The 115,343-nt window shown below is 38.9% G+C and carries 74 protein-coding genes (2 of these 74 running past the window's edge); 44 read left to right on the top strand and 30 right to left on the bottom strand.

Translation table 11 applies throughout. The annotated features are described in order from the left end of the window. Window positions 1-579, top strand: partial view of a 6-phosphogluconolactonase gene (gene pgl / locus ACE1ET_RS15665; RefSeq protein ID WP_375729362.1) — the 3' portion only. Its footprint begins 162 nt before the window's first position; the window shows 579 of its 741 coding nt (coding positions 163-741); its start codon lies beyond the left edge, outside the window; the stop codon is at window positions 577-579. Window positions 580-697: 118 nt separating this feature from the next. Further along, window positions 698-1,501 carry a lysophospholipid acyltransferase family protein gene (locus ACE1ET_RS15670; protein WP_375729363.1) on the top strand — a complete coding sequence of 268 codons (804 nt, stop codon included), beginning with the start codon at window positions 698-700 and terminating at the stop codon, window positions 1,499-1,501. Between the two features lie 292 nt (window positions 1,502-1,793). Here ACE1ET_RS15670 and ACE1ET_RS15675 read toward each other — a convergent pair whose 3' ends face one another. The 4 genes from ACE1ET_RS15675 to nuoE are packed head-to-tail and all read right to left on the bottom strand — an operon-like array spanning window position 1,794 to window position 8,322. After that, window positions 1,794-2,249, bottom strand: a complete 456-nt coding sequence (locus tag ACE1ET_RS15675) for a ferritin-like domain-containing protein (protein WP_375729364.1) — start codon at window positions 2,247-2,249, stop codon at window positions 1,794-1,796. 11 nt (window positions 2,250-2,260) lie between these two features. Continuing rightward, window positions 2,261-5,956 (bottom strand): FAD-dependent oxidoreductase, encoded by a 3,696-nt coding sequence (locus ACE1ET_RS15680; RefSeq protein ID WP_375729365.1) that lies wholly within the window; start codon window positions 5,954-5,956, stop codon window positions 2,261-2,263. 54 nt (window positions 5,957-6,010) lie between these two features. Beyond that, window positions 6,011-7,789 carry an NADH-ubiquinone oxidoreductase-F iron-sulfur binding region domain-containing protein gene (locus tag ACE1ET_RS15685; RefSeq protein WP_375729366.1) on the bottom strand — a complete coding sequence of 593 codons (1,779 nt, stop codon included), beginning with the start codon at window positions 7,787-7,789 and terminating at the stop codon, window positions 6,011-6,013. 5 nt (window positions 7,790-7,794) lie between these two features. Beyond that, window positions 7,795-8,322, bottom strand: coding sequence for an NADH-quinone oxidoreductase subunit NuoE (gene nuoE / locus ACE1ET_RS15690; protein ID WP_375729367.1), 528 nt, complete (start codon window positions 8,320-8,322; stop codon window positions 7,795-7,797). A 350-nt stretch (window positions 8,323-8,672) separates the two neighbouring features. Here nuoE and ACE1ET_RS15695 point away from each other — a divergent pair, with 350 nt between their 5' ends. Then, complete coding sequence (locus ACE1ET_RS15695) at window positions 8,673-10,250, top strand: hypothetical protein (protein ID WP_375729368.1); 1,578 nt, start codon at window positions 8,673-8,675, stop codon at window positions 10,248-10,250. A 1-nt stretch (window position 10,251) separates the two neighbouring features. Here ACE1ET_RS15695 and ACE1ET_RS15700 read toward each other — a convergent pair whose 3' ends face one another. From ACE1ET_RS15700 to dinB, 4 genes are all read right to left on the bottom strand, one after another. Next, window positions 10,252-11,373, bottom strand: coding sequence for a hypothetical protein (locus ACE1ET_RS15700; RefSeq protein WP_375729369.1), 1,122 nt, complete (start codon window positions 11,371-11,373; stop codon window positions 10,252-10,254). An 11-nt stretch (window positions 11,374-11,384) separates the two neighbouring features. After that, the gene (locus ACE1ET_RS15705) at window positions 11,385-12,245 is read right to left on the bottom strand and encodes a phosphatase PAP2 family protein (protein WP_375729370.1); all 861 of its coding nucleotides are present in this window, start codon (window positions 12,243-12,245) and stop codon (window positions 11,385-11,387) included. 419 nt (window positions 12,246-12,664) lie between these two features. Beyond that, the gene (locus ACE1ET_RS15710) at window positions 12,665-14,794 is read right to left on the bottom strand and encodes a Tex family protein (protein ID WP_375729371.1); all 2,130 of its coding nucleotides are present in this window, start codon (window positions 14,792-14,794) and stop codon (window positions 12,665-12,667) included. After that, on the bottom strand, window positions 14,778-15,878 hold the full coding sequence (gene dinB, locus ACE1ET_RS15715) for a DNA polymerase IV (protein ID WP_375729372.1): 1,101 nt from the start codon (window positions 15,876-15,878) through the stop codon (window positions 14,778-14,780). Before dinB ends, ACE1ET_RS15710 begins: the two co-directional genes overlap by 17 nt. A 235-nt stretch (window positions 15,879-16,113) precedes the next feature. Here dinB and ACE1ET_RS15720 point away from each other — a divergent pair, with 235 nt between their 5' ends. From ACE1ET_RS15720 to rpiA, 5 genes are all read left to right on the top strand, one after another. After that, on the top strand, window positions 16,114-17,244 hold the full coding sequence (locus tag ACE1ET_RS15720) for an O-fucosyltransferase family protein (protein WP_375729373.1): 1,131 nt from the start codon (window positions 16,114-16,116) through the stop codon (window positions 17,242-17,244). Window positions 17,245-17,372: 128 nt separating this feature from the next. Beyond that, window positions 17,373-21,911: a T9SS type A sorting domain-containing protein gene (locus ACE1ET_RS15725; protein ID WP_375729374.1), complete on the top strand. Its 4,539-nt coding sequence runs from the start codon at window positions 17,373-17,375 to the stop codon at window positions 21,909-21,911. Between the two features lie 176 nt (window positions 21,912-22,087). Next, on the top strand, window positions 22,088-23,104 hold the full coding sequence (locus ACE1ET_RS15730; protein WP_375729375.1) for a pectinesterase family protein: 1,017 nt from the start codon (window positions 22,088-22,090) through the stop codon (window positions 23,102-23,104). Window positions 23,105-23,145: 41 nt separating this feature from the next. Then, window positions 23,146-23,406 carry a zinc ribbon domain-containing protein gene (locus tag ACE1ET_RS15735; RefSeq protein ID WP_375729376.1) on the top strand — a complete coding sequence of 87 codons (261 nt, stop codon included), beginning with the start codon at window positions 23,146-23,148 and terminating at the stop codon, window positions 23,404-23,406. Between the two features lie 104 nt (window positions 23,407-23,510). Beyond that, window positions 23,511-24,239, top strand: a complete 729-nt coding sequence (gene rpiA / locus ACE1ET_RS15740) for a ribose-5-phosphate isomerase RpiA (protein ID WP_375729377.1) — start codon at window positions 23,511-23,513, stop codon at window positions 24,237-24,239. Between the two features lie 347 nt (window positions 24,240-24,586). On the opposite strand, the gene ACE1ET_RS15745 is transcribed toward rpiA, so the two are convergent. From ACE1ET_RS15745 to ACE1ET_RS15770, 6 genes are all read right to left on the bottom strand, one after another. Next, entirely contained in the window at window positions 24,587-29,053 is a 4,467-nt protein-coding gene (locus ACE1ET_RS15745) for a CotH kinase family protein (RefSeq protein WP_375729378.1), read from the bottom strand. Between the two features lie 178 nt (window positions 29,054-29,231). Beyond that, window positions 29,232-30,242 carry a YeeE/YedE thiosulfate transporter family protein gene (locus tag ACE1ET_RS15750; protein ID WP_375729379.1) on the bottom strand — a complete coding sequence of 337 codons (1,011 nt, stop codon included), beginning with the start codon at window positions 30,240-30,242 and terminating at the stop codon, window positions 29,232-29,234. Between the two features lie 121 nt (window positions 30,243-30,363). Next, entirely contained in the window at window positions 30,364-31,506 is a 1,143-nt protein-coding gene (locus tag ACE1ET_RS15755; RefSeq protein WP_375729380.1) for a C45 family autoproteolytic acyltransferase/hydrolase, read from the bottom strand. 213 nt (window positions 31,507-31,719) lie between these two features. Next, window positions 31,720-32,340: a MarC family protein gene (locus tag ACE1ET_RS15760; RefSeq protein ID WP_375729381.1), complete on the bottom strand. Its 621-nt coding sequence runs from the start codon at window positions 32,338-32,340 to the stop codon at window positions 31,720-31,722. Window positions 32,341-32,476: 136 nt separating this feature from the next. After that, window positions 32,477-34,012, bottom strand: a complete 1,536-nt coding sequence (locus ACE1ET_RS15765) for a M56 family metallopeptidase (RefSeq protein ID WP_375729382.1) — start codon at window positions 34,010-34,012, stop codon at window positions 32,477-32,479. Beyond that, a complete protein-coding gene (locus tag ACE1ET_RS15770) occupies window positions 34,009-34,380 on the bottom strand; it encodes a BlaI/MecI/CopY family transcriptional regulator (protein ID WP_375729383.1) in 372 nt (123 codons plus the stop codon). The genes ACE1ET_RS15765 and ACE1ET_RS15770 overlap by 4 nt, the downstream gene beginning before the upstream one ends. Window positions 34,381-34,812: 432 nt before the next feature. Here ACE1ET_RS15770 and ACE1ET_RS15775 point away from each other — a divergent pair, with 432 nt between their 5' ends. Continuing rightward, a complete protein-coding gene (locus ACE1ET_RS15775) occupies window positions 34,813-34,959 on the top strand; it encodes a lmo0937 family membrane protein (protein WP_375721525.1) in 147 nt (48 codons plus the stop codon). 119 nt (window positions 34,960-35,078) lie between these two features. Here the strand turns inward: ACE1ET_RS15775 and ACE1ET_RS15780 are convergent, their stop codons facing one another. Further along, window positions 35,079-36,008, bottom strand: coding sequence for a magnesium transporter CorA family protein (locus ACE1ET_RS15780; RefSeq protein ID WP_375729384.1), 930 nt, complete (start codon window positions 36,006-36,008; stop codon window positions 35,079-35,081). A 304-nt stretch (window positions 36,009-36,312) separates the two neighbouring features. Further along, window positions 36,313-36,780, bottom strand: a complete 468-nt coding sequence (locus ACE1ET_RS15785) for a Dps family protein (RefSeq protein ID WP_375729385.1) — start codon at window positions 36,778-36,780, stop codon at window positions 36,313-36,315. 113 nt (window positions 36,781-36,893) lie between these two features. Between ACE1ET_RS15785 and ACE1ET_RS15790 the strand changes: the two genes are divergently transcribed. Together ACE1ET_RS15790 and ACE1ET_RS15795 are read left to right on the top strand one after the other, a co-directional pair. Next, window positions 36,894-37,823, top strand: coding sequence for a hydrogen peroxide-inducible genes activator (locus ACE1ET_RS15790; RefSeq protein WP_375729386.1), 930 nt, complete (start codon window positions 36,894-36,896; stop codon window positions 37,821-37,823). Between the two features lie 78 nt (window positions 37,824-37,901). Then, on the top strand, window positions 37,902-38,258 hold the full coding sequence (locus ACE1ET_RS15795; protein ID WP_375729387.1) for a four helix bundle protein: 357 nt from the start codon (window positions 37,902-37,904) through the stop codon (window positions 38,256-38,258). An 18-nt stretch (window positions 38,259-38,276) separates the two neighbouring features. On the opposite strand, the gene ACE1ET_RS15800 is transcribed toward ACE1ET_RS15795, so the two are convergent. From ACE1ET_RS15800 to ACE1ET_RS15825, 6 genes are all read right to left on the bottom strand, one after another. Then, on the bottom strand, window positions 38,277-39,023 hold the full coding sequence (locus ACE1ET_RS15800; RefSeq protein WP_375729388.1) for an outer membrane lipoprotein-sorting protein: 747 nt from the start codon (window positions 39,021-39,023) through the stop codon (window positions 38,277-38,279). Between the two features lie 83 nt (window positions 39,024-39,106). Continuing rightward, window positions 39,107-40,375, bottom strand: coding sequence for an ABC transporter permease (locus ACE1ET_RS15805; RefSeq protein ID WP_375729389.1), 1,269 nt, complete (start codon window positions 40,373-40,375; stop codon window positions 39,107-39,109). Next, the gene (locus tag ACE1ET_RS15810) at window positions 40,372-41,541 is read right to left on the bottom strand and encodes an ABC transporter permease (protein ID WP_375729390.1); all 1,170 of its coding nucleotides are present in this window, start codon (window positions 41,539-41,541) and stop codon (window positions 40,372-40,374) included. The genes ACE1ET_RS15805 and ACE1ET_RS15810 overlap by 4 nt, the downstream gene beginning before the upstream one ends. A 10-nt stretch (window positions 41,542-41,551) precedes the next feature. Beyond that, window positions 41,552-42,262 carry an ABC transporter ATP-binding protein gene (locus ACE1ET_RS15815; RefSeq protein WP_375729391.1) on the bottom strand — a complete coding sequence of 237 codons (711 nt, stop codon included), beginning with the start codon at window positions 42,260-42,262 and terminating at the stop codon, window positions 41,552-41,554. A gap of 59 nt (window positions 42,263-42,321) precedes the next feature. Next, on the bottom strand, window positions 42,322-43,476 hold the full coding sequence (locus ACE1ET_RS15820) for a hypothetical protein (RefSeq protein WP_375729392.1): 1,155 nt from the start codon (window positions 43,474-43,476) through the stop codon (window positions 42,322-42,324). Next, window positions 43,469-44,062 carry a TetR/AcrR family transcriptional regulator gene (locus tag ACE1ET_RS15825; protein ID WP_375729393.1) on the bottom strand — a complete coding sequence of 198 codons (594 nt, stop codon included), beginning with the start codon at window positions 44,060-44,062 and terminating at the stop codon, window positions 43,469-43,471. The genes ACE1ET_RS15820 and ACE1ET_RS15825 overlap by 8 nt, the downstream gene beginning before the upstream one ends. Before the next feature lie 194 nt (window positions 44,063-44,256). Here ACE1ET_RS15825 and ACE1ET_RS15830 point away from each other — a divergent pair, with 194 nt between their 5' ends. Continuing rightward, window positions 44,257-45,321: a DNA methyltransferase gene (locus ACE1ET_RS15830; RefSeq protein ID WP_375729394.1), complete on the top strand. Its 1,065-nt coding sequence runs from the start codon at window positions 44,257-44,259 to the stop codon at window positions 45,319-45,321. Here the strand turns inward: ACE1ET_RS15830 and ACE1ET_RS15835 are convergent. After that, window positions 45,310-46,197, bottom strand: coding sequence for a hypothetical protein (locus tag ACE1ET_RS15835; protein WP_375729395.1), 888 nt, complete (start codon window positions 46,195-46,197; stop codon window positions 45,310-45,312). The genes ACE1ET_RS15830 and ACE1ET_RS15835 overlap by 12 nt on opposite strands. A gap of 213 nt (window positions 46,198-46,410) precedes the next feature. On the opposite strand from ACE1ET_RS15835, the gene topA reads away from it, so the two are divergent. From topA to ACE1ET_RS15875, 8 genes are all read left to right on the top strand, one after another. Beyond that, the gene (gene topA, locus ACE1ET_RS15840; protein WP_375729396.1) at window positions 46,411-48,780 is read left to right on the top strand and encodes a type I DNA topoisomerase; all 2,370 of its coding nucleotides are present in this window, start codon (window positions 46,411-46,413) and stop codon (window positions 48,778-48,780) included. A 5-nt stretch (window positions 48,781-48,785) separates the two neighbouring features. Continuing rightward, on the top strand, window positions 48,786-50,033 hold the full coding sequence (locus ACE1ET_RS15845; protein ID WP_375729397.1) for a M16 family metallopeptidase: 1,248 nt from the start codon (window positions 48,786-48,788) through the stop codon (window positions 50,031-50,033). After that, on the top strand, window positions 50,030-51,310 hold the full coding sequence (locus ACE1ET_RS15850) for a M16 family metallopeptidase (protein ID WP_375729398.1): 1,281 nt from the start codon (window positions 50,030-50,032) through the stop codon (window positions 51,308-51,310). The genes ACE1ET_RS15845 and ACE1ET_RS15850 overlap by 4 nt, the downstream gene beginning before the upstream one ends. 149 nt (window positions 51,311-51,459) lie before the next feature. Beyond that, window positions 51,460-52,749, top strand: coding sequence for an aminotransferase class I/II-fold pyridoxal phosphate-dependent enzyme (locus tag ACE1ET_RS15855; RefSeq protein WP_375729399.1), 1,290 nt, complete (start codon window positions 51,460-51,462; stop codon window positions 52,747-52,749). A gap of 152 nt (window positions 52,750-52,901) precedes the next feature. Further along, complete coding sequence (locus ACE1ET_RS15860) at window positions 52,902-53,753, top strand: histidinol-phosphatase (RefSeq protein WP_375729400.1); 852 nt, start codon at window positions 52,902-52,904, stop codon at window positions 53,751-53,753. Then, complete coding sequence (locus ACE1ET_RS15865) at window positions 53,750-54,361, top strand: rhomboid family intramembrane serine protease (protein ID WP_375729401.1); 612 nt, start codon at window positions 53,750-53,752, stop codon at window positions 54,359-54,361. Before ACE1ET_RS15860 ends, ACE1ET_RS15865 begins: the two co-directional genes overlap by 4 nt. An 8-nt stretch (window positions 54,362-54,369) precedes the next feature. Then, a complete protein-coding gene (locus ACE1ET_RS15870; protein ID WP_375729402.1) occupies window positions 54,370-54,870 on the top strand; it encodes a D-glycero-alpha-D-manno-heptose-1,7-bisphosphate 7-phosphatase in 501 nt (166 codons plus the stop codon). Further along, on the top strand, window positions 54,867-55,712 hold the full coding sequence (locus ACE1ET_RS15875; protein ID WP_375729403.1) for an aminotransferase class IV: 846 nt from the start codon (window positions 54,867-54,869) through the stop codon (window positions 55,710-55,712). Before ACE1ET_RS15870 ends, ACE1ET_RS15875 begins: the two co-directional genes overlap by 4 nt. A gap of 50 nt (window positions 55,713-55,762) precedes the next feature. Here ACE1ET_RS15875 and ACE1ET_RS15880 read toward each other — a convergent pair whose 3' ends face one another. Further along, window positions 55,763-56,770, bottom strand: coding sequence for an SRPBCC family protein (locus tag ACE1ET_RS15880; RefSeq protein ID WP_375729404.1), 1,008 nt, complete (start codon window positions 56,768-56,770; stop codon window positions 55,763-55,765). 113 nt (window positions 56,771-56,883) lie between these two features. Between ACE1ET_RS15880 and ACE1ET_RS15885 the strand changes: the two genes are divergently transcribed. After that, complete coding sequence (locus tag ACE1ET_RS15885; protein ID WP_375729405.1) at window positions 56,884-58,872, top strand: DUF4954 family protein; 1,989 nt, start codon at window positions 56,884-56,886, stop codon at window positions 58,870-58,872. Here the strand turns inward: ACE1ET_RS15885 and ACE1ET_RS15890 are convergent, their stop codons facing one another. Further along, window positions 58,873-59,466, bottom strand: a complete 594-nt coding sequence (locus ACE1ET_RS15890) for a DUF4294 domain-containing protein (RefSeq protein WP_375729406.1) — start codon at window positions 59,464-59,466, stop codon at window positions 58,873-58,875. A gap of 162 nt (window positions 59,467-59,628) precedes the next feature. Between ACE1ET_RS15890 and ACE1ET_RS15895 the strand changes: the two genes are divergently transcribed. Genes ACE1ET_RS15895 through ACE1ET_RS15910 form a run of 4 tightly spaced genes read left to right on the top strand, consistent with a single transcriptional unit; the run spans window position 59,629 to window position 63,082 of the window. After that, complete coding sequence (locus tag ACE1ET_RS15895; protein WP_375729407.1) at window positions 59,629-60,384, top strand: CPBP family intramembrane glutamic endopeptidase; 756 nt, start codon at window positions 59,629-59,631, stop codon at window positions 60,382-60,384. 9 nt (window positions 60,385-60,393) lie between these two features. Beyond that, complete coding sequence (locus ACE1ET_RS15900; protein ID WP_375729408.1) at window positions 60,394-60,915, top strand: GNAT family N-acetyltransferase; 522 nt, start codon at window positions 60,394-60,396, stop codon at window positions 60,913-60,915. Window positions 60,916-60,958: 43 nt separating this feature from the next. Next, window positions 60,959-62,371, top strand: a complete 1,413-nt coding sequence (locus ACE1ET_RS15905; RefSeq protein ID WP_375729409.1) for an alpha/beta fold hydrolase — start codon at window positions 60,959-60,961, stop codon at window positions 62,369-62,371. Between the two features lie 51 nt (window positions 62,372-62,422). Continuing rightward, entirely contained in the window at window positions 62,423-63,082 is a 660-nt protein-coding gene (locus tag ACE1ET_RS15910; protein WP_375729410.1) for a tetratricopeptide repeat protein, read from the top strand. Between the two features lie 37 nt (window positions 63,083-63,119). Here the strand turns inward: ACE1ET_RS15910 and ACE1ET_RS15915 are convergent, their stop codons facing one another. The 3 genes from ACE1ET_RS15915 to ACE1ET_RS15925 all read right to left on the bottom strand — a co-directional run bounded on the left by ACE1ET_RS15915 (window position 63,120) and on the right by ACE1ET_RS15925 (window position 69,346). Further along, window positions 63,120-64,871: a LamG-like jellyroll fold domain-containing protein gene (locus ACE1ET_RS15915; RefSeq protein WP_375729411.1), complete on the bottom strand. Its 1,752-nt coding sequence runs from the start codon at window positions 64,869-64,871 to the stop codon at window positions 63,120-63,122. 275 nt (window positions 64,872-65,146) lie between these two features. Further along, a complete protein-coding gene (locus ACE1ET_RS15920) occupies window positions 65,147-65,854 on the bottom strand; it encodes an SDR family oxidoreductase (protein WP_375729412.1) in 708 nt (235 codons plus the stop codon). Between the two features lie 222 nt (window positions 65,855-66,076). Next, on the bottom strand, window positions 66,077-69,346 hold the full coding sequence (locus ACE1ET_RS15925; protein ID WP_375729413.1) for a hypothetical protein: 3,270 nt from the start codon (window positions 69,344-69,346) through the stop codon (window positions 66,077-66,079). A 450-nt stretch (window positions 69,347-69,796) separates the two neighbouring features. On the opposite strand from ACE1ET_RS15925, the gene ACE1ET_RS15930 reads away from it, so the two are divergent. The 4 genes from ACE1ET_RS15930 (at window position 69,797) to ACE1ET_RS15945 (ending at window position 75,041) form a co-directional block, all read left to right on the top strand. Further along, a complete protein-coding gene (locus ACE1ET_RS15930) occupies window positions 69,797-70,999 on the top strand; it encodes a glucuronyl esterase domain-containing protein (protein WP_375729414.1) in 1,203 nt (400 codons plus the stop codon). 418 nt (window positions 71,000-71,417) lie between these two features. After that, window positions 71,418-72,617 (top strand): site-specific integrase, encoded by a 1,200-nt coding sequence (locus ACE1ET_RS15935; protein WP_375729415.1) that lies wholly within the window; start codon window positions 71,418-71,420, stop codon window positions 72,615-72,617. A gap of 108 nt (window positions 72,618-72,725) precedes the next feature. Continuing rightward, a complete protein-coding gene (locus tag ACE1ET_RS15940; RefSeq protein WP_375729416.1) occupies window positions 72,726-73,043 on the top strand; it encodes a hypothetical protein in 318 nt (105 codons plus the stop codon). 150 nt (window positions 73,044-73,193) lie between these two features. Then, complete coding sequence (locus ACE1ET_RS15945; RefSeq protein WP_375729417.1) at window positions 73,194-75,041, top strand: DEAD/DEAH box helicase family protein; 1,848 nt, start codon at window positions 73,194-73,196, stop codon at window positions 75,039-75,041. Window positions 75,042-76,315: 1,274 nt separating this feature from the next. Here ACE1ET_RS15945 and ACE1ET_RS15950 read toward each other — a convergent pair. Continuing rightward, window positions 76,316-76,822 (bottom strand): PIN domain-containing protein, encoded by a 507-nt coding sequence (locus tag ACE1ET_RS15950; protein ID WP_375729418.1) that lies wholly within the window; start codon window positions 76,820-76,822, stop codon window positions 76,316-76,318. Further along, complete coding sequence (locus ACE1ET_RS15955) at window positions 76,822-77,925, bottom strand: helix-turn-helix domain-containing protein (RefSeq protein ID WP_375729419.1); 1,104 nt, start codon at window positions 77,923-77,925, stop codon at window positions 76,822-76,824. Before ACE1ET_RS15955 ends, ACE1ET_RS15950 begins: the two co-directional genes overlap by 1 nt. 523 nt (window positions 77,926-78,448) lie before the next feature. Here ACE1ET_RS15955 and ACE1ET_RS15960 point away from each other — a divergent pair. From ACE1ET_RS15960 to ACE1ET_RS16030, 15 genes are all read left to right on the top strand, one after another. Further along, entirely contained in the window at window positions 78,449-81,247 is a 2,799-nt protein-coding gene (locus ACE1ET_RS15960) for a ligand-binding sensor domain-containing protein (RefSeq protein ID WP_375729420.1), read from the top strand. Between the two features lie 143 nt (window positions 81,248-81,390). Next, the gene (locus ACE1ET_RS15965) at window positions 81,391-83,316 is read left to right on the top strand and encodes an alpha/beta fold hydrolase (RefSeq protein WP_375729421.1); all 1,926 of its coding nucleotides are present in this window, start codon (window positions 81,391-81,393) and stop codon (window positions 83,314-83,316) included. 20 nt (window positions 83,317-83,336) lie between these two features. Beyond that, window positions 83,337-87,308 (top strand): glycosyl hydrolase, encoded by a 3,972-nt coding sequence (locus tag ACE1ET_RS15970; protein WP_375729422.1) that lies wholly within the window; start codon window positions 83,337-83,339, stop codon window positions 87,306-87,308. A 514-nt stretch (window positions 87,309-87,822) separates the two neighbouring features. Continuing rightward, window positions 87,823-89,019, top strand: a complete 1,197-nt coding sequence (locus ACE1ET_RS15975) for a glycoside hydrolase family 88 protein (RefSeq protein ID WP_375729423.1) — start codon at window positions 87,823-87,825, stop codon at window positions 89,017-89,019. Between the two features lie 68 nt (window positions 89,020-89,087). After that, window positions 89,088-94,151: a CBM96 family carbohydrate-binding protein gene (locus ACE1ET_RS15980; protein WP_375729424.1), complete on the top strand. Its 5,064-nt coding sequence runs from the start codon at window positions 89,088-89,090 to the stop codon at window positions 94,149-94,151. 361 nt (window positions 94,152-94,512) lie between these two features. Then, window positions 94,513-97,818, top strand: a complete 3,306-nt coding sequence (locus ACE1ET_RS15985) for a SusC/RagA family TonB-linked outer membrane protein (RefSeq protein WP_375729425.1) — start codon at window positions 94,513-94,515, stop codon at window positions 97,816-97,818. A gap of 16 nt (window positions 97,819-97,834) precedes the next feature. Then, window positions 97,835-99,640, top strand: coding sequence for a RagB/SusD family nutrient uptake outer membrane protein (locus ACE1ET_RS15990; protein ID WP_375729426.1), 1,806 nt, complete (start codon window positions 97,835-97,837; stop codon window positions 99,638-99,640). A 75-nt stretch (window positions 99,641-99,715) separates the two neighbouring features. Further along, window positions 99,716-101,512, top strand: coding sequence for a T9SS type A sorting domain-containing protein (locus ACE1ET_RS15995; RefSeq protein ID WP_375729427.1), 1,797 nt, complete (start codon window positions 99,716-99,718; stop codon window positions 101,510-101,512). Window positions 101,513-101,779: 267 nt separating this feature from the next. Next, window positions 101,780-104,695, top strand: a complete 2,916-nt coding sequence (locus ACE1ET_RS16000; RefSeq protein ID WP_375729428.1) for a DUF4979 domain-containing protein — start codon at window positions 101,780-101,782, stop codon at window positions 104,693-104,695. 18 nt (window positions 104,696-104,713) lie between these two features. Next, complete coding sequence (locus ACE1ET_RS16005) at window positions 104,714-106,381, top strand: glycoside hydrolase family 43 protein (RefSeq protein WP_375729429.1); 1,668 nt, start codon at window positions 104,714-104,716, stop codon at window positions 106,379-106,381. Between the two features lie 48 nt (window positions 106,382-106,429). Next, complete coding sequence (locus tag ACE1ET_RS16010) at window positions 106,430-108,382, top strand: glycoside hydrolase family 127 protein (RefSeq protein ID WP_375729430.1); 1,953 nt, start codon at window positions 106,430-106,432, stop codon at window positions 108,380-108,382. A gap of 1 nt (window position 108,383) precedes the next feature. Further along, on the top strand, window positions 108,384-109,781 hold the full coding sequence (locus ACE1ET_RS16015; protein WP_375729431.1) for a glycosyl hydrolase family 28 protein: 1,398 nt from the start codon (window positions 108,384-108,386) through the stop codon (window positions 109,779-109,781). After that, on the top strand, window positions 109,778-111,394 hold the full coding sequence (locus ACE1ET_RS16020; RefSeq protein WP_375729432.1) for a hypothetical protein: 1,617 nt from the start codon (window positions 109,778-109,780) through the stop codon (window positions 111,392-111,394). The genes ACE1ET_RS16015 and ACE1ET_RS16020 overlap by 4 nt, the downstream gene beginning before the upstream one ends. Window positions 111,395-111,404: 10 nt before the next feature. Further along, entirely contained in the window at window positions 111,405-113,696 is a 2,292-nt protein-coding gene (locus tag ACE1ET_RS16025) for a heparinase II/III family protein (RefSeq protein ID WP_375729433.1), read from the top strand. Between the two features lies 1 nt (window position 113,697). After that, a protein-coding gene (locus tag ACE1ET_RS16030) for a glycoside hydrolase family 97 protein (RefSeq protein ID WP_375729434.1) crosses the window boundary here: on the top strand, window positions 113,698-115,343 show its 5' portion. It continues 307 nt past the right edge of the window; only the first 1,646 of its 1,953 coding nucleotides appear in the window; its start codon is at window positions 113,698-113,700; the stop codon falls past the right edge of the window.

Consider the following 115,343-nt stretch of genomic DNA (forward strand, 5'->3'; position numbering starts at 1 on the left):
TCTGCACTTGCAAAATCAGACCCTAACGCCGTTTTTCTGAGAAATCTGAATTGGTTTTGGGGAGACGAACGCATGGTTTCTCCCGACGATGACCAAAGTAATTACAAGGATGTGAATGAACGGTTATTTTCAAAAGTTCCCATTAGCTTTTCACGGGTTTTTCGCATTCGCGGTGAAGAAAACATATGCAAAGAACGCATTCGTTATATAAAAGTCATCGACAGCGTATTACCCAAACGCAATGAATATCCGGCATTCGATCTGATGATCCTTGGACTTGGAACAGACGGTCACACTGCATCTATCTTCCCGAACAACATGGATCTGCTTATGTCTCACGATTGGGTGGAAATTGCCAAACACCCTGAATCAGGTCAGTTCCGCCTAACGTTAACTGGCGAAGTACTGAAAAATTCCTTTCGGGTGGTATTTCTGGTAACCGGAGAATCCAAAGCGGAAGTATTAAGTGACATTGTGAATAAAAAAGGAAAATTCAGGGAATATCCAGCGGCTTATGTGAAACCCCGCAGCGGCAATCTTCTTTGGATCATTGATGAAGCAGCAGCTTCCAGACTTTAAAAATGTCAGATTTTATATCTTCCAACTAAAAGGATTATCAACCTGAAAGTTTGGTTTTTATGTCATCCTTATTTTTGTTTCCGTCAATCCGTTTATCTTTGTAAAAAAATCCTGAAAAGTGGAATCTGATTATAAAAGATGGACTTACTTCTCTGGTAAAGTTTACGAGACACCTGAAACAAAAAAACGCAAATTCTGGGACAAACTGGTTTTGGGAACACGTATTTATTTTGTGCTTCGTTATATCCGCACAATTAATGTCAACGCCAGAAAAGCTTTGGCCGGCGTATACGACCGGGAAGCATGGGCCGAATCGAGTATTGACATCCGGAACCTTACCGAAGATTGTGGCGCCAGGTATAATATATCCGGTCTTGAGAACCTGCATGAACTCGAAGGGCCGGCAGTATTTGTGAGTAATCATATGAGTACACTGGAAACCATGGTTTATCCCGGCATTATTGCACCCGAAATGCCTGTAACCTTTGTAGTAAAAGAAAGTTTAATGACTGCTCCTTTATTTGGTCCGGTGATGCGATCACGGGAACCGATAACCGTAAAACGGGAAAATGTGCGGGAGGATTTAATGGCTGTGATGTCGCAGGGACAGGAAAAGTTGAAAGAAGGCATATCGATTATTATTTTTCCGCAAAGCACACGTACCGTTAGTTTTAACCCGAAAGAGTTTAACAGCATGGGCATCAAGCTGGCTCAAAAGGCGAAGGTAAAAGTTGTGCCTATGGCCATAAAATCTGATTTCTGGGGAAACGGAAAACTGATCAAGGAGTTTGGTAAGCTAAATCGTAAAAAGACAGTTTTTATTGAAATAGGTAAACCATTTGCTGTAAACGGAAACGGAAAAGAAGATCATGAAAGAGTAACAGCCTGGATCAGTGAACGCCTTAAACAATGGAGCACATAATTCAGTTGCGGATTATGGATGCTTTAGTATCTCTTATTATAACATGAATTAATTTGCCTGAAGGGTAAACTTATTTTAGCCCGGGGTATCACCCCGGGAATTCAAATACAATGTAAATCAAGGCCGGAGATCGAATCTTCAAATTAAACAAAATCGAATCAAGGCCGCATATCTGATCTGTCTGGGAATATGATGACGTAGACAGCAGCCTGCGCCTAACCTTGGGACAAAAAACAAAAAAGGCGCAAATTATAAATCTGCGCCATCCTGTATTTTGATATTCCTTTAAAGCTTAGTTTTCACGGTACACCAGATCATCGTACTCAATTTCGAAACGAAGTTTATGCTTGCTTTCTTCCTGGGCCAGATCAAGGAATACATTTTTCAATTCTTCAGTTGGCGCTTTATCGGCCAGAGCCATATATAAACGAAAAGCTGCTTTTTCCTTATTCATAGCCACAACCAGCGCCTGTTCATAGCTCATTTCCGGTTCCACTTTCACGCGCGCCACATAATCACTGATTTTCAAATCCGTGATCTCTGCTTTTTTGTAATGTTTAATCCCTTCTTCTTTAATCTTAAGCAACCGCACCTTGTGTGTCACCTCTTCTTTGGCAAACTCTTCAAAAACTGCTTTCATATCCCTGGTTTTCGCCTTTGAAGCCAGTTCCGCATAAAATTCTACGGCTTTCTGTTCTTCATCCATGGCAAAGTCCAGAATCTCATCTATGGTGTTAAATGTTTTCATCACTTAAATCTTTAATTCAGGTTGTTTTGAAATTCATCATCAAACCTTTTAACCAGCCCATCACATCCATACTCAAACAAGCGGTTATAGTTATCATTTTGCGTGTGTGTAAATTTATGCAATTCTGATGAATCGGGTGAAGGAAGTAAGGCAAAAAGTTCCATCCGGATTTCATCTATAGTTGCAGGAGTATCTACATTCAGCGCTTTCAAAATGCCGTTTATCTGCTCATAATTTTCAACCAGTCCAGCCTTATCAATCGCTTTATCAAGCTGCTGAATGATTCGTGCACTATTGGAGAAACTTCCTGTAGTTTCCAGCGGAGCCGAAGCCGGTAATATCAGATCCGCATTATCTGCTGTGTCCGTCATAAAATAATCCTGAACCATGATAAAGTCAGCCTCTTTAAACCAGTTTTTCACCTGTTTGCTGTCGGTGGCACATCCTACCGGATCTTCTCCAAAAATATAGAAGTTACGGAACGCATTCCGGTTCAGTAAAGACAGATTTGTCTCTTCTACCTTTTCCGGCAACTGATCAATTCGCCAGGCAGATGTCATTTTTTCATTCAACTCAGGATCATCGATGGCAACTGCTCCAATGCCCACTTTGTTGCACACACCCATATCGAATAAGCCCTGAGCATTATTCTTTTCTTTCAGAGCCACCAGTCCGCTGGCAGATTTGCCCAGTTTTCCGGTAATCAGTGCAAGGTTATTCAATTCGAAACTACAGTTAGCCGAAACCTGTTTTTCCGAGAATATCAGGATGGCGTTCATCTCCTCGTTGTAGGTTTTGGCAAAAGACTTAACGGCATTAGCTGTTGTTCCAGCCTGTTTTAGCAACTGATCAAAATCTTCCTTCAGCAACGACTCCTTGTAAACTTCGAATCCTGTCGTGTTATCCTTAATATAAAAGGCATTATGCATTCCGGAAGAAAGCAAATATTGATTCACTGCTTTTACAAAATAATAATATGAATCAACCTTTACCTCCTTATCCACCTTGGCTTTCATGCTGTGATCCGTTTTAGTGGTTACATACGTCACCGGAACATTTTTTATAGCCCGTGCATTCTGAACCATAAATCCAACCACGGCATGATCGTTATTCAGTTCTGATCCCAACACATAAATTGCTGAAGCATGCTGGATCTGCTCGTAAGGTACATTCGCTTTAAAATTCTGAATATAACCTGTACCGCCTCCCAGATAATGGAAATTATTTACGTGATTGGTTTTTGCACCTGCCCGTGCCAGTTTCTGAACCAGATACTGCTCTTCGTTGGTCAACCGTGCACCGGCATAAAATGCATTAGCCTGATCCGGCATACCTTCCTTAATCTTCTCACCAATGATCCGGTACGCTTCATCAAAAGATATTTCTTTAAATGAACCATTTACTTTCAGCAATGGTTTGGTGATCCGTTCTGCATCGTTATAAAACCGATAGCCAAATCGCGGATATTTACAGATGTTGCCATCCGGATTGGCTGGGCCTTTGGCACCTTCTGTTTTCCAGACAAAACCTCCCTTGTCCAGAACGGATAGCTTACATCCCACACCGCAATAATTACATACAGTTTCGGAACGATCCAGTTTTACAGGTCCCGGCTTAAACGTTACATTTTCAGTAATAGCACCGGTTGGACAGGTAGAGATGCACATGCCGCACGATTCGCAGGTGGATTCGGTGAGACTGTCGCCCATGCTCGGGGCTACAAATGTTTTAAATCCACGTTCCACCAGCCCCAATGCTTTGGCCCCAACAACTTCGTCGCAGATACGTACGCATCGTGCACACAATATACATTTGTTATTGTCGATCTCAATGTACGGATGCGAAAAGTCCACTTTATATTCTGCATAATCACCATTAAAACGGTTTTGATCAGCCCCATACTGCGTGCTGTATTTTTTCAGGTCGCAGGTAAAATATTCGGTACAACCACATTCCAGGCAACGGCTGGTTTCGTGCAGCGCCACCTTTTCTCCGGCATAACCCAGTTCCACTTCATTAAAATTCAGACGGTCCTCAGGATCGAGTACCGGCATTTCTTCACGTGTCTGGCTCGCAAATTTCCCTATATATTCTTCTTTAACCTGTGGTTTAAAATTATCTTTTTTACTGATGAACTCAAACGGTTCAGGTTCGATAGCTTCATTCATCAAAAACTGATGGCAACTGCGTGATGCTTTTTTTGCCTGTGCAATGGCTTCAATAATTGTTGCAGGTCCTGTTACACCGTCACCGGCAGCAAATACTGACGGGATACCGGTCCGCAAAGTCTCTTTATCTGCCACAATATCGCCCCAGCGATTGATTTCCAGTTCACCTTCCGAAGCAAATTCATTGATATTGTCTATGAATTCCACCTGCGTTTTCTGTCCGATGGCAGCCAGAATATAATCCACATCCAGATCAAAATCCGACCCTTCCACCGGAACCGGCCTGCGGCGACCTGATGCGTCCGGTTCTCCCAGTTCCATGCGTAGCAGAGTCATGGATTTTACATTTCCGTTAGCATCCTTGTTGACCTTTTTCGGGTTTGTAAGGAACAGGTACTCCACACCTTCCAGTTTGGACTCATGAATCTCAATCGGGTTGGCCGGCATCTCCTTTTCAGTTCGTCGGTATACCACATATACTTTATCTGCACCGCACCGCATGGATGTTCGGCAACAGTCCATGGCCGTATTTCCACCGCCAACCACAGCAACCGTTTTGCCTTTAAAATCGTAACGCTGACCGGTAACTTCCATATTTTTCAGAAAGTCAATTCCGGGATACACATTCCCGGCATCATCGCCTTCGCAGCCAATCAGCGTTCCCTTTTGTGATCCTATGGTCAGTACCACAGAATCGTAGTTTTCTTTCAGCGTTTCATAGCTCAGATTATCACCTAACTTTTGATTGTAAAAAATCTTTGCGCCAAGTTCCGTGATGGCAGCCACTTCTTTATCCAGTATATTATTGGGCAGACGATACTCCGGAATACCATAGCGCAACCAACCTCCCGACTGAGGCGCTGCTTCGTAAATATCGCACTGATGTCCTCTGCGCTGCAAAAACCAGGCAGCTGATAATCCGCCAGGGCCGGCACCAATAACAGCCACTTTTTTGTCTGTTGGTTCAGCCACATCGCCTACATAACGGGTTAGGGACTGCAGATCCATATCAGATGCAAAACGCTTCAGATAATCAATCCCAACCGGTGCCCCTTCGTCCAACAGGTTCCTGCGGCACGCCACTTCACACGGACGCACACATACGCGACCACAAATGGCAGGCAGCGGATTCACCTCCTTGATCAGCTCTACTGCCTCATTGTATTTTCCTTTTTCAATCAGCGAAATATATCCCTGAACGTCTACTCCTGCAGGACAGGTCTGCTTACACGGCGCCACACAATCGGCATAGTGATTACTCACCATCAGATCGAGTGCTGTTTTGCGGGCTTTCTTAACCTTTTCGTTTTCGGTATGGATCACCATCCCCTCTGCAGCTCTGGTTGAACATGACGGCTGCATATTGCGCATTCCCTCAATCTCCACCACACACACAAAACATGAGGAGAACGGCTTTAACCTCGGATCATGGCATAAAGTAGGGATAGAGATTCCATTACGTTTCGCCACATCCAGAATGGTTTCCCCTTCTGTAGCTTTAACCGTTTTTCCGTTCAGTATGATATTTATTGTTTTCATTTTCTATTAGAATCAAGTATCAAGACACAAGAATTAAGATTTTGCATCATGTTATTATGATAATTTGATGGCATCGAATTTACATTTACTGTAGCACATGCCGCACTGAATACACTTATCCTGTATGATATAATGCATCCCTTTCTTTTCACCCTCAATAGCATCTGTAGGGCAATTACGTGCGCAGAGCGTACATCCGGTACAGTTGTCTTCTATCACCGTATAGGTTAGCAACTGCTTACAATTCAGCGCCGGACATTTCTTTTCAACAATGTGTGCCTCGTACTCATCACGGAAATATTTAATGGTTGTCAGCACAGGGTTTGGCGCTGTCTGCCCTAAACCGCACAATGAGTTTTCCTTAATCTGAACCGCCAGTTCTTCCAGCTTTTCAATGTCGCCTTCTTCTCCGTTTCCTTCGGTAATGCGCGTCAGGATCTCCAGCATACGGCGTGTCCCCATACGACAGAACGTACATTTCCCACAGGATTCTTTCACCGTAAAATCAAGGAAAAAGCGGGCCATATCAACCATACAGGTGGTCTCGTCCATGATCACCATGCCACCTGATCCCATGATGGCACCGGTTTTATTCACCGAATCGTAATCCACAATGGTATCACCCAGATAAGCAGGAATACAACCGCCCGAAGGACCTCCCAACTGAACAGCCTTAAATTTTTTCCCATCCTGAATACCACCACCCAGTTTGTAAATAATATCGTTAATGGTAATGCCCATTGGAACCTCAACCAGACCACCATTATTAATCTTTCCCGTTAAAGCAAACACTTTGGTCCCCTTGCTTTTTTCAGTTCCGTATTTGGCATATTCAGCCGCACCATTCAGGATGATACCCGGAATATTTGCCCAGGTTTCCACATTGTTGATGTTGGTCGGCTTTTTCCATAACCCTGCTTCGGCCGGAAAGGGTGGACGTTTCCGTGGCATTCCCCGTTCACCCTCAATGGAAGCGATTAGCGCCGTTTCTTCTCCGCATACAAATGCTCCTGCCCCTTCTTTTACATAGATATCAAAATCCAGTCCTTCAACCCCAAAAATGTTTTTCCCAAGATAACCTTTACTCCTGGCCTGTTCAATGGCAATATTCAGGCGTTTGATCGCCAGCGGATACTCTGCACGACAATAGATGACACCTGATTTAGCCTTGATGGAAAAACCGCCAATGATCATTCCTTCCAGTACAGAATGCGGATCACCTTCCAAAATGGAACGGTCCATAAATGCACCCGGATCACCCTCGTCGGCATTGCAGATAATATATTTTTGTTCGGATTGATAATTCAGCGCAAAGCGCCATTTCAATCCGGTAGGAAAGCCGCCACCACCTCGTCCGCGAATTCCGGAGTCCAGAACTTCCTGAATAACCTGTTCAGAAGTTTGGCCTTCTTCAAGAATTTTTTTAATGCCCTTATAACCACTATTCTGTTCGTATTCTTCAATGTTTTCCGGATCAATTACACCACAACGCTTAGTTACAAGCTTGGTCTGATGATTTAGAAAATACTCTTCTGCGGTATTGTACAAATCGCTTTTTACGATGTATTCCTTTACCGGTTCATTGTTGATGATATGCTTATCAATAAGCTCAGCTACCTTTTCCTCGGTAATTTCACCATACAAATGATGACCTGAAGCATCAATGACCTCCACCAATGGTTCCTTGTAGCACATCCCCACACAACTGGTTTTGGCCAGTTCAAAATCCAGCTTTTCAGCCTCCTTCAATTGCTGCAGTTTACTGTAGACTTTGGATGCACCTGCAGCAACACCGCAACTGCCTAATCCGACTATGACTTTTGTGTTCTGCATGGTTCTTATTTTGTGGAATTTTCTTTTAGTCTTATTTCATGGATGATCCGAACGGCCTGTTTGCCGGTTAGTTTTCCATAGGTCTCGTCACCAATCATCATCACCGGTGCAAGGGAACAACATCCCAGACAAGCCACTGATTCCAGTGTAAACATTCCGTCGGGAGTTGTTTCACCGTCCTTCACCTTCAGGCTCTCAGCAAGCGATTCAGTAATGGTTCCAGCATTCTGGACATGACAGGCAGTACCATGGCACACTTTTATGATGTTTTTCCCCACCGGATTAAGGCGGAATTGTGTATAGAAAGTTGCCACACCGTACATATCACTCAATTCAAGTCCCGCTTGTTCGGAGATTTTTACCATGGCCTGACGCGGAATATATCCGTAAATATCCTGTGTTTTTTGAAGCAAAGGAATCAGATTTCCTGCTTTTCCACGGTAAGTATTAATCAGGTCATCAATAAGAGACAGATCAATATCAGCCTGATCTTGTTCAGCCTCTTTCTCAACCATTAATCGTTGTACTCTCATTCAATTCAAGTTAATTATTTTCAGAGCTAAATCGCTCCTCATAGCAAACAAAAATAACAATTCCTATCATGCTCTGAAACAATATCTTTGATCTCTCATCAATTCAAATTGAAACTAAATTACGATAAGCATGTTGACCGTTAAATATGGAGAATAAACAGTGAAGAACGGGACAGATTTTAAACCGGTTTTTGCTTGCATTTTTGTGCCTCACATGAGTTCTTCAAAGCCTTGATACCTTTACCTATTTATCGACGTTTCCTCTAATGTTAAGAATATAAAACCATAAAACCTTTCTTTCGATAATACCCGGGATTTTACTAATTTTAGTAGCTCAAAAAAATAAGGATATGCGATCTTCAATACTTATAGCGCTACTGACCGGATATGTTTCCTTACTATTTTCACAGGAAAACGTTCAATTGAATTACAGCGAACCGGAATTTACAACCGTTCAGAATATTATTTCGGCTGTTGACAGTCGGGATGGCGTACTTCAGGTTTTAAAAAAGGATCATAAAAAAGATTTTTATGTTGAATCTTACAACTCCGATGACTTAAAGCTGATAAATACGGAGGAGATAAAGCTTTCAGCGGCAAATAATGCTTCATTCTATTTCACACCGGTGGATCTGGTGAACCTCAACAATGAAAATTATTTGGTTCTTTCTGCAATAGATCCGGGAAATATGAAGCAGTACATCGCTATTCAACAATTTGATAAAACCGGTAAAGCAGTTGGTAAAATTAAACAAATCGGATCATTTAAGATCGGGGAATTATTTGAACAATACAGCATGAAGGTGGTAACTTCGGCAAATCATACTTTTCTCACAGTGATGGCTCCCGTCAGTACTACTGATGATGCCGTATTCACGTCCGAATTCATATTATACAATGCCACTAACCAATCTATAGGGTATTATCTTCTGACTACAGATTATGAAGCCCAATGGACCAACGTAGGAAAACTAAGAGTGACAGATTCAGGTCGCATTATTGTCGCCATTTCAGAACGAAAAAACAACCAGTTGAGGCCCAGCTACATGAAGGAAATAAAACTGGATCTTTACATCAGTCAAGCGGACAATACATTTAAAACCGTGGATGTCTATTCTCTGGATTATGAGTATTCCACATTTGATTATCGACTGTCACCTGATCAGAATAACATTGAGTGCTGGGGCATGTATTCAGATGTAGATAACAGGTTTGGAGGAGATGAAGCCAATGGTCTGTTTAATATTACTATTGATGTTGAAACAGGATTGTTGAAACAAGATGTAAAACAACCATTTAAAAAGGATATTATAGCAGACCTTCTGAATACAAAAGAATCAAAATTAAATAAGCACAAAGGTCTGCCCAAACAATATAAAATCATTGATGTTATATTTCGCGGAAAAGAAAGATGGCTGGTTTTTGATAATGTTATTTACAGAAAGTATAATACATATGATCCCAGATACGGGTCTTATGTTCATAATGATTTTTACCAGTTTGGATCCGCTATAATTATAAAAACTGACAAAAGCTGCGAGGTGTCCGATTACACCGTTATCCCTAAAAAGCAGTGGTCATTCAACGATAACGGCGTATACAGCTCGATGATGGTAAAAGAGAAAGGAGACAGAATTCTGCTTTTCTTCAACGATTTTATAAAAAGCACAACAGCTGAGAAGATTCCTGAAGCAGAAGTAAAAAGAATGGACGACCCACTGAAATCAGGACTTTTTATGGCGGTAATAAACACGGATGGCACGTGGTCAAAAGCACTGATAAAAAACAACCTGGAGGACAAAAAACTTATTTTCACCCGCTCTGATCTGGCAAACGAAAAAAACGTACAGTTTGGATTATTTTCTGAAAAAGTCTTCTCAGATAAAGAAAACGGATTAAACCTGGGAATATATAAGCTATCGTACTGATTTAACCTATTTTTTTTTCAAAGATCCGGTATTTCTTATAGATCGTATAGTCCTGCCGTTCCATTAAGGCCCGCATGCGAACATTTTCCTCCATAATCAAATGACTGTCAAGCGTAGTCAGTTTTCCTTTATTGGCAGATTCAAACAAGGCCACAGTCATCAGGGCATCAATGCCTGAATTCTGAAGATTGGTCTTCACGCATCCCAACAGCAGGTTTAATTGCTTTGTGGTTTTAAATGAGCGCAAAATATATGCAAACCCAATTGGGAATAACTTCCCTTTTGCTTGTTTAAATCCTTTACTTATATCCGGCATGGCCACAATAAAGGCAACAACATTGTTGTCAGGATCAACCACAACTTTGATGTATTCATGATTTAATAACGGCAAAAACCTCTCGGAAAATTCTCTGGCTTCCTGCTCATCCAAAGGCGCAAAGCCATAAATATCGGTATACGTTTCGTTAATCAGGTCGAACACCGGCTGAACATAAGGCCTTATTTCTTTTGAGTTTTTAAACTTCAATACCTTAAAGCCTCTGTTTTTAACCCTTTCCGCTATGCGATAATATACATCAGGAACAATTTCAGGGATCGTACTTCGGTACTGAAACAGGTCAAGTTTTTTGCCATAACCATGTCGCTCAGTAAAATCAACCATGTACTGAAAACTATGATTCGTAACCATAACTGTAACCGGATCATCGAACCCTTCAATTAGAAATCCCTGCGGATCCTTATCTGAAAATCCCAGTGGCCCTACCACTTTTTCGGTTCCTTTGTCCTTTGCCCATTTTTCCACGGCCTCAGTCAGTGCTTCAAAAACCTCATAATCCTCTGTGCATTCCAGGAAACAAAAGCGGGCATTGTTCTCGTTATGGCCGGCATTATACACATGATTTATGATGCCCATGATACGGCCTTCCACCTTTCCATCCTTTTCTGCGAGAATCATAATGGTATCGCAATGTTCAAAGGCATGGTTTTTTGTTTTATCGAATACTTTCCACTCATCCGAAAGAAGCGGCGGTAACCACTGCTTATGGTGTCTATGAATTTTAAACGGCAGATGAATAAATATCTTCAGATCGCTTCTATTAAGAACCTCCCGAACTGTAACCATGGGCTGTATAATTAAGTTGAACCAGTTTTATGCCACCCGTCAGGAATCCTGTATATCAGGTTGGACAATATGAGTATTAACGGAGCCAGAATCAATCCTCCTATCACGTCAACAGCATAATGCGCTTTGATATAAACTGTTGAAAAGATAAGGATGATGACCACCGGCCATATCACATGAAAAAAATGCGGAATATATTTCCTTGAAAGAATCAGAATAATAACCGAGATGCCCACATGCGAACTGGGGAATGCTCCTGTAGGCTGTTCTGCCATTTTCTGAATAAAATGCACAGCAGAAGCAAACAAATACCCTCCCGGCACCACATTTTCGGGATATGAAAAATAAAACTGAGGGCCCTCGGATGGAATGATGCTAAACAACAAATAAAATACATACATTGAAAAAGTCAGTTCAAACATCAGACGCTTAAAGCTATCCCTCTTTTTTACAAAAACGTAAATTGCAAATCCGGCCAGAAGAATATAGAAACTAAAGTAACCAAAATACATCAGTTCGCTGAACAGATGACCGGGAAAGTGCTCTGAAAAAACAAGGCTAGGCTGCATGCCAAAAAGGGCTTCATCAGCCCGAATCAACAGTGGGTCAATATTGCTAAAAAAAAACTTGTTGTAATGTACTGTTTCGGAATAAAAGTAACCACTCAGAATCAGCGGATAAGCGTAACGCATCAGCAACACGACAGGATTCAAAGTCCTTTTTTCATAATATATCAGCAGAAAAACTATGGGTAGTATCAGTATCCGAATTAAAATTAGTGGTAAAATATGCACAGATGCATCCATTGCAAATGCCATGAGAAACGTACTGAAAAACAGATAGCTTAAAAAGGCGTAATCGATCTTCTTCAATGTTGCGTCGTTGGGATTGATAAAACAGAGTAAATATAGGTTTTTATGTAATATGTTCGACATTGAAGGCAGAACTACATACTTTCAAAATTTATTTAGATCCAACAAGGCAGTTAAACACCCTCTTTCCAAAATCAGGATTCACCCTGTTAATACTTTTGATGAATCAAAAGTATTCAGAAATGGATGGTATTATTCAGAAAATGATTATTACAGATAGAGCAACATTAGAGTTTGAATATTTCTGAAAAAATAATACACAGTTGGATTAATCATGTATTGAAATAATAGTGCTAATATTTGATTTATAATAGTTTTGCATGTTTTTTCATAAAATTAATCTGCATGTATCTACGAGAAATTGTTTAAAACACGCAAAAGTGTGTCTTATGTCTTGTGTCTTGAATCTTATATCTGAATTACTGTTTCACATTCTTCATGGAAAGGGCGATGCGTTTCCTGTCATGATCGATGCTTAGAACGCGGACAAACACCTGCTGATGCAACGAGACTTCCGTAGTTGGATCGCTGACAAATTTATCGGCCAGTTCCGAAATATGTACCAGTCCGTTTTCTTTAATACCAATATCTACAAACGCACCAAATTTTGTGACGTTGCTGATGATGCCCGGCAGAACCATGCCCGGCTTAAGATCGGTTATCTTACGAATATTCTGATCGAACTCAAATACCTTAATCTGTTTCCTGGGGTCACGTCCCGGTTTCTCAAGTTCTTTGATGATGTCGGAAATAGTTGGGATACCTATGGATCCGGTGACAAACTGTTCCGGTTGCAAGCCTCCCAGAAGTGTTTTGTCGGCGATAAGATCCTTCTCTTCTTTTTTAAGGGTGCGTGCCATAGCCGTTACAATGTGATACGATTCCGGATGAACAGCAGAATTATCCAGTGGATTTACGGCATCAGGGATGCGTAAAAACCCTGCACACTGGGTAAATGTTTTGTCTCCCAGACCGGGGACTTTTTTAATGTCCTCACGGGTTTTAAATACTCCGTTATCTTTTCTGAAATCTGTTACTGATTCCGCAACTTTCGGACCCAGACCGCTCACATAACTCAGTAAATGTTTTGAGGCTGTATTCAGATTTACGCCCACATGGTTCACACACGATTCCACTACCATATCCAGTGACTTCTTCAGTTCGTTCTGATCCACATCGTGTTGGTATTGTCCCACACCGATGGCTTTGGGTTCAATTTTAACCAGTTCGGCCAACGGGTCCATCAGCCGGCGTCCGATGGAGATGGCACCACGTACCGTTACATCATATTCAGGGAATTCATCGCGTGCCAGTTTTGATGCCGAATAAACCGATGCCCCTGCTTCGCTGATTACAAACACTTTCAGTTCGCGGTCGAACCGGATACGCTGAATGAATGATTCTGTCTCGCGGCTTGCTGTGCCGTTCCCGATAGAGATGGCCTCAATTTTAAACATTTCTACCAGGGATGATAATTTTTTCATCGCCAGTCCGGTCTGACTCTGCGGTGGATGAGGATATATGGTTTCGTTGTGCAGCAGGTTGCCCTGTTCGTCCAGGCAAACCACCTTACAACCGGTACGAAATCCCGGATCAATGGCGAGAATACGTTTTTGGCCCAGTGGTGGAGCCAGCAACAACTGTCTGAGGTTATTGGCAAAAATATTGATCGCGTCCTTATCCGCTTTTTCCTTGGACAGGGCCGCAAATTCGGTTTCAATGGAAGGTTTAATCAGACGTTTATAGGCATCTTCCATGGCCTGATAAACAAGATCGGACGATGCCGTATTGCCTTTTACAAAAAAGCGTTCCAGGTGATGTAAAGGTGACGCTTTCTCGGGAGAGATGGATACGCGCAGAACGCCCTCTTTTTCAGCCCGCCGGATGGCCAGTAAACGATGAGATGAAATACGTTTCAACGATTCCGAAAACTCAAAATAGTCACGGTAATTGTCCCCTTCCTCTTCTTTGCCTTTGATGACTTTGGCCGTCATGACAGCTGCTTTTTCAAAACTCCGGCGCACGATATTACGGGCCGTTTCGTGTTCGCTGATCCATTCCGCAATGATGTGCTGTGCGCCTTCGATGGCTTCATCGGTGGTTTTGACTTCGTCATTCAGAAAACGACGGGCACTGTATTCCGGATCATCCACCTGTTGTTTCATGATGATCTTTGCCAGCCCTTCCAGTCCTTTTTCGCGGGCAATCTGTGCCTTGGTTCGCCGCCTCGGCTTGTAAGGCAGATAAATATCTTCAAGTTCAGTAGAAGAGAAGCAATTTTTAATCTTTTCCTCCAGTTCGGGCGTCAGTTTTTCCTGTTCACGAATGGTATTCAGTATGGTTTCCCTGCGCTTTTCAAGCTCCTTCAGCTTGTCGTAATGTTCGCTTATTGCAGCGACTTTCACCTCGTCAAGATTACCGGTAAGCTCCTTGCGATAGCGGCTGATAAAGGGAATGGTGGCACCGTCGTCCAGCAGATATATGGTGTTATTTACCTGGCTTAGTTCAAGCGAAAGGGTTTGTGCGATAATGTCAGCGATCTGTTTCATGGTCAATTTCTGTATCAAATTCAATCCTCAACTGAATAGGTTCTCCATCATTCAGGGCATGCAGGTTGCTCATTGAAATTCCCAGAAGCCGAACCGGACGTTCTTCGGTTTCAAGGGCTTCGAGCAACATGTTATTTGCGCTTGTAAAAATAGTGTTTTCATCCGATATGGCATTGATCAGACTGCGACTTCTGGTGATCTGTTCGAAATCGGCAAATTTAATCTTCACCGTGATGGTTCTGCCCAGGGCCTGGTGTTTCAGCATCCGTTCACTTACCTTTTCAGCAATTTTTCGGAGTTCGCCGGACAAGCTTTCCCTGCTGTACAGATCCTTTAAAAACGTGTCTTCTGCTCCAACCGATTTACGGATGCGGTCGGGTTCAACAGGCCGGTCATCAATGCCACGAACGATGTTATAGTAGAATGCGCCGGCTTTGCCAAAAATCTGTAGCAGGTTCTGACGACTCATCGCCCGGAGATCTTTGCCGGTATGAATCCCCAGCGTATGCATTTTTTCTGCCGTTACTTTTCCTACGCCAAAGAATTTTTTTACAGCTAATGCATCCAGAAAATCCTGTGCCTGTTCCGGTGTGATCACAAATATCCCATCTGGTTTATCCATATCTGAAGCCACTTTAGCCAAAAATTTACAGTAGGATACACCGGCTGATGCGGTTAATCCGGTAGCCGCTTTTACCTTTTGCTTAATCTCTTTTGCGATCAGTGTGGCTGATGGATTATTGAAATTATTTTCGGTAACATCCAGGAAAGCTTCATCGATGGAAAGTGGTTCAACCAGATCGGTATACTGATGAAAGATATCCCGGATCCGGTTGGACTCGTACCTGTATTTGTCAAAATTTCCGCGGGTAAAGATCAGATCCGGACATTTGCGTTTAGCCGTCACCGATGGCATGGCCGAATGAATGCCGAATTTGCGGGCCTCGTAACTGGCAGCCGCTACCACACCCCGTGCATTGGGACTGCCAACCACCAGCGGTTTGCCCTGCCAATCAGGGTTGTCACGCTGTTCAATGGCAGCAAAAAACGCATCCATATCAATATGTATGATTTTGCGGATCATGATGCAAAATTAAAAGACTCATCATCAAAAATTAATTTTTATTATTACTTTTAACTTTTATATAATGTAAAAACCGGTGATAAAAACCTGATAGAATTTTTTTGAATGGAAACCTGTTTAATCTAATGATAACTCTTAAAGCTGAAAAACAGAACAACTATTATTGAAAGAAATATGGTATTTGATGGAGGAATTTGTACATCGATGCTTCTTCAACCTACATAAATCGTAAACTATGAAAAAGATAAAACTTGTTGTGCTTTTATTTCTGGTCTTGTCCTGTTTCCCGGGATACAGCCAGGTAAACTTCAGAAGTGGATTTATTATTACCAATGATCATGATACGATTCAGGGTAAGGTTGATTACCGGTCGGACAAACGCATGTGCAATCTTTGTTCGTTTAAACCAGAAAAAGGTGTCAGAACAGAATATTTACCCGGAGAAATATCTGCTTATGGTTTTACAGGAGGTCGGGTTTTTGTATCCCGGAATATTGATGGGAAAACAAAATTTCTTGAATTACTTATTGAGGGGTACGCCAGTTTATATTATTACATTTCTGGAACTGAAAGGAGATTCTTTCTGGAAAAGCATCAAAACAGCCTGGCAGCGCTTGATTATGAAGAACGTCATGTGTATGTACATGCGGACAGTATCGGGGATGATGGGATAAAATATATTCCTACTAATCATCCTCCTAATTTCCAGTATTTTGGGCAATATACATTCCATACAACCGAGTTTAGAAAGGTCTTGCTGGATTCTTTATCCGATGTTCCGAAACTTGAAGAACAGATTAATCGTATTAACAGACCAAATCACCACAGTTTAATAAAAGTCGTTGAAGCATACGATGAGATAAAAAGTGGCGAGGACAACTATAAGGTGTATCATGATTTACACATGGAGCCGGAATTTATTCTTGGTGTTGGTTGGTTAAATATTAGCTTAAGAGGCATTCAACCTGAGGAAAAGTTCTTAATGTACAGTTTAAAAGGGTATTACCCCGTTTCGGGAGAAAAATTATACCTGGGCCTTGGTTTTCAGCGTGCACTAGCGGAATCCCGTTATTATTCGTATAAAATTTCAAGAATACCCGTGTCGCTCAAATACCAGTATCCGGGAAAAATAATTAAGCCTCAGGTTTCACTTGGACTGAATATTTACAATATTAAAAGTGCTCACAGTTACTGGGATTTGTGGGATTATGTTCCCTCATACTCTGTTGGTGTTGCTTTAACAGTATATAAAGGTATATCCATAGCGTACAGTTTTGATGGTGATATGCTGGGAAACTCCAACACATCATCAGCCGTCCTGTTTTTTAGCTATTCCAATAATATTGGCTTGATGGTGAGCTTTTAATGCTGGCAAACAAGGAAGATAAATTACTTGTCAGGACAAAACTTTTGCTTATTTTTGATATGAAACTGTTTGCGGTTGACCTGTTTGAGGATTGAATAATGCATATTGTAATGAAGAAAACCTGCCATATGAAAAAGATTGTTTTAATATTTCTTCTGTTAACATCCATCATCCTTAATGTTTTACCTAATACTCGAAATACACCCATTAAAGCCGTTTTAGGTCTTAATTATTCAGAACATATCAATTCTGATGATTGCTGGTTTGAATATACACCAAAGCATCCCACCTATTTGGTAATATCCAGTTGCGATGAAACGGACGAGGATACATATTGTGAAATTTATTACATCAATTCAGATCATCCAATTGAGGAGAACGATGATGCATGTGATGCACAGTCCAGCATCCGGTTTATTGCTGAGAAAGATTCTACTTATTTAATTCGCTGGAGGGGCATTTATGCAAAAGGCGATTACAGCTGGAAATTGGAGAAAGAGAATATCGGTGCCGGAGAACATGCAACAACGGCGATAGAAATAGGGAAGAACCATTTGGACATTGAAATTCCTCCAAAATCAACCAGATGGTATAAATATACAAGTAATGACTATGAAGTGATCGAATTGTATTTTAGTCGGGATATCTCCGGAATGTATTTTGGTGTACCAGATCACTACTTTAATTTATATGATAATTCCATAGTTAGTTATGATTCTAAAAGGCCCTATTTAATTTCAACGGTTAAGGGGGAAGTATACTATTTTAAATTATTCAATTTCCATGAAGATACGAAACAAATGTTTTTGGAAATACAAAACACGGCACCAGAGTCTGGAGAAACGTTTTACCTGGCCAGGGAACTAGTACCTAATGATACAACAATTGTAACATACAACGGGCTTAAAGATCATTGGTATCATTTTAAAAGTGATTCTTCCGGATATTTAATTATTGATCCAATTGAAAAAGGTCCAAAATCTTCAATGACTGTTTTAAAAAAGCAATCAAATGAAATAGTGGATGTTATTGTAGAAGAGGTGACTTCATTTAAAAACCAGTTTAAGTTTAGATACGAACCTGGTGTTGAATATGTTTTCAGGCTTAGATTAAGTAATGAAAGCTATTTTTACGCAAGAGAACATAATTTTTATAAGGGAGAGACTCAGTTTGAGCCCATCAATATAGAACAAGGTGTTTATAAAATTGATTTTCATTGGGGTAAAGGTCTTTGGTATAGATACATTCCTGATTCAAGTATGACTGTAAATATTGTACCTGAATATTTTAGCAGTCGGGTTATTTTGCAAATTTATGATGAGGAAAGTGGACATTTACTCTCAGACTTCCTCTTTTACGATTTTAATGATGACGGTAAAATAGAGGTGGAAGTAAAAAAGGGGAAAGCTTATTTATTTTATCTTGGGAAAAACAATTATTTTGATGATAATAGGTTCCTTTGGGATTTAAGAGAAAATCCTTCCGATTGTACATCTCCTGAGATTATTGATGGTCAGATCACTGTGTCCGGGAATACAGAGTACTGGTTTCAATATGTGACTAAAAACCGTTGTAAACTGGATGTATCAACTTCAAGTTTAAATGCCGGAGGTAGGGTTGATATCTCAATTTATAAAAATTGTGATTCGTTATTAGATTCAAATGAGGAATTATATTTGTCGTCTGGAGATACAATACTCATTAAATCAAAGGGCAATAATCTTACCAATAAATATGAAATAATCGTAATTGAAACAACTTTAAAAGAAGGTTCAGAACAGTTTCCTATTTTGATTACGGAGGGTGATTATAGTACCAACACCCTAACGGATACCTGGTACAGATATATCCCTAAAACTGATGGTAAAGTGGTGATTGACTTACTGGATTTTCCTGATTCGGTGCCTAATATTAGTTTGTTTGAAAAGCTGGAAGGATATTGGTATACAATTTGGGGTTTATATAATTCCTCAATACACAAGGCAGCAATAAAATGTGAAACTGGATTTCCTATAAAGATAAGGTGGTATAGTAATGGTTCATCACAGAAGGTTACATGGAAAATTTCCGAGCAGGAAACAGAGCCAGGTGATGAAGTTAGAAAAGCCGTGGAAGCATATGGAGGTATTAATGTAACCGACAAAATAAATGCGATGCATTCGTATTTTTATTACATACCTCAAAATTATGGTGAATTAATTATATCATCTTGTGGTTTAACAGAACAGGATACATATTTAGCAGTGGCAGATAGTGTAAATCAATTATATACAAACATTGCAAATAATGATTTTTGTGATAAACAAGCCAGAATTCAGATTAAATGTGCTCCAAATGATACCGTATACATTAAATGGTTAGAGGATAATATAACAGATGCTTATTCATGGGAAATTGAAGAGCTGAAATTTAATCAGGGAGATTATAAGAAAGATCCTTTAGAAGCAGTTTTAGGAAGAAATGAATGTAATTTTTCAAATTTCCGTGAACAATGGTTCAGTTATACACCTGGGGTTGATGGCTACCTGAATATAAATAATTGTAATTTGGGACCTGTTGATAGAATGCTGGAAGAAATTAGAATTTATAAAGACGATTCTTCGGTTTATAGTTGGTCAAGATATTGTGGAGAGAATCAGTTTAATAAAACTATTGAGTGCAAAAAAGGGGCTACGTATTATATTTATTTTAAAAATTGGTATAATGACTCAACGCATATAATGGATTGGAGGCTTTCGGTAATACCTTATAAAGATGGGGAAAATTGTATTTATCCTATATCAGTTGATCAGGGGCCAAACATTTCGGATTCAGATACGAGGAAGTGGTTTTCATATACTGCCAAGGAGAATTCTGAAATTACCATTTCGTGCTGTGAATTTAAGAATGGAAGTCATTCTAATTTACAGGTTTATAAAGAATGTAATAACCAAGCCATCTGGACTTCCAAAGAATCGTGTGATTATAATTATCCCATTTATACATTTCAGGCTTATAAGGATACGACCTATATTTTATTTTGGGACGTATCTAATTTTGATGATAATATATCATGGAATTTGACGGAAACACCGTTTGGTCCACATGGTAGATGTGAGGATTGTAAGCAGGCAATAGAAGGTAATAATGTTGCAACGCATACAGATTATGGTGATCTTTGGTACACTTATACGGCTCCGGAAGATGGTGAGTTGGACATCTCAATTGATAAGGATTCTGAGGTCAAAACCCGGTTGGAATTGTATTCTGGTTGTCCTGATGAGTATAATTTACAGATACAGGAATGGATAGATTACTACTATAATAGTAGCAGAGATCATATTTTGAAACAGAGTTGTAGTAAAGGGAGTCAATTCAGAATTTGCTTTCGGGGCGATAGTGTAAAACAATCATATAGTTGGAATCTCATTTACAGACGTATAGGTGATTATGAGGATCTTCCAATCAATGCGTCACCTGGGACAAATACCAGAACAGGTTCAAACAGTAGAACCCAATATTTTTTATTTGAGAATGATTCAGCTAATAAGGTATACGAAATAATTGTTCCTAAGAAAAATGGTAGAAAAAGAACCATTAATGTGAGTTATACAGATTCAAGATATAATGATGGAATTGAGATTTATGATGATTCAACAAAAGCAACCATGATTACTTTGCAAAGAAGAAAGTATTTAATAGAACTCATGAGTGAACCATCAGATACATTCGATTTTAGTATAATAAAACGGGATATTCATAATTTGAATACCAATGAATCTGTTTCTAGGCACAGTGAATACAAAAATGATTGGTATAAGTTAGGGTATACTCCGACAAATTATTATACAATTAATTCTGTTGAATATGAAATTTCAGATTCTGAAATAGAACTCTATTCATCGCATGGAAGTTCTCTTGGAAAGAAAGAAATCATCTCATCCAACATTTATTGGCCAATTTACGAATTGGATTCTGTAAGAGAAAATTACGTAAAATGGATTTATAATCAATATGAAGTAAAAAACTGGAGTATTGCACCATTAAAAGTCGATAGACTTAATGATTGCAGAGATGCCAGGCTAGCACAATTAGGCACTAATAGACTCTTGCTGAATGCCCACAAATATTATTATAAATTAAGGATCAATAAAACCGGCAAATATATTTTATCAGGGACTATTCCGGATAGTGTTGATGCAATTTTGGGCATCTATCTCTACTATGGAGATTGTAAGGATTTTAAAAGCGTAGACAACTTATCCTATAACAAGTATCAAGCATATTTGGGTAAACAGTTTGAAATAGATCTTAATCCTCTTATTAATACCTATACATATTATTTGCTATTTAATTTTTCAAATTATAAAGGTGTAGCTATATATAATTTTGAGTGGAATCTTGAATTTGATTCAACCTATACTGAGAAAAACTATTCAGATGATATTTTAGTATTTGAAAATCCCAATAATGGGAAGTTCAACATATCCTTTACGTCTCTCAATGAAGATGCATTATTGTCAATTTATTCTCTGACAGGGAATATAGTTTTCCAGGAGATTATTGGTGAAGGGGAAGACAATCATTACATAGATATATCAGATGAACCCAATGGAATTTATGTATTAAGCATTAAGTCGGAAGATTCAAATTTTCAGAAAAAGATTATAAGCCTGGTTAAAGACTAACGCATTATTCATTTTTCATTATAAATTGTTCACTGAAATTGATTACTTTTAAGTGGTTGAAAATGAAATGATCCCGTTTCTATTTTAATGTTCGTTTTAAAAAGGGAAACGTCATACTTTTTAGTTTAAAGAGTAAAATTCAGCAGGCACATAATTAGAGTTAATACAATCACAGAATGAAAAACATAGTTTACAGTTTTATCTTTTGTTGTGCATATCTCATTTGTGGAACGTCGTATGCCCAGCGTTACCAGGCCATGGTATCGCCCGGAGAAAGCATACAGGCTGCCATAGAATCTGCACCAGATGCACCAATGAACGCGTATGTGATATTGATAAAAAACGGGATTTACAACGAGAAAGTCATTATTGATAAACCAAACATTGTGCTGCTTGGGGAGGACCGCGACAGTACCCGGCTTGTTTACGCTGAACTGGCCAGTAAGCGTACGATTAAGGAATACAAAGGAAAGCCGGTTGGTAATGGCGTGATTGTGTTGCAGGAAGGTGCCGATGACTGCATAATCAGTGGTTTAACAGTTTACAACAATTATGGTAGTACCGTAGAGGAAACCACCGCACATCAGATGGCCATCTTCGGACGAGCCACACGTACCATTGTCATCAACTGCAATGTGTGGGCAGATGGCAATGACGCCCTTTCTTTGTGGGCACCTGGAAGCAACGGAATGTATTACCATGCCGATCTTGACCTGCGTTGTCCGGGTGTTGATTTTTTATGTCCACGCGGTTGGTGCTATGCAACGCGTTGTACCTTTTATGGCGACGGGCGTGCGCTGATATGGCATGATGGGCGGGGCGATTATGATAAAAAACTGGTGATAACTGATTCACATTTCGACTCTAAAAGCCCGGTCACACTTGGACGTTACCATCACGACGCACAGTTTTTCCTGCTCAACTGCACCATGACCGATAAGATTATCGATCATCCGATTGGTTATGCATATACCGACAAAGTGCTCGATCCGTGTCCGTGGGGTCAGCGGGTTTATATGTTCAACGTCACACGGGAAGGCGGAAACTTTGAATGGATGAAAAACAATCTTGACGAGGCAAAAGGCTCACCCCGACCAGAAGATATAACTGCACAATGGACATTCAACGGGAAATGGGATCCGGAAGCCAAAATAAAGGCTCTATGGAATGTGCTTGCCTATTCTAAAAAGTAAATTTTGTTTAAAAGATCACTGTACTTATTAAAATACCCAAAATGGAAAAGCCAAACAAAATGTGTCAAAGTTGCGGAATGCCTTTGAGCAAAGACGTTGAAAAAGGCGGCACCAATGCTGATGGTACAAAGAATCTGAAATACTGTAGTTACTGTTATCAAAACGGTGAGTTTACATTTAAAGGGAGTGTGAAAGAGTTTCAGGAATTCTGTCGTCAGAAAATGGTGGAGCAAGGTCATGGTAAATTTACTGCATGGCTCTTTACGCGAGGTGTAAAGCGTCTGGAGCGGTGGAAAAATTAAACATTGAGAAATGAGTGAGAAATTTTTTACTGTTCAGTCAATAAATGTCACAATATTTGAGAACAGAACAGCTTAGGGTAAACATTGCCTGAAAAATATTATTTTTGCTGGACATATTAATTCTCAGGAGAACAGACATGCTTCAAAAGAAAATTGCCGGCGAAAAAGCAGCAGAATACATCAAGGATGGTATGATCCTTGGAATGGGAACCGGTTCCACAGCATATTATATGATAAAACGTGTTGGAGAACTTGTTGCAGGAGGTCTAAAGATAAAAGCAGTTGCCACATCTAAAAGTACAGAAAACCTCGCTGCTGAATTAAACATTCCGCTGTTAACAGTTGAAGAAGTCGATAGTATTGATCTGGTTATTGATGGCGTAGATGAAATAGATCCGCAGTTTAATGCCATCAAAGGTGGAGGCGGAGCACTGTTCCGTGAGAAAATAGTGGCCAAACTGGCCAAAGAGATCATCTGGATCATGGACGAAAGCAAACTGGTAGATGCCATTGGGAATTTCCCATTGCCTGTGGAGATATTGCCATATGGCTATACGCAACATTTAAGACGGCTGGAGGAATTCGGATTTAATCCAGTTTTAAGACTAAGCAAAGAAGGTGATACCTATATTACTGATAATGGCAATTACATCGCGGACCTTCATCTTGGTAAGCCGATGAATATTGAAGATGTACATCATAAATTGAGAGACCTGACCGGCGTTCTTGAAACCGGCCTTTTCCTGAATATGTGTAATCGCATCGTTGTTGGAACAGATGATGGAGTTAAGGTGATTGAAAACAGCACTAAGGAATTACGAATTAGGAATTAGGGATTACGAATTTTTTATGCATTAATCTGTGTGATTTGAGGGAGGGAAAAGTTCTTGCTGATTTTCGCGTATGAATGACGCTGAGATGCGCAGAAGTTTTTTATTACCCTTCCCAAACTTCCCCTCTTTAGGACTGTGTTATGAACCATGAAATTTTATGCCCTAAATTGCGATATAGCCGGTCGTGTTTCGATCTGTTCAATGTTGGAAGGATCTCTGTATAAATTGACCCGATTAGTTTCGGCGTTAATCTGCGGAAACATCTGCGTTAATCTGCGAGAAATAAGACGATGAACAATGAAAAATTAAGAATGAACAATAATCAGCTATTCACTTTTCATTTTTAACTATTCATTTATTTTGATCACATTTTGCTGGAACGTTCCTGCTTTAACCAGGTAAACTCCCTGTGGTAAGTTGCTTAAATCAATTTGATTTGCTGATGCACTCAGAATTGCTGTTTTAACCAGTTTGCCGGATACAGCATACACTTCAACAACCTGCAGATTTTGTAATCCTGAAATCGTAATTAATCCGCTTGTCGGATTTGGATAAACCTCTTGCTCACTCCTCATACTCTTACTCTCCAATCCAACCCAGGTGTTGTTATTGTAAGATTGCCAGTTTTTTCCGAAATGGTTGTCCAGATTGGATGACGCTAAAACAATTCCATGCGTGGAGGTTATGACAGGCCAGGGAGCAATATTTTTGTATTTAATCTGGTCGGCAATAATTCCGGTCGATGAAACCAGCCTAATGGTTTCACCCTCATTGGCAAGTCGTCCGCTTTCCCACTGATATAATGGTTTTGGATAGCCAGCCCAGAAGTCCAGAGTTGCATTGTTGGTTACGATCAGTTCGCCGTTTCCTGCTAACGTTGTATTTTCAGGAAATACAAAGGTCACCCCTTTAGTGATTCTGTACCCTGACATATCAATCGGTTCGGTTTCCGGATTGCTGATGACTAAGTATTCAACTTCACCGGCACTCGCATCGGAATTATACAATAATCTACTTATATATGGCTGATGCTCAGAAGGCGAGAATACTACATCTGCACCAATGTTCCCGGTGAGACCTTTATTAAAGCACGGTGAATAGTGCGAAAGCGACAGATCGAATGTGTTTGGATCACTAAGAATCGGATCCATGAAATAATTGTTATTATTAGCTGGCAAGGTATCATTGTCCGAAGTAGAGTACATCACTTTCAACGTAGAATGTGGATCAACCAGAATTGTTTCATCGTATGTATTTGATAAAACTGAGCTGGTAACAATGCCATTTCCTCCGGCATCGCCAACGTTTTTCTCATAGCTTGCAACTGCAGTATTTACGCCATAATACGTGCAATGATCTATGGTAACATTACTGGAATCCTTAAGGCCTGCACCCAGCGTACAGTTGGTAAATACCGACTGACTTATTTTCACAGATGATTGCTGCCCGACTGATACACCTTTGTCAGTAATATTATAAACGAATACCGAATCAATTGTTATGTTTTGACATTTTTCTCCAATATCTATGGCATCACTATTGAACCCAAAGAAGTTATGGATTACACAATTCCGGATCACACCATCTGTTACGTCATCATAATCTATGGCATCGGTATCCGGCATATCATTGCCCCTGAACGAACTGTTATAAATATGACCTTTACCATATTTTACGTTAATCAGGTCCCCTGTTATTTCTGAGTGAAGTGTACTATTGCCTAAAGTGATGTCTGAATAACGTGCAGCGATTGGATTGGCATGATTGTTTTCAAGCGTCATATGATCCATAATAAGGATGGAACTAAACGCAGAAATTGCTGCTACTTCCCGCACAGAGTGGTTTCCGATAGAAGCGTTTTCAACCACCACATAACTCAGGCGTGATGTATCTGCTCCAACAAATCGCAATATGCTCCATTTGTGTTCGGGACTGTCCGGATTACTTGTGAAAAATATGGGGGCTGTTTCCGTTCCTTCTGCATTTAAACGGCCATTTATCGTAATGGAAATGCCATCATCCATCCATATTTCCACACCCGGTTCAACGGTGAGTGTAGCACCTTTGGCAACGGTTACATGATCCGGAACCACATATGGCGAACATGCCAGTGAAAGGATCATATCGTTTGTTATTTCAGCCGGCAAAACACACTGACCATTTTCTTCAAATACCGCTGTCAGACTCAGGTTTCCGGTCTGAGAGGTGGTGATTTCGTTAGATGTGGAATAATACGAGTTTTGATCGGTCTGGTAAGCATCCAGACTCAAATCAAAGCTTATATCACTGCTTGTAGCCGAACTCTGATGTATTTCAACGGCAATGGTATTGGTTCCGTCAACCAAAACAGTGTTCTCTGTCAGATAAGTACTGTAATCATCCTCCGATACGCCACCTACAGAAACAAGAGCCTCTGTGTTATAGCCGATCACTCCTGAAGGCATATTTTCTCTTGCTACTTCTGTTCCGTTGATATATACAACGGCTCCATCATCACATTTCAGGCTGATCCGGAGTTGCTGAACCGAACCTTTATCCGCAATATCAAAGGTTTTTCTAAAGTAAGTTGTAATATTTTTATTATTGGATCCACCGGTGTAAGCAACAACAGTATTTTCATCACCGTCTCCATAACCCAGCTCGGCCTGACCGGAAGCCCATATTTGGTCATCAAAACCGTTTTCTTTCCATGTTGATCCTAAGTCGTTGCCGGAATCGTTGTATTTCCATGTCTGTTCAACACCGAATACCGGTATCAACTGCGGTTTTATCCAGCCTTTAAACGTATATCCGCTTTTTGCTTCTGCTTTTAAAATTATTGGTTCATCCAGTGGGTATGATCCAACGTTTGGAGATGCATCGATAAGCAATCCGTTGAACGTAATTTTACCCGCATCGGCAGGTATGGATGAAACAGATAGCGGACTGCTTTCCTGAAATCCGTAATTTTTCAGGTCGGCCAGAATTACATCCGGTCTTGCTGCCGCAAATGCTTTTAGTGCATCAATTTCATCTTCCCAGTATGCAAAGGAGGGAATGGCACTGCCATAACTTGAGGTTGTTCCCTGCCAGCGCGTAATATGCCTGGGCATTTCATCAGTTATACCAGCTTTAAATTCATCTATAATGCGGTTTACCCTTGCCTGGTTGAAGGTTGTAAAGAACTGATCTGCCAGCCGCCTGCCGAAATATTTTACATAAGCCTGGTTTTTCATCAGGCTTGTAAATGGTGTAGCACCTTCATTCTCAAAATAACTTATCATACTGGAAGAAGGATTGAAGAAGCCACGATCCATGTCAACGAGTACCCATTTCCAAACGCCACCATCACGCGGCTTCCACGCCATCACATTATGGTCAAGAGAACTGTTACGAACATAAATTTCGGTGATCACAAAGTCTGTAAAATTATCCACGTCCATGGATGATGCCACGGCATCGTAATTTTCCTGAATCATAAGATCCTTATTGTATAAGGCCAAAAAATCCTGGTACTGATCAAGTGTGCCTGCTTCGGCATAATCTTCGTTTTCCACCATATCAACACCGGCAGGTCCGATGTCATGATTCTCCACAATAAAGTCTTCATCTACTTTCGAACGAATATTATGAATCCCCATATATTCGCCATTTACATAAACCACACAGGGTTTGTAGCCCTGAACATCAACCGTTGAATTCAGTTTCATGAGATGTTGTGAAAGCGCATCCCTGAATAAGGTATACGACCAGTCGCTACCGGAAGCTCTTAAGGCAAACGAATCAAAAATATGGCGGGCACGATCCGAAAACAGAGGATAGTCCAGCTTGCCTTTACCATATTCTTTTCTGAAGTATACTCCAAGCATTTTTTGCGGCAACTGCCAGGAGTAAAGTCCATTGACCTTTGTCCCTGCCTGCAAATTAAAAGCTGCACGGTCTGAGCCATCATTTTGAAAAAGCTCAACATTCACAGGGACTTCCCAATCCGGTTTAAAACTCTGAACATAAATGCCTGTATCAGAATCCCAGAAGTTTCCGGGGTCTGTAGCTAAAGAAATAACAGGAAGCTTTCCGATTTCATTATTCGGGTCAATAAAATAAGTATGCGTAATGACTTCACCGGGGACCATTCCGGGCTTGAATATCCTTGCCCTTAATGCACGAGTGTCTCTTATATCAATCATTCCATGAGCAACAGGTGAACTTTCAGTTGGAACAGATCCGTCAAGCGTATATCTTACCGTACCTCCAAAGGTGTTTTTTATGGTTACAGAAACAGATGTTTTGAAAATTCCTCCTAATGGTTCAAATGAGGGTTTATTTTTTACGATCCCATCATAACTGGCGGTACTGTTGGTTGTGCCGGGAGTAGGTGAAGTGAAATAACCCCATGAACTGCCTCCGTCTGAAGTTCGTCCCATAGATATGTTAACTTCCTGCAATCCATAGATTAAAGTATCTACTGGTATAGTGTCCGGAGTAAAGAGTCCAATCTCCTCACCTGAAGCGGACAGTTTAAAACCGGTGTGCAGACCGGAATTATATCCGTCTGTCCAGATAATCAGAAAACCGTTTGCTGCAATTGAAGTTCCTGACGGAATTTGCCATTTATCTTTATTGGACAGATTATCGGTTAAATAATACCCACTCAGGTCAACCACTGTATTCCCCTGGTTATAAAGTTCAACCCAGTCTGAACTTTCGTTGTAATCAGGATCTGTAATAATGCCTGTATTGGAAGCTAAAAATTCATTAATAACAACCTGTCCCGATAAGGAAATTTCCACAAGCAGCAGGAGTGGCAAAACGATAATAAATGCTAAAAATTTCATTGTCTTTCCGACCAATTAACAATACCTTTTTGATAGGATAAATTGCAATCACCGGATCAAATGTATTAAATATTATTAAAAACCAGCTTCTTTGTATGATATTTTGATAGTTATTTTAAGTCAATTTTAAGAAACTTGCTGATTACATTAGTTGAAATATTAATCTGTAATATCGGGTTTATTTTGAATTTCTATAAAAAAGTTTCCCTGTAATCAGTAACCCGACAAAAACAAATCCTGCAAATACAAGACTGCTGATGGCAAGCTGCATACCTCCGGATAATATGTGACCACTGGTGCAGCCTCCAGCCATTCTTGCCCCAAAGATCAGGATGAAACCACCTGTAAACGACCATATAATTCGTTTCATCTTATTGGAACCATGATATTTTTGCCAGTTATCATGAATTAACGTAAGTTTAAACTCCTTTCTGATAAGTGAGAACACTAAGCCAGCTATAAAGGCACCGGCAAGAAATATTAATTCCCAGTGTCCGGGTGTGGCAATTTTCGAAAAGTAGGTGCCGGATGTTGTGCTGGTTAAAACATCTGCGACATAAGGATACGAGGTGGAAGCACCTATTGGCCTGTTGGTTGTGGCGGTTAAGAACACAATCAGGTTCAGGACGGCTAATGCAATGCCAGAAACCAGCCATTTATAATCACTCTTTTTGTCCATCTTATGCATCCGGAAGGCCAAAAGGATCAGCATAATGCCAAGCATTAACGTAAAGATGTAGAATAAAATCCGGTTGTGAATAAGAGAATCAAGAGAGAGCTTACCCCAGTCAGGACCAAGAATTGCCTGAATGTGAGGGAACAGCGCCGTAAACACAAATCCTCCGGCTAAACCTCCGATAATGCCGGTGAATGCATCGACTGACCCTTCGCCCAGAGAAACTGCCATGGTCCCCGGACAATATCCAAGGATGGCCATTCCGGCTCCAAAGATCAAGCCGCCGGCCATAATTCCAACTGCTATAAATGGCTTGACGTGAAAAGTCGCCAATCCGAGTCCGATCTCGACGTTTAAAAGGATTGCGCCAATGCCAACCGCAACTGCCAATGCTTTTGCAACAGTAAGGTCAGAGAGTGTGGCAAGACCACTAATGGTATTAAATCTGTTAAGTTTAGCATACTGTAAAATGGTGCCAAACAGAATTCCGAAAGTGAGAATAAGTAAAAACATGATATATAATTTAAGTGATTTCTTTAAAATTTAAGTATCACATAAGGCACGGCACTTAAAGAAATATCAGGTTATTTGGGAATAGTATAACAATGTAAATCAGGAAAAGTTGGTGAAACAATTATTCCTTAAGTAATTTTTTTACATCCACGGTAAAGAAAGGCCCTTTAGAGGCCGGAACTTTATTCATGCTCACATGCATTAACATTTTTGAGGGCTCAAAAAGTACACACTGTAAATTTTTATTTGGGACGCGGGCATCATACATGGCATCCTGCAAATAATTCAGGCTGAATTCGCCGTAATGATCACGGGCATTCAGCATCAGACATGCAAAACGGTTGTCAATCTCAGGTTTAGAATACATCTCTGAACTGTAAAAATAGTTAGACGATGCCAGGACGCCTTTACTTCCTTCTCGTACAGAAAATCTATTGAGACCAAGTTCGGCAATGATGGCTTCTGAAGTGTCAGCGCACATCACATTTATCGGAATCATTTGTTTTTGTAGCGTCAGAAAATTTATCATTTCGCGTGCGCTTGCAGACTTTTCACTGCCGATCTGCATCCACAGGTGAATAGGTAAACCATCAATCTGCGTTGAATCTTTTCGGCTGTTTTTTACCAGCATATTGCCGAAGCAAACTCCTTTTTCGTTTATTCCGGTTAAAGAACCAACCAACCCGATGAATGACGAGGCCACTGTGGCATATCCTGTTTTCGGGTGTTTTACAATAATAATCCCAAGCGCTTTATTGATTTTTTTCAGGTTGTAATCGGCATTTCTTCCCATCATCAGGCTTCCATCGGGTGTAGCCTGATCCCAAACCGCCAGCACTGAACAAGACGTTTTAGGAACGATATTCATAGCCAGGAGTTTTTTATAATCAATCTCTGAGCTTTCAGCCATAGCTTTAATGAATGCTTTATAGTCGGAGGGCAATGAAGATTCTGCCTTATCGGCAAAAGCCAGGTATTTTCTGATCATTCGTTTGGGGAATACTTTCTCGACCATAAAAACGACTGATGAAAGTTGTGTCTTGAGTATTGATCCGTACTGAGATCCCATCTCGGACGGAGTGCCATAAAGGTGCAAAACCGGAATATTGTTCTGGATCTCCAATCGTGGTTCACCCTGATGAGCTTTTTCAGATGCTTCAATGTGACTGTGCATAACATCATTGTAGGCGGTATAAAGTTTACATCCCGAAACAAGAAAAACAATCCCCATCAAGGTTATAATATGGCATAGCTTTTTGATCATCCTAATTAGCTCTAACGCGTATAGCTGAAAATTAGGAGATAAATTTGAAATAAGGAAATTTTATCAGAAAAGAATTTTTGTGTCAGATTATTCCGTGGTCATTTTGTATTTCTGATGAAGCTTTAGCGATACAGGGAAAGGGACTCTAATCAGGTTTTCAATGAGGGAGCAGGGACGAAAAATAAAGCTTCAGGGAAAGTATAATGTTTTCCCTTATCCGATATTAAATGCCAGTTTAATGCCATCAATGGTCATGCCTGCGCCTATAATGGCCAGAATCAGTCCCATCAACTTGCCCATAACAGCGATCAGGTTATGCCCCAGTTTGTCTACGATTTTTTCACTTAAAGCAAAAGCGAGATAGGTAAGAAAAACCATCAGTGCAAATATGGCAATCACAATACCGATATGCAAAAAATCAGCATTGGTGACGTTATTCATAGCCGAAACGATGGTTCCCGGACCTGCAAGAATAGGAATGGCAAGTGGCGAAATTGCAACACCGTCATCCACTTCAATGTGTTCCTGTGTATGGACTTTTGATTTCTGAGAAAGCAACATCTCGAAACCGATATAAAATATCAGGATGCCACCGGTCATTTTAAACGCCGGTATGGTAATGCCAAATAACTCAAAAATATACTTTCCAAGAATAACAAATGCGGTTACAATAACAAATGCCGTAATTGTGGCTCTTTTGGCAATGCGCTTTTTTACGTCATCACTGCTGTCGCCCACTAAGCCCATGAAAATAGGCGTATTGGCAATAGGGTTCATAATGGCAAAGAAACCGGTGAAAACAGAAAGTGAAAAGGTCAGATAATTATCGCTCATCGTTCTGCAGTTTTTTATTTAGAACCAAAATTACTAAATGCTGCAATGAAGTAGCTATTTTTTTAAGAATTAATAAGTGTTTATGGGTTTATAAAATGAAACGGACAAGTCACTAATGCGCTTGTCCGTGCTATTGTTATTTCAGTTTTTTTGGCGGTGGCGGGGGCGGAGGTGGTGCTACTGCTTTGGGACTTGCAAAGGAAATCCTGACCGGTACGATTTCATTAATGATCTTTCTTTGCTCAATAGTTAGCTTAAAATAATCATTTTGAAACAATTGTTCTGCTTTGTTTTGTCGCAAAGCCAGGTATTTTTTACCTATGCCTCTGAGCAGATCATCCACTACGTCCTTGTCTGTTGCTTTGTCAAACTGTATGCTGATGACGCCTTTAGGTATCTTCTGCATTCCCAGGTTTCCAATTTTCTTTTCAGAATATTCCGGACTGAGATGCTGAGTTTTCAGTGCAGGATTTCCATTAATGAAATTTTCAACACTGTTTATAGCACCTTCCAGATTTGATCTTTCATTTTCAACCAGAAATTCATTCAGCCTGTTTATCTTGATGATCAAAACATTTTTTTCTTTCATTGGTGGAAGATTTGGTTCAGCTTCAGGAATCGGCATACCGTTTTTCGCTTCCTCAGCAGTTGGAATATGAACCTGTTTTACATGAATGTTTTCCCTTACTTTATTGACATTTGTAAGCGTCCATAAGCTTAGCCATTGCTGCGAACTGTCCTGAACAGAAAAAAGAGGTACTGCAGAAGCAATATTATTTATCGCTTCGGGTCGGGAAAATGCCTGGAGTATCAGGACTGCCAGGGGCACAAACAAAAGTAGTTTGAGTCCGGCCCATCTTGGTTTATTCGTTTTTTGAATCATTTTAAATCGTTTTAAAATTGGTTTTTGAATAAATTGATTTGCCAGGGCAAAACGTCTTTCACCCACAGCTTTTTCAAGGACCAACAGTTGGTATGTTTGTGCATCGATGCCTGTATTAATGACGGCCTCATCAGCCTGGTATTCGTGAATCAGTTTCAGATCACGCCTTAAAAGCCACATAAAGGGGTTGAACCAATGGAACAGGGTAAACAGCTCCAGAACGAACAAATCTGTTGCATGGTTAAATTGAATATGTGCTTTTTCGTGTGCAATAATGATGTCCCTGTCTTTTTCATAGTCGTGTTGATTCATCACAATCCGGTTCATAAAGGTAAACGGTTGAACCATCTCTTTTACGATGGCTATCATCACATCTTTGATGTGAACGCGTTCGGCTTTTCGGATCAGCTGAACAATTTTGAAAAGGGATATAATGAGTTTTAGAATCAGCAGTGCTATGCCAATGAAATAGGTTAAATGAATGATAGTTCCTGGTGTAAGAAGGTGTTTGTAAGCCAGTGTTTCTGTTGCCGGAGCTGCCTTTTCTGTGATATCAAATGTGAGCGGGGCGAACAGCTCCTGTAGCACATTTAATGGAACAATGTGATTTTTTTCGGGGATGAATGAGAAATTCAGAAAAGGAATTATGGCTGAACTCAATATGATTCCCAACAAAACGAAGCGATTGAGATGATGGGTTTTCATTTGGCTCATAAAACCTTTGTAAACCAGGTAGAAAACAACCAGACTCAATGTCGATTTCAGCAGATATGTCAGAAATGGTGTCATTTCGTTTCTTTTTTGCTGTTTTCTATTTTCTTGATGATTTTCTTAAGTTCCTTCACTGAGATGTTTTGGTCCTCAACGAATTGTGATACCACATTCTGATACGAATTGTTGAAGTACTTTTTTACCACAGTGCTCAGTGTTTTTGTACGATATTCTTCCTGAGTTATCGCCGGAAAGTACCGGTAAGTATTTCCAAATTGTTCATGATCCAGGTAGCCCTTTTCCTCAAGTGCCCGAACCATAGTTGATAAAGTATTGTAATGTAATTTCTGATCTGCATAAAGTTCAACCAGTTCCTTGACAAACATTGGGCCTTTCTCCCAATAGAAATTCATGATTTCTTCTTCTTTTTGCGTCAGTTTTTTCATAATCAAACAATTTATATCACAAATATAACTAAATAATCTAGTTTTTAAACTAAAAAATATAGTTAACGTCACTAAAAAATATATTTATATTTTTAATATACTGTAAATAAGTACTTTAATAGAATATATATTGATTATGTAAAGCGTAATAGTACAGGTCGCTTCATAAGGTTGAAAGCGAAAACTATAATATTTAGTTGTTAGTTCCGACAATCACTATCCGTTTTGGGATATTTTTCCTAAAGGTTCGGGAAAATTCAACACATGTGGTGCATTTTTCTACAGTATGAATATAAGTGTGTTTTGTAAAATACAGATAATCAGGTCTTAGTGGGAGTTGTTCTTGTTGGCATGGTTTTGTTATATACAATATATGTTGACGTGAACAGCAGAATGTTAGAATAGCATATTAACTTTTTAAAACAAATAATTATGAGATCAATACTTTATTTAATAGCAGTAGTCCTTGTTGTCGGTTGGATATTCGGATTCTTTGTCTATTCTGTCGGAGGACTTATCCACATTCTACTTGTTCTTGCCGTTATATCTCTCCTCATCTCAATTATCAGGGGAAAGTAGCCCTGTAACATTCAAAAACCAATATATATACAACGCAAACTACAATCCGTTTGCTTGTTGTCAGAACCTGAGAATCAATATATGGAATGATATGTGATTTTCAGGTTCATTTTTTCGGATCAGAACCACTGCCGTTTTCGGAATAATAATACGCCTAGTATTGAAAATATCAGTGACCCGGAAATAATAGCCGGCATTGCCCAAAGACTGTTCTCCATACCATTGTGTATGTTCATTCCAAATATACTGGCTATTAAGGTTGGGATCATTAGAATAATGGAAATAAGGGTGAGTTGCTTCATCACTACGTTCAGATTATTTGAAATAACGGAAGCAAAGGCATCCATCATACCACTCTGAATATCGGAATAGATCTGCGCCATTTCGAGCGCCTGTTTATTTTCAATGATGGCATCTTCCAGCAAATCTTCATTGATTTCTGAGGTTATTTTTTTCGAAGTACGGAGTTTGGCCAGTACTATTTCATTTGCTTTAATGGATGTGATGAAATAGACCAGGCATTTCTCCATCTTCAATAACTTATTCAGTTCCCTGTTTTTAATGGACTTTTCAAGATCCTGTTCAATGGCTGAGGTCATCTGGTTAATCTGTTTCAGATACTTCAGATACAGGTTGCCTGAACGGAGAAAAAGGCGCAGAATAAAATTGATATTGTCCGTTATCTGGCTGTACTGTTCCCTGAAAGGAGAGGGTTGACCGATGGGTAGTACATCATTATCCTGGAGGCAGATCGTGAGTGTAAAATCATCGGTTATGAAAATGGCCAGCGGAACCGTGTAAAACGGCACACCATTGTTGGTTTGTTCTACCGGAATACGTAAAATGATCAGTGTCCATTCGTCTTCGAACTCAACACGTGGTCGTTCATCAGCATCCAGAATGTCATTCTGTAAATCCGCCGGTAATCTGAATTCAGACGTAATTTTTTGGATTTCTTCATTCGTTGGTTTGGTTACATTAATCCAGCAACCTTTTTCTACTTTGGAGATCTCGTTGTATCCGCCAAATGTTTTGAAGATTTTTATCATGATTATGCCTCCTTACATGAAATCTGCAAGGAAACCTGAAGTGCCCTTACAGACTGGTTAATAAATAAACTGACTATGATACGGGCCTTCGTCCATGTGATAGTGTTTTAAAATTCGGATGCAAATGTATGCCTTATTTTTTTTAATAAGGAAATAAAACAGACTTTTAAACTTTTTTTGCATTAGGTTATAAAATAAAAAAGGATCCGGAATAGAATCCTGAATCCTTTTAATTGGAGAGTAATTTCCATACGGAAAATTACAGTGAGTTATGATTTTTTGCTGTCCGGGTTTAATTCGATGATTAGTTCGCCAGAAATGCACTGTACATCCAGACCAGTTTTTCCTGTTCTCTGATATAGTCACTCATTAAGGCATTTGTTCCTTCATCATTTGCTTCATCACTCAGGTCGAGAATGTCCCGCTGTTTTTTTATCAGTATTTCAAAACTATCTAAAACAGAACTAACTGTTCCCTGGGCATCGCTGACATTTTTCAACTCTTTCACTTCTGAATTTTCCAGATAGTCGCTGTAAGAGTGGACCGGAGTTTCCGCCAGTGTCAGTACCCGTTCTGCTAATTCATCAACTTTAATCAGCAGATCATTGTATAACTCCTCGAATTTGACATGTAATTCAAAAAACTTTTCACCTTTTATGTTCCAGTGAAATCCTCTTACGTTCATGTAAAATACCTGGTAGTTGGCCAGTAAATCGTTCAGCTTCTGTGATAATGCAACTGATTTTTGTTTGTCTAAACCTATTCTGTTCATAATATTTCGTTTTTATATTTTATGTTTTGTTTTTATCTGTTACAAATATCCGGATTAAAATAATATCAATCAAATCGATAATATCTATCTTTGTATAGATAAAATCTATAATTATGACATTACAACAACTGGAATATGTAATAGCGCTGGATAACTACCGGCATTTTGTTACGGCTGCAGAAAAGTGTTATGTTACCCAACCAACACTGACCATGCAGGTTAAAAAACTGGAAGATGAAATTGGCGTACGGTTGTTTGACCGGAACCGGAAGCCGTTAATTCCAACAGCTGCAGGGGAGAAAATAATTATCAAGGCACGGCAGATATTGCGTGAGGTTGAAGAAATGAAGGCTTTTGTCTACAACGAAACAGAAATGCTGGAAGGCGAGTATCGCTTAGGAATTATCCCGACCATATCACCGTATATTCTGCCTCGTTTTTTACCGGGATTTTTAACTGAGAATCCCCAAACAAGGCTTAAAATTACGGAATTGCAAACCGACCATATTATTGACAAACTGAAAAACGGCATGCTGGATATAGCCATACTTTCGACGCCGCTCAACGACAAGGCCATCAGAACCATTCCGTTGTATTATGAACCGTTTCTGCTTTATCTTCCGGACGATCACAAACTAAATAGGGTTGAAAACTTAACTGCAGACATGCTCAACCCTGAGGAGATACTCGTTCTGGAGGAAGGCCATTGTTTCCGTGATCAGGCCCTGGCTATCTGTTCCACAACGCTTGCGGGCAAAAGGCTTAAGTTTGAATACGATAGCGGCTCCATTGAGGCATTAAAGGGGCTGGTGGAAAAAAAGCTGGGATATACTCTGGTTCCGGAATTGTCGGTTGGCAATAGGGCAGGATCAGTCTCTGTAAAGCGATTCAGCGAACCGGAGCCGGTAAGAGAGGTAAGTATTGTGGTTCATAACAGTTTCACCAAAGAGGCTCTGATTGATCGACTACACAAAACCATTCTTAAAACGATTCCTGATCAGTTTAAAAAGATGAAACACTATACAAGGGTTAAGTGGCACTGATGCTTAATTATGAATTAGGAATGAAGAATTAGGAATTGGGGGATTTTTCTTATTTTTATAAGACCCAAAATCAATCTTATGAAAAGAGAAAATATTATTCAGGAAAAGTCATTCGATTTTGCAATTAAAATCGTTGAGATGTACAAATTCTTAAACGTAGAAAAAAAAGAATTTGTACTTTCCAAACAGCTGTTAAGATCCGGAACCTCTATTGGTGCTAATGTAGAGGAGGCAATTGGAGGACAAAGCAAAAAGGATTTTTTTGCAAAAATGACTATTGCTTATAAAGAAGCAAGGGAAACACATTATTGGATCCGATTATTAACGAAAACCAATTACATTTCTGAGACAGATAGTTGTCATATTTTAGTTGATTCTGAAGAATTATTGAGAATTATCGGAAGTATTTTAAATACGATTCGTAATAATTCCTAATTCTTCATTCCTAATTGATCATTGCTTTAATGCTGCTTTAGTAAAAATATATTCCGGTATGTCCTGGTTGAATTTGATATCGGTGATTTCGAACTCAGTGCCTTCGCCTTGTTTCAGCATATCTTTGTACACCATCTTCATAGGGAACCAGCGGCCGTCAACCTTTCTGACATCAGAGAGCGTTGTGCGTTTTAGTAACTGCCCGCTTTTGGCATATAATTCTTCTTTTAAGGGAACAAAACGTTCGGTATCTATCCACATCACTCGTTTGTAGTAAGCCACATCAGGCACATTGGCTATCATCTCCAGCTTGTAGGTGTTGCGACCATCAATTTCTTCTTCCCCAATCAAAGCTGCATCGTAAATATCGGTCAGTTTGCGGTCATCCATCATATCTTCGTACGAAAGGTCGGAACCCATTACACTTTGCCGTAGCATATGGCCGGAGATCTGGATGGTTCGGTCTGTAGAAGGAGCGTAAATCCAAAGCTGATCTTCCAGCTTTAACATTTTAGTGCCTTCTTCCCGGGCCGGTGAAAGATATTCTGTAAAGGATTTTGTAGTCCCTACAGAATATGTTTTGGAGGTAATCGTCCGGCTTGCTCTTCTGCCATGAATGGTCATGGAAGATTCCATTACGCGGTTATCTGATGACAAATTCTGATCCACTTTGTCGATGATTTGTTTTGCAGTTGGTTGTGCCTGAATAAGTCCAGGTGTAAAAATAAGTACCAACCCGGCCAGTATAAATTTAATGTTTTTCATATCTAATAGTAATTAATCCTGTGTCTTGATTCTTGTTTTCCTAATTCCTAATTCCTAATTCCTAATTCTTCATTCGTAATTGTCTACACTTCCAGTTCATTAAACAGTCGTGCTGTTTGTCGCTTATAGATTCCAATTCCGGACAAAGCATTGCCCAGAACCATTGCAATTATACCCGGAATAAATCCAATATAGTAAGCTTCAGGAGTAACCTCTGTTCTGAAAACCGTTGGCAACATCATGCTGCTGCCCTGGAAATTAATGCCCAGATCCAGACCGTTAATCTGCAGATAATATCCAACGCTCAGTCCAATAATCGTTCCTATAACTGATCCTATTGTTCCAATAAGGGCAGCTTCATATATCAGTGAAAGGTATATGTGTGTTTTATCTTCGCCAAGAGCCAGGCGTACGCCAAATTCTGTGTAACGCCTTAATCCCCCCAAAAGGCCCATGTTCCACAACACAATACTCATGGCCACTACAAAGATAAAGGTGAAAATAGTGCCCATCATGTTCATCGCCGTTATATAAACATCCATTCCGTTCTGATCTTTCAATTGTCGCATTTCAGGCGAAAATTCATCGTTAGGATTGTAATATTCGGCATTAAATTTTTGTTTAATAGCTTCGGCTCCATCCATATTGTAGCCATCTTTCATGAACCCCAGAATTTCACCGGAAGCATTCTGCATATCAAAGGCTTTCTGAGCATCTGTAATATCAATCAGTATAGCTCCTCTATCCAGTTGCTGGTTCCCGAACCTTACGGTTCCGCAAACTTTAAAATTATAAAACATCATGCTTCCATACATGGTCGATCCAAACAGGGTAACCTCACTGCCTACCCTTACATCATATTTTTCTGCAAACATATCGCTGATCAGTGCATCTCCAGGTTCTGAAGGCAGCTTTCCTTTAACAATGGATTTTGGGATATTCATGCGTTCTGCTTCTTTGCTTCCTTTTGAGAAAAAGTCTATGGCCTGACCAATGGCTGGTCCCTGTGCCCTGGTTTCTCCCTTTGCATCAGCTACATCCAGTAGTCCACCGAATTTGGTGCGTTCAACCCATTCAACATCTGGAAATTCCTTATGTAATCTTTCGATTAATTCTTTTACGTCAAGAAGTGCAAGATCATTGGCTGCCATCGTACTTTCGGCATATGCATGCGTCGTTATTTTCAGATGACCGAGTTCATAATTCGCATTCATGTTTATCATATCGGAAAAGATACCTCTCATCCAGGTGCTAAGGAACACGGTTAGTGTTACTCCGAGTGCCACAATGATAATTGGGATTACGCTGCGGTTCTTATCTCTGAGTATGCCTTTAAATAAGAATTTTATCATTGTATTTTACCTTTAAGTGCTTCAGTTGGTTTGAGCCGGGCGATTTTACGTGCCGGAATAAAACTCACAATAGTAGCTGTTAGTATCACCAGTAATACGGTGGATACAATCAGTCCCAGTGAGAAGTAAGGATAAATCACATCAGACATGGCAATACCGATATCTGCGTCTCCCATGGGTAGCGGGAAGCCTTTGTTTGCCAGGTAATAGAAGACCGGTGTTCCGTAGATTGTAGTCAGTATGGCTGCAAATATGCTGTATGCTGTACCTTCTACCGTAAAGATCCTGACGACCTGCCACCGGGTCATTCCAAGTGCAATGTATGTTCCTATTTCTTTCTGACGCCTGAAGATCGACAAAACCTGTGTGTCAAAAATGGCCAGTAAAGCCAAAATCAAAATCAGTCCCCATAACAAAGAGGATCCGCCTTTTTTGGATTTGATCAACATGTCAATATCCTTAAAAAGGTAGTTCTGATCCTTGAATTTCCAGTTTTCAATATCTCCTCCCGGATAACTATTGCCTGCAACAAAAATGGTTGCTTCATTTTGCATCCCGGTCATTTTCTGCAGTTTATCAAGAGGAAGCCAAATAATTCCTGCATCAACTGTAGGGACTATGGTTTCAAATACGTCCACAATTTTTACTTCACGGGCATCAAAGGTTCCGTTTTTGTCTCTCCAGCGCACCAACAGTGTCTTCCCTTTTTCAGTCTTCATTGCCCTGGCCATTCTCTTTCCTATTATTGCAGGGAGAAAATCTGATGTTGCTTCCAATTCCTTTGTCGGTAATTCCAGGATCTTCTGTTCCGGATCAATTCCTTTCAGAAGAACCGTCATCATCCGACCTTGAGGATACACGGATGCCTGACTATACAAAATTGGTGTCAGTTCATCTTTCTTTATAAGGTTTTGAATTTCAGGTGATATAGGTGCATGTGCATCCTGAAAAGTATAAACGTCCAACGGATCAAAATCAGGGTGCCAAAGTTCGCCTTTGCCTACTTCCCATGCCTGGGTATCATGTTTTGCCTGAACATTCCATCCTTCAAACAAACCGTTATAAAAAATAATCAGGAAGAATGCGAATGAAAGCACACCGGCATTAAGCCAGGTGCGCAGGCCTGCACCCAGTAAATTTTTAAAAGCTAATCGTATTGCAATCATAGCAGTATATTTAAGGTTGAACCTTAACCTTTTGAGGTTTCATTATTTCATCACTGGCTACTTTGCCATCAGAGAGAGTTATTTTTCGTCTCAGGTACTGCATCACTTTTTCGTCGTGTGTAGCAAAAATGAATGTTGTTTGAAGTTCCTCGTTCAGTTTTACCATGGTTTGCAGTATATGGTGTGAATTCTTTGAGTCCAGATTTGCTGTTGGTTCATCAGCCAGAACAATTTCCGGTTTTTTTACCATGGATCTTGCTATGGCTACACGTTGACTTTCGCCGCCCGAAAGTTGTGAAGGCTTTGATTTTGCTTTATCCGTGAGTCCGACCCACTCCAAAGCTTCCATTACCATTTTTCTGCGTTGTGCACTTGTCAGATTTTGTAAAAGCAGGGCAAATTCTACATTTTCGAAGACCGTATAAACCGGAAGAAGATTATAGGTTTGAAAAATAAAACCGATGTGCAGGTTTCGTAGTTTAGCCGATTGTTTATGGCTCAGGTCTGAAACCGATTGTCCTAAAACTGCGGCTGAACCTTCAGAAGGCACATCCAGGGATCCTATAATATTCAGCAGGGTTGTTTTTCCAGATCCGCTTGGCCCGACCAGCCCGGCAAATTCTCCTTTGCCAAAGCTCAGATTTACATCTTTTAAGGCTGTAAACTCACTGTTTCCTGCCGGAAACTTTTTAGTGAGATGTTCAATCGTGATGATTTCCATAATATATTAGTTTAATGTCTTTCCGGTTGTTAATCCGGTATCTGACGATTGTTTCAGTTTTAATGATTAAATACCAGCATCAGTTGTATGCCTTTCCCTCCGAAAATATTCGTTGTTCCACCCTGAAGCGGCACGTTAAAATTCTCAGGATTCCAGTATGCCATAACATAAAGTGTAAGCTTATTGAACTGCCTCTGATAGTTGATAAAGTTATATGCATTGTCGTTGTTCCAGTCATAATACATGATGGCACTGATTTGATCAAATATACCAATTGGATAAGATAAGGAAAGCAGTGAGAACGTCGCTGTCTGGTTCATGGCAAAAGCCTTTTCGTCAAACGAAAATACCAGCTGTTCAAATGCGGCATACAAGCCGCTGCCAATTCCAAAAGTGTAGTCAGCACCGGCATTGAAAACTTCCTGATTTTTGAGCCATCCCAGATCTGCCTGTTTATTAATCCATGATCCTTCCACCCAGAATCCGATGACATAATCCATCCTGAGATCAAATCCAAATCTGTTTTCCGGTATTTTTGTAAAAACGGGCAGGTTGTAATCTGTTAAATTTGTTGTGCTTGCAAATCTGTGATGATAGGTGATGCCGGATTCACCCGACAGAACCGGAAACTGAAAACGGCCACCGAGTTCAGGATACCTGGTATTGGTTTGCGCCTGTTCCCAGCCTTTTGGGTTTTTATTTCCGGCTAATCCCCACAACCAAATGTTGGCATTGTTTAAAAAGTAATACCGTCCTAATACTCCCCACACGCCATCTGTTAGCTTTAAAGGATCACGCGGATCTATCTGGTCGAACCACATTAATGGACGAAGCATGTTGGCTGAACCAAAGTTGATCTTTTGGAGTCCTGCCCGTATTTCGAGCTGAGGTGCGCTGTAGCGTATCCATGCACGGTATGGTTTTATTTTTCCATCGGTTTCAGCATTGGTAAACGGATCAATAGAGGCTGACCCAAACATGTTGCCTGACACTTCCAGATCGAAAAGTCTGTTGTTCTTCAGATTCAGCCGGTAATTGATTTGTGGTAAATACCTGCCACCAATCAGAAGAGACTTTTCATTGGATGGGTTGTAGTGTAACCACGAGATTGCCTGCCCCCTGAGTTCGAAAGTCTTTTCGGAATCCTGCGCAATTGCTTTAGTAAAGTGCAATATGCCGGCAGTAATAATTAATATGGTAAGTAGTTTATTCATCTTTCCGGGGAATAATCCCGTAAAACATCATATTTATAAATTCCATAATGACATGCTGAACATTGTTATTGTACATGGCAATCAGTTGAGGATCTGAAACCATCTCTGTCATTTTGTTGCTCAGGTAAAAAATAAAATCAATGTTGACGTCTTTTCGTATTGCGCCTTTTTTTTGTGCCTTTACATAATCGTCCCTCACCATATTCACCATCCTGATAGTAATTTCATTGAAGAAAGCTTTTAATTCATCATTCCATCCTGAATATACATCTGCAACGAAAGCCTCACTTATGTTGACGGTGCCTTCGAACTTCAATCTTACCTGTTCCTTTATCTTTTCTTCAAAAGGAATGTCGCGTGACATCAAGGCTTTGTAGTCCTTTTCAACTTTTTCAAAAAGGGTGGAAATAACAACTTTGGCCAGTTCAATTTTATTGGGGAAGAATCTGTAAAAGGTCATTTTGCTAACTCCTGATTCAGAACAGATCTCTTCAATGGTAACCCTTTTGATGCCAAATTTCCAGAAGAGATCATGTGCCGTTTCAACAATTTGTTTGTATTTCGGATTTGATTTATGATCAGACATTTGATTTTAATTTTTACAATAACGGTACAAATATACGAATATTGTAAAATAAAACAAATATCGTACAATTATTTTTGATTTGTATGATAATATGAAAGCCATAAAATGATGCAAAATCATACGTTTATATCTGAGTTTTTTAGTTCAAAATTTATATATTTGTTGTATAAAGATGTATAAGGTTGTTTAATGATATGGAGAAGTATTTGTCAATTAGTCAGGCTGCTGAAAAACTTAATGTAAGTTCTGAAACCCTTAGAAGATGGGATAAGAGCGGAAAATTTAAAAGTATACGGCATCCGATAAATAATTATCGGGTTTACTCCGAAGGACAGGTGTTGAATCTGGTAGAAGAGCTACAGTTAGAGCTACAATATAAGCCTGTAAAGGCAGATGAAACTATAAAACCTTATTTTTCAGCACAGTATGGGAATCTGTATAATTATGACGCCATAAAGTATTTAAAACAACTGGATTCTAATTCTGTTGATCTGATTTTTGCCGATCCTCCATATAATATTAAAAAGGCAGAGTGGGATACATTTTCTTCTCAAAATGAATATGTAGAATGGAGTATGGAATGGATATCTGAGGCTCACCGGGTGTTGAAAAAAACGGGATCGCTTTATGTTTGTGGTTTTTCGGAAATACTGGCAGATATTAAATGGTCTGCATCTCATTTATTTAAAGGTTGTAAATGGCTGGTTTGGTTTTACAGGAACAAAGCAAACCTTGGTAGTGACTGGGGCCGTTCACACGAAAGTATTTTGCATTTTAGAAAGTCAAAAGACTTTATTTTTAATATTGATGACGTAAGGATTCCATATAATGAGCATACTTTAAAATATCCAAAAAGAACTCAGGCTGAAACCTCTCAATATTCAAATGGTAAAAAGGATTATGTATGGGAGCCCAATCCTTTAGGTGCCAAACCTAAAGATGTGTTTGAGATACCGACCATTTCAAATGGTGCGTGGGAGAAATATCCTCATCTTACACAAAAACCAGTGGAATTACTTAGAAAAATAATCCTGTCTTCTTCAAATCAAGATAGCTTAATACTGGATCCGTTTGGTGGTTCAGGTACAACCTATGCTGTGGCAGAAGCTTATAAAAGGCGTTGGTTAGGGACAGAACTTAATCTTGAATACTGTAATATTATAAAGGAAAGGTTGTCTGATCAGGAACATATTATCAGAATTCTTGGAGCCAAAGATGAAATGGAATCCAATAACAGAAGAAAAAAGTTAAGAGGCTAGAAGTTCATTCAATTTACCGGTTAGAAGCTCTGAAAATGTACTTATATAAACATTGTAAGGTGACTTAAGGGCTGAAGGCGGAGGGTCAAGATAATATACACCTTCCAATTTCGTCAGAAACTCGGTATACACCATAAATAATCCCGAAACAAGCGTAAATCCGATATTATTTTCTTCTTTTCGTTGAACATCGTTTAAGAATATTCCAATGACTTTCTGCGGATGTTTGACAAACCGTTCAAGCAATAGTTTGTCGATAAACATTTTACCCATCCTATCTTTTGAAGTCGTTTTGATGGAAACAACGACTTCCTTTTCATCCAGCGATTGCGATGTTGACTTAACTTCATTATACGGGGAAATAACAAGATCGTTTTCACATTTATATGTTTTAGTTCCTTCATCTGTCTCGTAAGGTATTTGCAAAACGATTTTACTATTTGATATTCCAATTTCAGTAAAAACTACACGTATTAATTCTTCAAATCTGTTTCCGACATGCTTCCTGGCACTATTTGGATTTACCAGTAAATCAAGTCCTGCTCCAATAGATTGTTGAATGGTATAAACTACTTTATCAATAGTAAGTTTTTCTTCATCAGTTACGTCTTCTTTGTTCTTTATTTTCAGAAGTACATTATTTAATAGTTCAACAGAATTGCTAAATGTTTCAGGTTCAGTAATAAAAAGTCTGCGGTTAATTGGTCTGACATATTTTAGGTTTCCTGCCTGATTTGAAGATAGAATCAGATAATCTCCTTTCTCTTCACTATTGCTGATTACATTAGGAAAATAGTTCAGCACACGCAGTGAAATTTCTTTAAATTCTTTGATGCTGTTTTTAGGTTTTTGTAAATCTTTATCTAATGGAAGCATTAATTTCAAGGTTTTGATGATGCATAAAAGTACAAAAAAATGTGAGATTTCAAATTGTACAAAAGCTGTCTCGTTGACATAGATAATTGCATGAATTTTTTTTATATCTATAGATATAAGGTATAGGTTCTGTGATAAAACTTTGAATTGCATTTGGTTTATAAGAACTGAAATCCTTTAATTTGCAAAAATTTTAAAAGGTTGAATCTGGTTATGGTTGAAAATTTAGTGATCGTTGAGTCCCCCGCCAAAGCAAAAACAATAGAAAAGTTCTTGGGTAAAGATTTCGTTGTGAAGTCCAGCTTCGGTCACATCCGTGATCTGAAGAAGAGGGATTTAAGTATCGATCTGGAAAATAATTATCAACCTCATTATACTATTCCAACGGACAAGAAAAAAATTGTTACGGAATTAAAGAAGATGGCAGCCGATGCAAAAACGGTTTGGCTTGCATCGGATGAGGACCGTGAGGGAGAAGCAATTGCCTGGCATTTGGCCGAGGCCTTAAACCTCGATAAAGAAAAAACAAAACGCATTGTTTTTCATGAGATAACTAAGGATGCCATTCTTAATGCCATACAGACGCCTCGTAAAATAGACCAGCATCTGGTAAATGCGCAGCAGGCACGCCGTGTACTTGACCGCATTGTGGGATTTGAAATTTCGCCAATCCTGTGGAGAAAGGTAAAGCCATCTTTATCTGCCGGAAGGGTACAGTCTGTAGCTGTCAAATTAATTGTGGAACGTGAACGTGAAGTAGAAGCGTTTGAACCGCAATCGTCATTCCGGGTCATTGCTGAATTTCTGGTTCCCAATGGAAATGGAGATCATACCATATTAAAAGCAGAATTATCCAAACGGTTTAAAACAGCCGAAGAGACAGCAACATTTTTACAGGGCTGTGCCGGGGCAAGCTTTGTTATTGAAGATATTTCTAAAAGGCCGACCAAAAAATCACCGGCTCCGCCATTTACAACTTCTACTTTACAGCAGGAGGCCAGCAGGAAGCTGGGATATTCTGTTTCGCAAACTATGGCCGTTGCGCAACGCTTATACGAATCGGGTCATATTACATATATGCGTACCGATTCGGTTAATTTATCAAGTCTGGCGATCAATACATCGAAAAGTGAGATTATTGAGCAGTTTGGTTCCGAATATTCCAGGGTAAGAAAATTTTCAACGCAATCAAAAGGAGCTCAGGAAGCGCACGAAGCTATTCGTCCTACCTATGTGAACCAACACGAAATAAGCGGTTCGGCGCAGGAGCAGCGTCTTTATGAACTAATATGGAAGCGCACCGTGGCCTCACAGATGAGTGATGCACAGTTGGAAAAAACAACCATAAAAATAGATGTAAGCAGCCACGAAGAATATTTTACCGCTACGGGTGAAGTCATTAAGTTCGATGGTTTTCTTAAGCTGTATATTGAGTCGTTTGATGATGAAGAAAACGGATCCGAAGAAAACGGATTATTACCGGCAGTGCAAGTGGATCAGAAGCTTGACCTGAGTCAGATTGTTGCAACAGAAAGGTTCACTCAGAAACCGCCGCGGTATACCGAGGCAAGTCTGGTTCGTAAATTGGAGGAATTGGGCATAGGGCGTCCTTCTACATATGCTCCAACCATTTCTACCATTCAGAACCGGGAATATGTGGTGAAAGAGAGCCGCGAAGGAGATACAAGGGAATACGCAGAGCTGGTTCTGAAAAATGGCGCTGTAAAAGAAACAACCAAAAAGGAAAATTACGGATACGAAAAGTCAAAGCTTTTCCCGACAGATATAGGTATGGTGGTGAACGATTTTCTGGATGAGAATTTCACCGACATCATGAATTACAACTTTACCGCTGAGGTTGAGAAGGAATTTGATGTGATTGCGGAGGGGAAACTGGACTGGACAAAAGCCATTGATGAATTTTACAAGGATTTTCATCCAACCGTGGAGAAAAGCAAGGAACGTTCTGAAACCAAAGTTGGTGAACGTATTCTGGGTACCGATCCAAAAACGGGACGGCAGGTTTCTGTAAAGATTGGCCGTTTTGGCCCTATGGTTCAGGTTGGAACAGCCGAGGAAGAGGAAAAGCCGCAGTTTGCAAGTTTGTTGAAAGGTCAGAGCATCAATTCTATTTCTTTAGAGGAGGCGCTGGAGCTCTTTAAACTGCCGCGCGAAGTTGGTGAGTTCGAAGGTGGAAAAGTGGTGATTGGTGTTGGCCGGTTTGGCCCTTATGTGCGCCATGCAAGCAAATTCGTATCGCTTGGGAAAGAAGATGATCCGCTTTCCATTACGTTGGAACGTTCCATAGAGCTTATTGAGGCCAAACGTGAACAGGAAAAAAACAGTTTGATTAAAACCTTCGATGAGGAACCTGATCTTCAGATTCTGAAAGGCCGTTTTGGTCCGTATATTAAATACAAAAAGAAAAACTTTAAAATACCCAGAGGAACCGATCCTGAGGCATTAACATTGGAAAAATGCATGGAACTGATCAAGGATTCCGGTTCAAAAGGGAAAAAGACAGCTGGCAAAACCACCAAAAAAGCAGCCGCAAAGAAGTCAACAAAGTCATCTAAAAAGTAAATCTGATGATCCGGTTTTCGAAAAAGATTCTGAGCAACGGACTTAAAGTTGTTCACCACTTTGATGCGTGTTCGCCGATGGTGGCTGTTAATCTTTTATACAATGTTGGGGCAAAGGATGAGTCTCATGAACGTACCGGATTTGCACATTTGTTTGAACACCTTATGTTTGGTGGAACACCTGAGGTTCCGGTTTACGATGAACCGGTCCAGCAAGCAGGAGGAGAGAACAATGCATGGACCAGCAACGATTTTACGAATTATTACCTGACATTGCCAAAGCAAAATGCAGAGGTCGGATTCTGGTTGGAATCAGACAGGATGAGGGGGCTGGCATTTTCGTCTAAAAGTCTCGATGTACAGCGTCAGGTCGTAATAGAGGAGTTTAAACAGCGTTACCTGAATCAACCGTATGGCGATGTAACCTTGTATTCAAGGCCGCTGGCTTACAAAGTGCACCCTTATCAGTGGCCAACTATCGGTAAAACTATTGAACATATTCGTGATGCCAGTATTGATGAAGTAAAAGCATTTTTTTATTCACATTATGCGCCAAACAATGCCGTGCTGTCAATAGCCGGAGATATTAAGGCTGAGCATGCGTTTAGGATGGCCGAAACATGGTTCGGGGATATTGAACGTCGTGATGTAATGCCGCGCATGTTACCGGTAGAACCACGGCAAACGGAACGTCGTGAACTGACATTGAAGCGGGATGTGCCTTTGAATGCTTTGTTTATGGCATTCCATATGTGTAGCAGAACCGACAGGGATTATCATGCTACCGACTTGATTTCAGATATCTTATCCAATGGAAATTCATCGCGTCTTTACGAGCGTCTGGTAAAAAACGATCCGGTTTTTGTGGATCTGAATGCATATATCGGTGGCGATATCGAACCCGGATTGTTTTATGTAACAGGGAAAGTAAATCCGAAATATACCATAAAGGAAGCCGAGCAGAGGGTTCGCTGGGAACTGGATACGATTGTGAATGAGCCGGTTCATGAAACAGAATTGCAAAAAGTAAAAAACAAAGTTGAATCTTCGCATGTGTTCGAGGAATCGCACTATTTGAATAAAGCCATGAACCTGGCGTTGTTTGAGACGCTTGGCGATGCCGGAATGATTAATAACGAATCCGATAAATACCGTAACGTAAGCATCAACGACATTCAAAGGGTAAGCCGTGAGTTGTTCCGTGAAGAGAATACATCTGTACTTTATTATCTTTCAGAATCGTTAGACGCATGAACATCAGCAAAAAAATACCGTTGATTTTACCGGCTGAACCTTTCCGGCCTGATGCCCCTCAGATTTATGAAATGAGCAACGGAATAAAGCTGTACGCATTTTCACGGGGAGATCAGGAAATTGTAAAGATCGATGTGGTGTTCGAAGCAGGCACGGTACATCAGCCATTGCCTTTGGTTTCTTTGCTGACCGGAACGTTGCTTAAAGAAGGTTCGCGTTCATTTAACAGCGGCCATATTGCATATCAGCTTGATTTTCACGGTGCTTTTCTGGAGTTTACCAACGGATTTCATCATAGTACACTTTCTCTGTATGCATTAACCAAACATTTGCCCAAACTGATGCCTTTGCTGGCTTCAATTGTGCATGAACCTTCATTTCCGGAAAAGGAATTTGAGGTGACGCTTGAAAACAGAAAGCAGGAATTTCTCGTAAACCGGCAAAAAGTAAAACTTTTGGCTGCCAAAGCATTCAGTAAAAGACTTTGGGGCGAGAATCATCCCTATGCACAGCAAGCAGAAGAAGAAGATTTTGATAAGGTTAATACCGCCCATCTTCAGAATTTTTATAATTCTCACTATTCTTCCAATAAATGCACTCTGTTTGTTTCAGGAAAAGTGGATGATAATGTGATCAGCATTATTGACAAGTATTTATGTGTAGGCTGGAACGGATCAACACCTTTAACCCGATCACCTGAATATGTAGCAGAACCGGAAAAGCCGGGCGTAAGGTTAGTACTTAAAGATGGCGTTCAGTCGGCTATAAAGGCTGGTCGTCACATTATGGATAAGGGCGACAAGGATTTTCCCGCATTTCAGTTGTTGTGTGGTGTATTGGGGGGATATTTCGGAAGCAGGCTTATGCGGAATATACGTGAGGATAAAGGTTACACCTACGGCATTGGTTCGTATGTAGTGAATCAGCCTTTAGGGTCCTACATGGGAATTTCTACAGAAACGGCTAACGAATACCGCGATAAGGTACTGGAAGAGATCAGGAAGGAGATGATGTTGCTGCGGAATGAACCGGTTCCGGCCGATGAACTTCAGATGGTTAAAAATTATCTGAGCGGTGAAATCATGCGCAGCTTTGACGGACCGTTTGCCATTACCGATGTTTACCGGTCGTTGTGGGAAAACGGATTAAATTTTGACTTTATTGAAACCTATCTTGAAACCATGGATGCAACAAATTCTGATTCCCTTCAGGCGCTGGCTCAAACATGGCTGAACCCTGATGATCTGATTATTGCGGTAGCCGGCAGTCAAAAGTAGTTTTCCGATTTTTTCATGTGTAATAAATTTCTGTAAGATTGAGCTTTACTTCCATTATTTATATTGCAGAAGTTTACTAAATCATCTATTTTTGCAACAGGTTTAAAACTAACCTGGATAAAATCATTCAATCAATTAAAACCGCATTTATGAATCCACAAGCCAAAGAATTAAACGACATTATTCAGGCAAAAAGCCCTGTCGTTTTCGACTTGTTATCGGAAAAAGGGAAAAATATTTTCTTCCCTAAGAAAGGAATCCTGGGGCAGACTGCTGAAGCCAAGGGAACTAAGATTAATGCAACAATTGGTGCTGCCATCGAGGACGATAACAGTCCGATGCGTCTGCCATCCATCGAAAAGAACATTAATCTTGATCCTTCATTGGTTTTTCCCTATGCTCCAAGTTTTGGTCGTCCTGATATCCGAAAGAAATGGAAGGAGATGATTTATGACAAAAATCCGGGTCTAAAGGGAAAAAATATCAGCCTTCCGGTTGTAACCAATGCGCTGACTCATGGGATCAGCATGATGGGTTACATGTTTGTAAATGACGGTGATGAGGTAATTGTTCCGGATTTATTCTGGGGTAATTATAACCTGATCCTGACCAATGCATACGGTGCAAAGCTGGTTAAATTCAATACTTTTAAAGATAAGGGATTTGATGTTGAAGCTTTGAAAGAGCAACTGCTGTCAGGTGGAGACAAAAAGATCGTTATTCTGAACTTTCCGAATAACCCGACCGGTTATACACCAACATTTGCCGAAATGAAGGCCATAGTTGCTGCCGTAAGCGAAGCTGCAGAAGCCGGTAAGAAAATCGTTGCTGTTATGGATGATGCTTATTTCGGACTGGTCTATGAGGATGGTGTGGCAACAGAATCAATATTTTCGGAGCTGGCTGATATGCACGAAAATGTGCTGGCAGTTAAAGTAGATGGGCCGACAAAGGAAGATTATGTATGGGGATTTCGTGTAGGATTCATCTCTTATGGGTTCAAAGGAGCTGATGATGCCATTTATAGTGCTTTGGAATCAAAAACTGCCGGAGCTGTGAGGGGTAACATTTCCAATGCCGCAAATATTTCACAGTCGTTATTGCTGCATGCGTTTGAATCTCCGGATTATCAGACGGAGAAAGATCGCAAATATGACATCATGAAAGCGCGTTACGATGCAGTAAAAGAAGCGTTAAATGAAGAAAAGTATAAGACATATTTTAGTGCCCTGCCTTTCAATTCCGGTTATTTTATGTGCGTAAAGTTGCGCGAAGGAATGGAAGCTGATAAAGTAAGGCAGATTCTGATTGAAAAATACAGCATTGGTCTGATTGCTCTGGGCGATATTTTACGTATCGCATTTTCTGCTGTTGCGGCAAGCGATATCAAAACCATGTTCGAGGGAATTTACAACGCCTGTCTTGATGCAGATGCTTAAACAGATAAGATATAGCCAATTAGAACCCGCAGCATGTGTTGTGGGTTTTTTTGTGCGTAACTTTTAAATGTAATACAACATAAAAGCAACTTTAATTATTGGCTGAATAGTACAGGATTGTTATATTTGAGAGGAATTCTAAAGTGCAGATTATGCTTTGGACCAATTATCATTGTCATACGCAGTATTGTGATGGAAGAGCGGATGCAAAGGAGTTTGTGAAAGCTGCCGTGAGGTCAGATTTCACAAAACTTGGATTTTCATCACATTCTCCTGTGCCTTATCATTCGGATTGGAATATGAGAGCGTCCGATATACCTCTTTATATCAATGAGGTTTTGACACTCAGAGAAAAATACTGTCATAAGATAGAGATCTTACTGGGAATGGAGGTGGATTATATTCCCGGAATGTTTGGTCCGCAAAGTAAACTTATAAAGGCTTTACCAACTGATTACCTGATAGCATCTGTTCATTATCTCGATTATCTACCTGACGGAACACCATGGTCTGTTGATGGTCCGGTAGAATGGTTCGATCTTGGTATCAAAACGATTTTTAACGGAGATATCCGGAAATTCGCCAGGCGGTACACGGAAGTTTCCTGTGAGATGATGGAGCATAATGGTTTCGATATTGTTGGTCATATTGATAAAATGTATCAGCATGGATCAAGATATCACAATGTGAATGAGATATGGTATAAAGATCTGGTAGGACAGCTATTGGATGTTGCCAGCCAAAAGGATTTGATTGTTGAAATTAATACTAAATCTTACCGGAAACTGGGATTCTTTTATCCGCACCAGTCATTCTTTAAATTACTGGCAGATAAGAATATCAGGGTCACTATAAACAGCGATACGCACGATCCGGAAAACATAGATCTGGCATTTACCGAAGCTGCTGAAGCTCTGACTGAGGCCGGAATAGCTGGTGTGGTAGAATTTATCGACGGACAGTGGCAGGAGTGTGGACTGACTAAAAAGGGAGTGTTGGTATGATGCTGATAGGAATAATTGTGTTAACCGCTCTTGTATCTGCCCAGGGATTCAGAGATAATGTGTTGTTGAATAAACTGTCGTTCAATCCGCATAAAATTAATTATCACAGGGAATATTACAGGGTGTTCAGCCATGGTTTGGTTCATGCAGACTGGATGCATTTGGGTGTAAATATGTTTGTGTTGTATATGTTTGCTAATTCACTGGAAAATCAGTTAAGTAACAATGCACATCTGTTGAACGGTACATTTTTATTTACTCTGTTATACGTTACAGCGCTTCCGGTTTCTTCGGCGGTTTCCTATAAAAAGCATAAGGACAATCCATATTATACGGCTATTGGGGCATCAGGAGCTGTGTCGGCAGTTGTGTTTGCCAATATTTTTTATGATCCGTGGAACCTGTTGTATTTTTTTGGAATCATTCCGATTCCGGGAATTATTTTCGGTGCGGGTTACCTTTACTATTCATATTACATGAGCAGAAAAAACATTGATAATGTGGGGCATGATGCCCATTTTTGGGGTGCGGTGTACGGATTTATATTTCCGGTATTAATACATCCAGGGAGCATTTTTGATTTTATTTCGAAATTGAACCCCTTTTAATAAGGACAATGAGGAAGGCGATATTTATTGACAGGGACGGAACAATAAACAGCGATGTTGGCCATTATTATATCTACAAACCAGAGGATTTTAAACTGAATCCCGGTGTTGGAGAAGGCCTGAAATTGCTACAGGATGTCGGATTTTTAATTATAGTGATCACAAATCAAGGTGGCGTAGCTAAAGGCGAATATACCATTTCTGACGTGGAAAAGGTACATCTTGAAATGCGTAACCAGCTTAAGAAGTTCGGTGTTTCACTAACCGAAATTTATTACTGTCCGCATCACAGCGATATACAACGTTGCCTGTGTCGTAAACCAGGGAACCTGAATATTGAAAAGGCTATTTCGCGTTTTCGGATCGACAGAACACAATCGTACATGATAGGTGACAGTGAGCGTGACATGCAGGCGGGACAGAAATCGAAATTGCGCTGCATAAAAATATCCACAAATGCTGATCTGCTTCCGGTGTGCCAGGAAATTTTAGATGAACACAGGGCATGATAAGACACATATGTTTTAACGGTGATTTATATCCAGCCAAAGAATTTACGGTAGGTATAAAAAACCGTGCATTCCGTTATGGAGACGGATTGTTTGAAACCATGCGCAGCCGGGGCACAACCATCCCGTTTTTTGATTACCATTACGAACGTTTGTTTCGCGGAATGGATGTTATGCGGATGGTTCCGGGAATGGTTAATAGTTCATTATTGAGAGAGTCGGCAGAAAGGCTGATAAAAGCAGACAAACTTTTTAACGGGAACAGCATTCGTATTTCCGTGTTCAGAAAAGAAGGCGGTAAATATGCTCCCCTTACGAACGAAGTCGATTTTCTGATTGAAGTTGATTCGGTAGCAGATAACAAATTTACACTGAACGATAAAGGTTTATTTGTGGATACTTACGAGGAGCATTTCAAATCTTCGTCAGAACTTGGAAATTTTAAAAACAGCAGTGCGGCCTTGCTTGTTCTTGCGGGCATTAATATGCAGCGGCGAAAGTTAGATGACATATTGATTCTAAATGAAAACAACGTGCTGGTGGAGGCTTTGTCTTCGAATGTATTTATTTACAAGGCGAATAAATTGATTACGCCTTCGTTAAAAACAGGTTGCGTGGATGGCGTAATGCGCCGTGTAATCCTGGAAATAGCATCAGAACAAAATATAGAGTTGAAGGAAAGCAACAGCCTTGTGCCTGAAGATTTGCTAACCTCGGACGAAGTATTTGTCTCCAATGCCATGCGCGGCATAAACTGGGTGGTTGCTTATAAAACCAAACGTTATCTGTATAAGATGAGCCGGTTTCTGATAGCAGAGATCAATAAAAAGGCCGGATTCTAAAAAAAAAATCAGGATCCCAAAAATGAAATCCTGATTCATATTTTATCGCATTACTTTAAAGGTACATAAACAATAGTTTCCCATTTGTCCTGATCCGGTTCCATCATCGGATCAGTGGTGTAGATTTCGAATGCCTGTTTTGAGTTATCTGCCTTCATTTTGTTATAACGAATGTAACTAAAGGCCGCAGACCAGGCGTTGCCTGTATTTTCATATTTCCCAAGGTGCTGCACTTTCAGTGCTTTTCCTGCAGGAAGCATCCCCGAAACAATGCCATCCATTTCAGTTATCTCGCCCTGAACCGGAATCGCTGCAATAATATTTACCGGGCCACCATCCATCCCAAAGTCATTGTAAATGCTGAGAGGATGTCCTGCAACTTCCAGCTTTGGATGCTGATTAATCACATCGGCCAACCGGATATAGGCATTATTCATAAATGTATCCAGGGCTTCAAATTCAAGTTCTCCTTCAATACCTATATAATTCTGCTGATCCACATTTTCTACCCCCAGAACGTTCACTTCAGAACTTACTTTCCCTGTTTCCAGTTTTTCCTTTAGCATGCTCAGGCCTCTTTCATAATCCATCCCTATCATTGGCTCCATCTGCTTAGCCATAAATTTAAAAAGGAATGGCATCTTCCCTTTCATGCCCCAGGTGATCTCAGCTTCTGTTGAATCACCCTTGAATGTCCAGTATACATCTGAATTTGACGGGAACGGTTCTTTAAAATTCAATCCTTCTTCGATAAGTTCATTAGGTATCAGTTTCGTTGTGGTCATTTCGCCTGATCCTGTGAGTTTCCCTTTCCAGGAATAACCATGATTCAGTGTTCCCGGCTCGCCGGTATAGTTCATTTCTGCATCTTTCTCCATGATCAGCCATGGCGACCAGTCTTTCCAGTTTTTATAATCTGCAATAAATGTAAAGGCTTTTGATACAGGAACATCAACTTTAACAGTCCGTTTCACATGGTACGAACCATCTATAACCGCCAGCCAAATAACCACTCCGGCTATAATTATGGCGAGAATAAGTAAAATTTTTTTAATCATAATTACTAAGGTTATATCTTTGTTACTACAATAAAAACAAAAAAACGGTTAAGTTGTTGGGATCCAAAGGGAAATAAAATTTACTAAATTCCGTTTTTGGTTAAACAGACTCTATGAACTATAGAAATCTACATCCTTCTGAGATAGAAATACTTGAAGGCCATGATTGCCAGTGTGAAGATTGGGATCTTGTCATGGTAAAAGATGGTTTTAATCCGAACCGGATTAAAAAAACACAATTCTCGGGTAAAATAAAAATAGGTGTACTGGAAAAAGATCATCTGTTTTCCAGTGGTATCAGGAGACCTTCGTCCGTTTCAGGTGCTTTTTTACATAATTGTATCATAGGTGATAATGTTTATATCCATAAGATCAGGAATCATATTGCCAATTACAACATCGGCGATGAAACGGTGATTGAAAATGTAGATATCATAGAGGTTACGGAGAAGTCCTCATTTGGAAACGGTGTTCACGCTAAGGTGTTGAACGAAACCGGTGGACGCGAGGTTCCTGTGTTTGACTACCTCTCTGCTCATTTGGCCTATATAATTGCACTTTACCGTTATCGCCCGAAACTCATTGAGCGGTTGTATCAGATGATAGATGAGTACGCAGAGTCGGTAACTTCGGACATGGGCACCATTGGGAAATCGGCCAGTATAAGAAACTGTCAGTTTTTAAGGAATGTGCGGATTGGTGACAGTGCAGTGATTGAGGGCGTAAGTTTTATAAAAAATGCCAGTATTAACAGTAACGAACACGATCCTGTATTTCTCGGTTGCGGAATAAAGATTGAGGACAGCATTGTGTCGTCAGGATCAAAAATTGCCGAGTCGGTGATCCTTGAAAGTTGCTTTGTAGGGCAGGGATGTAAAATGGGTAAACATTATTCGGCAGAGAATTCACTGTTTTTCTCCAATTTTGAAGGCTATCATGGTGAAGCCTGCTCTATCTTCGCTGCACCATTTACGGTGACACACCATAAATCAACCTTATTAATTGCAGGATACTTCTCGTTTTGTAATGCAGGTAGTGGCTCAAACCAGAGTAACCATATGTACAAGCTGGGGCCTATTCATCAGGGCATTATGGAGCGGGGTGCAAAAACAACCAGTGATTCATATCTGCTTTGGCCAGCTAAAGTAGGGCCGTTTACACTGGTTATGGGAAGGCATTATAAAAATTCCGATACCAGCGATCTTCCTTTTTCTTACATGATAGAAAATAAGGATGAGAGCGTTTTGGTTCCGGCTATTAACCTGAAAAGTGTTGGTACTATTCGGGATGCACAAAAATGGCCCCGGAGGGACCGACGTCAGGATCCGGTTAAGCTGGATTATATCAATTTCAACCTGTTGAGTCCTTTTACCATTCGTAAAATGATTGCAGGCCGTGTGATTCTGAAACATTTATTTGAAATTTCAGGCGAGCGGGCAGAACAATATACCTTTCATAATGTGGTAATAGAAAAAAAATCATTGTTGCGTGGGATTGAACTGTATCAGATCGGGATCAATAAATTTTTGGGAAACTCTATTATCAAAAGGCTTGAAAATCTGCAATTCGGTTCCGATGAGGAAATCTGTAAGCGTTTAAAACCGGATGAAGAACTTGGCAAAGGCGAATGGATTGATCTGGCCGGACTAATAGCACCACAGGAAGCCATTAATGATCTTTTGGACCGGATTGAAAACGGCGCTATTAAGAGTTTGAAAGAGGTTAATAAGACCTTTAAATTCCTGCATAAGAAATATTACGATATCGAATGGACCTGGGCAATGGATATTCTGGAACAGGAGGAGAAAAAGAGTTACGATAAATTTACTGCAACTGATGTGGTCCGTATTGTGGAACGTTGGAAAGATAGTGTGATAGGTTTGGATAAAATGTTATACGAGGATGCCCGGAAAGAATTTACCCTATCCAAGCAAACCGGTTTTGGTGCCGACGGGGATGACTTTAACAGAAAGATAGATTTTGAACAGGTTCGGGGCGATTTTGAACAACATGAAGCGGTTGCCGCCATAAAGGAACATATGGTTAAAAAGGAAGCACTGGGCAACGAGCTGATAGGTCGCTTAAAACACCTGGTTAACTAATTACAGAAGGCCTAGCTCAACCATTCTGACTACCTGCTCCGTTTGAAGATCTTCACCCTTTGCGTCGTATTCGGCTTTAAGGTTCGCGCCAAAAATACGTGCAATACCCTGCCAGAAGAATGCAGAGAACCCGCCTCTGTATAATTTAACAAGTTCGAAAGAATTTTGCTGACATTCACGGTCAACAAGCTTAATCAAAAGTCTGCCTTGTGAAAAAGTGAGTTTTCTTAATGGCTGCTCAAATTCTGAAAACAGATCTTTCTCCACACTTTTAAGATACTCTTTCCTGGCCTTTTCGCCTTTAATGTTCTGCAGGGAATCGTTAACATTGTCCAGGATATTTGCTGCCTGTTTAGCATAAGGTAAAGTAATCCTGACATCCCTGATCAAACGGTTATATAATCTGCGCTGCCTGTTATTTTTGAAAACCGGACGCGGGTAAACATCAATCTGTGGTAGAATTTTCATGTAAATGGTGTCTTTCTGTGGAACAGTAGCAGGCGGAATATCGGCCATTGCAGTAGCTTTGCTCTCGGAAAATGCCGGGAACAGACCAGATACAATGAAAAGAAATATGATTATGTATTTGCTCATATCATAACAAAGTTAAGCAAAGACCATGCAATTTATTACTTAAACGAATAAATCCAAATGGTGGTTATAAATTTAAGTAGTTTAACATATATAAAAAAATAAATATGATTGGGGATATGTAATGATTATTTCGTAATTATGCACTGATTTTAAAATAAAGGGATGAAGAAGTTTAGTGGAAGAGTATTGGTTTTTATTCTCTTAGTTTTTACTGTTACGCTTGTATTTGGCGGTTTACAGGAGATTCTTTCCCTCAATTATTCGTTTGTAATGCTGCCTCAGCTTGCCCCTGTACTGGCATTTTTACTTTTATCCTTAATTTTTCGCGACATCAGTTTTACGTTGAATTTCAAGGCAGATCCATGGAACATCTATAAAATGGTACTCGCTTTTATTTTACCTTTTTTGATCCTGTTTAAGGTATACCTGATCGGCAATATGATGGATTTCCCAATGATTATTACCAAACACCGGTTGAGTGCACTTTGGCCTGTGCTTCCGGGAATGATTCTTGGAGCTGTTGGTGAAGAGATAGGATGGAGAGGATTTTTACAACCTTATTTTGAAAAGAAATTTTCGGTTTTATTATCGGGAATATTTACCGGTATATTCTGGGGGCTGTGGCATGCTCAACTCTATGCAAACGGAGTGGCTTTTATGTTGTCGTTCCTGTTGTTTACGGTATCATCATCAGTGGTTGTGACGTGGATGTTACGGGGAACATCCTACAATATCTTAGTGGCTTCATTATTTCATTTGTCGCTGAACCTAGGCTTCTTTTTCTTCTTCGAAGGATCGTTAAACCATATCGGAATTATGCTGACTAATGGCATCGTCTGGACTATTCCGGCCCTGATAATCGGATTTTCAGCCAATAAACAAACGTTCTACAACGATGTTATTAAAGCAGAATCCTGATAATTTGTTATGACACCAACACCTGTTAAAGAAACTTCGAGGCTTATCCTCAGGGAGTTCCAACTAGAGGATGCAGAAGCGTTTTACCTGTTAAATTCTGATCCGGAAGTTTTACGATACACCGGTGATTCGTCTTTTGGAAATGTGACCGAAGCCGAAGAATTTATTCGGAATTATGATGATTATAGAAAAAACGGATTTGGCCGATGGGCGGTGATCCTCAAATCGACACATGAATTTCTGGGTTGGTGCGGGCTTAAACTGAATGAGGAGAATATGATTGATGTCGGATTCCGGTTTTTTAAGAATGAGTGGGGAAAGGGGTATGCCACAGAGGCGGCAAAGAGCACCCTGGAATATGGTTTTAATCAACTAAAAATGGCAGAAATCATAGGTCGTGCTGCGCTCGCTAATAAAGCTTCCATACGTGTATTGGAAAAAATGGGCATGACGTACTGGAAAATGGCTCCGTGTCATGGTATTGAGGATGCCTGTTATTACCGGGTCACAAGTGAAACATTTAAAATGTGACAGCCGGTTTGTATGGCAGGCTTTTATGGTTTATTTTTGATCCATGAATATTCACAATGTTTTTAAGGTATTCGTCTGTATTCTTCTTTTACCCATCGTTTCTCAGAGTTGCAAAACGGTAGTTGCTGATCCTTCAGTAACTACCCGGAATTATGATTTTTCGCCATTGGATACTCTGATCAATGCATGGATGAATCAGGGGAATATAAGCTCCGGTGCACTATATGTGACTGGGGATGATATGGTACTGCTGAAAAAAGTATTCGGAGCAGATACTGCCCTTAAAGAACAATTTGATGATTACGTGAAAGCGTTTACTCCATTAAATAAAAACTCCATTTCTGCTCAAACCAGTGTGCTGTTGAATAGCGATTCTATAAAACAGGATAGCTTATTTCAACGTATTGCAACGCTTTATAATAATGGAATGGTGAGCATTAAGAATCTTCATGACAGGGATTCTGATGCTTTAAGTCAACATGCAAAGGCGTGTTGCTGGACAGATACTATAAATCATATTGTTGGTTTGTTTATGTTCCGGCTAAATCCTGTCAGTCAGCAACACGACAAGGATGCCGAATTAGCGGTTCCGGTGCTGTCGTTCTGGATCCGCAATATTATTCAGACTGCACAGTTGCCGGATTCTGTAAAAACGGGATATGCCGGCGTGAACGGAACCCGGTTGTATTACCAGGAAGCCGGATCTGGAGAGCCACTTATATTTATTCATGGCCATTCGTTTGATCATACGGAATGGGATCCTCAGTTTGGAGTATTTGCGAAATATTTTCGCACAATAGTATACGATGTACGGGGTTACGGCCGTTCAGCTTCGCAGGTTGAAGGACAACAGTTTTTACATGTGGAGGATCTTGTGGCCTTGATGGATTATCTGAAAATCGATAAAGCACATGTTGTGGGCTTATCCATGGGAGGATTCATTGCTACCGATATGATTGCAAAGTATCAGAACCGACTTTTATCTGTAACTCTTGCCAGCGGTGATTTGCGAAGTTCTCCGGGACCGGATGAACCCTGGACTAAAGAAACTATTGTAAAAGAAAAGAGAAAAATAAGAGAATATATTGAGGGAGGACTAATAGAACATAAATTTAACTGGCTGGATGGTCTGGTCAATTCCGGTGGGCCAAATGCTAAATCCATCGAGCCGAAGTTATGGGATATGATCTATCGCTGGAGCCAGTGGCAGCCAACGCATGTGGAAGCGCGTGTTTTGTACGGAAAGGAGGATGAAGAGATGATCAGAAACCAGAATATCACGGTTCCGGTTCTTGTTTTAACTGGAAGTGTAGATGCACACAAGCATCGTAAAATTGTAGATTTAATACCGTTGGCCAAACAGGAGATTGTTCCCGGTGCCGGGCATGTAAGTAACCTGGAAAATCCGGAAGGGTTCAATGATAAAGTGATGCAGTTTTTAGGTGTAATGAAATGAAAATTGAATATATTTACCCTTTACGAAGGCTTAAAGAAAACCGGCAATTAAATGAACAAAGAGCTTAAAAAGAATTTGAAATTCATTGGAATAACCGTTCTGATATTATTGTATCCATCGTATTATCTTTTTAAATATGCTTACAGTGACTATCTGAATGACAGAGCCCTGAATATAGTGTATGGTGCACATAAGGGCGTAAATGATACTGAAGCAAAGGAAAAAGCAATTGAGCTTCTGGAAAAGGCGAAATCCTATCGCAAAAAACATTATATCTTTTATTATAACCAGGCTAAGCTTTATCTCGAACTTCAGAACTTTCCCAAAGCTGAAACAACGTTGGGTGAGCTGATCCAAATCAGACCGGATGATGACAAGGGATATCTGTATTATGGCGTTGCTTTGGAATTAAACCATAAACCCGATTCTGCAAGGCAGTTATACGCGGAGTACAGAAATAGGGTGGACCGGGAATACCGGGACACAAAGCCGGAGAACCAAAATCCGGAGCAATACAGGACTTATCGCTTAACCTTGGATCTTCTTCTTCGTGACGAAACATCCTTTAATAAGGATCTGCAGTATTTGCAAAATGAAGATCCCGGATTTGTTATGGCAGATGACCTCAATGAGCTGCATGCCACTGACAGGAGTGATTTTTTACTGCAAATGCTTGGTGTATCAGGTACAGTCAGTACCAGCGGAAAATAAATATGAATAAGGTAGCTGTTGCTGCTTTCCTTTATAATCAATCCGTTTTTATGACTTTGAAAGTCTGGATTCTGTTTTGAGAATCAATTTTTACAATATATACACCCGGTGTTCCATTGATGTTGAATTGCACGTTATCTGATTCGGCCACAAATTCCTGAATTTTTTCCCCTGATAAATTAAATATGCTTACCATGCCTAAACCTGCATGAAACTTCACATTGAATGAGCCGGAAGAAATGGTTGGATAGATTTTTACAGGAGAAGTGCAATGGTTTTCTTTCAAATCAACACTAAAAACCGGAATTTGAAGTCCTGCCAGTGAATAAACTGCATTTCGCCATAGAGTAAGTCCATCGTGAGTAAGGTTTGTCCCATAGTCTTTACATATGGTTCCAAAATTCATTCCAAAGGCAATCATTCTGGCTTGCGTAGTCTGGTCGCCGAGGGTTGTTCCTGAAGGGATATCATTCAGAAATATGGTTGAATCATCAGCCGTAAATGACCCATCAGTTGCCAGCGGTGTATTGGTCCCACTCATCGTAAGACTTTGTGTATACGTAAACGACTTAGTTCCATCAGACCCATCATCTGCAGCTGCTGAATTGAAGATCCTGATTGAGTTGTCCGAAAACGAAATTCCATTAAACAGAGGATTAAACTGATCATTCGGATCGACATAAATTGATAATCCGCTGACCGTACTTGAAATTCCACCGCCAGTTTCGAGTGCTCTTCCATCGCGAAAGGCGTAAGTTTTATTGTAAATAAATGGTATTGGGATAGTTGCCAGACCAAGTGATTTTCCTGGCTTAAGTATATCATTCCCCGATAATATGCTTTCCTGAACTATCGCAATATCAAATCTGCTGAGATCAATATCTACATTATCTTCTATAATATAAACGGAGGTCATAAATTTTGGATCATCCTTCAACATTCTAATGATTGGATCCTGATCTACAGGGCTTGCTGTTTCGGCCATCTGCCGGTTAGCACTTACATAACATACTTTTACAGGATTACCCAAATAGGAAACTGCATTTGTTCTGATTGTTGCTCTGTCCATATTCCCTTCGTAAATATTGAATTCATCAATTGATCCATTATAGTTTGCATCCGGCCAAACATCAGGTCCCTTAAAAAGTTGTGCTAATTCCGTAGATAAGGTACTAATGAAATTCTCATTTGTTACTGAACTACCGAGAAACTCTCCGTCCAGAAAATACAATAGGGAGTCTGGACTTAAAATTCCAACAATATGGTGTTTATTCCCATCATCCAAATCAATCCCATTTATATACACAGTGGTATAATTTGTCAGGGCATTATCATTATATGTAGATATACGGGTTTCAGGAGCTGGCATGGTTGGTTGTATCCATAAACTGCTATAACCATTGGTAGATGAACCAAAATAGGCAAGCTGCGTATATTTTGCATTAAAATCAATACCGGTCTCTATATATATTTCCAGGGTTATTGCGCTATACGTATTTAAAGCGATTTTTTTAGCGTCAAAGGACAGATATCCATCTGTGGGCGATGCTGCACCGGATACCGTGCATTTACCATTTTCAATTTTAATCTTTTCACCCACTAATGTCCCATCAGCATTTCCTACCAGATCTTTGGCTGTGCCATCTTCAAATGTATACGAATGTTTTAAGACGAGTGTGCCGGGATCTGTTTCAACTGTATTTGGTGATGCATGTTCATTAAATGCTGATAAGGTAATAAAGAAACAGAAGAGCATAAAAAATGCTGTGAGGTAAATTTTGTTTTTCATGGTCGTAATTTAATTCAACTTATTCAAGTGGTCAGTAAAGTTAAGTAAAAAGTTGTAATTCCTTAAAATGTTGGCGTTTTGATTTAAGTTCTATGGAGCTGTTTTAAAACAGTTTGGTGATTTCTAACGGTTTTCAGTTAGATGCAGTTTCACTGAAAACAGTGATTTTTATTACAATGGAACACCGTATCTTTACAGCATCATAGAAAATTACCTTACGTTTGAATGAAAAGTATAGCCCCGCCGTTCCCAGGCGGGGTTTTCTTTTTAAATAATTATTCCGGATTATACGTCCAACCCTTATCGTTATGGTAAATCATAAGTTTGGTCATACCGCCATCTACTGTTAGGTTTTGACCTGTGATAAAACTGCTTTTAGTATCGCATAAAAACATAACCGCATTTACAATATCAGAGGGATTACCCACACGGCCTGCGGGATGCTGTTCTGCATTAGACCCTTTGTATTCTGTATTGGTGGTATCAATCCATCCCGGAGAAACAGCATTCACCCGTGCTTTCCCGGCAAGTGTAACAGCCATCGCATGGGTCAACGCAGTGATTCCACCCTTCGCAGCGGTATAGCTTTCGGTGTCAGCCTGGCTCATCAGGTGCCGGGTGGAAGAGATGTTTACGATGCTGGCATCCGGATTTAAATGATCCATAAACAACTGTGTTAACAAAAACGGGGCTGAAACCCCAATCCGCAGCACATAATTAAAATCGCTGTAGCTGCAACTGTTTAAACCGCCTTTGGTCAGGCAGGCATTGTTGATGAGATAGTCAATCTTGCCATAATCAGAGATAACTTTTGCAGCAAATGTTCTGAGAACAGTTTCATCAGCAATGTTCCCGACATAATAATCATTTTCCTGTAAGTCTATAGTACAAACTGTAATGCCATGTTCTTTGAATGCTTCACAGATAGCTTTCCCTATGCCTTGTGCACCACCTGTAACAACCGCAACCTTTGATTTTTTCATAAAAGAGTTTTTGGAAGGATAAATTTAAAAATTAATCCCGGAATCTTTTAAGAGGAATTGAAAAGAGTAGACTTACAATGTCTGTTGAGCTGATAAAAATGGACAGTTCTTTAATTATGATGTATCCGGAATTGAGACAAAAAAAGGCTGTCTCAAAATTAATTTTGGAACAGCCTTTTCAGGTGTATTATTTCTTCGCCTTTATGAGCAAGAATACTTTTTCTATTTCACAATCACTTTTTTTACTTGCTGTATTCTATCGGATCTAATGGCAACAAAATATATGCCTTCAGGCATTTTATGAGTAAAGGAAGTAACAAGCTCATGCGTACGCAACCTCACAGCGCCTGATATATCAAAGACGATGACATCAGAACCCGGAATGATATTTTCGATATGTAGATTCTGGTTTTCAGAATATACCCAAATATCTGACTTCTGGTCTGCCTCTACATCGGTTACAGGAGTGGTCTGATTAAGCTGTTCAACTTCACCTGAAGACAGAAGTAGCCAGCGTTGCGTTGTAGATGTGTTTGCAATATTGAACCCACTTGTAGAAGTTATTTCGCTGGCAATGGCGGTCAAACAGGCAGGAGAACTTTTAGCTTCGGGATGAATAATCCAGTAACCTTTTTTTGTAAGGTCACCAACTTTAGTTTCCACGCGTGCTTCCATCAGTTGAAAATAATCGGCACTATAGGGTTGTGATCTTGAGACTGTTGAGATACCGTTAGAACCTGTTGACCGGTATGTAAAATACCTGCCGGTAGCCACATTCTTAATAGTGTAGTAGCAGTTAACAGGATTAAAGTCGATGTTCCATGCTGCACTGTCGTTAGCTAAGGCCTGAGCTGAAGTCATGATACGATTTGCCAGATTTCCGGATCCATCCAGTACCACAAAAGCATCGTCACGTCCGGTCTGTGCATTTTCGTTCTTCACATAATATTTAATGGTATCTTCCGTATCAAGCGTATATGCAGGTAGGCTAAAGCCACTGGTAGGAATAAGACCATCTTCGCAAAGTGCCTGTATTAACAAAGAATTTGCAGTGTATAACAATTCAGAACCGTCATCTTCCTGTGCCCCGTTAATCCCGTAATTCAGCGGTGAAGCAAAGCCTGTAGACCACATATGGACTGCATCGCCCGTAACAGTGCCTGCATTACTGTTTTCCAGGAAACGGACTACATTATTCGCCCGGTCGCCAAGCCATAAACCTCTTGATCCATTTGATCTCAATACAGAATTAGGTCCATACCACATCCAATGTGTACCTACGCCCATGGCATGTTCCATTTCGTGTAAAACGGTGCCTGTACGCTGATAGGCTGAATTAGGACCAATTCTCATCGATCCACCGTAACTGCAGTCTGCAGTCGGAGTGCCTGAGCCATAAGAACAGGTAATATGTAAACCCTTGATGCTTGTCAGATTATTCCGGTAGTCAGTGGCTTCTTCCAACGCAGCTGCAATACGTGCGTCTGCATCTTCCGGACCGCCATAATTATACCAGTATGTTGCGGTACCTTTTGGTATGGTTATCACTTTAACCACATCACCGTAGCCCACTGCATAGCCTTTGGTCATGGCGTATGCACGAACATAATACACGGTAGATGGCGTCAGATTTTCCATCCTGTAGATATAACCGTTGTGTGAAAAGTAGCTGGTTGTACGGTTGTCCAGTACTGTAGGGTTCGGACTGGTACTCCAGCAGAAACCGTGTTCCAGCAAGCCAGAAACAGCAAATCCTGTAATTGTGCTGCGGCCAAATGCTTTTGTTGCACCACGAAGACACATTGGATTAGTTACTACAACAGGAGCAGCTCCTGTGGCATTGGCTAAACGATACACAAGGATTGCTCTGTCCATTCCCTTAGCAGCAGTTTCTATCTGTGTCAGTGAAGCATTGAGATCGTTAACAATAGCTGTCGCAGCATTAATGGCTGTTTGCAATGCAGTTGCTTCATTTCCACTTCCATCGCCATAAAGCGTTGTAGCCAGATCAATCACATTATGCAAATTGTTATAAGCTGTGATTGATGTTTTTGCCCCGGCTGAACTACTTTGTATGTTTAAAATAATATTCGACAAGGAATCCTTTGTTATATTTTGATCCGCGATGGCCTGTTCCGAGAGGTTAACCGATGCAACAAGTTCGGCTCGCACGTTGTTCTGCATCTTTGCGCTCAACAATACATGGGCTGTGTCAACCTGTATTTGTAAATAGGATTTGATAGCATCTACATCATAACCTTTATATACCAAACGGAAATTATCACAGGTAACCCAGTTTCCGGTAGCGTTTTGAGTTTTAAAACCAATCGTAACCTGATTATCAAACACGAAGAAACTTACAGAACGAAGTTTTATCGTATCTGCTGTCATGGCATAATCTCCGGCGAAAAGTGACGCACCTGTTTGAGCATTACCGACGTTCGTTGAACTTCCGGATCCGGTTTGTTGAATATTTCCGCAATTGGCAGACATTGTGTAATGGCCATTGGGTATATCATTTAATAGTTGTTGCACACTCACATCGGGTACCCTGGTGCCTCTATTTACCCATTTCTCAGCGTATAAAGTACCGTCTTTTGCCGGAAATACAGTATTGGATTGTGTGGCGAAACCGTCATTTGTCCATCCGGTAAACCCGGACTCGAAGCTCGGGTTGATGATGATACTTGTCATGTCCAATGGTTCTGATGAGCTTGCATTTGCCAGTTTAAAGTTAAACATGGCATCTTTCAGATTTGAAATGGCAAGCCGTACTTCAATAGCGGAAGTACTGGTCAGCAGACCCTCTGCAGATGTAATTGCATCCTGCAGGTCCTGTGCTCCCGCTGATGATGCATCGTATAAATCCTGTGCCTGTTGAATGGTGGATTGCAGCCCTGCACTATCCGGTATTTCATATGCCTCGTGAAGCGCAAAATTATCAAACCCAAACCTGTTGTTCAACCAGCGAAAACGCGCCACGATGTTGTTGTATGGGAATGTGTTTGTAAACCCTACCGCATTTTTTGTCCATACCCCACCGCCATTCACTGTTGTGGTGTCAATAAGAATTGAAGGTTCCGCATTGCTGGTTGGATCATTTGTCAGTGATACTTTCAGCCACACTTCGGGGACTGCAGCAGTTGAGGCATTCAGGTACTTTACATTATAGGAAAAATAATAGGTCTTATCCGGTTCAATGCTCCATCCTGTACCGATGGAACCGGCAGCTGCAGAACTGGAATTTGTTGTTCCGACAAGAAATTTAGAGTTGTCGATGCCACCGGGTTCTGTCAGTGAAAAATAAGCCGAAGAGAGCTGTGCTGCGGAAGGAGTAGCGTCTGTCCATCCGGTAAATCCATCTTCAAAACCTGGATTGGAAATCAGGTTATGGCTCAGTAATACAAATTTTGTGTTGCCAACTGAAACTGTGTCACCTTGTTCCTGCGCCTGTACGTTCAACATGAATGCTGCAACTGCAATACATGTCATTATGATTCGGTTCGTATAAATAGTGTTCATATTAAAATGCTCTTCCCGTACCAATTTAAATAATGGTATACGTTAATCATGCAAACAAACAATTTTTCCTTTCAATAAAGTGTAACATATAGCACTTATTCTGTCATTTTTTTTCAAAAAGTTGATAATAAGAGCAGACAAAAAATGTCAGCTACAATACTTTCAAACCGTATACCAGATATCTTTTATCCGGTATTTTCCTCCGAAAGAATTTTGTATAACCGTAAAAATATTAACGTTATGCAAGGTGTTTTCAATTAGATTGAAACAGCACACCTGTTTTTTTCATTTACTTTTCCATTTCATAGAACATGTCAATAATGGAACTTTTCTCAAAAGGGAATGCTTATCTTTATCATTTCGCCCGGGACCGCTTCTGTGTCAGGGTATAAAAGTATTTTGAAGTTAAAACAATATCATATGAATTACACAGGCTTTATATTAAAGACATTTGTACTCATGTTGACTGTTATTATTCCTGATCAGGGGATATTTGCTCAGGGTAGATTCACCATGACTGTTTCTGCTGATGAGTTACTGGAATCAAAGGAGATGCCGGATCCACTAACCATGAATGACGGAACAAAGGTTACAACTGCAGAACAATGGCAGATCCGTCGTCAGGAGATGATACGTATTCTTGAAGACTATGAATACGGACATATGCCTCCGGCTCCGGGGAATGTAAAAGCTACAACTATTTCGAGTGAATACGGTATTCCTGTAAATAAAGACAGCACGCTTACTGCAAATTATAGAAAGCAACACCTGACATTCGGACCCAATGCTGTATGTGGTTTTGACGTGGGCATATTCACTCCTGCTGATGAAGGACCTGAAACGGGATATCCGGTATTTGTTACGCTTAGTTTTAATGCAGAGCGTTCAGGGATCTACTTTGCCGGGGAACCGCTGAAGCGCGGTTATGCGGTGGTTACGATCCCTTATAATCAGCTTGGTGCTGACGCTTCGAGCTGGAATGAGACCGCATTTTTTCCACATTATCCGGAGTATGACTGGAGAGATTTTTCAGCATGGGCATGGGGCATATCGCGTGTAGTGGATTACCTGGAGACAGATCCTTTGATTGATGAGGATAAGATTATCATTTCAGGTGTGTCGCGGCTTGGACAGGCCGTATTGCTTGCCGGTGCCTTGGATGAACGAATTGCAATGACAGCACCTGTTGCAGGTGGTATGGCATGGCGTTTTTCAGGCAAAGAAATGGGAAATGGCCTGGGGCAGGGCATTACTGAGGTTGTTGATCAGAATACCTACTGGTTTGGTCCGAATTTTGAGAAATTCAGAAACCTGACGACACACCTTCCCTGCGATCAGCACTGGCTACCTGCATTAACGGCTCCGCGGCTTTTTATACTGTGTAATGCGTTTAACGATGAGTACGGAAGGGCCTATGCTGCATTACAGACTGTACAGAGTGCTCAACCGGTATATGAATTTCTTGGGGTTAAGGATAATCTGGGGATGCATTTTCGCGAGGGTGGCCATGGCATGACCATGGAAGACTGGAATGCTATCCTGGATTTTGCAGATCAGAAACTGCTCCATAAACCGGGAAATCGTGTATTTAACCGGATTCCGTCAGCAGAGAAATTACCTTAATCTGGGACAGAGATTTTAAATAGGCTAAGTTCTGGAATTCTGTATTATAAAAGGTATGCTTAAGGTTTTCTGGTTTCGTAGTTTTGTAAATTTATCGATCGGGTTTTAAGTATTTTGCATTGTTGAAAACGGCATGTATCGTGTGGTAATATGTGTGCAATCACATTAATGTTTTGAACAAAAAAGCCTAACTATTAAATAGTTAAGCTTTTTGCCTGTTGTCCCACAAGGAATTCATAAAATATACCATTTTGAACCGAAGTGGATTCTACCCTATATTTTGATTGAAATGAGAACAAAAAGCAAATTATTAATGTAAAACCTGGCGGACAGATAAGTTTAAAACATTTTAAAAGTTTCGGGTATGAATTTTCAAAGTCATACCCTGTAATCTTATCTTTACCGCTTTTTCAAAATCATGGGGAAAGTATATTTCAAAGTCAACACAACGGTATCTGATCCTAAAAAATTTGTATCAATCAGGATCCGTTACAAAGAGGGCAAGCTTGATCAGGCAACAGCAACCGGTGAAAAATGTCAATTGCAATACTGGGATCTTTCCAGACAGAAATTCAACCGTAAGATGTTCCGTGGAAAAGATAACATGGTCGCACGCTTGAAAAAACTGGAGATGTATGTTGTTGATAAATCTCAAGCGGATGGAAACAAAGGGAAAGGGTGGCTTTTAAACGTGGTTGACGAGTATTTGCATCCTGAAAAATCTCGTAATAATGGGATATCCATATTCGAGTGGATTGAATCATATACCAGTAGATCTGATCTTGCACGTACAACAGTTTCAGCCTACAGGAATTTGAAGGATAAACTCTGGGAGTTTAATGGGGAATTAAAATGGGAGCAGATAGATCTGACTTTCTACGATGATTTTAAAGATTATCTTCAAATACAGGAATATGCGCTGAATACCGTAGGAAGGTATATAAAGGACTTAAAAGCTGTTTTAAGGAAGTCTTATGAAAGAGGTGTTCATAGTAATGATATCTTTAATAACAGTGCTTTCAAAAAGGTGAATGAAGAAACGATAGAGATATATCTTAATGAAGAGGAATTAGACCGAATCTATGATCTTGACTTAAAAGATAATCCTGTGCTGGAACGCTCCAAGGATCTATTCTTAATAGCTTCGTGGACCGGGGTCCGATTTAGTGATTTACATAAGATAAACGCTAAGAATTTGCAAGGCAATTGCTTTCATATAGAACAACAAAAAACCAGAGATGGCGTGATAATACCAATGCATCCTGTTGTTAAAAGCATATTGGATAAATACGATGGGAAACTGCCACCTGTGATTAGTAATCCAAAGCTCAATCTGCACGTAAAAGAAATTGCACGCCTCGCGGGAATTGTTGATACATTTTCAAAATCAATAACAAAAGGAGGGAAACGAATTACAAGCTATTACGAAAAATGTGAACTTGTCAAAATACACACTGCAAGACGTTCATTTGCCACTAATTTATACAAATCGGGTTTTCCTTCCATTGGGATTATGAAGATCACAGGGCATAGGTCTGAATCTTCTTTTCTAAAATATATAAAAGTTGATGCAGAGGAGAATGCTCAAATGATGGCAGAGCACTGGGGAAATAAGTGAAAAGAAGAATCTCAGATTTTAATTGTTGAACTGATTCATTGGAGGCCGTATTCGAATTGTTATATTTGCGAAGCCTGCTCAATAGAGTAGGCATTAAATTTCTTTTTTATGCAAATTAACTTCGAAAGTCTCCAAAACGTTGGAACTGTGAAATTCGAAATTACTGCTGAAGATTTAAGAAGGGTAATTGAAGATACTGTAAAGATGACCAGTGCTTCAATTATGGAATCTTTTAAAGCAGAACAGCAACCAACAATTATTTCAAGGAAAGAAGCGATGGAGATCCTTGAGGTAAAGAGTAAGGTTACCATGGTTAACTGGGAGAAAAAGGGTTATTTAAACCCTAAACGAATCGGAAGTCGGGTGTTTTATGACAAAGATGAAGTCTTAAATGCTGCTGAATCCTTTACCAGAATGGATTATTAATCTTACACAAACTATTAATTAAGAAATTTATTAAAATCTAAGAGGGGCTGCAAATGTCCCTCTTTTTGTTGAAATGAACGAATGATAAATGGTACGATATTTTTTCCAGTTTAATCTATATAGGCGAATAATGCCAAAAAAAAGTTACCAATGACTGAAGATAAAGTTGAAAGTGAAGTAGAGGTAATTGATTCTCAAGGGTGTGATTATTTAGATGAATTTATGGAGGACCTTCCTGATAATTGCATGCTTAATAAAGTTATGACTGGCTGTGGGGGTACCTCTCTTGCACTGAAAAATTCTATTCCTTATGTTATTTGTGTTCCCTATATAAATTTGATAAAGAATAAGTTGGATTGGGCAGATGATAAGGGGATTAAAGTATGTCAGGTAATGGGCAGTGTAACGGATGATGAAATAATCAACTTTACAGGAATTAAGTATTTGGTTACCTATGATAGCTTGCATCGGTTGATGGATAAAATTGAAACGGCCAAATTTAAGATTCTAATTGACGAGTCTCATAAACTAGTTGATTCTGCAATCTTTAGGGAAAAGGCTGTTGACAATGTCTTGAATTATTACAATAGGTTTCGCTCCTATTGTTTCATGACTTCAACTCCAGTTAAACAGGAATATCAGTTACCAGAATTAAAGCACATTCCATTAAAAAGGATCCATTGGGAAAAAGAGAAAAGGGTACAGATTTATCATGTTGAAAAAGTGGATCAATCTTTAGAAAGAAGCATAGCAATACATGCTTTGAATCATTTGGAAGATCCTGAATCTGCTAATGCACACTTCTTTTATAATTCCGTAAATTCGGTTATCGATGTGGTAAGATTCATGAAAAAGGTTAAGCATTTAAATAGTAAACAGGTAAGCATTACGTTAGCTAATACAAAGGAAAACGAAACCAAGATATTTGATAATCTGGGAGACGGATTCAAAAACTCACTACCTGGGAAAATGATCAGAAAGATAAATTTTTATACCTCAACTGCTTTTGAAGGCTGTGATATATATGACCCCAAAGGTTTATGTTATATTGTTGCTGATGGAACCAAAGATTCGACTAAATATGATATTTCAACTATTATCCCTCAAACAATAGGAAGAATCAGAGACTCTAAATACAAAGACAGTTCTGTATTAATTTTTAGACCATATCCTAATGAACGAAATTTATCAGAAAACGATTATTCAGTCAAGATAAGGAGCAAGTTAGTAGAAGCACAAGGTCTGGTAGACTTAGTTAATGAGGAAATTGAAACTAATCCTGATTCAATGTATGCTAAAACATTAAACAAAGGATTAAAAGGTAATCATTATATAAAATTCGATGATGGTAAGTATCAGGTAAATTCAAAAATTTGGCATAATAAAATGCACAATTATTCTGCTCAGTTCATTGATTACCAGCCAGGAGCTTTTAGAAGTAGAAATGGGGAGCAAAGAATTAACAATATTATTTATGAATTTATTGAATATGATCTGGATCTTTCAGATTCACCTTTAAACAGGCTTGTACTCGATAGAAGGGTGAATTTTAGCGATTTGATGAAGGAATATTGTGAACGTATGGAGGAAATTAAGTGTGCATATCCGACAAATTTTTTGCCTATTTTGGATTTGGAATTCTCAATGAAAAAAAGATATCCATTAATTGTAAATGCATATAAAAAGATAGGTCCAAAAACAATAAAGGCTTTAAAGTATAGGAAAAAAAAGATTGAGCTGGAGTTAGTAAAACAGGATCGTTTGAAATCTAATGAAGTGAAAATTGCATCGCTACTAAATTTTAAATCTGGAGATGAGATATCTAATAAAGATCTTAAAGAAAAGCTACAAGATGTATTCAATGCGTTAGGTATTGTAAAGACCGCAAAAGCGACGGACGTTAAAACGTATTATGACGTTCAGGTAATCTCAAAGAATTCACGTTCAAAACATTATCCTGGATTACGGATTATTGATTGTAAGATAAAGATTATCTGAGAACAAATATTTTATTTACACAGTATTTAATTGAAACAATGTTTGAATATTTGAAATAATCAATGTTTCATTGTTTCACTGAATGATTCAAATAATATTTGATTGTCATATTGTTTGTTTGAAATAATTAATGACTATCATGTATAATGGATATCTCTTTAAATAACAGTTTAATATTTCAATAGTCAACGAATGTTTGATTGTTTATGTGAAACAATGTTTGATTGTTTGAAATAATAAATGTTTCATTATTTCACTGAATGATTGAATAAGTCATTATTTACTTATGCTTCAGCAACGGTCAGATATTGTCATTGTGGTTATAACTGTTGAATCTCTTTGAGAATCATAGTTCATGCTTAAGTGACTTAATTGCAGTTAAGAGACACATATCGGTTGTATACTTAACGCAAGTACTGCTTATTAGATCTTCTGTAGGTGCCATGAATAAAGAGATTCAATTTAAAGTGACAAAATCACAGTTGAAATTGCTACGAATGTCGGCAGTCAAGAGACACACATCGGTTGTATGTTAATAGCAATGGTTAAAGCAAGAACGATTTAATAGATCTTCTGTAGGTGCCATGAATAAAGAGATTCAATTTAAAGTGACAAAATCACAGTTGAAATTGCTACGAATGTCGGCAGTCAAGAGACACACATCGGTTGTATGTTAATAGCAATGGTTAAAGCAAGAACGATTTAATAGATCTTCTGTAGGTGCCATGAATAAAGAGATTCAATTTAAAGTGACAAAATCACAGTTGAAATTGCTACGAATGTCGGCAGTCAAGAGACTCATATCGGTTGTATGCTAAAAGCAATGGTTAATGCAGGTGCGTATTAATGGATCTTCTACAATTAACATGAATAAAGGCATTCAACTTAAAGTGACAAAATTCCAGTTGATATGGCTACACATGTCGGTAGTTTTAAGATGTTTGGTATAGAGAATTTCGATAACTTAAAATATTAATACCAACTTGTCAGCAAAATGTGGCATGTGAGTTTGTTTGATGCGCTGTATTGAGTTTTTAAGACTCAGTTGGATTACTTGATGCTATTTTTCTAATGCTCTCAGATCTTCTTAAAATGCGAATTAGGCGTATAACATGCTTTATGTTATAATGTTTTATTTATAAGGGTTAGATGTCAATACTATATATTCAACTTTTTCAATAATCAAATAACCACCAATAACTGTCAAAAGAGAAAGGCTTTACCCTTTTATTTGAATAAATACGTTAAAGCTTTAATATTACAATATTGATGAGTCAAATTAACCGCCAGCACTCGATACGTTCATCGCATGCTGTTTTGGGGAGACGGGTGCCAGCATTTTGTATCAGATCCTCAAGTTTATCGGCGGCAATTCCCGGTTCAGTAATACCATGTTCAACAAGCTGGTCGAAAATATAAAGTAAGCCTCTTACTTGAACCCCATCACGTGATGCAGTACTTCGTAAAAGGCCGTCACCGGATAGCAAGGTGTAATTGTTACGCTTGGAGTAATGCCATACAGAGCAATCTTCAATGGATAAACCATTATGAGCATCTCTTAATGCAATAAGTTCCATAAGTTCATCAAAGCTGTATGAGGCCACAATTAGTGTTCCATCGTTTATAAAGCGACCAACGAGATCTGCCTGTTCCGGATCTTCAATCTCTGATACAATAAAATCTGTAGTAAATACCTGAATATCCAATTGAAAAAACTCATCCAGAAGGTCAGCATGAATTAAATCAAAAAATATATTGGTATCGTTTACTACAAATTCCATCAAATATAATTAAGCGAGGTTTTTAGTTCATTTAATGGTTTGTTTGACAACACTGATGCCTTGCTTAGTGAAACCAGTTCCTGGGCAATTCCTTTATATAAAAGCTGAGTAAACCGATAGGATTTCTCTACAAATGAATATCGGCTTTCGTCTATTTTGTTTTTCAATGATGGAGTTAAATTTAGTCGGATATAAAACTGCTTCAAGTAAGAAGAAGTTATTACACCTAAATCAGATGCCCTTTGCATAATGGCTTTTATACTTATTCCCCATTCCATTTGCATTGGAATTAGTTCATCAACCAGTATTTTAGTACGTTTAGAGCCTAATTCACTAATGAACCTCTTAAGAGGTACAAGAAATGCTCCGGCAAAGCGGTGGCACATCTTCTCTTTTTCCTTAACCGAAATATCCTCCGGTAATTTCATAAGTAAGTGTCCCAGTTCATGTAAAAGAGTAAACCGTTTGCGTTCAACAATAAAATTTTTGTTGACAACAATAACGGGAATTTTACCATCAATCATGGATGATAAACCGTCAAAATCGTCTGCTTCATCCACTTCGACTACCTTAATATGGTTGTCTTCAAGCATTTCAATCACAGATGGAACCGGATTCTGACCGATGTTCCATTCATGACGAACTTTATCGGCTACTGCTTCAATATCTCCTGAATTTCTTATTTGTATTCCCTCAATAGGGTTGACAAATTGGGTGTTAATGGCCAGAATATTTTCAAGTTCCAGATAGCGCTCAACCTGATCCAATACCCTGAATTTTATGGATTCCACCTGCGACTTAAGAAGCTTTGATTTTTTGCGAAACTCTACATGATGCAATTCAACAGCACTGTTCCTGAAGAAGTAGTCAATCTTTACATTTAATGCTTTGGCTAACTTAATCAGGTTGGAACTGTCTGGTTTCATAATGCCGTTTTCGTAGCGCGAAATGGCATTTTTGCTGAGTCCTGAAGCTGAGGCTAACTGGTCCATGCTGAACCCAGCCATCTTACGGGCATTATAAAGACGCTTTGAAAATATGTTATCCATGGTGTTGTGTGTTGTGTTGACAAAAGTAGACAAAATATCAATATTTGTCAACATTCTTTTCCTGTTTATTAGCAGCTTAATCTTTACTTTATTTGGCGTTCGGTTTTACCGCTATTTGTCTCTGGGTTATTTCTTTTAGTCTGATAGTGAAAGGTGCCGATTAACCACCAATAACCGTCAGAAGAAAGGCTTAAGTAATACTTAAAAAAACGGAAAGTGATTTTGACATATATATGTTCGACCCCCGGGGGTATCTTTCCCATTACCGAAAATTTATTTATTAAGGTATATAGGTCTGTGCTTCAGAGAAGATAGATTATTGGAGCACGGCAACATAATGCAATAAATTAGGTCCATTTGAAGAGATGTCAAATAGAATATAATGCAGTTAACTTTTGATGTTAATAATTAATAATCAATGTGTTAATTGTGTTTGTTTTTGCAGTTTGGATTAGATAATAGTAAATTTGGTCATCTTTGTGGAAATTAAAAATTCTATCTTTATGGATTATTATTATTCATTTTAAATATTTTTGATGCATAGTATATATTATTTTTGTTAAGCAAGAAGTGTTGTATGCTTAAAAAGGATTATTTCTTTATATCAGTCATTTTACTAATATTTAGCTTTTCAGCTAATGCAGAAATCTTCTTCTCCAAATTAACTACCGAAGATGGATTATCCGGCAATCCCACTCGTGCAATACTTCAGGATAAACAGGGATTTTTGTGGTTTGGAACAAACGAAGGCCTTGATCGTTATGATGGGTTAGAAATTCGTTCTTTTAACCATGAGATAACGGATGATGCAATTACAGTAAATGCGCTTGCTGAAGATTCTTCTCAGAATTTATATATTGGAACCGACCGTGGATTATGGGTTAGAAAACGTGGACAGATATCATTTATTAGGATTCCTTCTTATGCAGATCAATCGCAAATTATAATCAGTTCAATTACTATCTTAAGTAAAGATCATGTTGTAGCGGGTAGTAACAATGGTATTTATGTCATAAATAATAAGGATTTTTCTGCATCTCATATTGCATTGTCAAATATTCCAGGAAGTCTTAGAAACCATGTTACAGGCTTGTTTTCAGATTCTGACAGTGTTGTGTGGATTACCACTCGACAGGGAATAATGAGGTATTATATCGAGACAAATGAGGTAGTATCATTTTCTAAAATTCCACAATTGGATGAAGGTTCTTTTACGGCTGTTACATCTTTAAACGGTGCTTATTATATTGGGACATCAAATAATGGACTCTATTGTTTCAATATTGAAGAAAAATCGGTTATTCAGGTACCGGATATTAGTAATCCGATTATTCTTTCTTTGGTTACAAACGGAAAGGACAAAATTTATGTAGGAACAGATGGAGGAGGATTAAACATTCTTGATGCAAATACAAATGAAGTGAGCTACGAAACACATAGCCAGAATGATAATTTTTCCATTTCCTCCAATTCCGTGTATTCACTTTTTATTGATAGAGATTTGCGCATTTGGATTGGGACGTATTCTGGCGGTATTAATTATGGTCATATATATAATCAAGGCATTCATCTTTTTAATCCATCAGGACAATCCGAAATAAAAAGTGAAAGCATACGATCTCTTTGTTTTGTTGATGACAACCTGACTTTGGTTGGAACAAGAGACGGTCTGTATGTTTTTGACCATAAGACAGAAAAAGTTGAGAAGATAAAGAGTACGTCACAAAACAGGGATGGATTAAGGGCAAATATCATTTTAACAATTAAGCGAATTAATAGCACTGTTTATATCGGAACTTATGGAGGTGGTTTGTCTCTATTTGATATCAAAACAAAACAGATGCAACCGTTTATTGACCATAAGGAATTTATGAACGGTTGTATTTATGATATAGAACCTGATTCTTCAGGAAATATTTGGATCTCCAGTTTGAACGGACTGTATATGTATAATCCTGATTCTGAGAAGATAATTCATTATGACACAGAAAACTCCGAAATTAGCAGCAATGAGATTTTTTCTTTAATGTTTGACCGAGATTCAAATATTTGGATTGGGACTTCTCAGGGCGTGGACATATATAAAATTAAAGAATTTAAACTTCATAAATTAGCTCTTCAACATGACTCGGAAGATCGGTTTAAGGTAAATTATATATATCAGGATAAAGAAAGAAATATATGGGTTTGCAAAGAGTCAGGTGGATTAACAAAATATTCATCTGATCTAAAAAGTATTGTAACTCTGACCCAGATAGATGGTTTACCTAACAATTCAGTTTGTGCCATAACAGAACAGCCGGAACACACATTTTGGATTAGCACTTTGAAGGGGCTGTGTCGTTATGAATCAGGAGACTCAACATTCCGGCAGTTTGGAATTGCGGAAGGTTTACCGAGTTTTGTTTTCACCCCATCATGTATATGGAAAGAAAAAAGTAGAAAATTATGGTTTGGAACTGAAAGGGGCCTGATATCTTTTTTCCCGGATAGTCTGAAAAGAGATTTGAAAGTCCTGTCTCCAGTAATTACGGATATTTATTTGTTTGGTAAAAAAGCTACGTCTAACGAAATTGAATCCATAACTTCATCAGTGGAGTTGGCTGATACATTGAAGTTTAAAAATAGTCAGAATAGTGTTGGCTTTCGATTCGTGGATTTTAATTATGATAATGCGAGCACGTCATCTTTCCTGTACATGCTTGAAGGGTATGATGATAACTGGAAAAGGATTTCAGGTTCAAATGTTGTATTTTATCAGAAATTGCCAGCCGGTAAGTACATATTTAGGATAAAACCATTGATTCAAAATGTAAAAAGTTCTGATGTGCCTGTAAAGAAGGTATTGATAATCATAAAACCTTCAGTTTTAAAGCATCCATTGTTTCTAATACCATTTTTTTTGATTATTGCACTTACCGGATTTTATTCTTATGAAAGAATTACGAAAACAATAAAGGATTTAAAAGTAAGTCTTGCAAAGTTAACAACCGATAAAGAAAAATATGTGGGTTCAAAATTAGCAGAGGATCATGTTTCTTTGATAAAAGAAAGATTGAATACCTTCATGGAGACGGAAAAACCATATTTGAATCCTGATTTGAAAATGTCGGATGTAGCATTATCTATTGGTTTTTCAACGCATGAAATCTCGCAGGTTTTAAATCAGGACCTACAACAAAGTTTTCCTGATTATGTAAATATCCATCGTGTTGAGGAGCTTAAAAGAAGAATGCAAAAGGATGATGTTGGTAAGTTTACGCTTGTGGCCATTGCACAACAATGTGGATTTAAATCCAAAACTTCATTTTACAGAAATTTCAATAAAGTTGTTGGAGTTACACCTGCCGAATATTTTAAAAGAGATTCTGAATAGATTGTTTCCTGTTAGTTTGTTTCAGATTATAAACTGACACTTTTTAATTAAGACCTTTCATCTGAATTTCAACACTTATTTAGAACTTTGAATTATGTCTAAAGTAGAAAAACTTTACGTATTCGCTTTCTAAAATATATATTATGAGGATTCTGGTTCAAAGATTACAGTTCGTATTAATGTGTATTTTAATACTTAGTTGCAGTCCCTCAAATGAAAAAAAATATTATTCCATTAAGTATGATAATTGTGATTTCTCGGCTTTAGATACTTTAATAAATTCATGGATTTCACAAGATTTCTATTCAGGAGCTGGTATTGTTATTTCTACCAGAGATTCGGTATTATATAAGAAATTTTATGGAACTTATGATTCATCCACTGTTGTTTATATTGCTTCAGCAGGTAAGTGGCTTGCAGCAGCTACTATATCTGCTATTGTTGATGAAGGAAAGTTAAATTGGAATGATAAAGTTGATAAGTGGTTGCCTGAATTTAAAGATATAAAAGGCAAGGCGACTATAAGGCAATTATTTTCACACACAAGCGGATATCCTGACTATCAGCCTAAAGATAAACATTCAGATAACTATCAGACACTTGAGGAATCAGTTTCTCATATTTACGACTTACCTGCGGATACGTTTCCGGGTACAGTTTTTCATTATGGAGGTCTGGCTATGCAGGTAGCGGGACGTATTGCTGAATTAGCGTATGGGAAAGATTTTGAATATATCTTTCAGGAAAAAATATGCAGACCATTAGGGATGACACATACATGTTTTACTCCGGTCGATTCAAGCCCGGGACATAATCCAATGCTTGGAGGTGGTGCCAGAACAACTTTAAATGATTATAACCGATTTCTAAAAATGATTTTCAATGAAGGGTTATATAATGGTAAAAGGATTTTATCTAAGGAAGGAATAAAAGAGTTGCAGACAGATAATGTACTCGGTGCAAAAATAGTTACACCCGATTATGTTGAAAAAGTTCGGGCATTAAATCATAACGGTGTTTATGGTCTTGGAGAATGGAGAGAAGAATTAGATACTGATGGCAATGCTGTTTTAATTAGTAGTCCGAGTTGGGCCGGAGCCTATCCATGGATCGATAAAACTACAGGGATATATGGTTTTTTTCTTACACATGTGAACGTTGAATCTGCCAATAAGGAGGGATTCAGTTCATTTTATGCAAGCCCGGTAATTCCCCTTTGGGTCAGGGATATTCTAAAAGTATCTAACCTTCCTGATTCTGTGAAAACAGATTTTGCCAGTGTGAACGGTACCCGCTTGTATTACCAGGAGGCAGGGAAGGGGGAACCTTTAATTTTTATTCATGGTCATTCATTTGATCATACCGAATGGGAGCCTCAGTTTACTGAGTTTGCAAAACATTTTCGTACTATAGTATATGATGTCAGAGGTTATGGTCGTTCAGCTTCACAAATAGAAGGTCAGCAGTTTATGCATGTAGAGGATTTAGTTGCATTTATGGATTATCTGGGAGTTGAAAAGGCACATATTGTTGGTTTATCAATGGGGGGATTTATTGCAACAGATATGCTTGCAAAATATCAGGACCGTCTTTTGTCTGCTACTCTGGCCAGCGGGGACCTTAGGAATGTGCCAGGACCCGATCAACCATGGACTGATGAGCTTATTTTAAAGGAGAGGGGAAAAATAGAGAATTTAAAGGCAGAAGGTCTTATGACATATAAGTGGAATTGGTTGCATGGATTGGTAAAAAACGGAGGACCGATTGCTAAAAAGATAGAACCGAAATTATGGGAAATGATTTATCGCTGGAATCTGTGGCAACCAACACATGTTGAAGCGAGAGTAACATATGGAAGACAGGCCGAGATATTAATCATGAATCAGGTAATTTCTGTTCCTGTAATGGTTTTAACCGGTGAAGTGGACTACAAAGGGAAACGAAAACTGCATGAGTGTATACCTTCAGCGATTCAAAAAATAGTACCAGATGCTGGGCATGTAAGTAACCTTGAAAATCCTGAAGCATTTAACAGGTTGATAATGCAGTTCATTAAAAGAAATGATTGATATTGAATATATATAGAGAGATGAAGAAGATACAAACAATATTTAAAAGAGGTGATTTTCTCGTTAAAGGATTAATAGTGTTGATATTCCAATTCGCCTGTTCTCATAAAGCTTCACAATTAGAAAAAGGTGCTACTTTGAATGAAATGGAAGGTCATTTTGTTAATCCTCCCGACTCAGTTAAACCATGGGTGTTTTGGCAATGGATGAATGGAAATATAACTAAAGAAGGAATCACTCTGGATTTAGAAACCATGAAAAGGATGGGAATTGGAGGTGCCTTATGTTTTAATAATGCAGTAGGTATTCCTAGAGGTTCTGTTGATTATGCTTCTGAGGCGTGGTTTGATATGACAGAGTATGCGGTAAAAGAAGCTCAACGATTAGGATTAAAAATAATGCTTCATAATTCTCCTGGATACTCCGGTACAGGGGGGCCTTGGGTAACACCTGAAACGAGTATGCAGGAACTCACATGGGTTGAGGTGCAAAATGTTAGAGGAAAGAACATCGATATTAAATTGTCTCAACCTCATGCTCGAATGGATTATTATGCAGATGCCTATGTGTTAGCATATCCTTCGTTAACTTCAGAAACAGGTTTAATGAGAGATAAGATAACTTCTTTATTCGTTAATGGTAGTGAAGTTGAGACTTCCTTATTGACAGATCATAATCCGGAAACTAAAATAAGGTTAGAAGGCAAGGGAGAACCCAATGAAGTTGTGTTCAAGTTTGAAAAGGAGTTTAATGCACAATCAATAACGGTGTTTCGTACAGAAAATGAGGAGCCATATGATCTGTTCGATGGGCCACGGGACCATCCTCCGCATTTTGTTTTAAAGAGTTCAATAGATGGTTTGAATTATACTAAAATTGCGGAATGGGGTATGCCACAATTAAGAGAAGGGAATACCCCGGGAATGCAAAATTTTAATTCAGTTAAGGCAAAGTATTTCAAACTAATAGCATCATCCCGTACTTGGATTTCAGAAGTAGAATTGCATTCAGCTCCAAGATTAGAAGGTTGGCCCGGTAAAGCAGATTTTACACATGGAAATTATGGTGGTAATACTGTTGATATAAGAGAAGAAGATATCATTAAATCAGAATCTGTTATTGATGTAACAAAGTTAATGGACGATAAAGGAAACCTAAAATGGGACGCTCCTACAGGTGGGCCATGGACAATAGTTCGTATTGGACATACAACAACCGGCGAAGAAAATGCAGCTCACCCTGATGCCGGCAAAGGACTTGAAATTGATAAGCTGAACCGTGCTGCTTTAGATTTCCAGTTCGAAAAATTTAATTCTAAAGTTGTGGAGCGTTTAAAACCTTATATCCGTAAGGGTTTTTATGGCTTTACTACCGATAGTTGGGAGTGTGGGAAACAGAACTGGTCGGTGGTGATGCCGGATGCTTTCAGGGAGAAAAACAAGTACGAAATTACTTCATGGGTTTTGGCTTTAACTGGTCGGATAGTTGACGGGAAGGATGAAACAGAAAAATTCCTAAAAGACTTTAACGATACTCAGATCGGACTACTTGGAGATAACTATTACGGGTACTGGAATCAACTCTGCGATGAGCATAATATCGATTATTATGCAGAACCATATGGTGATGGAACTTTAGATGGTTTAACGGCCTGCAAATACTTAGATGTGCCAATGTGCGAGTTCTGGACAAGGCATATTTATGGTAGTGATAAATATTCTAAACAAGCAGCTTCCGGAGCGCATTTGTACGGCAAACCTGTTGTGGCCGCAGAGTGCTTTACGGGCATGCCTTTAACTTCAAAATGGACAGCGCATCCTTATGCCCTAAAAGCTGGAGGCGATTACTTTTATAGTTTAGGTGTTAATCGTTTTACATTTCATGTGTTTGTACACCAACCTTATACGACTGGAACCCCGGGAATGACAATGGGACCATTCGGATCGCATTTCGACCGCAATAATACCTGGACAGATCAGGCGTATGGTTGGATTAACTATTTGACCCGGTGCCAGTATATCCTTCAGCAGGGGAAACCGGTTGTTGATGCTTGTTATTTTAAAGGCGAAGAACCATCGTCTGTTGTCCCTGACGTATATCCGATGATGCCGGCCGGGTTTAAATGCGATGTTTTTGGCCCGGATGCCTTACATAACCGCTTCAAAATAGAGGATAGAAGAATAGTGTTGCCTGATGGTATGCAATACAAGGTAGCTATTATGGCTCCGTTACAAGAGATTAAATTATCAACATTAAAGTGTTTTAAAGAACTGGTTGAAGAAGGAATGATCTTGGTAGTGAATAATAAACCAATCAAATCATATGGTAATGAAAGCAATGATCAGGATATCCAGGGTTTTGTAAGTGAGTTGTATGGAGAATTAGATGGACAGAAAGTGACAAGAAGAAAAGTAGGAAAAGGGTTGCTTATTTGGGGAGAACAGCTTGAAGATGTATTTAGCTCATTGGATATGCAACCTGACTTTACTTATACTTCGGAAAAAGGTGATGCTGTTATCAACTATTTTCATAAGAATATTGGAGATGCTGATGTTTATTTCGTTTCAAATTACAGTCGCCGTTCAGATAAAGTAGTGACTTCCTTTAATATAACAGATAAACTACCTGAATTCTGGAACGCCGAGACAGGAGAAATTGTTGAAGCACCGGTGTATAGGTATGAGAATGGCCGAACCATTATCCCCTTCGATTTCGATCCTTCTGAATCATGCTTCGTCGTTTTTAGAAAGGAGACTTCGAAAGAACGAGATATTACTGTTTCTAAGGATCATAAAATCTTTTTTGGAATAGAATCGTTCCGAGAGTTTGATAAACTTCAGAATAATAATATAACCAATAGTTTTTCAGTTTCAGCATGGATTAAGCCTGAAACTTTCGCTCATAATGGAAGAGGGTATATATTGCATCCTGTTTCCGGCGAAAAAACATTTGGTAAGGGACATGCCATGGTAGGATTAGCTGCCGGTAAAAATGGGATAGTTGTTTATGAATCAGATACTCGTACTTCCGCTGTTTTAGGATATAATCAACCTTTGCAAGGCTGGAGCCATGTAGTGTTGGCCTACAATAACAGAAAGCCATATTTATATGTGAATGGAAAATTAGTAGCAGAGGGCGAAAAATCGAAAGCGATTGTGCATCCCGGATACAAGACCGGATATTGGGGCAAAGCATTCAATAATTGGTTTGAAGGTGATCTTTCAGATTATGAGAGTAAGAAAAGCGTTTTGACTGATGTTGAAGTTAAAAAGATTTATCAAGGAGGATTACCTGAAAATGGGTTAATACCAGATGTGAAACTATCAGTAAACAAACATGCAAAAGTTTCTGCTTTATTTTTAAGCAATGGTGTTTATAGGATAAATACACCGGAAGGTAAGGCAGAGCAGGTAAATATCCAAAATTGTAAAACGGAAGATTTATCATATGACTGGGGAATAGAATTTCCTATAAACTCCGGTGTTGATAAGGTAATTGATATGCCGGTGCTAAGCTCACTAATAAACCATGACAATTTTGATGTGCGGCATTTCTCCGGCACTTGTACATATAAAAAAGGTATTACGATTAATACCATAAAATCTAATTGTAAAGTTTTACTTGATTTGGGGCGTGTAGAAGTAATTGCCAAAGTATTTGTGAACGGTAAAGAAGCAGCTCTTTTATGGAAGGAACCATATATGACTGACATCACAGATTTGGTAAAAGAAGGTGAGAATGAACTTAGGATAGAGGTGACCAACCTGTGGATTAATCGTTTGATAGGTGATGAATATCTTCCTGTAGAAAATAAATATACTACAAATAAGAACATAGAAGAGTTGCCACAGTGGTTTGTTAATAACCAGCCAAAACCAGGTAATCGTAAAGCATTTTCGGTATGGCGTAGCTACACTAAAGAAGAACCGTTGGTAGATAGTGGTATTTTAGGGCCTGTTAAATTAATATATGGGGTAGAAAAAGAGTTATAATTTATAATTAAGACTTGAATATTTGGTAGCATGATATCTATAGCTGTCTTTTTTTTGATTGGAAAATTTTATTTTAGATTATAACAGGATTTTGTATCGTAAGCTATAACTATTCATACTTTCTTTATAATCGAGCAAGCTATCTTGAACCTATATAAGTTTCGTTTACTTTTTAAATATTGTCTTGTAACATGTTTTTGGTCCCAACCTTATTAAAACAAGATTAAAAAGAGTTTCATATTATAATTTGAAACATTTCTTTGATATTTCAATTAGTCGGTTTTAACAATTTTAACAGAAATTGCACCCTTGAAATGTGTTTTTAGCGATTAATTTCATGGGTATATTAAAAGCCATAAAATTTAAATGTTATGTTTTGATTTCGGATTTTTTTATCTGTTCGTATAAAAAAAGTCTTAAATCAGTAATAGGTTTTTTTCATATAAATTAGTTAGTAGACAAATAGGATCTTTCTGCCCAGAAGGATCCTATTTTTTAATGCAGGAGGTTACGAATGAATAGGAAAATTTTACAGACAGTATTTGCGACGTTATTATTTATAGTTGTTTCCTGTCAGCGTGATAAAAATATTCATGATTCAATAAATGTTAATGAAATGATTGTCAATGCACTGGACAAAATCAAATTAACGATGAATGAAACTCCCGATGTGGATCAAATGCCAAGAACAATAGAAAAGGGATCAACCCACTGGAAAGATGTAGATATATATGACTGGACCAGTGGATTCTGGCCTGGGATTCTATGGTATGGCTATGAGTTATCCGGAGATTCAACTATTCTTAAAAGAGCTGAAACAACGACGGAAGAATTATCTGGAGTTTTGGATGTCCCTGTAGATAATCATGATCTTGGATTCATGCTTTTTTGCAGCTATGGAAATGGTGAGCGACTGACTCATAACCCCGAATATAAAGATTTTATAATTCGGGCTGCGGATTCCCTTGCAACGCTTTACAATCCTAAAGTCGGCACAATACTTTCCTGGCCTGCTATGGTTGATAAAATGGGATGGCCACATAATACCATAATTGACAACATGATTAACCTTGAGATGCTTTTTTGGGCATCTAAACATGGTGGGTCAAAAGACTTATATGATATTGCCGTAACGCATGCAGAAACGACCATGAAACATCATATTCGTCCTGACTATACTACATATCATGTTGCAATTTACGATACAATCACAGGTGATTTCATTAAAGGTGTAACTCATCAGGGTTACAGCGATAGTTCTATGTGGGCCAGGGGACAGGCCTGGGGCATTTATGGGTTTACCATGTGTTACAAAGAAACGGGCAAGGCTGAATTTCTGGAGACTGCCGAAAAACTTGCGAATGTTTATTTAAGCAGATTACCAAAGGATATGATACCATACTGGGATTTCGATGATCCTGCAATACCGAATACTCCTAAAGATGCATCAGCAGCGGCAGTTGTGTCTTCAGCGTTGTTGGATCTTTCAACCTATGTTAAGAGTAGTAAATTGATGGAGAAATATAAAAAGGCAGCTATAAATATGTTAGCTGAATTATCATCAAATGATTATCTGGCACCAGCAAATTTGCCATGTATATTAATGCATTCAACAGGACATAAACCAAATGATTCTGAGATTGATGTGCCAATAATATATGCAGATTATTATTACATGGAAGCTTTGATAAAACTGAAAAAAATGATGTAGAAATACTTTATGATTTTACTTGATATCTCATTTTAAAGAGAAATTATTGTCTTATAAAAATTAAATACATGAAAAACAAATCCTACTTTTTGTTAACAACGCTGTTGATGATATTTGTATCAGTACAGCTTTTTGCTTTTGATCAGTCATTTACTGACATAAACAGTTGGAACGTGGTTGACAAACCAGCCGCAGGTGATATCGCAGCCGGAACGCATTCTTTAGTTGATGGCCATTTGGTTGTTGACATGGGATCACAATCAGATCCACCTTCAGATCCGGTTAAATATCGTGGCGATATTCAATGGGTGGTCACTGATCCGGCTAATTACATCACAGTTAATCCACTTACTGATGTTCTACTGGCAATTAAATTTATTGGTGATAAGCCCGATGCAACATTGAAACTGGAATTGCATGACGTCGTAAATTCTCAATATATAGGTAAATACTCCCCTGCAGGTAGCGTGCAAACGACAAATAATAATAATATATATTATTTCACGCTATCTTCGAATGCAGCATATACAGGGGAAAGTATTACGCTCGACAAGATCTTTTTTACCGTTGCTGATAATGTTGTTGATACGGCATATGTCGTGGATTGGATTGCAACATACCCAAGTCTTGAAGCATTAGAAGCTGATAAGAATATAAAGGACGATGGCGATTTGGACACTGATGAGATCATTATTCATGGAATTGATCAGTCTTTTGATGCCTTAAACGGTTGGATCGTTGCTGATAAACCTGTTGCAGGTGATATTGCTGCTGGTTCTCATGACGTTGTAAACGGTCACCTTGTCGTTGATATGGGATCACAATCAAATCCACCTTCAGATCCTGTGAAATATCGTGGTGACCTGCAATTTATAACTACAGATCCTGCTGCATACTATGTTGTTAAACCTTCCACCGATGCTCTTTTAGCTATAAAATTCATAGGTGATAAACCTGACGCAACATTGAAACTGGAATTTCATGATGCCATAAATAATGTATATATCGGGAAATGGTCTCCTGCCGGAAGTATTCAAACAAGCAATAAAAATTCAATTTATTATTTCTCTCTTAGCTCTAATGCCGGTTATACAGGTGATAGCATTACACTTGATAAGGTTCTTTTTACCGTTGCAGATAACCTTGAAGACACGTCATATATGGTGGATTGGATCGCTACATATCCTAATCTTGCAGCCTTGGAGGCAGAAAAGGATATGAAAGACGATGGCGATGCTGATAATGATGAAAATGTATTGTACCAGCCATTTGATGCATTAAACGGTTGGTACGTGGATGATAAACCTGCTGTAGGGAATATTGCCGCTGGAACACATTCTATCATTGACGGTCATTTAGTAGCAACGATGGGTTCACAATCCGATCCGGCTTCCGACCCTGCAAAATATCGTGGAGACATTAAATGGGTGACAACAGATCCCGCAGAATATTATTCAGTAAAACCTTCTACGGATGTACTTCTGGCTGTTAAATTTATTGGGGACAAACCGGACGCGACATTGAAACTTGAATTACATGATGCAATTAATGGGGTTTATATTGGAAAATATTCTCCAAAAGGTATCATTCAAACACGTAATAATAATAACATTTATTATTTCATGTTGACTGATAATAGTGGATATGCGGGTGAAAGCATTCTACTTGATAAAATTTATTTTACTGTTGCAGATAATGTAGTAGATACATCATATGTTGTAGATTGGCTTGCAACTTATTCGAGCCTTGAAGCATTAGAAGCTGATAAGGATGTAAAAGACGATGGAAATGCTGATTATGACGAGAACGTATTATATCAGCCATTTGATGCCTTAAACGGTTGGATTGTAGCTGATAAACCTGTTGCAGGTGATATTGCTGCTGGTTCTCATGAAGTTGTAAACGGTCACCTTGTCGTTGATATGGGATCACAATCAAATCCACCTTCAGATCCTGTGAAATATCGTGGAGACCTGCAATTTATAACTACAGATCCTGCTGCATATTATGTTGTTAAACCAGCTATAGATTCACTTTTAGCTATAAAATTCATAGGTGATAAACCTGACGCAACATTGAAACTGGAATTTCACGATGCCATAAACAATGTATATATTGGGAAATGGTCTCCTGCCGGTAGTGTTCAGACAACTAATAGCAATTATATTTATTATTTCAATTTGGCATCTAATGCTGCTTATCAGGGGAAGACTATTACGCTTGACAAGGTACTCTTCACCGTTGCAGATAATGTTGTCGATACTGCATATGTAGTGGATTGGATCGCTGTATTTGAGAACATGGAAGATCTTGAAGCAAATAAGGATATGCTTGATGATGGAGTCAGTGACCCGGATCAGTTACCTCCAACAGAATTGATGCACTCGTATAAATTTGAAGTTGCTGATACGGTTATAGATGAGGTTGGAACAGTAAACGGTACCCTTAAAGGAACAGCTATAGTTGCTGATGGTGCTCTGGTATTAGATGCTAATGGCGATTATGTATCCTTTGATGGTTCTGCACTGGATTTGAATTCATATTCAGCGATTACAATGGAGTACTTATTTAGTTCCCCGCAGGGTGTGAATGATGGCCATTGGAACTGGACAAGCTATTTTGGAGCTGCTGATGGTTCAAATAATATGATGGTTGCCCTTAATGTATGGGATCAATTCAGAATGAAAAAGGACAACAGTGCTCAAGTAGCAGTCAGTGATATTGATGACGGTAAGAAACACCATGCCGTAGCTGTTATGACAGATAGCCAGATAAAAATATATTTGGATGGTATTCTTCAGGCAGAGGCAGAGGTCGGACCATTATCTGTTGGCTCTGAAATTGCATATTTAGGGAATGCTATTTGGGGAGGTGATGCTACATGGATGGGTAGTATTGATGAATTCAATATTTATAACGGAGAGTTGGATGAAGCTACAATTTATGAAAATGCGTTAGCATATGCAGGTCCCTCTAATTCCGAACTTTCAGATATAACTGTAAGTGCAGGTACTCTTAATTTTATCTCCGGAATAACGAACTATTCCGTTATTGTTTCTAAAAAATCTGCAATTGTAAATATAAAAGGTACTGTCAAGTTTGAAGGTACAACAATTGTAAGCGGCGAAGGAGATGTTGATGTGTCATCGGGAAGTACCGCTGATACGTTAGTTGTTGTGTCTTCAGATAAGAACGATACAACGAAATATATTGTAAACTTCATAGCTCTTGATCCTATGCTTACAGGATCTGTTATAGGTCATTCAAGTTCATGGGGCGATAATCCTGATACTTATATAGATGCTGCTTTTGATGGTGACATGAGTACATTTGTGGATGCTCCATCTGCCGAAGGTTATGTAGGTCTGGACCTTGGTGCAGGTAATGTGGGTGTTGTTACTGCTGTAAGGTATGCTCCACGTTCAAATATGCCGGATCGAATGGTAGGGGGAGAAATTCGTGGTGCCAACAGCGATGATCTGTCAGATGCAGTGGTTCTCTATACCATATCAGAAACACCTCCGGTTAACCAGATGACTCTTGTTGAACTTACAGGAGCAGAGGGATACAGATATATTTATTACTATTCAGCAAGCGGTTATTGTAATATATCAGAATTGGAATTCTATGGATTATTTTCAACAACTATAAAGTCTTTAGATATTAATGTGGTAGCGGATACACATATTCACTCCTACAGTGGTAATGTTGATGGTAATTTTGGAAGTAATTCAGAATTTATTACTAAAACGAAAACTGATGGTTCTATAGATAGATTGGGACTTCTTAAGTTTGATTTAGGTGGATCTGTTGTTGGTACAGTTGATAGTGTTAGGTTAAGTGTGTCGTTTCATAATTGTCATAATGGATACATTGACCTGTATGATTATTCAAATGAATGGGAAGAAAATGTGATAACCTGGAATAATGCACCGGCGCAGGGAGTAAACAAAGAAGATTCAATAACGCGATGGTTTACAAGTGAATCCTGGCACAGAGAAGATGCTTTCCATAGCATTAATATTACAGAATACTTTAACAGCAAAGCTGCTGAACAAGTATTTTCTATAGCTTTTTTGAGTGAACCTACAGACCAAGGATATGATATTCATGCAAAAGAATCAAATCCGTCCTGGATACCTCATTTGGAAATATATGGTGATGTTCAAATAATAGCTGATTCTAAAAAGAAAATAGCTTATGTAACAAGTGGTGCTGCATCCGATCCAATCAGTAATATGTTAAGCAGTGATGAAAATCTGGAGGTTGATATTGTGGATGGATCTGGTGATTATTCTTCATACGACGTAGTAATTGGTCAGGAATCATTTGCATCTGATGATGTAGTATGGTCATTGGGAGGATCATTGAACTTGAGGAACAGTGTTCCAATGATCATGAACAAGACCTGGGCATGGAAATCTAATAAACCGGCAGTTACGTCTACTGCATCTGTTAACAGAATAGCAGATGTAACAGTTACAGTTGATGCAGCGAACCAGCTTAACCCATTGTTTAGCGGAATTACATTTACAGATAATAGCATACAATTATTCCGTGAACCAGTCGGTGAAATAGGTCTGGATGTTTTGAACGGACTTGCAATGTCAGATAAAACTACATTACTGGCAAGTGCTTCGAATGTAACATCTACTGATTCATCAATTGTAATAAATGATATTCCGGCAGGTACACAAATTGGGACAAACGCTGAAGATGTAACAGGTGCAAGAATTATTGCATTCTGCATGAATTATGAAACGCTTGCGGATGTTACAGGCATTACATCAGAGAATATGACCATCTGGAGAAACGCTGTGTATATGTTGGCAGGTTTAATCCCTCCGGCAGAATTGTATGTAAATGAAGATTACATTGGTGTAGCTGTACAGGAAATAAACAGTAATGCTTCAATATCAGTATATCCAAGTATATCATCAGGATCATTCACAGTAGAATTTGCGAATAACCCAGGTATGATAACCGTATATAATCTGTCTGGTAAAGTTGTTAAACAGCTTGTCGCAACCACAAAAATTGAAAACATCAACATTATCGGATCGGGATTATATATAATTAAAGCTGAGAGCGCAGGTGTAAGTAAACTTTTCAAAGTTGTAAAAACAAATTAAATCCTTTCTAACTATCCGGGACTAAAGCTGGCAAGTTTAGTCCCGGATTTAAATAGAATAAGTGACAATACAGTATTCTTTATTGCTGATTTCAAATATTAACAGCGAGTTCATTTATTTAGGATTATCAATTCTAATTTAAAATTTCAATTTCACTTATAAACTTTTGTTAAGCGCCTTTTAATAAAGGGTTTTTAAAATAGTTTCACATTATAAAATGACACTTTTTAATGGGTCCATTTTTATGAGACAATCTTAACAGCACTGTAATTTTGTTAAAAATAATTTAAAAGGAGGATAAGTTATAAAAGGCGAAATCTCTATTACAATTATTAATTAGCTACCATAAATGAAGAAAAAAATGTCAAAAAAATTTCTACTTAAAGCAACAGAAAGTTGTACTGATTATTTAAATCGACTCCGGATCAAATTGCTTTTATTATTTAGCCTGTTTTTAATTGCCGGAAGCGTTTTTGCTCAGACTGTTCAGGTAAATGGAAAAGTGGAGGAAGAAAACGGTATTGGAATTCCCGGTGCGACGGTTATGGAGAAAGGTACAGAACACGGTACTATTACTGATTTTGACGGTAACTTTTCAATTGAGGTAAATGAGAATGCTACACTTGTATTTTCCTTTATTGGAAAAGTAAGCCAGGAAATTAATGTTAAGGGGAAAAGGGAAATTAATGTAATTCTTAAGGATGATGTAGTTTCTATGCAGGAACTTGTCGTTGTTGGTTATGGAACGCAAAAGAAAGTTAATTTGACGGGTTCCGTTTCTACTGTAACTAATGAAACTTTCGAAAATAAAGGCTCTTTATCCACACCATTACAAGCCTTGCAGGGAGCAGTTGGTGGGTTGACAGTTACAAGAACTTCCGGTGCGCCTGGTAGAGAAGATTATCAAATGAATATAAGAGGTGCAGTATCTGCAAACGGATCGGGTGTTTTGGTATTAATAGATGGTATGGAAGGCAACATTAATGATATTAATCCGGATGATATTGATAATATGTCGATTCTGAAAGATGCATCAGCATCCATCTATGGTGCACGTGCTGCAGGAGGTGTAATTTTAATTACAACCAAGAGAGGATCTAAAAATAAAACAACCGTTTCATATAAAGGATCAATTGATTTTAAAAAGCCTGGTTTACAAATGAAATATATGGGGATGCAACATTATATGGAAGCGTATGAGGAATCGAAAATAAACGATGGGTTGATTCCCGGAGGCGATGTAAATATATATCCGAGAGAAGTTATTGATGCATATAAAACATTGAATCCCGACTATATGAATGGTTTCATACCTTCAGATTATCTTGGAGATATTAATGACTATACTTTTTTTGATACAGACTGGAACAATGTGTTATACGGTACTGGTGTTACAAAGTCTCATGCCCTAAGTATTTCAGGCGGAAATGAAATGTCCACCTATTTATTATCAGTGGGTTATTATAATGAAGATGGTATGCTTCAGTGGGGAACAGATGTATCTAAACGATATAATATAAGATTAAATTATGATTTTAAGATAAAGGACTGGATGCGTTTGGAAACAAGCACCTCATACGATAGAAGAGAGTTGGTAAGACCAACAAGACAGTTTAATATTAACCTTGCACAATCCGGTTTACCAACCTCAACAATGACTACAGATCCTGAAACCGGAGAGCAACTTGAACCATTACCATATGCATGGGGAGGACAATTAACTCCTAACTGGATTGCAAAACTCGGAGGAGAGCATCATGATGAGAACGGTGGTTTTAAAACGAATTTTAAATTAACACTCGACCTCACTAAAGACCTATCATTAGTTGGTACTGCCGCAGTTAATCCCTGGTCAAGAGATAGAAAGGAATGGGAGAATAAAATTGACTGGAATTTTTATGACAGGACTTACAATCAAACACAGCCAACGACTGATAAACTAAGAAGGTTTGCTGAGACAACATTATATCAAAATTATTCAGCTTATTTTCAATTTGATAAAACATTGAACGAAGCACATAATTTTGCTTTGATGGGAGGTTCTTCTTATGAGTCAAAAGAATTGAAGAATTTTACGGTACAGGTTTATGATCTATTAACTACAGCCATATATAATCTTGAAACTGGTGGTGATACGTATGATCCTGCAATTAATGAAGACAGTTGGAAATGGGCTCTTGCTTCTTATTTTGGACGTTTCAATTACAATTATAAAGAGCGTTATTTATTGGAAGCATTGTTAAGAGCAGATGGATCTTCACGATTTACCAGTGAAAACAGATGGAGAACTTTTTACAGTTTACAGGGGGCGTGGAGAATTTCTGAAGAGAATTTCATGCAGGATGTAAACGTAATAGATAATTTAAAATTAAGAGCCAGTTGGGGAACCATGGGTAACCAGGCCGGTATCGGTATCTATGATTTTGCCGGACAACTAAATATTAACTCGCCATCAGGTAATATTAATAGTAATTCCGGACTATTTGGACCTGCCAATGGAGCCTATATTGGTCAGACAATTACCCAGGCCATTGTAGTTAGTTTAGACAGAACATGGGAAACTATTGAAACAAAGAATATAGGTCTGGATTTTTCTTTACTCGGTAATAAGATTTTCGGGACATTCGATGTTTTTGAACGCAATAATATTGGAATGTTGGTAGGACTTGAATATCCGGACGAATATGGAGCTACCGCTCCCAGAACAAATGACGGTGATCTTCAAACAAGGGGATGGGACTTTACATTAGGATATAGAAATAAAATCAATTCATTTAATTACTATGTGAATGGTACAATTAGTGATAATCATAACAAACTAATTTATTATGCAGGTACAGATACCAAAGATCCAGGTTACAACTATGCGATAGAAGGGTATCCTTTAAATTCATACTTCGGTTACGAAAGAGTAGGGCTGATTACCAATCAGGAAGAGTTTGATAATTATAAACGATACATGGGTAGTGGTATAGTACCTACTGAAAGTGCAATGCAATTCGGAGATATGATGTTCAAGGATTTGAATAATGACGGTGTAATTGATGCCAATGATATTAAGTTCTTAGGTACCAATGATCCCAGATATTCTTTTTCTGCACAGTTAGGGGCTGATTTTAAGGGATTTGATTTCATGGCTAACTTTCAGGGCGTAGGAAAACGTACAATTTTAAGAGAGACTCATCAAAGAGCACCTTTCTATGCTTGGTATTTAGGTCAGAATGATGCATTCTATGGAAAATATTACAGTAATATTTATTCACAATATGGTGATTTAGTTTATGAGGACACTCCTGGCGTAGCTGAAAATTATATTGGACAACCCATATTCCCGCAGGATAAGTATGACAGGACTACAGGAGATTTAATGCCTCGTTTGACAACAACTGATGTTAACAAATATAATTATGCCTATGCAGACTGGCTTGTAATGAATGGAGCCTATGTAAGGCTTAAAAATATTGTCGTTGGATATACAATTCCTAAGAAGCTTATTTCAAAAGTTGGCTTGTCAAAAGTCAGGGTATACTTCGCAGGGACTGATTTGTGGGAACTTACTTATATAACAGATGGCTGGGACCCTGAATCACCGAGAAATCCTAATAATGGAGATCAACGTTATCCGTTTGCAAGAACATATTCATTTGGAATTGATGTTAACCTCTAAGAAAAGTAGAAAAATCATGAAAAAGTTAAATATAATAGTCGGGATTTTAAGTGTTTTTTTCATCGCATCCGGTTGTGAGGATAAACTAAACCTGGTACCATCAGCTAATGTGGTAAACGAAAATATGTGGAATGATCCCTCAGATTTTAAACTTGCAGCTAATGCATTCTATGGTGATTTACAAAAGCATTTTGAAATAACACATAGAGATAGGGAAGCTGATATTGTAACACCAAACTCTCCTGATAAAATCAGTAATTCGAGTTATGCTATTATAGTAACGGAAACTGAATTTTATGACAACTATCCATGGTATGTAAAAATGAGTACCCAATATGAACGTTTAAGAGCCATAAATTATCTCTTTAAAAATGCAGAAAAATTTAATGATAAAGATGCAATTAAGCAGTACTTAGGAGAAGCTTTCTTTTTCAGGGCATATCTTCACTGGTTAATATTCAGGGATTATGGTGCAGTACATTATGTGGATCATGTGCTTGACGTTAATGATCCTGTATTGTCAGCTCCCAGAGATGAGCGTGACTTCTATGCAAACAAGCTTATACAGGACTTGGATTCTGCTATTGCTAATCTTACTTATGAGGCGAATTTAGCAGAAGAAGATTATGGAAGAATCAGTAAAGAAGCGGCTCAAGCCTTATTAGCGAAATTTTCATTATTTGAAGGGACATGGCAAAAATACCACAATAATAATACATCAAGATGTAATAATTTGATGGAAATAGCGATTGCGAATTCTAAATCAATAATGGATGAAAACCACTTTGAGCTATTTTTCGATAGCAGGTTAGGAACAGAATCCAGTTACAGGTATCTTTTTATACTTGAAAATGAAAAGTCAAATCCATATAACATAACTAAAGCCGCCAATAAAGAATATATTTTAAGAAACAGGTTTGATGAAAACCTAAGAGTTTCCAGCGCAAATATATCCCATACACTACAGAGTTCTCATTATTCCCCAACTCTAAAAATGATAAATATGTATCTCTGCGCTGATGGTCTCCCCATTGACAAATCTCCTTTATTTGATAAAAATACTGCATATGAAACTTTTACTTCTATTTACGAAAACAGGGATCCAAGAATGATTCAAAGTCTTAGGATTCCGACGCACTATTACTGGAGTTACGGAGCAAATGGAAGAGTTAACTGGACGGGAGATGCAGCAGATTTAAAAACAGCTACAGTGGCAGATCCTACAGTTGGAGGTGGAGCAACGATGACTGGTTACCTCAACTGGAAATGGATGACTGAACGTAATGTGCCGGTTTATGAGGAGGCATGTGATATGCCAATTATAAGGTTGGCTGAAGTTTATCTGACGTATGCTGAGGCGCTATATGAAAGGAATGGAGCTATCACAGATGCTCAGTTGGATGAGTCTATTAATAAACTTCGGGACAGGGTTGGGATGGTTCATTTAACAAATGCATTGGTAGCAAGTAATAGTCTTAATATGCTGCAGGAAATAAGACGCGAAAGGACGGTTGAATTATATGCTGAAGGGAAAAGATATGATGATTTGCGACGTTGGAAAACAGCAGAAGTAGAAATGTCAGAGCCTATACTTGGTGCTCGTATTTCAGGAGATTACAGTTCTGATAAAATTAAAATCCAGAAAATTCCTCCAAAATATTATTCAAAGCCTGAAACAGAAGGAAGGCTGACAGAGGATTTGTTTTATATAGTTGAACCTGCCTCAAGCAGACAGTTTCAGCAAAAGAACTATCTGAGACCAATACCAACAAGCCAGATAGTTTTAAATCCAAATTTGGAACAAAATCCCGGGTGGGAATAGATATGTGAAAATTAAATATGTCACCGGCAAATAATAATGTCGGTGACCTTTAAAAACCATTTAAATTTTAGTATTATGAAGAAGAGTATTTTTACTTTATTATTTCTTGTGATAGCAGGTGTTGGTACACTTTTAGCGCAAGTTGAAAATCCATTCAGATTGGACTTTAGGGGAGAAGAATATCTGTATACACTGGCAGAGGATAATACCCCCCATTATACTCAACCATTTGGTAACAATTGGTGGTGGAATGATAATACTGATGCAGCAGCACCTTATATTGATGGAGATAGTCTCATAATTTCTATTGGTGCAAGAGCAACTGTTGCAAAAGATGATCTTGGAAATGAATTTGGTTCTGTGTATGGAATTGCGATTACAACTCCTCAGGTTTACATTAATACTGAAGATTTTCCATTGCTTGCGGTTAAATTTACGGAATTACCGGACTTATCCGAATATGGATATTTTCGTTATCAGCAAATAGTCCGAGGCGAATCCAATGCAGATGGTGCAAACCATGATTGGTTTTTTAGAGTTGATCCGGATGCAAGTGCTGACGTTTATTATTGCACTCATTTAGAAGATGAAGATGGAGGAGTAATTCTTGTTTTTGATCTTTCAAAAAGTGCAAGGGTTCACCGATGGACCTTAAAAAATGAAGCAAATGCTCAGGCTGATCCAGCTGCGTATTACAAGACACTGTATGCTGCTGATGCTGATGGGGCAATTGGTGATGCTTCGTCAATTATTCCTGTGGGAAAATCTATACGTTCTGATATAACATTTGTATGGGAGGGTGTTTTGGATGCTAATCAAAAAGCAAAAATGAGCTGGATGAAAGGATTTGCAACTATAGATGATGTGTATGCATATGCCTGGCCTGAAAATACCAATAATGATTTTTCACTTGATTTCAGAACAGGGGATTACCTTTATACTTTAGCAGCTGACAATGCAGGACATAATACGCAACCATTTGGAAATAACTGGTGGTGGAATGATAATACAGAAGCAACCCCTCCTTACGCTGAAGCAGGCATGTTGAATATTTCCATTGGAGCACGTGCTACAGCTGGGAAGGATGATTTAGGAAATTTATATGCGTCAGTTTATGGTATTACAATTACAACACCACAAGTTTATTTGAATACTGAAGAATTTCCTCTACTTGCTGCGAAGTTTAAAACAGTACCTGCAATGGCCGAAGGTTATACCAAGTTTGCATACCAACAGATAGTGCGTGGTGAATCCAATGCAGATGGAGCAAACCATGACTGGTTCTTCAGAGTGGATCCGAATGCAAGTGCTGATGTTTCTTATTGTACTCAGATTGAAGATGAAGATGGAGGCATGATTTATATTTTTGACCTGTCGCAAAGTGCAAAAGTACATCGCTGGACTCTGAAAAATGAGGCCAATGCACAGGCAGATCCAGCAGCATACTATAAAACAGAGTTTGCAGCTGCAGAGGATGGAGCAATTGGAGATGCATCATCAATTATTCCTGTAGGAAAAGCAATTCGATCTGATGTAACGTTTTCATGGGAAGGTGTATTGGATGACACACAGGTGGCTGAATTATCATGGTTAAAAAGTTTTGCTTCACTTGACGACGTGTACGGTTTTGCATGGACGGCAATTGATGAAGTAAAATTAGAAGCATTGGATGCTTTTGGTTCACAAAATCTAATTACAGTAAGAGGTCTTGATAAAGGTTCTAACGTACAGGTATTTAACCTTGCAGGACAGATGATAGATACACGTATTGTTGGTCAGTCCACTTATAATTTGAATACAAAGAATGGTATTTATATTGTAAGGGTTTTAGATAAAGGTCAGATCAGAACCGCAAAAGTTTTGGTATACTAAATAATAAAAATACATGGGGTTAAAATACCCCATGTATTTTTTTAAAATGTTCCTACCAAGGTTGGGAAAAATAATAACAGTACCAATTATTTTGCTGCATTTGCAGCATTTTATTTTTTGGGCTAATAGAATTAGTTTAAAAAAGTAAGAGAAAACAAGATTTGAAAGAATAGATTAAACCTCAAATTTTTCTATTATTATTTAAATAAATTCACTACAGGAAACATTGAAGACAGAAATGTAAAATGATTATTAATATTCCAATTTATGAAATCAATTAAGCAAATAATTCCTATCATTTGTCTTTTAGTTATGCCATTAACAATAATGGCACAACGTACTTTCGTTCATCCGGGTTTAAGTCATAAAAAATCAGATTTGGAACGTATGAGGTATATGGTTGAAGCAGGAGAAGAACCATATGCTTCCTCATTTTCTCTTTTGCAGGCTGATAGTAAATCTTCCTATAATTATGAAGTAAAAGGAAACAGTTCCATGACTGTTGTTACACAGGATGGCACAAATTATTCTGCTTTTTCCTCCGATGTTCTGGCTGCTTATCTGAATGCATTAATGTGGGGTATTACCGGTGATACCAGGCATGCCGATAAATGTGTTGAAATATTCAATGCCTGGGAAAATCTGACGAGATTTACAGGAGGTGGAACAGAATCTCTGAATACCGGTCGCGTCATATGGAAATTGTTGGAGGCTGCGGAAATAATAAAATCCACGTATGATGGATGGGCACAGGAAGATATAGATAAATTTAAAGCCATGTTAGTTTATCCGGGATATTCAACAACAGAGGTGCCGGCTAATTTGTTAGATGCTACTTTTTATTGGCGTATGTATATGGGAGACCCAGGTCGCCATGGGAATCAGGATTTATTTGGCTGGCGTGGTATTATGGCAATGGGTGTATTCATGGATAATGAAATAATGTACGACAGGGCACTAAGATACCTAAAAGGATTACCTCACAGAGAAGATGATCTTCCATATCAATCCGGCCCTCCTATAATTACAGATACTCCGGATCCAACTCGGGCGAATGATTATTATGATTATTTTAACTTCCCGGCTGACTACAGTACAGACAGTACAGACTATGGTTATAATGGCGTCTTAAAATACTTTATTTGGGAAAACGGGCAGTGTCAGGAAAGTTCAAGGGATCAGGATCATGCAATATTGGGTGTAGGTATGGTAGCATCACTGGCAGAAATAGCCTGGAATCAGGGTGATGACCTTTGGAGTTTGTACAATAACAGAATTCTAAAGGGTTATGAGTTTGCACTAAGGTATAATGTTTCTTATAAATATACCTATGATGATCAGCCTGAACCTTGGGAACCAACAGCTGAAAATGGTGAATTTATTCAGAGAAGAGATAGAACAGGTAGATGGTTCTCTAAAAAGATTAATCCGTATACTGAAAATATTTATAGAGAAACAGTCATATCGAGAGGCAAATTTAAAAGCGATATGCGACCAATTTACGAACTGCCTCTTGCACATTACAACATCAGAGAAGGTTTGTCACTGGAGAATTTGAAATGGACTAAAAGAGCGTATGATATTTCAGTTTCAGAAGTTGGTTATGAACAAAATGGTTGGAGTTTAGACCATTTGGGTTGGGGAGGACTTACTGTTCACCGTCCGGACTTGTGTGCTGGCGATCCATGTAAATTTGAAAATGGGAATCCGGTTTTTAAAATGAACTTTATGCCGGATACTGTAGAAGCAGAGAATTTTGATTATTTCGCAGCGGATGGTGAAGGACATACATATCACGATGTCACAGGAACAAATTCAGGAAATGCTTATAGACCTGGTGAAGCAGTGGATATCGAGGAATGTTCTGATGGTGGTTATAATATTACTAATCTTGAAGATGGAGAATGGATAAGTTATACTGTATATATTCCTGTTTCTGCGTTGTATGATATAAACGTAAGGTATAGCGCAGCTAATAGTAACGGTAATATCAGATTTGAATTTGGGGGAGTAGATAAAACGGGAGATGTTACCATTCCTTTTGGAGGTGATAATTCTACAGCTCTGACAGATTGGAAAAATTTAAACGTGGCATCATCAATTCAACTTGATGCAGGTGTTCAGAATGTTCGTATTTATATAAGTGGTGAATCCAATTCCTATAAGCTGAATAATTTTTGGATTACAATTAATAATCTTGCAAATCCTTCTCTTTCACTCTCAGCAGAAACTTCAGATGCAGCTGTTTATTTAAGTTGGAACATTGATGATATAGTTGCCAAAAAAGCATCTATTTATAAAAATACAAGCAATGATTTTGCATCAAGTTCTTTATTGGTAGAAAATATTGGAGGTAAAAGCTATTTGGATCAGGATGTTACAAATCAAGGTTCATATTATTATTGGCTTGTTGTGGTTGATATAAATAACATGACCTACATTTCAGATGCTGCTGAAATTATTTCACATATTGGTCTGATTGATGATGAATTTAACGATGGTTTAGATGGATGGGTGGCTAATACTTCTGGTGCTTCGGCTAAGGCAGAAAACGGACAATTAATAATGACACTTGCAAAATTGGACAATGGCAAATACCGGGGGGATATGAAGCGTTCACAGGGTGCTGTTTTTCATACGGGTAATTATCCGATTTTTGCCTTTAAAATGGATGCACCCGAGGTAGTGAATATCCATTTTGATACGAACGAAGGTTCATATGGTGATGGTGCGAACAAATGGACAGGAAAGATTGGTGATGATGTTTATTATTATGATTTAACTGAAGTTGGATTCAGAGGAGTTATTCCTTCTACAACGACTACAAAAACGTTTGACATGATTCAGTTGAAAGTGGCAGATATAACTTCAGGTGAGACTTCTTACACTTGTGATTGGGTTAAAACTTTTACAAGTTTAGATGCTTTGAAGGATTTTGTTGGAACAACACCTTTAAATGGTATCAAAGAACAGCATGTTAATATTTGGGGATATAATAATAAGATTTACATGCGTGGATTGGAAAATTCGTTAGTTACGATATTTAATATTGAAGGATGCAAGGTATATTCAGGATTTTGCAACTCTGGAAATCAAACGGTTAATGTTAAAAAATCAGGATTTTATATTGTTAAAATAGAAGCAGGATTTGAGGAGCAAGTAATGAAAGTTGTTGTTCAATAAGAATTTAATTGCTTTTTGATGAATAGATTAATAAAATATGGTTATTCAATTCTCTATGTTAGTGTATTTTTTTCTTGTCAAAACAGAAAAGAAGATATATTGAATAAGACTGATGCAGAGAAACATGTTTCATCTGTATGGGTGTCTGATAATGGAGATGGATCCTATAAAAACCCGATTCTGCATGCAGATTATTCCGATCCTGATGTAATACGGGTTGGAGATGATTTTTTTATGACAGCTTCAAGTTTTAATGCATCACCATCTTTACCAATTTTACATTCTAAAGATCTGGTCAATTGGACTATTGTAAATCATGCGTTGTCTGGACTAACTCCGATATCTTTTTTTGATAAACCTCAACATGGTAAGGGTGTATGGGCACCTTCTATCAGATATCATAACGAGGAATTTTTTATTTACTGGGGAGACCCGGATTTTGGGGTTTTTATGGTTAAAACAAAAGATCCGTTCGGTAACTGGGAAAAACCTGTTAAAGTACTTGATGGGAAAGGAATAATAGATCCATGTCCGTTATGGGATGAAGATGGGAAAACTTATCTGATAACTGCATGGGCTGCAAGCCGTTCAGGAATCAATAGCATCCTTACTGTTTGGGAAATGAATAGTGAAGGAACTGAAGTTGTCAGCGAAGGTAAACATGTTTACGATGGTCATGATAATAACCATACCGTAGAAGGGCCTAAATTATTCCAAAGAGAAGGCAAATATTACATTTTTGCACCTGCCGGAGGTGTAGCCAATGGATGGCAATTGGTTTTACGTTCAGATTGTATATGGGGTCCATATGAAGAAAAAATAGTTCTTGCACAAGGCAATACAAGCGTAAATGGGCCACATCAGGGGACATTGGTTGAAACACAAACCAATGAATCATGGTTTATTCATTTTCAGGATAAAGGTTTTTATGGAAGAATTCTACATCTTCAACCTGTTGAGTGGGGAAATGGATGGCCTGTAATTGGAATAGATAGTGATGGAAATGGATGTGGCGAACCTGTTTTAACTCATAAGAAACCGGATGTTGGTAAAGAATGGGCTGTATGTATGCCACAGGAATCAGATGAATTTAATAATGGAGCACTTGGTCCTCAATGGCAGTGGGCTGCTAATCAAAATATCAAATGGTACGTATCATTACCGGGCAAGAACTATTTAAGGTTATTGGCATACCCGACAACGGAAGAGTATCAGCGTTTATGGGATGTTCCTAACCTGTTGCTTCAAAAATTTCCGGCACCTTCTTTTACAGCCACAACAAAGATGAAACTGACGATTGAATGGGATGCTAAAGAGGGGAAAAAGGCCGGTTTAATCATTACAGGGAATGATTATGCTTATCTTTCACTTAAGAAAAATGGCAAAGGGTTTATATTAAGTCAGATATTATGTAAAGATGCTAATACAGGTGGAGAGGAAGAGACAATTGAGTCGGTTCAGCTTGAATCTGAAACAGTATGTCTGAGGGTTGAAGTTAAAGCACCAGAAGGTAAATGCGATTTTTATTACAGTGAAAACGAAACGGAGTTCCGGCCCATCGGAATTGCACATTATGCAAAACCGGAATTATGGATTGGATCAAAAATTGGGCTGTTTTGTGTTATGGAGTCAGGTGACAGAAAAGGAAGTTATGCCGATTTTGACTGGTTTAGGATTACGAAATAACCAAATACATTTATTGTTTTAATAAATATTGGAACAAATTCAATTAGAATGCAGAATAACATAGTAAAATATATTTCTATCTTTTTTGTGCTTTTATGTGCTTTAGGGGCAACCCTTGTTGCACAATCTCATTATCCCGGACAGCATGAAGGAAAACTAACGGTAAAGGAAAAGGTCTCATTTAAAACGTATGCTTTTGATATGAAGGATGTAAAATTGCTGGAATCAAGGTTTACGGAAAACCTTGAAAGAGAAAGCAAGTGGATCATGTCATTATCAGTTGATCGTTTATTGCATAGTTTCCGTAATAATGCAGGGGTGTATGCGGGTCAGGAGGGTGGCTATGATTCTGTTGATAAATTGGCAGGATGGGAGTCTCTTGATTGCGAGCTTCGTGGACATTCCATTGGTCATATTTTATCCGGGCTTGCCATGTTATATGCAACAACCGAAGATGAAAAATACAAATTTAAAGCAGATAGTCTGGTAAATGGTTTGGCTGAGGTGCAGGATGCACTTGGTCGGGATGGTTATCTAAGTGCTTTTCCGCAGAACCTCATTAATCGTAATATTAGAGGAGAAAGAGTTTGGGCTCCATGGTACACGTTGCACAAGATATATGCAGGTTTAATTGATCAATATTTGTATTGCAACAATGAACTTGCCCTGGTTATTGTAAAAAGGATGGGAGACTGGGCATACAACAAGTTACAGAAAGTAACTGTGGAGCAACGAAAAACAATGATCCGAAATGAATTTGGAGGTGTAAATGACTCCTTTTATACGCTTTATCAAATAACAGGGAATGACCATTATAAATGGCTTGGGGACTTTTTCTATCATGAAGATGTACTTGATCCCCTGAAGGCACATGAGGATAACCTGGAGAAAAAACATGCGAATACATATATTCCCAAGCTAATTGGTATTGTTAGAGCGTACGAAATTGGAGAAACTGAGAAAAACAAAGAGATTTCAGAATTCTTTTGGAATACTGTTGTGGATCATCATTCTTTCATAACAGGAAGTAATAGTGACAAAGAGAAATTCTTTAAAGCGGATCATCAATCACAACACCTTACAGGCTATACAGGTGAATCTTGTAATGTGTACAACATGCTGAAACTGACACGCCATTTGTTTATGCTGGAAGCAGATCCAAAGATGGCAGATTTTTATGAAAAAGCATTGTATAATCATATTTTGGGTCAGCAGGATACTCAAACCGGTATGATTGCTTATTTTTTGCCGATGCTTCCGGGTGCTTACAAAGTATATAGTACCCCTGATAGTTCATTCTGGTGCTGTGTGGGAACTGGTTTTGAAAATCAGGCAAAATATGGTGAGGCAATTTATTATCATACTGATGAGGATCTGTTTGTAAATCTTTTTATTCCTTCAGAACTGAACTGGAAGGAAAAAGGAATAGTTTTAAAACAGATGACAAAGTATCCATATGAATCAGGTTCTTTATTGAAATTCTCTGTTGATAAACCGGTTAAAGTTGCTCTGAAATTGCGTTACCCTTCATGGGTGACAAAGAATGCGGTAGTAAAAGTAAATGGCAAAAGATACAGGGTATCACAAACCCCAGGTAGTTACATTACAATTACCCGTACCTGGATGAATGGTGATCAGGTGGAATTTGACTATCCAATGGAATTGAAGATGGTTGCTTCTGATAATCCTGAAGTAGTGTCGATTAGTTATGGCCCGATTGTTTTAGCTGCTGAATTGGGAACAGAAGATATGGTTAGCCCGGCTCCCTTTTCAAATCCTGACTTGCATAATGACTATTATACTTATGACTACAAAGTTCCGACAGTTTTAACCAACGAGTTAATCACAAGAGGAAAATCAATAGAAAAATGGTTAAAGCCTGTTGATAGTAGAACTTTGACATTTGAAACAGAAAAGAATATTGTCGGGAAGGATTTAACTTTCCGCCCTTTGTTTGATATTCACCATGAAAGATATAATGTTTATTGGAAACTAAAATAAAATGTGGAAACTGTACTTAATTATTATATCAGTTGCTATTTCAGGTATGATACAAGCACAAAATTTGATTACGTACGATGTACCTGATGGTTTAAAATATTCTGCTCACAACGATGACTTTACGGTTCAGGTTCGTGAACACGGAGGTGAATGGATTGATGTATTTGAGTGGAAAGTACAGGTTGATTTGGATGATATACAAACAGCTTCGATGGTAAGCTTTGATATTGGGAAAACAGTTGATGTGCGTGTGAGGAAAAACAACGGAGTCGTAAATTCTGTTCAAATACGTCCACTTTCGCTTGGCATTTTTCCTGTAGTTGACGGGCAGGTAATTTCATTCAGTTTAAGCAAGCCAACTAAACTTTCGCTTGAGGTGAATGGTGATAAATTACATAACCTGCACCTGTTTGCTAACGCAATTTTAAAAGAAAAACCAAGTACTGACGATCCCAATGTAATTTATTTTGGCCCCGGTTTACATCAACCCAAAGATCAACCAGGAGATGTTTACCATGTTCCTTCTGGCAAAACAGTATATGTGGACGGCGGGGCAGTGATTAAAGCAAAATTCATGATTGATGGAGTACATGATGTAAAGATCATTGGACACGGTATTGTATGGCAACCTGAACGAGGTTTAGAGATTCGCTACTCCCAAAATATTACTGTTGATGGACCGATATTCATCAATCCAAACCATTACACGATTTACGGTGGTCAAACTTCCGGAATTAACATACGCAATATAAAATCATTTAGTTGCAAAGGCTGGAGCGATGGCATTGATTTAATGTCGTGTTCTGATGTGGTTATAGATGATGTATTTATGCGTAATTCCGATGACTGTATTGCTATATATGGTCATCGCTGGGATTTTTACGGAAGTGCCCGCAATTATCTTATTAAAAATTCGACACTATGGGCTGATATTGCTCATCCAACTAATATTGGTTTACACGGTAATGCAGAAGCCGGTGGAGATACCATTGAAAATATCACCTTTTCCAATATCAATATCCTTGAACACGACGAAGATGATAGGGACTACCAGGGATGCATGGCTATAACCTGTAGCGATAACAATCTGGTTAGGAACATAACATACAAGGATATACGTGTTGACGATTTTCAGGAAGGTCAATTGTTCAATTTTAGGGTCGTTTATAACGAAAAATACAGCGGAGCTCCTGGGCGCGGTATTGAGGATGTGTTTTTGAAGAATATTGAATATAATTGCAACTCTTCCAATCCATCAGTAATAAAGGGCTTTAGCACTGAACGGCAGGTGGAAAGAATTCTCATTGACGGACTTACAATTAACGGAATGTCTGTTAAGAAGATAAATGAAATAAACATGCAGGTCGGTGATTTTGTGAAAGAATTGAAAGTAAAATGAAAAGGATTTATCTGACAATATTCATTGTTTTGTTTGGTGCAATATCGTCTTTGTGCGCTGCCGTTTATCAATGGTCTGTTCCTGTTGTTGGATTTATTTCAACTGAAACGAATGATCATCCCACAGCCTTTTTGTGGATACCTGAAAGCTGTAGCCAGGTTCGGTCGGTAGTTGTGGGTCAGCACAATATGTGTGAGGAGACCATTTTTGAACATCCGGTATTTAGAGAAAATATGGCGAAATTGGGCTTTGCAATTATTTGGATCTCACCAGGTATAGATCAGCAGTGGGATATTGAAAATGGATGTCAGGAAGTTTTTGATAAAATGATAGAAGACTTAGCATTCGTCAGTGGGTACACTGAATTAAAATATTCACCAATAGTCCCTGTTGGACATTCTGCAATGGCCACTTTCCCATGGAATTTTGGTGCATGTAATAAGGACAGAACCTTGGCGATCATTTCGTATCATGGTGATGCTCCACGTACAAATTTAACCGGTTATGGTCGTGAAAATCTGGAGTGGGGACGTGACCGAAATATTGACGGTATTCCAGGTCTCATGGTTGAGGGCGAATATGAGTGGTGGGAAGCTCGGGTGAATCCTGCTCTGGCCTTTAGGATGATGTACCCTGAAAGTTGCATTTCTTTTTTATGCGATGCTGGGCATGGTCATTTTGACGTGTCGGATGAGGTGATAAATTATCTCTGTCTTTTTCTGGAAAAAGCAGCGGAATACCGTTTGCCGGATGAAGTTCCACTTGATACCCTTGTGCAGCTCCAGAAGCTAAACCCGCAAGACGGCTGGTTAGCCGAGCGGTGGCATCCGGACCAGAAGAAGCGGGCAAAAGCTGCTCCGTTTTTTAATTATACAGGTGACCCGCACGATGCTTTCTGGTATTTCGACAGGGAGATAGCAGAGGTGACTGAAGCTTATTACGCCCGTGAACGCGGCAAAAAAGAACAGTATATCGGCTTTATGCAAAACGGAAAATTATTATCGTTTGATGAAAATCTTCATGCGCGTACAACTGGCGTATTTGAACCCGAAACAGACGGTCTGACCTTTCATTTGAAAGCTGCTTTTACAGATACCTTGAGAAGTGGGTTGTCAATGGATCATGCTGTCGGAAAGCCAGTTATAGATCGTATTTGTGGACCTGTTGAAAAGGTGAACGATAGTACATTCAAGGTACAGTTTTACCGGATGGGATTCAATAATCCAAAGCGGACAGGGGACATTTGGTTGTTGGCGCATCATACAGGTGATAAACATTATAAAAGTACAGTCCAACAAATAAATATCAGAATTCCCTACAGACTGACGGATGGAGAACCTCAATTTATAAAATTTAATAAAATTGATGATCTGAATTTGAGTAGCAAATCAATCGATTTAATTGCTGAATCTACTCAAGGTTTACCGGTGTATTTTTATATAGAAAAGGGGCCTGCTGAATTTAAGGATGGTAAAGTTAATTTTACACCTATACCACCAAGGAGTAAGTTCCCTTTTGAAGTTACAGTTGTTGCCTGGCAATATGGTAGATCCAATGAATCTAAGGTGCAATCGGCTGAACCCGTTAAGCAAACGTTTTATATAACTAAATAAACGACACATAATGAGGAAAGTTATTTTTTATATAATGTTTTTTTGCTTGTCTGTGATACAGGTAAGTGCCAGAAACTACCTGTTTCATACCGATGCAAATATTCAAAGGCTGAAAGAACAGATTAAATCAGACGAAGATGTAAAGACTGCATGGAATGCACAACTGGAAAAAGCTGATCAAATATTACAGCGCGATAGATTAGGGAGCCGTGATTGTCAGGAACTGGGCTTGGTTTACAGAATGACCGGGGAAGAAAAGTATGCTGAAGCCATAAAAAAAATATTACTGGATTATACTGCAAGGAAAACGTGGGAAGGAAAGGATTTGCTTAGCCGAACTCCTCCTTGGATAGCCGGTTTAGGCACTTCACACACCAGTTTTGATATTGCAGTCGGTTACGATTGTATTTACGATTATTTATCGAAAGAGGAACTCACCCAAATTGCAAAAGGCTTTGTAAATGTGGGCATAATGCCCGCTTTGAACGACTGGTTGAATCCTTTAACCAATCAGCATACTTTTGATACCATGGGGCACAACTGGTGGAGTGCCTGTGTGTATATGGCCGGATTATCATCCATCGCAGTGCGCGATGAAATTCCTGAGGCAGAAGTATGGATTGAAGAAATTTCTGCTACTGCACCTGAATGGATCAATTACGCAGGCAGTGTACTGCAAAATAAACCTCCTTCTTTTGATAAAGACGGAGGTTTTTATGAAAGTATTAATTACGCGTCGTACGGAATTTCACAGTATTTGTTGTATCGCTATGCGAATTCAAATGTATTTCCAAAAATCGAACAACCTGAATTGCCGATCTTGAATAACATTCCGGATTTCTTTATTTATACTACGTATTACACCGACAATGGTACTATGTCCGTGAATTTTGGTGACGGGAATCTGTCGCGAAACGGAAATGCCTGCATCGTTCTGTTGTGGGATCTTGGATATCAGAGGGACCGCTATGCGTGGTACCTGAACCAGACAGCTGAAGGGGCCGATAAAGAAGGGTTGCAGATGAATACACCATTAGGGTTGGTCCTGTATCCAAAACTTCCCAGGTTGGCTGAATCTTATGTGCCGGATTTACCTGATGCTCATTTGTATGCCGATATGGGTTGGGCAACTATGCGTAATTCATGGAATAAAGATGCCACTTTACTGGCCGTAAAATCAGGCTTTACCTGGAACCACGCGCATGCCGATGCCAACTCATTTATCCTGTTTCATAACGGCAGAAACCTGATTATTGATTCAGGAAATTCATCGTATGGTAATCCGCTTTACACGCAATACTATTGTCAGAGTGTGGCTCATAATGTGGCACTTTGGAACGGGAAAGCACAAGGCGAAAAGGATCCGTATTTCGGAGCGATTCGCCCCGGGGAATTGTACAATTTGATTGATGGTAAGAACTTTAAATATCTGCTGGCCGATGCAACAGGTCCAACATCGTTATATTTTGCACGGAATTATCGCAGCTTTATCTGGGTTGGCGATGTCATCCTGGTGATTGATGACCTACTTTCGCATGAACCGGGACAATTTGAATGGTTGCTGCATTACAACGGAGAATCCAGCCGTCATGGAATGGATCTTTCTGTAAAAGAAGATGACGCAGAAGTTTTGGTTCACCCACTCTTTCCTGAAACATTTCCAGATGGTGGACTACCTCACGATTTTCCTGAAAAGATGAGATTGGAAGAACGTTGGGGCTATGGAGATCATCATCCTGAAAACAAGGTTCCTTTTTGGTCCATTAGTCATTCTGAAATGACAGACCGGACCAAATTCATCAATGCCATTATTCTGAAGGGCGGTGAGAACAAAGACAACCTTCCTGTGCTGGAACGCTTTGAAGGAAAGGATTTCATTGGTGTCAGGATCATTCAAAACGGAAAAACAACAGAAGTATATTTTAACCTTTTGGCCGACGGACGGATCAAACACCGTAACAGTGTGATTGACATGAACGGCTGGAACACTGATGCATACATGATGGCTGTGACTTATGAGAAGGGAGTAAAAAACTGTAAAATAGAAAATATTACCGATTTATTTGTCGCTCACGGAAGCTATGTAAGGTGCAATGGAGAAATACTGGCACACGCCCTGTCAAAATATACCATGTTGGCAGAAGGTTTTAATAAAGATGCTCATGTGACTTTTAAAGGACAGGAAGGTGTAAGCTTTCTACTGCACAAAATTTCTCCCGGTACAACATTGAATATTAATAATGCTACTCTAAAGGGAGAATATGACAAAGGGTTGAATACTATCAAAGTAAAAATTAAGTAAAATGAAGAAACTAATTTTATTAGTAATCAATGTTGTTGCTGTTACATTTATAGGAAGAGCACAAGTTTTAGAAGGAACATTACAAGAGGTGCAATCTCCCAATGGAGAACTTAAATTCAGTTTTTATCAAAAACAACTTGATGAAAATAAAACACAGATGTATTACCAGGTCAAATTTAAGGATCAAAAGGTTATTCTGGAGTCTGAACTTGGAATACAGATTAAAAATAACTTATTTGAATCAGCCCTTGCCATTGAGAATGATCCAAGTGATAACTGGTGTGAAAATCTTGAATTGAAATCGGTAAACCGGAGTAAGGTTGATACGTGCTGGGATCCGGTTTACGGGGAACGCAGTATAATAAGGGACCATTATAACGAGCTGGTGCTGCATTTTAATAAATTCGGTGAATATGCTGCATTGGCTGAAGGGCATGCGGGTACAAGTTATGATAAGCGGCGCAGTTACAACATGGATGTAATCGTTAGAGTATATAATGAGGGCGTTGCTTTTCAATACTATTTCCCTGAAACTTCCAATGGCTTATTTCTTCATATTACCGGAGAACAGACAAGTTATGTATTTGAGGAAGGCTCTATGGCATATTACGAACGCTGGGCACAGGGGCCATTCAGCTATTTGCCCCTGAAAAACTGGCCCGATGAGTGCGAGCGGCCATTAACACTTGATTTAAAGAATGGATTAAGTGTGGCATTGCTTGAGGCTCAAATGATTGATTACAGTCGGGGAAAGTTCAAATTGGATACTGAAAAACCTAATACTATTGATCTGAGCACGTATGGTAGTGCCGATTTGATTACACCGTATTTCACGCCGTGGAGGGTTATTATGGTTGCAGAAACACCAGGAGAATTGCTTGAGAATAATGATATTATTCTGAATCTTAATACACCGAATCAACTTCAGAATACAGCTTGGATAAAACCAGGGAAAGCCATTCGATCAGGATTGAGCATGAAGGAAGCAAAAGAGTGTGTTGATTTTGCGAAAGAACGAAATCTGCAATATGTGCATCTTGATGCCGGCTGGTATGGTTCTGAAATGAAAGTGGAATCAGATGCTACAACAGTTTCGCCTCAGAAGGATATTGACATGTATGAACTTGTGAACTATGCTGCAGAAAAGGGCATTGGCATCTTCGTTTATATTAACCAGCGTGCATTAACTAACAGACTTGATGACGTTTTTAGTCAGTGTCGTAAATGGGGGATTAAAGGTGTAAAATTCGGTTTTGTGCAGATTGGCTCAAACCGCTGGTCAACCTGGTTGCATAATGCAATTAAAAAAGCCGCAGAGTACCAATTAATGGTTGATATTCATGATGAGTACCGTCCAACGGGCTTCAGCAGGACATATCCGAATTTAATGACCCAGGAAGGGATTCGAGGTAATGAAGAAATGCCGGATGCTACTCACAATACCATTTTACCCTTCACGCGTTACCTTGCCGGAGCCGGTGATTATACAATTTGTTATTATAACGAAAGAATTAAAACAACGCATGCTCATCAGCTGGCCTTGTCAGTAGTTTACTATAGCCCAATCCAGTTTTTATACTGGTATGATAAACCCGAATTGTACAGAGGAGAAAAAGAAGTGGATTTTTTTGATAATGTTAAAACCGT

Source organism: Quyinboa mangrovi, from assembly GCF_042219825.1.
GTDB lineage: Bacteria > Bacteroidota > Bacteroidia > Bacteroidales > UBA5342 > JBHJHP01.

Bases quoted from the DNA above. Each gene is read 5' to 3' on its own strand.
- ACE1ET_RS15675 (WP_375729364.1), bottom strand. From the start codon at position 2,249: ATGAAAACATTTAACACCATAGATGAGATTCTGGACTTTGCCATGGAT.
- ACE1ET_RS15680 (WP_375729365.1), bottom strand. From the start codon at position 5,956: ATGAAAACAATAAATATCATACTGAACGGAAAAACGGTTAAAGCTACA.
- ACE1ET_RS15685 (WP_375729366.1), bottom strand. From the start codon at position 7,789: ATGCAGAACACAAAAGTCATAGTCGGATTAGGCAGTTGCGGTGTTGCT.
- nuoE (WP_375729367.1), bottom strand. From the start codon at position 8,322: ATGAGAGTACAACGATTAATGGTTGAGAAAGAGGCTGAACAAGATCAG.
- ACE1ET_RS15695 (WP_375729368.1), top strand. From the start codon at position 8,673: ATGCGATCTTCAATACTTATAGCGCTACTGACCGGATATGTTTCCTTA.
- ACE1ET_RS15700 (WP_375729369.1), bottom strand. From the start codon at position 11,373: ATGGTTACAGTTCGGGAGGTTCTTAATAGAAGCGATCTGAAGATATTT.
- ACE1ET_RS15710 (WP_375729371.1), bottom strand. From the start codon at position 14,794: ATGAAACAGATCGCTGACATTATCGCACAAACCCTTTCGCTTGAACTA.
- dinB (WP_375729372.1), bottom strand. From the start codon at position 15,878: ATGATCCGCAAAATCATACATATTGATATGGATGCGTTTTTTGCTGCC.
- ACE1ET_RS15720 (WP_375729373.1), top strand. From the start codon at position 16,114: ATGAAAAAGATAAAACTTGTTGTGCTTTTATTTCTGGTCTTGTCCTGT.
- ACE1ET_RS15725 (WP_375729374.1), top strand. From the start codon at position 17,373: ATGAAAAAGATTGTTTTAATATTTCTTCTGTTAACATCCATCATCCTT.
- ACE1ET_RS15730 (WP_375729375.1), top strand. From the start codon at position 22,088: ATGAAAAACATAGTTTACAGTTTTATCTTTTGTTGTGCATATCTCATT.
- ACE1ET_RS15735 (WP_375729376.1), top strand. From the start codon at position 23,146: ATGGAAAAGCCAAACAAAATGTGTCAAAGTTGCGGAATGCCTTTGAGC.
- ACE1ET_RS15745 (WP_375729378.1), bottom strand. From the start codon at position 29,053: ATGAAATTTTTAGCATTTATTATCGTTTTGCCACTCCTGCTGCTTGTG.
- ACE1ET_RS15750 (WP_375729379.1), bottom strand. From the start codon at position 30,242: ATGTTTTTACTTATTCTCACTTTCGGAATTCTGTTTGGCACCATTTTA.
- ACE1ET_RS15755 (WP_375729380.1), bottom strand. From the start codon at position 31,506: ATGATCAAAAAGCTATGCCATATTATAACCTTGATGGGGATTGTTTTT.
- ACE1ET_RS15760 (WP_375729381.1), bottom strand. From the start codon at position 32,340: ATGAGCGATAATTATCTGACCTTTTCACTTTCTGTTTTCACCGGTTTC.
- ACE1ET_RS15765 (WP_375729382.1), bottom strand. From the start codon at position 34,012: ATGACACCATTTCTGACATATCTGCTGAAATCGACATTGAGTCTGGTT.
- ACE1ET_RS15770 (WP_375729383.1), bottom strand. From the start codon at position 34,380: ATGAAAAAACTGACGCAAAAAGAAGAAGAAATCATGAATTTCTATTGG.
- ACE1ET_RS15775 (WP_375721525.1), top strand. From the start codon at position 34,813: ATGAGATCAATACTTTATTTAATAGCAGTAGTCCTTGTTGTCGGTTGG.
- ACE1ET_RS15780 (WP_375729384.1), bottom strand. From the start codon at position 36,008: ATGATAAAAATCTTCAAAACATTTGGCGGATACAACGAGATCTCCAAA.
- ACE1ET_RS15785 (WP_375729385.1), bottom strand. From the start codon at position 36,780: ATGAACAGAATAGGTTTAGACAAACAAAAATCAGTTGCATTATCACAG.
- ACE1ET_RS15790 (WP_375729386.1), top strand. From the start codon at position 36,894: ATGACATTACAACAACTGGAATATGTAATAGCGCTGGATAACTACCGG.
- ACE1ET_RS15795 (WP_375729387.1), top strand. From the start codon at position 37,902: ATGAAAAGAGAAAATATTATTCAGGAAAAGTCATTCGATTTTGCAATT.
- ACE1ET_RS15800 (WP_375729388.1), bottom strand. From the start codon at position 39,023: ATGAAAAACATTAAATTTATACTGGCCGGGTTGGTACTTATTTTTACA.
- ACE1ET_RS15805 (WP_375729389.1), bottom strand. From the start codon at position 40,375: ATGATAAAATTCTTATTTAAAGGCATACTCAGAGATAAGAACCGCAGC.
- ACE1ET_RS15810 (WP_375729390.1), bottom strand. From the start codon at position 41,541: ATGATTGCAATACGATTAGCTTTTAAAAATTTACTGGGTGCAGGCCTG.
- ACE1ET_RS15815 (WP_375729391.1), bottom strand. From the start codon at position 42,262: ATGGAAATCATCACGATTGAACATCTCACTAAAAAGTTTCCGGCAGGA.
- ACE1ET_RS15820 (WP_375729392.1), bottom strand. From the start codon at position 43,476: ATGAATAAACTACTTACCATATTAATTATTACTGCCGGCATATTGCAC.
- ACE1ET_RS15825 (WP_375729393.1), bottom strand. From the start codon at position 44,062: ATGTCTGATCATAAATCAAATCCGAAATACAAACAAATTGTTGAAACG.
- ACE1ET_RS15830 (WP_375729394.1), top strand. From the start codon at position 44,257: ATGGAGAAGTATTTGTCAATTAGTCAGGCTGCTGAAAAACTTAATGTA.
- ACE1ET_RS15835 (WP_375729395.1), bottom strand. From the start codon at position 46,197: ATGCTTCCATTAGATAAAGATTTACAAAAACCTAAAAACAGCATCAAA.
- topA (WP_375729396.1), top strand. From the start codon at position 46,411: ATGGTTGAAAATTTAGTGATCGTTGAGTCCCCCGCCAAAGCAAAAACA.
- ACE1ET_RS15845 (WP_375729397.1), top strand. From the start codon at position 48,786: ATGATCCGGTTTTCGAAAAAGATTCTGAGCAACGGACTTAAAGTTGTT.
- ACE1ET_RS15850 (WP_375729398.1), top strand. From the start codon at position 50,030: ATGAACATCAGCAAAAAAATACCGTTGATTTTACCGGCTGAACCTTTC.
- ACE1ET_RS15855 (WP_375729399.1), top strand. From the start codon at position 51,460: ATGAATCCACAAGCCAAAGAATTAAACGACATTATTCAGGCAAAAAGC.
- ACE1ET_RS15860 (WP_375729400.1), top strand. From the start codon at position 52,902: ATGCTTTGGACCAATTATCATTGTCATACGCAGTATTGTGATGGAAGA.
- ACE1ET_RS15865 (WP_375729401.1), top strand. From the start codon at position 53,750: ATGATGCTGATAGGAATAATTGTGTTAACCGCTCTTGTATCTGCCCAG.
- ACE1ET_RS15870 (WP_375729402.1), top strand. From the start codon at position 54,370: ATGAGGAAGGCGATATTTATTGACAGGGACGGAACAATAAACAGCGAT.
- ACE1ET_RS15875 (WP_375729403.1), top strand. From the start codon at position 54,867: ATGATAAGACACATATGTTTTAACGGTGATTTATATCCAGCCAAAGAA.
- ACE1ET_RS15880 (WP_375729404.1), bottom strand. From the start codon at position 56,770: ATGATTAAAAAAATTTTACTTATTCTCGCCATAATTATAGCCGGAGTG.
- ACE1ET_RS15885 (WP_375729405.1), top strand. From the start codon at position 56,884: ATGAACTATAGAAATCTACATCCTTCTGAGATAGAAATACTTGAAGGC.
- ACE1ET_RS15890 (WP_375729406.1), bottom strand. From the start codon at position 59,466: ATGAGCAAATACATAATCATATTTCTTTTCATTGTATCTGGTCTGTTC.
- ACE1ET_RS15895 (WP_375729407.1), top strand. From the start codon at position 59,629: ATGAAGAAGTTTAGTGGAAGAGTATTGGTTTTTATTCTCTTAGTTTTT.
- ACE1ET_RS15900 (WP_375729408.1), top strand. From the start codon at position 60,394: ATGACACCAACACCTGTTAAAGAAACTTCGAGGCTTATCCTCAGGGAG.
- ACE1ET_RS15905 (WP_375729409.1), top strand. From the start codon at position 60,959: ATGAATATTCACAATGTTTTTAAGGTATTCGTCTGTATTCTTCTTTTA.
- ACE1ET_RS15910 (WP_375729410.1), top strand. From the start codon at position 62,423: ATGAACAAAGAGCTTAAAAAGAATTTGAAATTCATTGGAATAACCGTT.
- ACE1ET_RS15915 (WP_375729411.1), bottom strand. From the start codon at position 64,871: ATGAAAAACAAAATTTACCTCACAGCATTTTTTATGCTCTTCTGTTTC.
- ACE1ET_RS15920 (WP_375729412.1), bottom strand. From the start codon at position 65,854: ATGAAAAAATCAAAGGTTGCGGTTGTTACAGGTGGTGCACAAGGCATA.
- ACE1ET_RS15925 (WP_375729413.1), bottom strand. From the start codon at position 69,346: ATGACATGTATTGCAGTTGCAGCATTCATGTTGAACGTACAGGCGCAG.
- ACE1ET_RS15930 (WP_375729414.1), top strand. From the start codon at position 69,797: ATGAATTACACAGGCTTTATATTAAAGACATTTGTACTCATGTTGACT.
- ACE1ET_RS15935 (WP_375729415.1), top strand. From the start codon at position 71,418: ATGGGGAAAGTATATTTCAAAGTCAACACAACGGTATCTGATCCTAAA.
- ACE1ET_RS15940 (WP_375729416.1), top strand. From the start codon at position 72,726: ATGCAAATTAACTTCGAAAGTCTCCAAAACGTTGGAACTGTGAAATTC.
- ACE1ET_RS15945 (WP_375729417.1), top strand. From the start codon at position 73,194: ATGACTGAAGATAAAGTTGAAAGTGAAGTAGAGGTAATTGATTCTCAA.
- ACE1ET_RS15950 (WP_375729418.1), bottom strand. From the start codon at position 76,822: ATGGAATTTGTAGTAAACGATACCAATATATTTTTTGATTTAATTCAT.
- ACE1ET_RS15955 (WP_375729419.1), bottom strand. From the start codon at position 77,925: ATGTTGACAAATATTGATATTTTGTCTACTTTTGTCAACACAACACAC.
- ACE1ET_RS15960 (WP_375729420.1), top strand. From the start codon at position 78,449: ATGCTTAAAAAGGATTATTTCTTTATATCAGTCATTTTACTAATATTT.
- ACE1ET_RS15965 (WP_375729421.1), top strand. From the start codon at position 81,391: ATGAGGATTCTGGTTCAAAGATTACAGTTCGTATTAATGTGTATTTTA.
- ACE1ET_RS15970 (WP_375729422.1), top strand. From the start codon at position 83,337: ATGAAGAAGATACAAACAATATTTAAAAGAGGTGATTTTCTCGTTAAA.
- ACE1ET_RS15975 (WP_375729423.1), top strand. From the start codon at position 87,823: ATGAATAGGAAAATTTTACAGACAGTATTTGCGACGTTATTATTTATA.
- ACE1ET_RS15980 (WP_375729424.1), top strand. From the start codon at position 89,088: ATGAAAAACAAATCCTACTTTTTGTTAACAACGCTGTTGATGATATTT.
- ACE1ET_RS15985 (WP_375729425.1), top strand. From the start codon at position 94,513: ATGTCAAAAAAATTTCTACTTAAAGCAACAGAAAGTTGTACTGATTAT.
- ACE1ET_RS15990 (WP_375729426.1), top strand. From the start codon at position 97,835: ATGAAAAAGTTAAATATAATAGTCGGGATTTTAAGTGTTTTTTTCATC.
- ACE1ET_RS15995 (WP_375729427.1), top strand. From the start codon at position 99,716: ATGAAGAAGAGTATTTTTACTTTATTATTTCTTGTGATAGCAGGTGTT.
- ACE1ET_RS16000 (WP_375729428.1), top strand. From the start codon at position 101,780: ATGAAATCAATTAAGCAAATAATTCCTATCATTTGTCTTTTAGTTATG.
- ACE1ET_RS16005 (WP_375729429.1), top strand. From the start codon at position 104,714: ATGAATAGATTAATAAAATATGGTTATTCAATTCTCTATGTTAGTGTA.
- ACE1ET_RS16010 (WP_375729430.1), top strand. From the start codon at position 106,430: ATGCAGAATAACATAGTAAAATATATTTCTATCTTTTTTGTGCTTTTA.
- ACE1ET_RS16015 (WP_375729431.1), top strand. From the start codon at position 108,384: ATGTGGAAACTGTACTTAATTATTATATCAGTTGCTATTTCAGGTATG.
- ACE1ET_RS16020 (WP_375729432.1), top strand. From the start codon at position 109,778: ATGAAAAGGATTTATCTGACAATATTCATTGTTTTGTTTGGTGCAATA.
- ACE1ET_RS16025 (WP_375729433.1), top strand. From the start codon at position 111,405: ATGAGGAAAGTTATTTTTTATATAATGTTTTTTTGCTTGTCTGTGATA.